Source organism: Staphylococcus simiae (assembly GCF_002902085.1).
Lineage (GTDB): Bacteria > Bacillota > Bacilli > Staphylococcales > Staphylococcaceae > Staphylococcus > Staphylococcus simiae.
This window is the reverse complement of sequence record NZ_PPQR01000014.1, coordinates 1-107,053: the sequence shown is the minus strand read 5'-3', so window position 1 is coordinate 107,053 and position 107,053 is coordinate 1. Positions and strand designations below refer to the sequence as shown.

The 107,053-nt window shown below is 32.8% G+C and carries 96 protein-coding genes and 1 pseudogene; 22 read left to right on the top strand and 75 right to left on the bottom strand.

The features are described 5' to 3' along the window. Window positions 1-172: 172 nt before the first annotated feature. Window positions 173-1,342, bottom strand: a complete 1,170-nt coding sequence (locus tag CD113_RS02580) for a nitrate/nitrite transporter (RefSeq protein WP_002464686.1) — start codon at window positions 1,340-1,342, stop codon at window positions 173-175. A gap of 368 nt (window positions 1,343-1,710) precedes the next feature. Here CD113_RS02580 and CD113_RS02575 point away from each other — a divergent pair, with 368 nt between their 5' ends. Both CD113_RS02575 and CD113_RS02570 read left to right on the top strand, forming a co-directional pair. Further along, window positions 1,711-2,625 (top strand): DUF2268 domain-containing protein, encoded by a 915-nt coding sequence (locus CD113_RS02575; protein ID WP_002464687.1) that lies wholly within the window; start codon window positions 1,711-1,713, stop codon window positions 2,623-2,625. Beyond that, a complete protein-coding gene (locus CD113_RS02570) occupies window positions 2,604-3,326 on the top strand; it encodes a MerR family transcriptional regulator (protein ID WP_002464688.1) in 723 nt (240 codons plus the stop codon). Before CD113_RS02575 ends, CD113_RS02570 begins: the two co-directional genes overlap by 22 nt. Before the next feature lie 373 nt (window positions 3,327-3,699). Here the strand turns inward: CD113_RS02570 and nreC are convergent, their stop codons facing one another. The 18 genes from nreC to CD113_RS02480 all read right to left on the bottom strand — a co-directional run bounded on the left by nreC (window position 3,700) and on the right by CD113_RS02480 (window position 23,299). Next, the gene (gene nreC, locus CD113_RS02565) at window positions 3,700-4,353 is read right to left on the bottom strand and encodes a nitrate respiration regulation response regulator NreC (protein WP_002464689.1); all 654 of its coding nucleotides are present in this window, start codon (window positions 4,351-4,353) and stop codon (window positions 3,700-3,702) included. Window positions 4,354-4,375: 22 nt separating this feature from the next. Then, entirely contained in the window at window positions 4,376-5,410 is a 1,035-nt protein-coding gene (gene nreB / locus CD113_RS02560; RefSeq protein WP_002464690.1) for a nitrate respiration regulation sensor histidine kinase NreB, read from the bottom strand. A gap of 27 nt (window positions 5,411-5,437) precedes the next feature. Further along, window positions 5,438-5,887, bottom strand: coding sequence for a nitrate respiration regulation accessory nitrate sensor NreA (nreA, locus tag CD113_RS02555; protein WP_002464691.1), 450 nt, complete (start codon window positions 5,885-5,887; stop codon window positions 5,438-5,440). An 18-nt stretch (window positions 5,888-5,905) separates the two neighbouring features. Beyond that, complete coding sequence (narI, locus tag CD113_RS02550; RefSeq protein WP_002464692.1) at window positions 5,906-6,583, bottom strand: respiratory nitrate reductase subunit gamma; 678 nt, start codon at window positions 6,581-6,583, stop codon at window positions 5,906-5,908. Beyond that, entirely contained in the window at window positions 6,576-7,151 is a 576-nt protein-coding gene (narJ, locus tag CD113_RS02545) for a nitrate reductase molybdenum cofactor assembly chaperone (RefSeq protein ID WP_002464693.1), read from the bottom strand. The genes narI and narJ overlap by 8 nt, the downstream gene beginning before the upstream one ends. Further along, window positions 7,144-8,697 (bottom strand): nitrate reductase subunit beta, encoded by a 1,554-nt coding sequence (gene narH / locus CD113_RS02540; protein WP_002464694.1) that lies wholly within the window; start codon window positions 8,695-8,697, stop codon window positions 7,144-7,146. The genes narJ and narH overlap by 8 nt, the downstream gene beginning before the upstream one ends. After that, entirely contained in the window at window positions 8,687-12,370 is a 3,684-nt protein-coding gene (locus CD113_RS02535; protein ID WP_002464695.1) for a nitrate reductase subunit alpha, read from the bottom strand. Before CD113_RS02535 ends, narH begins: the two co-directional genes overlap by 11 nt. Window positions 12,371-12,663: 293 nt before the next feature. Further along, window positions 12,664-13,641: a uroporphyrinogen-III C-methyltransferase gene (cobA, locus tag CD113_RS02530; protein WP_002464697.1), complete on the bottom strand. Its 978-nt coding sequence runs from the start codon at window positions 13,639-13,641 to the stop codon at window positions 12,664-12,666. Next, a complete protein-coding gene (gene nirD / locus CD113_RS02525; protein WP_002464698.1) occupies window positions 13,632-13,946 on the bottom strand; it encodes a nitrite reductase small subunit NirD in 315 nt (104 codons plus the stop codon). Before nirD ends, cobA begins: the two co-directional genes overlap by 10 nt. 3 nt (window positions 13,947-13,949) lie before the next feature. Further along, window positions 13,950-16,355, bottom strand: a complete 2,406-nt coding sequence (gene nirB, locus CD113_RS02520; protein WP_002464699.1) for a nitrite reductase large subunit NirB — start codon at window positions 16,353-16,355, stop codon at window positions 13,950-13,952. A 59-nt stretch (window positions 16,356-16,414) separates the two neighbouring features. Then, a complete protein-coding gene (locus CD113_RS02515; protein ID WP_002464700.1) occupies window positions 16,415-17,134 on the bottom strand; it encodes a sirohydrochlorin chelatase in 720 nt (239 codons plus the stop codon). Window positions 17,135-17,435: 301 nt separating this feature from the next. Continuing rightward, the gene (locus tag CD113_RS02510) at window positions 17,436-17,972 is read right to left on the bottom strand and encodes a GNAT family N-acetyltransferase (RefSeq protein WP_002464701.1); all 537 of its coding nucleotides are present in this window, start codon (window positions 17,970-17,972) and stop codon (window positions 17,436-17,438) included. A gap of 522 nt (window positions 17,973-18,494) precedes the next feature. Further along, entirely contained in the window at window positions 18,495-19,319 is an 825-nt protein-coding gene (locus CD113_RS02505; RefSeq protein ID WP_002464702.1) for a formate/nitrite transporter family protein, read from the bottom strand. 305 nt (window positions 19,320-19,624) lie between these two features. Beyond that, window positions 19,625-19,819, bottom strand: a complete 195-nt coding sequence (locus CD113_RS02500) for a hypothetical protein (RefSeq protein WP_002464703.1) — start codon at window positions 19,817-19,819, stop codon at window positions 19,625-19,627. A gap of 88 nt (window positions 19,820-19,907) precedes the next feature. Continuing rightward, window positions 19,908-20,375, bottom strand: a complete 468-nt coding sequence (locus CD113_RS02495; RefSeq protein WP_002464704.1) for an SRPBCC family protein — start codon at window positions 20,373-20,375, stop codon at window positions 19,908-19,910. Between the two features lie 176 nt (window positions 20,376-20,551). Further along, window positions 20,552-22,159: a zinc ABC transporter substrate-binding lipoprotein AdcA gene (gene adcA / locus CD113_RS02490; RefSeq protein ID WP_002464705.1), complete on the bottom strand. Its 1,608-nt coding sequence runs from the start codon at window positions 22,157-22,159 to the stop codon at window positions 20,552-20,554. 192 nt (window positions 22,160-22,351) lie between these two features. Beyond that, window positions 22,352-22,948 carry a DsbA family protein gene (locus CD113_RS02485; RefSeq protein ID WP_002464706.1) on the bottom strand — a complete coding sequence of 199 codons (597 nt, stop codon included), beginning with the start codon at window positions 22,946-22,948 and terminating at the stop codon, window positions 22,352-22,354. Window positions 22,949-22,960: 12 nt separating this feature from the next. Next, entirely contained in the window at window positions 22,961-23,299 is a 339-nt protein-coding gene (locus CD113_RS02480; protein WP_407070848.1) for a DUF4467 domain-containing protein, read from the bottom strand. A 281-nt stretch (window positions 23,300-23,580) separates the two neighbouring features. Between CD113_RS02480 and CD113_RS02475 the strand changes: the two genes are divergently transcribed. Next, entirely contained in the window at window positions 23,581-24,828 is a 1,248-nt protein-coding gene (locus CD113_RS02475; RefSeq protein ID WP_002464708.1) for an aminoacyltransferase, read from the top strand. 64 nt (window positions 24,829-24,892) lie between these two features. Here CD113_RS02475 and CD113_RS02470 read toward each other — a convergent pair whose 3' ends face one another. The 5 genes from CD113_RS02470 to CD113_RS02450 form a co-directional block, all read right to left on the bottom strand. Beyond that, window positions 24,893-25,933 (bottom strand): 2,3-butanediol dehydrogenase, encoded by a 1,041-nt coding sequence (locus CD113_RS02470; RefSeq protein ID WP_002464709.1) that lies wholly within the window; start codon window positions 25,931-25,933, stop codon window positions 24,893-24,895. A gap of 262 nt (window positions 25,934-26,195) precedes the next feature. Continuing rightward, window positions 26,196-26,933, bottom strand: coding sequence for an amino acid ABC transporter ATP-binding protein (locus tag CD113_RS02465; protein WP_002464710.1), 738 nt, complete (start codon window positions 26,931-26,933; stop codon window positions 26,196-26,198). Next, window positions 26,930-27,649 (bottom strand): amino acid ABC transporter permease, encoded by a 720-nt coding sequence (locus CD113_RS02460; protein WP_002464711.1) that lies wholly within the window; start codon window positions 27,647-27,649, stop codon window positions 26,930-26,932. The genes CD113_RS02465 and CD113_RS02460 overlap by 4 nt, the downstream gene beginning before the upstream one ends. Further along, window positions 27,630-28,403, bottom strand: coding sequence for a transporter substrate-binding domain-containing protein (locus CD113_RS02455; RefSeq protein ID WP_002464712.1), 774 nt, complete (start codon window positions 28,401-28,403; stop codon window positions 27,630-27,632). The genes CD113_RS02460 and CD113_RS02455 overlap by 20 nt, the downstream gene beginning before the upstream one ends. Window positions 28,404-28,530: 127 nt before the next feature. Then, window positions 28,531-29,973, bottom strand: coding sequence for an MDR family MFS transporter (locus CD113_RS02450; RefSeq protein ID WP_002464713.1), 1,443 nt, complete (start codon window positions 29,971-29,973; stop codon window positions 28,531-28,533). A gap of 174 nt (window positions 29,974-30,147) precedes the next feature. Between CD113_RS02450 and CD113_RS02445 the strand changes: the two genes are divergently transcribed. Then, entirely contained in the window at window positions 30,148-30,255 is a 108-nt protein-coding gene (locus tag CD113_RS02445) for a putative metal homeostasis protein (protein ID WP_002464714.1), read from the top strand. Window positions 30,256-30,467: 212 nt separating this feature from the next. Here the strand turns inward: CD113_RS02445 and CD113_RS02440 are convergent, their stop codons facing one another. The 3 genes from CD113_RS02440 to CD113_RS02430 form a co-directional block, all read right to left on the bottom strand. Then, window positions 30,468-31,154, bottom strand: a complete 687-nt coding sequence (locus CD113_RS02440) for a 2,3-diphosphoglycerate-dependent phosphoglycerate mutase (protein WP_002464715.1) — start codon at window positions 31,152-31,154, stop codon at window positions 30,468-30,470. Between the two features lie 474 nt (window positions 31,155-31,628). Beyond that, window positions 31,629-32,495: a cation diffusion facilitator family transporter gene (locus CD113_RS02435; RefSeq protein WP_002464716.1), complete on the bottom strand. Its 867-nt coding sequence runs from the start codon at window positions 32,493-32,495 to the stop codon at window positions 31,629-31,631. Window positions 32,496-32,998: 503 nt separating this feature from the next. Beyond that, window positions 32,999-33,379: a GtrA family protein gene (locus CD113_RS02430; RefSeq protein ID WP_002461748.1), complete on the bottom strand. Its 381-nt coding sequence runs from the start codon at window positions 33,377-33,379 to the stop codon at window positions 32,999-33,001. Between the two features lie 236 nt (window positions 33,380-33,615). Between CD113_RS02430 and CD113_RS02425 the strand changes: the two genes are divergently transcribed. The 3 genes from CD113_RS02425 (at window position 33,616) to CD113_RS02415 (ending at window position 36,865) form a co-directional block, all read left to right on the top strand. Beyond that, window positions 33,616-34,767, top strand: a complete 1,152-nt coding sequence (locus CD113_RS02425) for a glycerate kinase (protein ID WP_002461747.1) — start codon at window positions 33,616-33,618, stop codon at window positions 34,765-34,767. Between the two features lie 33 nt (window positions 34,768-34,800). Next, window positions 34,801-35,463 carry a hypothetical protein gene (locus CD113_RS02420; protein ID WP_002461746.1) on the top strand — a complete coding sequence of 221 codons (663 nt, stop codon included), beginning with the start codon at window positions 34,801-34,803 and terminating at the stop codon, window positions 35,461-35,463. Window positions 35,464-35,656: 193 nt separating this feature from the next. Then, window positions 35,657-36,865 (top strand): multidrug effflux MFS transporter, encoded by a 1,209-nt coding sequence (locus CD113_RS02415; protein ID WP_040800904.1) that lies wholly within the window; start codon window positions 35,657-35,659, stop codon window positions 36,863-36,865. Window positions 36,866-36,934: 69 nt separating this feature from the next. Here CD113_RS02415 and CD113_RS02410 read toward each other — a convergent pair whose 3' ends face one another. Continuing rightward, window positions 36,935-37,402 (bottom strand): GyrI-like domain-containing protein, encoded by a 468-nt coding sequence (locus CD113_RS02410; protein ID WP_002461743.1) that lies wholly within the window; start codon window positions 37,400-37,402, stop codon window positions 36,935-36,937. 128 nt (window positions 37,403-37,530) lie between these two features. Here CD113_RS02410 and CD113_RS02405 point away from each other — a divergent pair, with 128 nt between their 5' ends. After that, window positions 37,531-38,160 (top strand): C39 family peptidase, encoded by a 630-nt coding sequence (locus tag CD113_RS02405; RefSeq protein ID WP_002461741.1) that lies wholly within the window; start codon window positions 37,531-37,533, stop codon window positions 38,158-38,160. Window positions 38,161-38,238: 78 nt separating this feature from the next. On the opposite strand, the gene CD113_RS02400 is transcribed toward CD113_RS02405, so the two are convergent. Then, the gene (locus CD113_RS02400; protein ID WP_002461740.1) at window positions 38,239-39,045 is read right to left on the bottom strand and encodes a metallophosphoesterase; all 807 of its coding nucleotides are present in this window, start codon (window positions 39,043-39,045) and stop codon (window positions 38,239-38,241) included. A gap of 290 nt (window positions 39,046-39,335) precedes the next feature. Between CD113_RS02400 and CD113_RS02395 the strand changes: the two genes are divergently transcribed. Both CD113_RS02395 and CD113_RS02390 read left to right on the top strand, forming a co-directional pair. Beyond that, the gene (locus CD113_RS02395; RefSeq protein ID WP_002461739.1) at window positions 39,336-40,742 is read left to right on the top strand and encodes an amino acid permease; all 1,407 of its coding nucleotides are present in this window, start codon (window positions 39,336-39,338) and stop codon (window positions 40,740-40,742) included. A gap of 758 nt (window positions 40,743-41,500) precedes the next feature. After that, the gene (locus CD113_RS02390) at window positions 41,501-43,582 is read left to right on the top strand and encodes a cation:proton antiporter (RefSeq protein WP_002461737.1); all 2,082 of its coding nucleotides are present in this window, start codon (window positions 41,501-41,503) and stop codon (window positions 43,580-43,582) included. 60 nt (window positions 43,583-43,642) lie between these two features. Here the strand turns inward: CD113_RS02390 and CD113_RS02385 are convergent, their stop codons facing one another. Further along, on the bottom strand, window positions 43,643-45,472 hold the full coding sequence (locus tag CD113_RS02385; RefSeq protein ID WP_002461736.1) for an APC family permease: 1,830 nt from the start codon (window positions 45,470-45,472) through the stop codon (window positions 43,643-43,645). A 231-nt stretch (window positions 45,473-45,703) separates the two neighbouring features. Between CD113_RS02385 and CD113_RS02380 the strand changes: the two genes are divergently transcribed. After that, window positions 45,704-47,197 carry a serine hydrolase domain-containing protein gene (locus CD113_RS02380; protein WP_002461735.1) on the top strand — a complete coding sequence of 498 codons (1,494 nt, stop codon included), beginning with the start codon at window positions 45,704-45,706 and terminating at the stop codon, window positions 47,195-47,197. Between the two features lie 505 nt (window positions 47,198-47,702). Here CD113_RS02380 and CD113_RS02375 read toward each other — a convergent pair. The 9 genes from CD113_RS02375 to CD113_RS02330 form a co-directional block, all read right to left on the bottom strand. Next, window positions 47,703-48,554 (bottom strand): NAD-dependent epimerase/dehydratase family protein, encoded by an 852-nt coding sequence (locus CD113_RS02375; protein ID WP_002464673.1) that lies wholly within the window; start codon window positions 48,552-48,554, stop codon window positions 47,703-47,705. 40 nt (window positions 48,555-48,594) lie between these two features. Continuing rightward, window positions 48,595-49,068, bottom strand: a complete 474-nt coding sequence (locus tag CD113_RS02370) for a DUF1440 domain-containing protein (RefSeq protein WP_002464672.1) — start codon at window positions 49,066-49,068, stop codon at window positions 48,595-48,597. 102 nt (window positions 49,069-49,170) lie between these two features. Then, window positions 49,171-50,103, bottom strand: coding sequence for a 2-dehydropantoate 2-reductase (locus tag CD113_RS02365; protein ID WP_002464671.1), 933 nt, complete (start codon window positions 50,101-50,103; stop codon window positions 49,171-49,173). 148 nt (window positions 50,104-50,251) lie between these two features. Then, window positions 50,252-51,652, bottom strand: a complete 1,401-nt coding sequence (locus CD113_RS02360; RefSeq protein ID WP_002464670.1) for an MFS transporter — start codon at window positions 51,650-51,652, stop codon at window positions 50,252-50,254. 585 nt (window positions 51,653-52,237) lie between these two features. Then, entirely contained in the window at window positions 52,238-52,930 is a 693-nt protein-coding gene (locus tag CD113_RS02350; protein WP_002463273.1) for an ABC transporter permease, read from the bottom strand. Window positions 52,931-52,932: 2 nt separating this feature from the next. Then, on the bottom strand, window positions 52,933-53,871 hold the full coding sequence (locus CD113_RS02345; RefSeq protein WP_002463275.1) for an osmoprotectant ABC transporter substrate-binding protein: 939 nt from the start codon (window positions 53,869-53,871) through the stop codon (window positions 52,933-52,935). 16 nt (window positions 53,872-53,887) lie between these two features. After that, window positions 53,888-54,523, bottom strand: coding sequence for an ABC transporter permease (locus CD113_RS02340; RefSeq protein ID WP_002463277.1), 636 nt, complete (start codon window positions 54,521-54,523; stop codon window positions 53,888-53,890). Window positions 54,524-54,525: 2 nt separating this feature from the next. Then, window positions 54,526-55,740, bottom strand: coding sequence for a betaine/proline/choline family ABC transporter ATP-binding protein (locus tag CD113_RS02335; RefSeq protein ID WP_002463279.1), 1,215 nt, complete (start codon window positions 55,738-55,740; stop codon window positions 54,526-54,528). A 439-nt stretch (window positions 55,741-56,179) separates the two neighbouring features. Beyond that, window positions 56,180-56,776: a YdeI/OmpD-associated family protein gene (locus CD113_RS02330; RefSeq protein ID WP_002463281.1), complete on the bottom strand. Its 597-nt coding sequence runs from the start codon at window positions 56,774-56,776 to the stop codon at window positions 56,180-56,182. Window positions 56,777-56,956: 180 nt separating this feature from the next. Between CD113_RS02330 and CD113_RS02325 the strand changes: the two genes are divergently transcribed. Continuing rightward, window positions 56,957-58,594 (top strand): APC family permease, encoded by a 1,638-nt coding sequence (locus CD113_RS02325; protein ID WP_002463283.1) that lies wholly within the window; start codon window positions 56,957-56,959, stop codon window positions 58,592-58,594. A 194-nt stretch (window positions 58,595-58,788) separates the two neighbouring features. Then, window positions 58,789-60,135 carry a carboxylesterase family protein gene (locus CD113_RS02320; protein ID WP_002463284.1) on the top strand — a complete coding sequence of 449 codons (1,347 nt, stop codon included), beginning with the start codon at window positions 58,789-58,791 and terminating at the stop codon, window positions 60,133-60,135. 283 nt (window positions 60,136-60,418) lie between these two features. Here the strand turns inward: CD113_RS02320 and CD113_RS02315 are convergent, their stop codons facing one another. The 6 genes from CD113_RS02315 to CD113_RS02290 all read right to left on the bottom strand — a co-directional run bounded on the left by CD113_RS02315 (window position 60,419) and on the right by CD113_RS02290 (window position 66,192). Further along, complete coding sequence (locus CD113_RS02315; RefSeq protein ID WP_002463286.1) at window positions 60,419-60,676, bottom strand: type II toxin-antitoxin system Phd/YefM family antitoxin; 258 nt, start codon at window positions 60,674-60,676, stop codon at window positions 60,419-60,421. Between the two features lie 164 nt (window positions 60,677-60,840). Then, complete coding sequence (locus tag CD113_RS02310; RefSeq protein WP_002463288.1) at window positions 60,841-62,022, bottom strand: MFS transporter; 1,182 nt, start codon at window positions 62,020-62,022, stop codon at window positions 60,841-60,843. Between the two features lie 334 nt (window positions 62,023-62,356). Continuing rightward, the gene (locus CD113_RS02305) at window positions 62,357-63,259 is read right to left on the bottom strand and encodes a DNA-3-methyladenine glycosylase family protein (protein ID WP_002463289.1); all 903 of its coding nucleotides are present in this window, start codon (window positions 63,257-63,259) and stop codon (window positions 62,357-62,359) included. A 238-nt stretch (window positions 63,260-63,497) separates the two neighbouring features. Next, complete coding sequence (locus CD113_RS02300) at window positions 63,498-64,271, bottom strand: ABC transporter permease (RefSeq protein WP_002463292.1); 774 nt, start codon at window positions 64,269-64,271, stop codon at window positions 63,498-63,500. After that, the gene (locus tag CD113_RS02295) at window positions 64,264-64,929 is read right to left on the bottom strand and encodes an ABC transporter ATP-binding protein (RefSeq protein ID WP_002463295.1); all 666 of its coding nucleotides are present in this window, start codon (window positions 64,927-64,929) and stop codon (window positions 64,264-64,266) included. Before CD113_RS02295 ends, CD113_RS02300 begins: the two co-directional genes overlap by 8 nt. Window positions 64,930-65,115: 186 nt before the next feature. Further along, window positions 65,116-66,192 carry a M42 family metallopeptidase gene (locus CD113_RS02290; RefSeq protein WP_002463296.1) on the bottom strand — a complete coding sequence of 359 codons (1,077 nt, stop codon included), beginning with the start codon at window positions 66,190-66,192 and terminating at the stop codon, window positions 65,116-65,118. A gap of 218 nt (window positions 66,193-66,410) precedes the next feature. Between CD113_RS02290 and CD113_RS02285 the strand changes: the two genes are divergently transcribed. Then, window positions 66,411-66,872: a YehR family lipoprotein gene (locus CD113_RS02285; protein ID WP_002463298.1), complete on the top strand. Its 462-nt coding sequence runs from the start codon at window positions 66,411-66,413 to the stop codon at window positions 66,870-66,872. 67 nt (window positions 66,873-66,939) lie between these two features. Here CD113_RS02285 and CD113_RS02280 read toward each other — a convergent pair whose 3' ends face one another. Beyond that, entirely contained in the window at window positions 66,940-68,517 is a 1,578-nt protein-coding gene (locus tag CD113_RS02280; RefSeq protein ID WP_002463300.1) for an FMN-binding glutamate synthase family protein, read from the bottom strand. Between the two features lie 188 nt (window positions 68,518-68,705). On the opposite strand from CD113_RS02280, the gene lnsB reads away from it, so the two are divergent. After that, a complete protein-coding gene (gene lnsB / locus CD113_RS02275; protein ID WP_002463302.1) occupies window positions 68,706-69,470 on the top strand; it encodes a CPBP family lipoprotein N-acylation protein LnsB in 765 nt (254 codons plus the stop codon). A 246-nt stretch (window positions 69,471-69,716) separates the two neighbouring features. On the opposite strand, the gene CD113_RS02270 is transcribed toward lnsB, so the two are convergent. From CD113_RS02270 to CD113_RS02245, 6 genes are all read right to left on the bottom strand, one after another. Next, the gene (locus CD113_RS02270) at window positions 69,717-70,502 is read right to left on the bottom strand and encodes an MBL fold metallo-hydrolase (RefSeq protein WP_002463304.1); all 786 of its coding nucleotides are present in this window, start codon (window positions 70,500-70,502) and stop codon (window positions 69,717-69,719) included. A 133-nt stretch (window positions 70,503-70,635) separates the two neighbouring features. Then, entirely contained in the window at window positions 70,636-71,454 is an 819-nt protein-coding gene (locus CD113_RS02265) for an SDR family oxidoreductase (RefSeq protein WP_002463306.1), read from the bottom strand. 343 nt (window positions 71,455-71,797) lie between these two features. Next, complete coding sequence (locus CD113_RS02260; protein WP_002463308.1) at window positions 71,798-72,223, bottom strand: carboxymuconolactone decarboxylase family protein; 426 nt, start codon at window positions 72,221-72,223, stop codon at window positions 71,798-71,800. A 278-nt stretch (window positions 72,224-72,501) separates the two neighbouring features. Continuing rightward, the gene (locus tag CD113_RS02255) at window positions 72,502-73,188 is read right to left on the bottom strand and encodes a type 1 glutamine amidotransferase domain-containing protein (protein WP_002463310.1); all 687 of its coding nucleotides are present in this window, start codon (window positions 73,186-73,188) and stop codon (window positions 72,502-72,504) included. Window positions 73,189-73,212: 24 nt separating this feature from the next. Then, a complete protein-coding gene (locus tag CD113_RS02250; protein ID WP_002463312.1) occupies window positions 73,213-74,130 on the bottom strand; it encodes an NAD-dependent epimerase/dehydratase family protein in 918 nt (305 codons plus the stop codon). Window positions 74,131-74,356: 226 nt separating this feature from the next. Then, complete coding sequence (locus tag CD113_RS02245) at window positions 74,357-75,052, bottom strand: SDR family oxidoreductase (protein ID WP_002463315.1); 696 nt, start codon at window positions 75,050-75,052, stop codon at window positions 74,357-74,359. A gap of 376 nt (window positions 75,053-75,428) precedes the next feature. Here CD113_RS02245 and CD113_RS02240 point away from each other — a divergent pair, with 376 nt between their 5' ends. Then, on the top strand, window positions 75,429-75,710 hold the full coding sequence (locus tag CD113_RS02240; RefSeq protein ID WP_002463316.1) for a single-stranded DNA-binding protein: 282 nt from the start codon (window positions 75,429-75,431) through the stop codon (window positions 75,708-75,710). A 305-nt stretch (window positions 75,711-76,015) separates the two neighbouring features. On the opposite strand, the gene CD113_RS02235 is transcribed toward CD113_RS02240, so the two are convergent. The 14 genes and pseudogenes from CD113_RS02235 to CD113_RS02170 form a co-directional block, all read right to left on the bottom strand. Then, entirely contained in the window at window positions 76,016-76,207 is a 192-nt protein-coding gene (locus CD113_RS02235) for a hypothetical protein (protein WP_002463318.1), read from the bottom strand. A gap of 492 nt (window positions 76,208-76,699) precedes the next feature. After that, entirely contained in the window at window positions 76,700-77,050 is a 351-nt protein-coding gene (locus CD113_RS02230; RefSeq protein ID WP_002463320.1) for a hypothetical protein, read from the bottom strand. Window positions 77,051-77,397: 347 nt separating this feature from the next. Then, complete coding sequence (locus CD113_RS02225; RefSeq protein WP_002463322.1) at window positions 77,398-78,243, bottom strand: M23 family metallopeptidase; 846 nt, start codon at window positions 78,241-78,243, stop codon at window positions 77,398-77,400. 21 nt (window positions 78,244-78,264) lie between these two features. Continuing rightward, window positions 78,265-81,129: a DUF3427 domain-containing protein gene (locus tag CD113_RS02220; RefSeq protein WP_002463324.1), complete on the bottom strand. Its 2,865-nt coding sequence runs from the start codon at window positions 81,127-81,129 to the stop codon at window positions 78,265-78,267. 4 nt (window positions 81,130-81,133) lie between these two features. Further along, window positions 81,134-81,526, bottom strand: coding sequence for a (deoxy)nucleoside triphosphate pyrophosphohydrolase (locus tag CD113_RS02215; protein ID WP_002463326.1), 393 nt, complete (start codon window positions 81,524-81,526; stop codon window positions 81,134-81,136). A gap of 200 nt (window positions 81,527-81,726) precedes the next feature. Further along, window positions 81,727-82,593 carry a UTP--glucose-1-phosphate uridylyltransferase GalU gene (galU, locus tag CD113_RS02210; protein WP_002463327.1) on the bottom strand — a complete coding sequence of 289 codons (867 nt, stop codon included), beginning with the start codon at window positions 82,591-82,593 and terminating at the stop codon, window positions 81,727-81,729. A gap of 180 nt (window positions 82,594-82,773) precedes the next feature. Continuing rightward, window positions 82,774-84,132: a gluconate:H+ symporter gene (locus tag CD113_RS02205; RefSeq protein WP_040801802.1), complete on the bottom strand. Its 1,359-nt coding sequence runs from the start codon at window positions 84,130-84,132 to the stop codon at window positions 82,774-82,776. 229 nt (window positions 84,133-84,361) lie between these two features. Beyond that, on the bottom strand, window positions 84,362-85,900 hold the full coding sequence (gene gntK, locus CD113_RS02200; RefSeq protein WP_002463331.1) for a gluconokinase: 1,539 nt from the start codon (window positions 85,898-85,900) through the stop codon (window positions 84,362-84,364). A 19-nt stretch (window positions 85,901-85,919) separates the two neighbouring features. Beyond that, the gene (locus CD113_RS02195; protein WP_002463333.1) at window positions 85,920-86,600 is read right to left on the bottom strand and encodes a GntR family transcriptional regulator; all 681 of its coding nucleotides are present in this window, start codon (window positions 86,598-86,600) and stop codon (window positions 85,920-85,922) included. Window positions 86,601-86,964: 364 nt separating this feature from the next. Next, window positions 86,965-87,114: pseudogene (locus tag CD113_RS02190) on the bottom strand (MerR family DNA-binding transcriptional regulator); the annotation flags it as partial. An 84-nt stretch (window positions 87,115-87,198) separates the two neighbouring features. Next, window positions 87,199-87,891 carry a GTP pyrophosphokinase gene (locus CD113_RS02185; protein WP_002463337.1) on the bottom strand — a complete coding sequence of 231 codons (693 nt, stop codon included), beginning with the start codon at window positions 87,889-87,891 and terminating at the stop codon, window positions 87,199-87,201. Window positions 87,892-88,097: 206 nt separating this feature from the next. Then, the gene (locus CD113_RS02180; protein WP_002463339.1) at window positions 88,098-88,334 is read right to left on the bottom strand and encodes a DUF2188 domain-containing protein; all 237 of its coding nucleotides are present in this window, start codon (window positions 88,332-88,334) and stop codon (window positions 88,098-88,100) included. An 84-nt stretch (window positions 88,335-88,418) separates the two neighbouring features. After that, a complete protein-coding gene (locus CD113_RS02175; RefSeq protein WP_040801808.1) occupies window positions 88,419-90,239 on the bottom strand; it encodes an FUSC family protein in 1,821 nt (606 codons plus the stop codon). A 299-nt stretch (window positions 90,240-90,538) separates the two neighbouring features. Beyond that, on the bottom strand, window positions 90,539-91,816 hold the full coding sequence (locus tag CD113_RS02170) for an MFS transporter (protein WP_002463344.1): 1,278 nt from the start codon (window positions 91,814-91,816) through the stop codon (window positions 90,539-90,541). 732 nt (window positions 91,817-92,548) lie between these two features. On the opposite strand from CD113_RS02170, the gene CD113_RS02165 reads away from it, so the two are divergent. From CD113_RS02165 to CD113_RS02155, 3 genes are all read left to right on the top strand, one after another. Next, entirely contained in the window at window positions 92,549-93,160 is a 612-nt protein-coding gene (locus CD113_RS02165; protein ID WP_002463347.1) for a DedA family protein, read from the top strand. A 216-nt stretch (window positions 93,161-93,376) separates the two neighbouring features. Further along, on the top strand, window positions 93,377-95,341 hold the full coding sequence (locus tag CD113_RS02160) for a fructose-bisphosphatase class III (RefSeq protein ID WP_002463349.1): 1,965 nt from the start codon (window positions 93,377-93,379) through the stop codon (window positions 95,339-95,341). 459 nt (window positions 95,342-95,800) lie between these two features. Continuing rightward, window positions 95,801-96,895 carry a YkvI family membrane protein gene (locus tag CD113_RS02155; protein WP_002463351.1) on the top strand — a complete coding sequence of 365 codons (1,095 nt, stop codon included), beginning with the start codon at window positions 95,801-95,803 and terminating at the stop codon, window positions 96,893-96,895. A gap of 18 nt (window positions 96,896-96,913) precedes the next feature. Here the strand turns inward: CD113_RS02155 and mhqD are convergent, their stop codons facing one another. The 4 genes from mhqD to CD113_RS02135 all read right to left on the bottom strand — a co-directional run bounded on the left by mhqD (window position 96,914) and on the right by CD113_RS02135 (window position 100,136). Further along, the gene (mhqD, locus tag CD113_RS02150; RefSeq protein ID WP_002463353.1) at window positions 96,914-97,507 is read right to left on the bottom strand and encodes a methylhydroquinone degradation carboxylesterase MhqD; all 594 of its coding nucleotides are present in this window, start codon (window positions 97,505-97,507) and stop codon (window positions 96,914-96,916) included. A 37-nt stretch (window positions 97,508-97,544) separates the two neighbouring features. Beyond that, on the bottom strand, window positions 97,545-98,513 hold the full coding sequence (mhqE, locus tag CD113_RS02145) for a ring-cleaving dioxygenase MhqE (protein WP_002463355.1): 969 nt from the start codon (window positions 98,511-98,513) through the stop codon (window positions 97,545-97,547). Between the two features lie 72 nt (window positions 98,514-98,585). Next, window positions 98,586-99,020 carry a MarR family transcriptional regulator MhqR gene (mhqR, locus tag CD113_RS02140; protein ID WP_002463357.1) on the bottom strand — a complete coding sequence of 145 codons (435 nt, stop codon included), beginning with the start codon at window positions 99,018-99,020 and terminating at the stop codon, window positions 98,586-98,588. Window positions 99,021-99,212: 192 nt separating this feature from the next. Beyond that, window positions 99,213-100,136, bottom strand: a complete 924-nt coding sequence (locus CD113_RS02135; RefSeq protein ID WP_002463358.1) for a metal ABC transporter solute-binding protein, Zn/Mn family — start codon at window positions 100,134-100,136, stop codon at window positions 99,213-99,215. Between the two features lie 193 nt (window positions 100,137-100,329). On the opposite strand from CD113_RS02135, the gene CD113_RS02130 reads away from it, so the two are divergent. Next, on the top strand, window positions 100,330-100,611 hold the full coding sequence (locus CD113_RS02130) for a GNAT family N-acetyltransferase (protein ID WP_002463360.1): 282 nt from the start codon (window positions 100,330-100,332) through the stop codon (window positions 100,609-100,611). 261 nt (window positions 100,612-100,872) lie between these two features. Continuing rightward, window positions 100,873-101,679, top strand: coding sequence for a VOC family protein (locus CD113_RS02125; protein WP_002463362.1), 807 nt, complete (start codon window positions 100,873-100,875; stop codon window positions 101,677-101,679). Between the two features lie 69 nt (window positions 101,680-101,748). On the opposite strand, the gene CD113_RS02120 is transcribed toward CD113_RS02125, so the two are convergent. From CD113_RS02120 to CD113_RS02110, 3 genes are all read right to left on the bottom strand, one after another. Further along, entirely contained in the window at window positions 101,749-102,411 is a 663-nt protein-coding gene (locus CD113_RS02120; protein WP_002463364.1) for an NAD(P)H-dependent oxidoreductase, read from the bottom strand. Window positions 102,412-102,587: 176 nt separating this feature from the next. Further along, window positions 102,588-102,923 carry a type II toxin-antitoxin system PemK/MazF family toxin gene (locus CD113_RS02115; protein ID WP_002463367.1) on the bottom strand — a complete coding sequence of 112 codons (336 nt, stop codon included), beginning with the start codon at window positions 102,921-102,923 and terminating at the stop codon, window positions 102,588-102,590. Next, a complete protein-coding gene (locus CD113_RS02110; RefSeq protein ID WP_002463369.1) occupies window positions 102,920-103,189 on the bottom strand; it encodes an AbrB/MazE/SpoVT family DNA-binding domain-containing protein in 270 nt (89 codons plus the stop codon). The genes CD113_RS02115 and CD113_RS02110 overlap by 4 nt, the downstream gene beginning before the upstream one ends. A gap of 718 nt (window positions 103,190-103,907) precedes the next feature. Between CD113_RS02110 and CD113_RS02105 the strand changes: the two genes are divergently transcribed. Continuing rightward, window positions 103,908-104,900: a D-lactate dehydrogenase gene (locus tag CD113_RS02105; RefSeq protein ID WP_002463371.1), complete on the top strand. Its 993-nt coding sequence runs from the start codon at window positions 103,908-103,910 to the stop codon at window positions 104,898-104,900. Window positions 104,901-105,106: 206 nt separating this feature from the next. Here the strand turns inward: CD113_RS02105 and CD113_RS02100 are convergent, their stop codons facing one another. Both CD113_RS02100 and CD113_RS02095 read right to left on the bottom strand, forming a co-directional pair. Next, a complete protein-coding gene (locus CD113_RS02100) occupies window positions 105,107-105,397 on the bottom strand; it encodes a PH domain-containing protein (protein WP_002463373.1) in 291 nt (96 codons plus the stop codon). A gap of 15 nt (window positions 105,398-105,412) precedes the next feature. Next, window positions 105,413-106,330, bottom strand: a complete 918-nt coding sequence (locus tag CD113_RS02095; RefSeq protein WP_002463375.1) for a hypothetical protein — start codon at window positions 106,328-106,330, stop codon at window positions 105,413-105,415. Window positions 106,331-107,053 lie beyond the last annotated feature (723 nt).

The following is a 107,053-nucleotide window of genomic DNA, read 5'->3' as shown; positions in this document are numbered from 1 at the left end:
AAGTTGTCTAGACAAATAAATTAAAGCCCTTATATAGTGGTCTATGGACTATATAAGAGCTTTATTAAGTTATTATTAACTAATTATTAATTTTTCTACTAATTCAACTGCTAATTCTTATTTTCTTTTAAATAATAGTTCTAATGACACGATAACTTTATTAGTTACTATCTTATTTTACTTTTAAACTACCATACTCTTTTTTATATAAGTGACCCATTGTGATTAAAGCTAGTACACCGAACACAGCTAGTAAAATAAACGCTGGATGACTTGAACCAGTTAAGCTAGCAATATAAGTGATGACTAATGGTGGGAAGAAACCACCTAAACCACCCATCATTGAAACAATGCCGTTTGCTGAGCCTGCTTCGTTTGAGAAATATGATGGTACTAATTTGAAGATTAATCCGTTACCAATACCAGCACAGATACTAATTGTTAAACATCCTACTGTAAACAATGCGATATGATCTGAAATACCTAAGATAACTGCACCAATAATCATTACAACGAAATCAATCATTAATACTTTAACCGCATTAAATTTATCTCCTAAAACGCCGCCTAAAGGTCTTAAGAATGTCGCTAATGCGATAAAGATACCTGAGCGAATACCCGCATCGACTTTATCAATACCAAAATGATTTACTAAATAGTTAGGTAAGAATAAACCAAACGCTACAAATGCACCAAAAGTAATGAAATACCATAAACTTAAATAATATAATTTATAGTTTTTAGATAATGACTTCATTTGTGCCATCAACGGAACTTTAACTTTACGTTCTTTAGCATCACCAAAGATAAACATAATCAATGCAAACAATGCAATGATAATTAAATAAGTTCTAACTGTAGTTTGCCAACCTATAATACCGGCAATTGGAGGCGCTAAAAATGATGATACTGCTGTACCAATATTACCCATTCCATAGATTCCGTTAGCCAATCCTACTTTTTCTTTAGGGAAATATTTAGGTACAGATGTGACACCAACTGAGAAGATGGCTCCTCCTACACCTAGGAATAAACCTGACAACATCAGCATACCTGGTGTTTGTGCCGTACTTAAGAAGAATATAGGGAATAATAAAACGATAAAACTACAAAAGAATACCCATTTGGCACCTATAATATTTGTTAAATAACCAAATGGTACACGTAAAATAGATCCTAAAATAACTGGTATAGCTAAAATAATTGAAATTTGCCCTGCAGATACTTTTACATCTTGTGAAATATAGGGCATTAAAGGAGCGATAATGCTCCAAGCCATAAAGCCGACTACTAAGCTTAATGTTTGTAAAGTAAGCTGGAAACCACCTTTTGTCTTATACATACGTTTCACCTTCACTAAATTGTTATTTTAATAGATATCAATACTTTGCCTACTATATATTAAGAGGTCATTGTCATTTACACGAAAACATTTGAGGGTATAACTATAGACAAAGTATTGACTACACTTATATTCTATATTGATTGTGAAATTGTGAACATAAGGACATTCCCTTATTTATTAGGTAATTTCCCCTATAACAATTTTAAAGATGTAAACGTTTCATAAAAAACGTTGGTATTACTGGATTTTATTGATATCACCCTAGTTATGACAAAATTGTGACTATCTAAAAATTGAAGTAATTTCCGTTATTGAAAGTAACGTTACGTCATCCTGTATCTTTTAAAATATAGGAGGGATTACTAATGTATCAACTTAATATCTATAAAACTGATCAAATATACAACCATTTATTGTCATTACCGGTTGAAGAACGTAACAACTATTTTATCAACAACTTAATCAATCCATTTGAAGGTAAATTTAATGCACAACATATTCCATTAAAAGCACAAAGTAATAACTTTGTTGATGCATTATTTATGTTGAATCAGATTCAACTATCTCCAGAAAAGCTTAGTAACAGTGATTTACAACATATTAAGCACTTAAATGACGATTTCTGGTTAGACTGTGATAAATATTTTGACCATGCTTTAAAAGCTTTTGCAGACAAACATATATTTTCTAAAATTAAGCACTATCATTTTACTGCCTTACTTGGAGATAAAACTAAACCAGCTATGTATTTGAATAATAACTATTTAGGTGATGGTGGTATTCCTGGCTATATTATTATTTATCTCATTCCGAACATTTATACCTTATCTAAGTTGAAAGGCGTTATTACGCATGAAGTTAATCACAATGTTAGATATCAATACATAGATTGGGATGGCGGTAGTTTAAAAGAATTAGTGGTGGCAGAGGGTCTAGCAGAAAACTTCGTTGAGCATTTGTATGGTAAAAATGCTTTAGGACCATGGGTTACTGCTATAAACTGGCAAGATAATAAACAAAGCATTAAAAATATTATTAATACTCATTTAGATATTACAGATTTAGTTAGTGCTATGCCTTACTTGTATGGTGATGACATCACAACTGCTCAAGGTGGACAAGCTGTTGGACTTCCTCATGCAGCAGGTTATACGTATGGTTATTATTTAATCAAATATTTCCTAGCTAAAACGAATATACCTATAGAAGAAGCAACCATATTACCAGCAGAAACGATATTAAATGAGGTGACTGAGTTTTGGAATATAACTACACATTAACAGATATCATTAAAATTACTGACGTAACTAAAAGGACATTACATTATTATGATGAAATTGGTTTATTAACACCTGTAAAAAATAACAAAAATTATAGAATCTATACTCAAGATCATTTAATTACATTACAAAAGATACTCATATTCAAATCTTTAGATTTTACAATAAAACAAATTAAAGAATTATTAACCTATGATGACAGAAACTTAACAACAATCATTGCTAAACAGCGCGATGTATTAGACAGGAAAATAGCTCACTTAGCATCGATGCAATGTGCTATTGATCAATTAATTAAAGGTGTTCCTATGAGTGAATTAAATATTTTGAACAAACCATTGACCCAGCAATATCAAATAGAAGCAAAATTAAAATACGGACACACTACTTCTTATCAATCTTTTAAACAAAAGCATAGTGGTGATTCATTTAACACTGATCAAATAAAAGCAATGGAGGCTGTCTTTGACCTTTTCAATGATCTTTCGATTAGTAAATGTAGCTTAAAAAAAGCTCAAAGCGCCGTATTACAATGGAAAAATTTACTACAACAATATGCTGACTTTGATGACACCACATTACGTTGTATCGCTCAGACTTATCAAACTGATGAGCGGTTTAATGATTATTTTAAACGCTATGATAATCCAAAGTTAACAGACTACATCGTTAATGCAGTTAATTATCATCTAAATGTTTGAGTATGTGTAAGAGCCAGTAACCACTAAAGTGGTCATTCTTTCGGTTTACATTACTCGCTTTGCTCCTAATGCATAAGAGCCAGTAACCACTAAAGTGGGCTCCTCTCTCGGTTTACATTACTCGCTTTGCTCCTAATGCATAAGAGCCAGTAACCACTAAAGTGGCTCCTCTCTACGTTTACATTACTCGCTTTGCTCCTAATGCATAAGAGCCAGTAACCACTAAAGTGGGCTCTTCTCTCGGTTTACATTACTCGCTTTGCTCATAATGCATAAGAGCCAGTAACCACTAAAGTGGTCATTCTCTCGGTTTACATTACCCGCTTTGCTCCTAATGCATAAGAGCCAGTAACCACTAAAGTGGTAACTGGCTCTAAAATTCTAATAGTTTTTTCTTTAATGCATATTCAACAAGTTCTGGTTTACTTTTCAATCCTAACTTTGTCATAATATGCGTTTTATGTGCTTCGACTGTTTTAACTGATACAAATAATTTTTCTGCGATTTCTTTATTACCATAGCCTTTAGCTATAAGAGGTAATATTTCTAATTCTCTTTTAGATAATATTTTGAAAGGATCTGACGAATTTTCAATATCTTGGTTTGAATTAGTCACAAATTCATTGACTAACGATGTAGTTAACTTCATATCTACATAAGTTTCGCCCTTATAGACAGTTCTAATAGCTAGTAACAACTGTTCATCCGGTGCATTTTTTAAAATGTACCCTTTGGCACCATTACGTAATACATGGAATAAATATTCTTCATCATCAAACATCGTTAAAATAAGTATCTTTGTTTCAGGAAAACTTTCAGCAATTTTACTTGTAGCGATTAATCCTGATTCTCCTGGTGGCATACTTAAATCCATGAGTAATACATCAGGCTTGTATTCCATAACTTTTTGGTAGGCTTCTACCCCATCTGCAGCCGTCGCTACAACTTCCATATCATTTTGATAATTCAAAATCATAGAGAAACCAGTACGTACCACAGCATGATCATCGGCAATCACAATTTTCACTTTTATTCCCCCAATGTATGCTTTAAATTGGTATGTTTAGTGTAACGTTGGTTCCTTTACCAATTTCAGTCTCGATGTTTACTCTGCCATTAACTAATTCTGCCCGTTCATTCATACCATATAATCCTAATCCTGAACCTTTTGGTTTAGAGCTAGGATCAAAACCATTCCCATAATCTTCAATTTCAGCAATTAAATGACGTCCAGTTTGTTGAATGACAACATTTATATCATTCACATCTGCATATTTCAAAGCGTTAAGTATGGCTTCTTGGACAATACGATAAACGACTGTTTCCACTTCACTATCAAAGCGCATATTTTTAATATTAGATGTATAATTAATTTTAACGCCATAATTTTCTTCAAATTGCTTAAAATAAGATTTGAAAGCTGCTTCTAATCCTAAATCATCTAATGACGCTGGTCTAAGCTCTACAGACATATTACGTATATCATCAATCAATTTAGTCACTAAACACTCAATGTTTTCTGCACTATCTAACAGTTGAGATTTATCTTCTTGATATTTTAATAAACGTAATTGGACATCTACATTAAGCATTTCTTGAATCACACTATCATGCAATTCCCGGGAAATACGCTTACGCTCATTTTCTTGTGCTGAAATCGTTTTACGCATCATTCGTTGTTGATGTAACTTTTCCTGTCTTTCTATTTGTGACGACACATTTTGTAAAGTAAAAGCATGAATACCTTTGACAGGATCTATCGTTTGATACGTAGCAGTAAATGGCATAATTTTATGGTCTTTAGTCTTCATAAATACTTGAAAATTTGAAGTCTGTACTTGTAAAGATTCTAAGAAACAATCCTTGCATGATTGTAAATCGTATTCATTAGTATAACCTTCACATCTTCGGCAAATAGCATTCGTCATAGCACTATAATTGTCTTCTTCTGACAAAATATCTTTTGCTGCATTATTCATAGCAATTATTTTACCAAGATCATCAACGAAGACAATTTTTTCGATGGAATTTTCATAATATTTTTTTAGTAAAGCTTCTAATTGTATACTGTCTTCATTTATCATGATTATCACCTAAATTAACTTCATCTATTATTCTTCATTAAAGATTCCAAACTTATGTTGAATGTCATAGTGGTCAATTATTTTGGGTAACGGAGTCCCATCCCTTTGACCAAATAATAACACACCATACACTTGATTGTTATACCATAACGGCAAAGCAAATACTGCTGTTAAGTTCTCACTTAATAAAATAGGGTAATCAATTTTTTCTTCAGGACTTAGTGCCAAGCCCACATTAGCAATGACCATACGTTTACCTGTTTTCATTACTGTGCCAGCTAAGCCATGTCCTTTACGTAAAATAATTAATTTGAAACGGTTATTTTGATTGCCTGAAACATAGTGCCATTTGATTGGAGCTGACGGTTTCTTAGATTCATAGAATGCTATCGCTGCAAAATCATACCCCTCATGTGTGCGAATGTTATCTAATGTCTCTTGAAAACTGCGGTTTTGAATTATTGCTTCTGGTGTCAAATCCTTTCACCTCTTATACTACACTTTATTCTTACGGTAAATAATATATCTACGATTGATATATGATAACGGTACACTCCATACATGAACTAATCTTGTAAATGGCCAACATGCCATAATTGTAAAGCCTAGTAATACATGTATTTTAAAACCAATTGGCACACTATTCATCATTGCTGCATCAGGCTTAAACATTAGTAATTGTCTAAACCAAATTGATAAAGACGTTCTATAGTTAAATTCAGGATGTTGTGCATTCGTTACTAATGTTGCATAGCACCCCATAAATACTATAAGTAATAATAAGAAATTAACAAAGATATCTGAAGCAGAGCTTAGTCGTCTTATACTTTTAGTCGTTACACGTCTTGCTGTTAATAAAAACATACCTACAAGCGTAATTATACCAAAGATACTACCAATATACACAGCTCCGATATGATATAGATGCTCTGTTACGCCAAATGCTTCCATCCAACTCTTTGGAATAAGTAATCCTACAACATGTCCAAAGAATACTGGAATGATACCTAGATGGAATAACAAACTTCCCCACATCAATCTTTTCTTTTCAATGAGCTCACTCGACTTTGCTGTCCATGAAAATTGGTCATATCGATAACGGGCAAGATGCCCAAAAATGAAAATTGCCAAACATAAATATGGATAAATAACCCATAAAAATTGATTAAGCATGATGTTTCACTCCTTTTGGTGACTCCAAACATGATTTCAATGTTTTTCTAAGTGCTTGTATCACATAGGCATATGGGTTATTATCTTTACCTAGCTCATTCGCCATGACGTATGTGCCATCTTCAATAATCATAATGATCAATTGAATATTTTCTTCTGCTCTTGAATCATTACGCCAATCTGCCACTTGTAAAAATTGGAGCATCAACGGTAGATAATCAGATAATTCATTATCTACCATTTTTAGTCCAAACATTTCATATAATACTTTTAATTTCGCTAGCATTTGACCACGTTCTTTTTGTGTATCAAATTTGTTGTAAGTCATATGCAATGGTGCCTTTTTTGTAAAATCAAATGTGTCTGTATATATTGCTTTAATTTCTGATAAAGAGAATTCCATCATTACACTTCGATACGCCACTAAATCTTCATACCCTGGATGGTCTTGTGAGATAGTTTCTTCAAATGTAGCAGGATGAAAAGTTAACTTATCTGGGAAACATAATTGTTGTGCCATATAGCCAAAACTTTCTTGATATTCTTTTAGGTTATCGAAATTAATCACGGAAAATCCCTCCATAGAAATTCTCATTATAAATTTCTTGTCCTGTTTTTCCAGAGCCTACTGGAACACCACAACCTTCACAATTATCGCCAAAGTGTTCACCACCGTAGCCTTCACTACCTTGCGCATGATATGTGTCTAGATATGTTTCTTTATGTGATGTAGGGATGACGAAACGATCTTCGTATTTTGCAATACCTAATAAACGATACATATCTTTTGTTTGACGTTCAGTTAAGCCTAGTCTTTCTAATTTAGATGTATCAAACGGTTTATTTGTTACTTGTGATCTCATATAACTTCTCATCATCGCCATTCGTTGCAATGCTTCTTTGACAGGTTGTGTGTCACCAGCTGTAAATAAGTTAGCTAAGTACTCTATTGGTAAACGCATTTCTTCAATTGCTGGGAAAATACTGTCAGGATTTTGATCTGTATTTTTACCTTCGAAGTAACTCATAATTGGACTTAATGGTGGACAATACCAAACCATTGGCATCGTTCTAAATTCTGGGTGTAATGGGAATGCTAATTTATACTCAATTGCCAATTTATAAATTGGAGAATTTTGAGCTGCTTCAATCCAATCATATCCAATACCGTCTTTTTCAGCTTGTGCAATCACTTCTTCATCAAATGGATCTAAGAATAAATCTAATTGTTTTTCATATAGATCTTTTTCGTCTGTAGCTGAAGCTGCTTCATGCACACGATCAGCATCATATAACAAGACGCCTAAGTATCTCATACGACCTGTACATGTTTCTGAACAAACAGTTGGCATACCAGCTTCGATTCTTGGGAAACAGAATGTACATTTTTCAGCTTTATTCGTTTTCCAGTTGAAGTAAACCTTTTTATATGGACAACCTGTCATACAGTAACGCCATCCACGACATGCATCTTGGTCAACAAGTACGATACCATCTTCATCACGTTTATACATTGCTCCTGAAGGACAAGAAGCAACGCAACTTGGGTTCAAGCAATGTTCACATAAACGAGGTAAATACATCATAAATGTTTCATCAAATTGGAATTTAATATCTTCTTCTATTTTTTGAATATTTGGGTCTTTAGGTCCAGTTACATGACCACCTGCTAGGTCATCTTCCCAGTTTGGTCCCCATTCAATTTCAATATTTTCGCCAGTAATTTCAGAATATGCTCTAGCTACTGGAGAATGATTACCAGCTTTAGCAGTTGTTAAATGTTCATAGTTGTAGTTCCATGGCTCATAATAATCTTTAATTAAAGGCATATCTGGGTTGTAGAAGATTTTACCTAGAGCAATCTTAGAAATTCTGCTACCTGATTTAAGTTCTAACTTACCTTTTTTATTTAATACCCAGCCACCTTTATAGTGTTCTTGGTCTTCCCAACGTTTTGGATAACCCATACCTGGCTTAGTTTCAACGTTGTTAAACCACATGTACTCTGCACCTGGACGATTCGTCCAAGTGTTCTTACAAGTTACACTACATGTATGGCACCCTATACATTTATCTAAATTTAATACCATTGCTACCTGCGCTTTAATCTTCAAGCCAATTGACCTCCTTCATTTTTCTAACTGCTACGTATAAGTCTCTTTGGTTACCAATTGGACCATAGTAGTTAAAGTGATAACTAATTTGTGCATATCCTCCAACAAGTTGTGTTGGTTTCAAGTGAATTCTAGTTGGCGCATTATGTGAACCGCCACGAGTATCAGTAATTTCTGAACCTGGTGTTTGTATATGTTTATCTTGAGCATGATACATGAACATTGTCCCTTTAGGCATACGGTGTGAAATAACAGCTCTAGCAGTTACGACACCATTACGGTTATATACTTCTAACCAATCATTATCATGAATATCATGTTTGTCTGCGTCTTCATCAGAAATCCAAACAGTTGGACCACCTCTAAATAGTGTCAACATATGTTTGTTGTCTTGATACATAGAGTGAATATTCCATTTACCATGTGGTGTTAAATAACGTAATACTAAGGCGTCAGTGCCACCTTTAATTTTTTTGTCTTTATTACCAAATACCATTGGTGGTAATGTCGGTTTATACACTGGTAAGCTTTCACCGAATTGTTGGAATACTTCATGATCGACATAATAACTTTGACGACCTGTTAATGTTCTAAATGGTACTAAGCGTTCTACGTTTGTTGTAAACGGAGAATAACGACGTCCTTGTTTGTTAGAACCTGGGAATACAGCTGTTGGAATAACTTCTCTTGGTTGTGATGTGATATTTAAGAACGTAATTTTTTCTGCTGCACGTTCACTTGAAATATCTTTTAATTCCATACCAGTTTGTTCTTCTAAATCACCGTATGATTTTTGAGATAATTTACCGTTTGTCGCAGATGATAGATTTAGCATAGCGTCTGCAACATTACGAGCTGTATCAATACGTGGACGATCCGTTCTTACTGAATCTTCATTAGTATCTCCCCATGTACCTAACATACTTTTCAATTCTTCATATTGTTCGCTAACACCAAAGCTAACACCATGTGCACCTAATTTATCTGTTTCTAATTTAGGTCCTAATGTTACGTATTTGTCGTAAATTTTAGTGAAGTCACGTTCAACAATGGCAAAGTTAGGCATTGTACGTCCTGGTACCGCTTCAACCTCACCTTTAGACCAATCTTTGACAATACCGTATGGTGTTGAGATTTCTTGTTTTGAATCATGACTTAATGGTGTAGTGACAACATCTTTGAATGTGCCTGGTAAATAGTCTTTGGCCATTTCTGATACTGATTTAGCTAATGTTTTAAAGATGTCCCAGTCAGAGCGTGATTCCCATAATGGGTCAATCGCTGGATTGAATGGGTGAACAAACGGATGCATATCAGTTGATGATAAGTCATGTTTTTCATACCAAGTTGCTGCTGGTAATACGATATCTGAATATAACGGTGTTGCTGTCATTCTAAAATCAAGTGATACCATTAAATCTAATTTACCTGTTGTTTCTTCACGCCATTGTATTTCTTCTGGTTTATCCTCTTCATTTGGGCTTGCTAATAATCCTGATTTTGTACCTAATAAATGTTTCATAAAGTACTCTTGACCTTTAGCTGAACTTGAAATCAAGTTTGAACGCCATATAAATAATGATTTAGGATGATTTTTTCTTAAATCTGGATCTTCTATAGAAAATTGTGTTTGTTTTGTTTTAACTTCTTCAATTGCACGTTTTAAAATAGCTTCATTTGATTCAATACCTTCATCTTTTGCTTCTTCAGCAAATAATAAGCTATTTTTATTAAACTGTGGATAAGAAGGTAACCAACCAAGACGTGCTGCTAAGATATTATAATCAGCAGGATGTTGGTGCTTAAGTTCATTAGCTAATGGTGATTTCAATTTATCTACGTTTGATTCTTCATATTTCCATTGATCTGTTGCGAAATAGAACCAACTTGTACCATTTTGTAAACGAGGTGGACCTTGCCAGTCTTTAGCGAATGAAATTGTATTCCATCCTTCAATTGGACGACATTTTTCTTGTCCTACATAGTGTGCCCAGCCTCCGCCGTTGACACCTTGGCAACCACATAACATAACTAAGTTTAAAATTGCTCGATAAATCGTATCTGAGTTAAACCAGTGATTGATTCCGGCACCCATGATGATCATTGAACGCCCTTCTGTATCAATCGCATTTTGAGCAAATTCTTTACCTACTTGAGTAACTAAGCTAGCTTTGACACCAGAAATAGTTTCTTGCCAGCCTGGTGTGTATTTAGATTCTGCATCATCATAACCTTTAGCTTCCAACTCATGATTAAATCTACGCACACCATATTGACTTGCCATTAAATCGAAAATAGTAGTAATTTGAACTTCCTTACCATCAGCTAATGTTAATGTTCTAGTTGGAATTGGACGTTCGAAAATACCATCTCCAAAGCTATCAAAATATGGGAATTGAATCGTTTGTAAATCATATTCTCCATCGGCCATTGATAATGTTGGGTTGATTTTAGAACCATCTTCAGTTTCTAATTTAAGATTCCATTTTTTACCTTCTTCCCAACGTTGGCCCATCGTACCGTTTGGAACTACTAATGATTCACTAATCGTATCGTAAATGACTGGTTTCCATTCGCTTTGTTCAATTTCTTGTCCTAAGTCACTTGCTCTTAAGAAACGTCCAGCTTTATAACCATTTTCATCTTCATCAAGCATGATAACGAATGGCATATCAGTATATTGTTTAGCATAATTAATAAAACGTTCATTAGGTTTATTCACATAATGTTCTTGTAAGATAACATGTGTCATCCCTTGTGCAATCGCTGCATCTGAGCCTGGGTTTGGCGCTAACCAATTATCTGCAAACTTAACATTTTCAGCATAGTCTGGTGCTACAGAAATAACTTTCGCACCTTTATAACGTACTTCAGTCATAAAGTGAGCATCAGGTGTACGTGTTAAAGGAACGTTAGAACCCCACATAATAATGTATGATGAGTTATACCAGTCACTTGATTCTGGTACGTCTGTTTGTTCACCCCAAATTTGTGGTGAAGCTGGTGGTAAATCGGCATACCAATCGTAGAAACTTAACATTTCTCCACCAAGTAAATTGATAAATCTTGCACCTGCTGCATAACTAATCATCGACATTGCAGGAATTGGTGTGAAACCTGCAATTCTATCTGGACCATCTTTTTTAATTGTGTAAAGTAATTGTGCTGCAATAATTTCTGTTACATCTTTCCAAGTAGAACGTACATGGCCACCCATACCACGTGCTTGTTTATATTGTTTTGCTTTATCTTCATTTTCAACAATAGAAGCCCATGCAGCAATACGATCACCATTTTGTTCCTCTAATGCTTCATTCCATAAATCTAAAAGTTTCCCTCTAATATATGGATATTTAACACGTAGTGGACTATATTCGTACCAAGAGAATGATGCACCACGAGGACATCCTCTAGGTTCATATTCGGGCATATCTGGTCCACAACTTGGATAGTCAACTTGTTGGTTTTCCCATGTAATGACACCATTTTTAACAAAAACTTTCCATGAGCATGAACCAGTACAGTTAACACCGTGCGTTGTTCTTACTTCCTTATCATGACTCCAACGTTCTCTATACATTTTTTCCCATTCTCTACTTTTAGATTCAAGAACAGACCAATTACCATTAAACTTTTCTGTTGGTTTAAAGAAATTTAATCCAAATTTTCCCATTTATTTTATCCTCCTACGTACAAATACGATCTATATTCATTCCATTAATTGTTTAGTTCATCAAGATGTTTTTTACCTTTAACTAGATTGTATATTTTTTCACAAAATATTAATATTAGGGAATTACCTAATTGGTTAGGGATTTTCCCTATCCTGTTGTAAAATTTCAACATTTTCATGACATTTCACTTCCTAAATCTCATGTGCCTCACAATATTAAAAAAATAAGACTTTAATACAGGTCATTCAGTTACCTATGATTAAAGTCTTATTTATATTGTTTGATACAGTGACTATATACACTGTTCTATTGATTGTTTAAAATGTGATGTTGAGATATAAATCACATCTTGTTGGTCATTAATAAAATTTTGATAATATGTGCGTTGAGATGGATGATAATCAATATGTTTAGCTTGATTAGGATTAACCATACAACCAAATCCTTTATCATATAAATATTCACAAATTTCAAGTGCTTCTTGTTGTTCACCACTGATCACATAAAATGGTCGATGTTCTGGCCAAGTTTGTCTAGAATAATCTACATATTCTCCCACATCACCAATAATACAAATTCCTGGCTTTGCTTCTACATGATGTTGTTCTAAACGTTGGATGATATTACTTAAGTAACCTGTTACTACAAATTCATTAAAGCATGAGGCATTAAATACAATTGCAATAGGGTAATTGATATCAGTATATTGTTTAATTTGGTCGATGATTTTACCTAATCGCTTAATACCCATATAGATTGCTAGCGTACCACCATTAATTAAGTTACTAATATCAACCTCATTTTCTTCGGAATCTTTAAAATGCCCTGTTGAAAATGTCACACTCTTTGCAATTGTTCGCATTGTTAATCCTGTATTCATCGTCGCAACTGCTGCACTTGCTGATGTTACTCCAGGCACAATTTCAAATTGTATATCATGTTCATTCAATGCATCAATTTCTTCTTGTACACGACCAAAGATGGCTGGGTCCCCACCTTTTAATCTAACAACTAGTTGATGATGTCGTGCCGCTTCAATAATTTGTTCATTAATATTTTGTTGTTGTATATGCTTAGCATAAGGTTTCTTTCCTACATCTATAACCTCTACATTAGGCTTGGCATATTGTAAGATAAGAGGATTTACTAAACGGTCAACTAAGATAATATCAGCTCGTTGTATTAAGCGCTCAGCTTTTTTGGTTAAATAATTAGGATTTCCAGGCCCAGCACCAATCAAATAAACTTTACCGTAGTCTGTTACAGACATACGTATACGTCTCCGTCTTTAACTTCAACTTCATAAACATCAACGCAACCTTCATCTGGTTCTTGAACAATACCTGTGTTTAAATCAATTTTTTGATCATGAAGTGGACAAAAGACGTATTCACCACTTACTGTGCCTTCTGATAATGGACCTTGTTTATGTGGACACACATTATGAATAGCATGGATTTTACCACTTTCTGTTAAAAATAAACCGATTTGTTTATCTCCAATAAAGACCTTTTTACCAATTAATGGTGTTAATTCATCCAATGTTGTTACTTTCACTTTTTCTTTCGTAGCCATTAATTACACCTTCTCCACTTCAAAGATTTTTCTTGCTTCTGCATCATTAGTAATAGCTTTCCAAGGTTCTTCTTCAACCGCTTTTTTAGCTTCCATGATGCGTTCAAATAATTCTTCTTGTCTGTCTTTATCTAATAGAACTTCTTTAACATTTTCAAAACCAAGACGTCTTAACCATGGTGCTGTTCTTTCAGCGTATATACCAGTTTCTCTGTAATATTGCATTAGTGCACCACATAATTTAACTACTTCATCTTCAGTTTCTACTGTAGTTAAGAATTCACCTTTTTCAACTTCAGTACCACCATTACCACCAATGTATATTTGGAAGCCGTTTTCTACTGAAATAATACCAAAGTCTTTAACACCTGATTCTACACAACTTCTTGGACATCCTGAAACACCCATTTTAAATTTATGAGGAGTGTCAATATATTCGAATGTTTTTTCTAATCTAATACCCAGTGCTGTTGTATATTGTGTACCAAAACGACAGAATTCTTTACCTACACAACTTTTTACTGAACGTGTTTTCTTACCATAAGCAGATGCTGAACGCATGCCTAAGTCTTCCCAAACTTGCGGTAATTCTTCTTTTTTAAGACCGTATAAGCCCACACGTTGAGAACCAGTAACTTTAACTAAAGGTACATCATATTTTTTAGCTACTTCACCTAAGCGAATTAATTGATCGGCATCTGTAACACCTCCACGCATTTGTGGAATAACAGAGAATGTACCATCATTTTGGATATTTGCATGATAACGTTCATTAGCAAATCTTGATTCTTTCTCATCCCTATGTTCAAATGGATAAACCATATTTAAGTAATAGTTTATTGCCGGACGACATTTTGGACAGCCGCCTTTATTTTTAAAGTCTAGGACATGACGCACTTCTTTAGATGTTTTAAGTCCTTTTGCTCGTATTTGTGTCACAATTTGATCTCTAGATAAATCCGTACAGCTACAAATACCTGCTGGTTTAGCTGCTACAAAATCATCACCTAATGTATATTGTAAAATTTGTGCAATTTGTGGTTTACATTTACCACAAGAATTACCCGCTTTTGTTTGAGCTGTAACTTCTTCAACCGTAGTCAAGCCATTTTCAGTAATTGCTTTAACGATAGTTCCTTTATCTACACCATTACAACCACAAATCGTTTCATCATCAGCCATATCAGCAATAGATGTACCTGTTTCTTCTCCGCCTTTTGTTAATAATGACACAAGTGTGTAATCTTCAATAGATTCACCTTTTTTCATCATACTATAGAAACGAGAACCATCATCTGTATCTCCATATAATACTGCACCAACAACATTACCATCTTTTAAGAATACTTTTTTATAGTTATTATCCACACTATTAAAGATTTCTATTCCTTTAACATCTGGGCTTTCGATAATTTGTCCTGCACTATATAAATCACAACCGGATACTTTTAAAGATGTAAATGTTGTTGAACCTTTATATCCATCTGTTTGTTGTTCAGTTAAGTAATCTGCAAGCACTTTCCCTTGTTCATATAATGGTGCAACCAATCCATAAACTTTACCATCATGTTCGGCGCATTCACCAACAGCATAAATGTTATCGTCACTAGTTTGCATGACATCATTAACAACAATGCCTCGATTTACTTCTAAGCCAGCATCTTTCGCTACTTCTGTATATGGTCTAATACCTACAGCCATTACTACTAAATCCGTTTCTATTTCTCTACCATCCGCTAGTCTAACGCCTTCAACATCATCTTCCCCTAAGATTTCAGTTGTGTTTGCTTGCATTTCAAATTTCATACCTTGCTTTTCTAAATCTGCTTTTAGCATTGCCCCTGCTTTACGGTCTAATTGCATTTCCATTAACCATTCAGCTAAATGCAACACAGTTACTTCCATACCTTGGTCTAATAAACCACGTGCACATTCTAGACCTAAAAGTCCTCCACCAATAACGATAGCTTTTTTCTTCGTTTTGGCAATTTCCATCATTTGTTCAGTATCATCAATTGTTCTCCAGCCAATGACACTTGGCAAATCAGATCCTGGCACAGGAATAACAAAAGCTTTAGATCCTGTGGCAAAAATTAATTTATCATAACCAACTTCGACACCTTTTGAAGTTGTTACAGTTTGTGCTACTTTGTCTACATTTACAACTGGGTCGTCAGTAATTAATGTAATATTATTTTCTTCGTACCATTCGTAAGGATTCATGATTGTTTCTTCAACAGTCATTTTATTTTGTAAAATATTGGATAACATTATTCTGTTGTAGTTTGGATATGGTTCTTTACCAATAACAGTAATATCATACATATCATTAGAACGACCTAGAATTTCTTCAATAGTTCTAATACCCGCCATGCCGTTACCAATCATTACTAATTTTTGCTTTGCCATAAATATGCCCCTTTACCGCGTAATATTTGTTTTAAAAAGGATTTGGTATGTTAGTCGTTTTATACAGTCATTAACTCAAGTCGATCATTAATAATGTCATTCAAAATCGGATCAAAGTTAATAGACGGTGTGAAATAAATGTCACTATTGACATTCATCTCTGTCATGTGTTGTTTCACCTTGTTAACTAATCTGCCATCATATAAAAATAATGGTACGACGATTAACTTGTCGTATTGATCAGCTATGTCGTCTAAATCATTCTTGAAACTTAACGCTCCATATAATGTTCGAGCGTATGTTGGTTTGTTAATAGTTAAAGTTTTAACAAAGTCTTGTAATTCGTCATGTGCCTTAGTAAACTGCCCACTACCGTTACCATGTGCCACTACTACTACAGCCACATCCAAATAGTCATCATCAATAGCGTCGTTAATTCGCTGTTCTACTAACAATGTCATAAGTTGATGTGTGCCGAGCGGTTGACTTACTCGTGCTGAAATATGTGGAAACTGTTGCGTCATACTATTAAGAATATTCGGAATATCACTAATGTAATGCATCGCGCTGAAAATAAGTAATGGAATAATTCTAAATTGGTCAATTCCTTCATCAATCATTTTCGTCATAACTTGTTCCAAATTTTGACTATCACTTTCCAAAAAAGCCATTTCATAGTGATACGATTCATTTTTAAGCATGTCTCCCACAAAAGATTCTAATGCTTTATTCTGTTGTCCTTTTCTCATACCATGCGCAACGATTATATTTCCAATCACATATACCAACCCTTTCAACTGTATTGTAATACAAATATTTGACTTTTTGTGAATAAAATCACATTTTAAGATAAAATTAGGGAATTCCCTTATTAGTTTTTAATCATGTATTTTACATTTATTTTCTCTTTGAAAAAGCATTTTCAAACGTTAAAAACACCAACTACAAGGGTTATCTCATAGTTGGTGTCTAAATATAGCCGACATATTCTAAATTTCAATGGTCGACGATTTTCGTATTTAATTTTGAATTGACCAATTGATAAATTTACATTGTAATCAGTTAAAGTGACATTTCATTTTAAAATGGTGGTTGTCCTAAAATTTGATTATCAAAACGTTCTGGTATTAAAATTTTACGCATAATCACACCTAAATCACCATCGTCATTTTCATGTTCAGCATAAATTTCATAACCTCTTTTTTCGTAGATACTTAATAACCAAGGGTGTAAGCGTGCTGATGTTCCTAATGTAACTGCAGCAGCTTTTAAGGTATCTCGTAAAAATGTTTCTTCTACATATTTTAGCAATTGGCTACCATATCCTTGTCCATCATATTGTGGATTTGTCGCAAACCACCATACAAAAGGATAACCTGAAATCGTTCTCACACTTCCCCATGGATATCTTACGGTAATGGTAGATACAATGTTTTGATCAATTTCTAAGACAAATGTTGTATTATTCATAATATTATCTTCAACTGCTTGAAGATCAGCATTAACCGAAGGCCAGTCAATACCTAATTCTCTTAATGGTGTAAACGCATCATGCATTAATTGATGTAGTGCTGGTGCATCTTCAACTGTGGCAATTCGAATGTTAGTTTGTGTCATATCATCTCTCCTTTTATAATGCTACGTAAACATTCATCATTTGATATTTTGTACTACCTTTTATTGGAGGTACACTATTATCTTCGTCTTTGACACTGCAATTTTCTTAGCAATTAATCAATACCTCAATTTTTAAAATACAATCACTAAGCCAAGTTAAATATGGGAGTGGGACAGAAATAAATTTTATATAAAATTTATTTCGTAGTCCCACCTCGGCAAGACTGACTAGGTTTTCAAAATGATGATTTATCAACGCTTTGAAAACCAGACAGTTACTGCCAAATGCTTAAATTTAAGTGTAAAATACATTTTGTCCCAGGCTCATTATTAACAAGCAACTTCATTCCATAGTTATTAATATAATCTTCTTTATGAGTTGACGATAATAATATGCTTATTCATCAATTCATTGAGTATTTGAAAATATATTTGGTTGGTTAATCAATACTTAAAAAGTACACCCCCTGTTCTAATGGAGATGTACCTTTTGTTAACCTAACATTTAATTTTTAATATAATTTAGTGTTGTTCAAGACTATTACGCTTACCATTTAAATATGCGAAGACTAGACCAATAAATAATCCGCCACCAACATAGTTACCTAAGAAGGCGAAGACTAAGTTTTTCAATACGCCCATCCAGTTTAATGCATCAAGATTAAAGAATAGCATTCCTGCATATAAACCTGCATTGAAAACAACGTGTTCGTAACCCATAAATACGAAGACTACAACACCACAACCAATATAAAATGCTTTTGATAAACCATCTTTAAATTGCATTGCAATAAAGATACCTACATTAATAAAGAAGTTACAGAAAATACCTTTAGTAAAAATATTTAACCACGTAGATTCTACAGTTTTCTTATGTACTAATGTAGTCAATGATTGTGTCATTTCAGGTGTCATAACATGTGAAAACTTCATCAAGAAGAATAACACTAAGCCACCAATGATATTTCCTAGGAAACAAAATGTAAAAATCCATAACATTTTCTTCATTGTTACAACTTTATAATACCAACCAACTGTAAAGAACATAAAGTTACTTGTTAATAATTCAGAGTTCGTTAATACGACTAAGATTAACCCTAGACTAAAAGCAATTGCTCCCATTAAATTGACTAAACCATCAAGATGTGTCGCAGCAAATTGCGTTTTAATTGCTAACATAAATACAGTAACAATTGATAATAAAAAACCAGCCATCATAGCTTTAAGTAAATAACGGCCAGGTGTTTTATCAGCCATTACTTGTTTCATTTGAACTGAACTAGCAATCGCTTCAACTGTTGGCCTAGTTGAATATGTATCTTCAACCGTCTTATTATTTTTTAACATTATACTTCCCCCACTTACAATTTAACTAAATTTACTAATCAATTATATTAGGAATTACACGCAATTGATAGCATAAATTAAAAATATTTTTAAAATTATAAAAATCTAATTATCATATATAAAAATATCGGAGAGAGACTATCAATCAATTGTTCAAAAATCAATTTCGATTTCTCACTCCGACAATATTTACATCTTATAATTTATCAATTAAGTAATCACACTTTTATCCAGTCGTTACTGCTAAACAACGAACGTCAATACTTATTTAAGTATTGCTTAAACTTATGTTCTATACGATAAGCTTATTCTTCTTCTTTTTTATAACTTTTTAATTTTGAGAAGAAATGTAGTCCATAAGCAAAGACACTATATCCAACCATCGTACGTAATACAAATTTAACTACTTTATTAGCAACTTTTGATGACGGTACGATAATTGCTGATAATAATGTAGTAATAATATATAATCCTAAAACTTTGATATAACGTTCTAACATAAATTATCATCCTTCTTTATTATTTTGTTATTATACTTTTATTATATACAAAATGATGGCGAAAATTTATTACATATTTTCAACAAATTCACTTAAGTAACTGTTCTAACTGATTAAGTGTTTGTGTCATTCCTTTTTCAACACCCATATCTACCACTTGTTGTGCCGCTTCCTTAGTTGGAAATACTGACGTTGACGTTACAGTTGTCGTATGGTTATCAATTTTGTCAAACTCCAATATTACTTTCATACTAGGCATTTTTGTATCTTTATCACCTTGGGCAGTGGCAAAAGAATCAATATATTCAAGTAAATATGGTCGTTGAACTTTGTTGTATTCAGCTACAGTATAACTTGTCATACCAGGGGCTTTAATTGCATAAAAAGCATGTCCACCTTTAACTATATCAAATTCATACACTTCGGTTGTGGCACCAGGAGGATGAAACCATTGTTCAAATTGTGATTTTGTAGTGTATGCATCAAAGACTTTGTCAATTGGTGCTTTAAATGTTCTACTAAAAATGACTTTATTGTTATCTATGTTAAGTGTCATTGAGTTACTCCTTTTTCTAATAATATGTATTTATCTTAACATGCTTGATTACAGTACTAACAATAACAACATCTTTCATCCTTCGCACACTGAATATCTATTATTATATACAAAGGCAACCCTGATTAGATTGAACGCTTAATCAAGATTGCCTATTTGTATTTATTCAATTTTTCTTAATGTGCTAACATTTCTTCTTTAATTTCATCTTTGTTTAACTTAGCTGGATAATATGTTGGCCAATTGTCTAATTCTTTTAATACTTTGTCGTTATCATCACCCATAAAAATATGGAAATGCTCTGCTTTTTTAGGCGCAATATTGTGGTCACTAAATTGAATATACTTAGGTAATGCTTTATCATTACCCTCTACTAATTTAAACATATATCTAACGCCACGATTTCCTTTGGCATATTTTAATACTTTCTTACCATTATATTCATATTTACCAGTATGTTCTTTACCATCCTTAGTAAATGTAATAGTATTACCTTTAATTTTTATGTTGGAAATATCTGTTTTATAACCTTTATCATAGTATGCTTTTAAGTCTTTAGCCGATTTTTTAGGATCATCTTCAGCTTTATGTTTCATAACATCATCAAGTGAGCCATCTTTTAAATATGGATAAACTGATTGCCAATCACCTTCATAATCACTAAGTTGACGATCTTTAATGTCACTATCTTTAAAATAACCATCAGATATCGCTTTATCATGTTTATGTTTGGCTTTATCATCATCAATCTTAATGTTGCTAGCTAAAGATTTATCAATGTTTTTAATATTTGACTTCATTAAAGACTGATATGTTATGTTATCTTTTTTCTGTTGCTCTTTATTTAATGATTCCATATTGTAAAATTTTAATGGGTGTGCATCCGTTTCTTGTCTAATCGTTTCTGTCACTTTGTTAGCTACGTTATCTTCATAAAGTATGTATTTGACATCATTATCTTTAATTTCTTTAACAATTTTTGTTAATTCTTTTTGTGAAGGGTCTTCTGCATTCATATTTTGAATACCTTTTTGAACGAAGCCGTAACGATCCGCAAGATAGCCAATAGATTCATGTGAGATAAATACTGCATTACCTTTTTTATCTTTAGTCGTTTGTGCCATTTCTTTATCTAAATCTTTAAGGTCATCATTTAATTTTTTATAATTTTTTTCATATTCATTTTTATGTTTCGGATCTTTTTTTACTAGCTCATCTTTGATTTCTTTAGCAAATGTTTGGTCCATTTTGGGATCTAACCAAACATGAGGATCATATCCACCATGATGATGGTGTCCCTTATGTTCTTCGTGACCTTTATCGTCATGGTCATGCTCTTCTCCATGATGATGCTCTTCTTCGTGTTCATGTTTTTCACTGCCATGTTCATGTTCTTCATCATGATGATGTTGATCTGTTAATAATGCTGTTTTATCTAATTTGTCTTCTAGTGATAATTTTTTATCTTTATCTTTTATCGTTGACGCTACCTTTTTAGCTACTGGATCTAATTTATCACCGGTATAAACAAATAAATCTGCTTTACTCGCGCTCAAGATATCCTTTTGCGTAGGTTCATAACTATGTAAGTCAGTACCTGCTGGATAAATTGATGATACATTTACATGCTTTCCACCAATTTGTTGTGCAAATGATTGTAATGGATAAACAGTAGTCTTAATTGTTATCTTGCCATCTTGGTGTTTTTGATCATTATTGCCACATGCCGCTAAAGAAAGTGCTAAAGCAGGTACTAGACATAATATTCCTAATTTCTTTTTCATTGCCTTCCTCCTAAATAGTAATCATTACGTTTTAAAATTATATATGTAGTTGTTGAAAATTACAAGAAGAATTTAATCAATGAACTAAAATAGACACATGATTCTTAACAATCATCTTTTATCGTACGACCTATGTTTTTAAATAACAAAATAGGCTGAAACACATTGTGTCTCAACCTATTACCGTTACCATTATTTATGCTTTTTTAATAATTTTTCATAGTTGTCATATTTATATGGATCTTCGACTTTTTCACCATTAACAAATGCTGTAGGTGTCGTCTTAATATGATGTTCCTTAGCAATTGCTTTATCCTTATCAGCTGCTTTCCAAGATTTACTATTCTTTGTTTTATAATCTTTCATAATCTTATCTTGCGTAGCTTGATCAATGTTTAACTTCTTAATCTCTTTATCTAATAAAGATTCAGTTAACCACGCTTTCTTTTCATCTTGTTGTGCAGCATATAAATGTTGTTGAAAATTTAAAAATTGCTGTGGTGCATAATGTTCAACTGCGTGACTCGCTCTAGATCCTATAATTGAATCTTTACCTAAAAATGCTAAATTAATATATTGATAGTCAGCTTTATGATTATCCAAATAATTTTTACGTAACTTTGGCATAACATGATCTTCTAATTTTTTACAATACGGGCATTTATAGTCACCATACACAACAATCAATGGTTTACCGTCTTTAGTAGCCTTCGGTGCTGTTGGTTTATTCGAGCATGCGCTAAGAACAATTAAACAAATAAATAATAAAGGTAATAATCTTTTAATCATAATTTCTCCTATTTATTCCGTCATATTTTCTTCTTGATAATCTGGATTATGTTGTTGATAATACCTTCTAGAATCAAAATGTTGCTTGCTAACTACTTTACCTCCACTATAATCATATGCATAATATCGGACTTCATCATCATTACTTAGTGGTTTATACGCTAAAATAATACATTTGTCTTTATCATAAACATAGATATTCGCTTTTTTCTTGTCAAAATGTTTTACTTCATCTCCATTATGCTTTTTAGCAAGTTGTTCTTGCTTAGCATTTTGTAATTTAACAGCTTTATCTATTTCTTTAACATATTTATCATTACCGCAACCAGCCATTATTATTAACGACAACATTAAAGTGATTACTACTTTCCTCAATGCATTCACTCCTAAAATTTATACTTCTACTCGCTTCAATTATACCTTTTACTATACACTGTCCCCCATGATCATGCCATATCATGTTATAAAAGATAACAATAATTTTAGAATTAATGAATTATTTTATAAATACCATATTTCTTTATCTACATATGTTGTGAAACATTAGATATTTTTTGCTAAAATGTCATAGATAGTATTTTTAGGGAATTTACAACTTTTTAAAAGTTGATTCTAGAGAGGACAGAGATAAAATGAAATTTGTAAACTTAACTGCGGAGGAATTGGACAGTATTACATCCAAATATTTTTCGCATTATACACAATCGAGTATACATTTTAACAATAGAAGTGAAATGAAAAATGACGTACATTTAGTTGGTGTTAAGAACGATAGTGATGAAGTGATTGCTGGATGTTTATTAACTGAGGCACGTACTTTAAAGTTCTTTAGATATTTTTACACACATCGTGGCCCTGTCATGGACTACTCAGACCAAGCATTAGTACGCTTTTTCTTTAAATCATTAACAGCATATTTGAAAAAACAAAATTGTCTATACGTGCTTGTCGATCCGTATTTACTTGAAAACTTGCGTACAGCTGATGGAGAAATCATTAAATCTTATGATAATCGATCATTTATGAAAACAATGAATGACTTAGGCTATAAACATCAAGGATTTACCATTGGTTATGACCCTATGAGTCAGATTCGTTGGTTATCTGTATTAGATTTAAAAGATAAATCAGAAGACCAATTATTAAAAGAAATGGATTACCAAACACGTAGAAATATTAAGAAAACGTATGAAATGGGTGTCAAAGTTAGAACTTTACCTATTGAAGAAACGGCTACATTTTTCGAATTATTCCGCATGGCTGAAGAAAAACATGGTTTTAAATTCCGTGAACTTCCATATTTTGAAGAAATGCAACGTATTTACGGTGATAAAGCTATGTTAAAACTAGCATATATTGATTTAAATGAATATCTTGATTCTCTAAAAGCAAAGCATCAACAATTAGCAAACGACTTAGCTGATGTCGAACAAGCATTAGCAGAAAATCCAAATTCAAAGAAAAATAAAACTAAACATACTCAAATACAACAACAATATGATAGTAATGCACGCAAAGTTAAACAAACAGAAGATAAAATTGCAGAAGAAGGTAGTGTTTTAAACTTAGCAGCTGCAATATATTTATACAATGATTATGAAGTTTACTATCTATCCAGTGGTTCAAATCCTAAGTATAACGAATATATGGGCGCTTATCGTTTGCAGTGGGATATGATTAAATTTGCCAAAGATCATGGCATTGATCGCTATAATTTCTATGGTGTTAGTGGTGATTTCACAGAAAATGCTGAAGACTATGGTGTTCAACAATTCAAAAAAGGATTTAACGCTAACGTCGAAGAATATATTGGTGATTTTATTAAACCAATTAAACCAGTATTCTATAAAATACAAAAATTTATAGAACGTCACAGATAAAATAATACTTGAATACAAATGGAGTGGAGCAGACATTGATTTCTGCTCCACTCCTAATTTATTTTTATGATAATTTAACAAGGATTTTCGCTTGAGATTTATCATTAACCAGTTGTTCGAATCCAGCTTGAACGATATCTTCTAAGTCAATTTCATCAGTGATGACATCTTTCACATTCAAATTACCTTCATTTATCAAATCTATTGTTTGTTGGAATGTTGTAGGTGTATAAGCAATAGTTGAAGTCAGTTTAACTCCTGAATTGGTTAATTGCATTGGATTCCATTCAATAGCATGGCCAAAGATAGAAACGATAACAACCGTTCCTCTTGCTCTAGTAACTTCTATTGAATCTTTAAGTGTAGATGCAACTCCAGCGACTTCAAATGCTACATCCACACCAGCGTTGGTATTGTTACGAATCACGTCATTAGGATTTTCTTCACCAGAATTAACGGTATGTGTTGCACCAACTTCTTTAGCTTTCTTCAATCGTTCATCTGATAAATCAAAGACAAATATTTTACTAGCTCCAGCCGCTTTAGCAGCTATAATTGTTAACAGTCCAATAGGACCTGCACCAAAGATTGCTACTGTATCACCAAATAATACTTCCCCTTCTTTAATCGCTTGTACTGCTACTGCTGTAGGTTCAACGAGTGCACCTTCTTTATCAGAAACATGATCTGGTAATTTATACACATTTTCTTCAGGTGCATTAGTAAATTCTGCAAAACCACCATCAGCACCTAATCCTATAAATGAATAACCATCATACAAATCAATATTTTCTTCTTTCTCTCTATTAGAAACAGTTGGGTTTACTACTACTCGATCACCTTTTTTGTATTTAGTGACATGCGCGCCAACTTCGTCAACAACACCTGCAAATTCATGCCCTAAGGTTACTGGTGCCTTTTGACCAAGGAATGGATCTGGTTTATCTGTTGAAATAAATATAGGTCCTTCTAGATATTCATGTAAATCTGTACCACAAATACCAGCCCAAGATACTTTCACTTTGACTTCATTATCTTGTAATACTTTAGGTTCCCTGTCTTCAACTCTTACATCTTTTTGACCGTACCATACTGCAGCTTTCATTAATAACCCCTCCTATTTTGATATACTGTCATTCTATACCTTTTGATAATCATTATCAATTAAAGTAGTTTGAATTTTCAAAATATAGATTTAATTTTATAAAAAATTGACTATCTATAATGAGATGTCAACTTCTAGCACAATCATTTCAATTAAATCGCTTAATTACCATCATTAAATTTACAAACCAAAAAACGAGATAACCACATTTATAGTGATTATCCCGCTATGACTATCATGAATAATATTATGTTATTTTAATTTATATTTCTTCTTCATTGATTACATTAAGGAAACGGCGTAATTCATCTGTTTTAGGGTGATTGAACATAGCATCAGGCGAACCTTGCTCACCAATTAATCCTTCATGTATAAAGACAATATTATTTGATACTTCTTTAGCAAAGCGCATTTCATGCGTAACAATAACCATTGTCATTCCTTCGTTAGCTAAGTCTTTAATTACTTTTAACACATCATTAACTAATTCAGGATCAAGTGCTGATGTTGGTTCATCAAATAACATCACTTTAGGATTCATCGCTAATGCTCTAGCAATTGCTACACGTTGCTGTTGACCACCAGACAATGCATGTGGTCGTTGATCTTTGACATGCGTTAACCCTACTTTTTCAAGTAATTCTAAAGATTTATTTCTTGCTTCTGCTTTATTCATTTTCTTAACTGTGATTAAACCTTCCATCACATTTTCTAAAGCAGTCTTATGTGGGAAAAGGTTATAACTTTGGAACACCATTCCAGATTGTTTACGAACTTCTATTTGTGACTTTTTGTCTTTAGCAGTATAAGTCTTACCGTTAACATACACTGTACCTTCACTAGGAATTTCTAAAGCATTAATCATACGTAGTAAGGTCGTCTTACCTGAACCAGAACGACCGATTAATGTCACCACTTCACCTTGTTCAACTGATAAATCTATACCTTTAATGACTTCAACATCTTTAAAAGATTTATGAATATTATTTAATTGAATCATGAGCGATACCCTCTTTCAATATAAGATTCATAGATACTTTGGATAATAGAAATGATGAAACATACGACCCAATACATTACTGCAACAAGTATATAAATTGTTAAATATTCATATGTTGTTGATGCAACTTCTTGTGCCTTTCTAAACATTTCTGCCACCAAGATAAAACCTAATAAAGATGTATCTTTGATCAAACTTAAAAATGTATTTCCTAAAGCAGGAATAGATACACGAATTGCCTGTGGCAAGATAATTCTTCTAACTGTTTGGGCATATGTCATACCAATAGAATATGCCGCTTCAGTTTGTCCTTTAGGAATAGAAATAATACCTCCACGGATAATTTCTGATGCATATGCACCAACATTTAAAGATAAACCTATAATCGCTGCTACTACTGGTGCTAATGTCCATTGGTTATCAGCATTATTAGTTAATAATCGGCCTAATTCAGGTATACCATAAAATATAATAAACAATTGAACAATCATTGGCGTGCCTCGAATAATAGAAACATATACTCGAGCAATACCTTTTAAAATCTTACTAGTTGAAATTCTCATTAAAGCTGTAAATAAAGCGATAATAAGTCCAAAGACAAATGTCACTAATGTTATAGGAATTGAATATTTTACTAATCCTTCCAACATTGGTTGAAATGCCTGTTTTGCTGCGTCTAATGCATGTAGTTGTTCACTATTTAGATTTAGAAACATCTTGACCAAACCATTTCTTACCTATTTTAGCTAATTCACCGCTATCTTCGATTTTTTTCAAACCGTCGTTGAATTTTTGAACTGTTTCATCATCAACTTTTTTAGAAAATGCGAAAGCAGATTTATTTTGTTCTGCATCACCTTTAATAGCTTTGATCTTAGCATCAGGTTTTTGTTTTTTATAATCTAAGTATGACAAACTATCATTGAAAGTACCGTCAACACGATTAGATAATAATAAATCCATTGATTGGTTAAAACCGTCAACTTTTGTAATATCTGCGCCTTTATCTTTAGCTAATTTACCATAATTAGATGTAAATGTTTGAGCTAATTTCTTACCTTTAACATCGTCAAAATCTTTAATATTTTTTTCATTTTCACGAACAACTAATACTGCACTTGAATATGTGTAAGGTTTTGAGAATTTATATTTTTTCTCTCTGTCTGGGTTAATACCTACTTGGTTAGCGATAACATCAAATCTACCAGCATCTAAACCAGCAAACATTGAATCCCATGATGTTTCACTAAACTTAAGTTTGATACCTTCTTCTTTCGCCACTGCTTTAATTACGTCAATATCGTAACCAGTTAATTTACCTTGTTTACTATGGAAACTAAACGGTGCGTATGTACCTTCAGTACCTACATTTAGTGTTTTACCGCTTTTACTACTATCTTTGGAATCGTTATTGCCACATGCTGCTAATACAAATACTAATGCCATTACCACAAATAAAAGTCTTTTCATAGAATTTGCTCCTTATTCTTATTATTCTAATCGGAATAAAAACATTTTAATCTTAAATCATTGATAAGTCAATATCTTCATCTTTTGCTAAAGAAAATAAAATAGATAACAATTAAATTTCTTGCCTTTATTTTGAATGTTCAGTGATATCTTTCTTCTTACCTTGTAACATAAATGAGCAGAAGAAACTAACAATTGTAATGATTACTGCAAATAAGAAACCAGCATGATATCCATGTAATAACGTATCAACTTTAATCTGATTCATCATGTCCACCTTGTCCATTCCTTTATAGTCAGACATTGTTGGCGTAAAGTTTTTACTTGCTTGAGATAAAATAGTGATTAATATTGCTGTACCTATAGAACCTGCGATTTGTTCAATGGTATTAGTCATAGATGAACCGTGCGCATTCATTTCTGGTGCTAGTTGATTCATCGTATGTGTCATCACTGGAATTAATCCTAATGCGATACCAATCATTCTAATCGCATATACTGTTGCCAAGACAATTGTGGATGTATGTTCATCCATTACTACAAAATAGGCTGTCGTTACTACAACAATAGCCATACCAATAAGTGCTAATTTTCTTGGACCAAATCTTTCATATAATGCCCCTGATGTCATAGACATAAATGCCATCACAATTGCACCAGGTAATAAAGTCAACCCAGAATCCAAAGCAGTTCTATGCAGTAAATTTTGCACAAAAATAGGTAAAATGGTTTCAGAGCCTATCATCGATATCATCGTTACGCCTAATATAATAATTCCGACTGTAAATTGTTTATTCTTAAATACACCAAAATTCAACAGTGGTGTTGTTAATTTGAATTGTCTAATGACAAAAATAGTAACTAGAATAATACCGCCAATAATTGCATTTAAGACTATTGGATCATTCCAACCACGTTCAGATATCGAACTTGTACCATATAGTAAGCCACCAAATCCTAAAACAGACACGATGACCGATAAGATATCAATTGGCACTTTGATATTTGTACCCACATTTTTTACAGTTTTAAATCCTAAAATGAAAGTCACTGCAGCAATTGGTGCCACAACATGGAATAATGATCTCCAATTAAAATATTCAACTAAATAGCCTGATAATGTCGGTCCGATTGCTGGTGCTAAACCAATAACCAAACCAAATGTTCCCATATATTTACCTCGTTCGTGTGGTAAAAAGACATCTAATATAGTAGTCATCATTAAAGGCATCATTATTCCTGAACCCAATGCTTGAATAATTCTTGCTATCAATAATACTGTGAAATTAGGACTAAAGCCGCCTAAAATAGTACCTAAAAAGAAAATAAAGATAGAAACTAAAAATACTTGTCTCGTACTATATCTCTGTATGACAAGCGCTGACAAAGGTATAACGATACCATTAGTTAATAAGAAAGCTGTCGTTAACCATTGTACTTGTGTATATGTAATATCAAAATCTTTCATAATGCTTGGTAAAGCTGTCACTAATAACGTTTCATTTAGTAAACCGAAAAAGCCACCAAATAACATCGTAATGATCATTGTTAATTTTTGTTTAATTGACACTCGAATCCCCCTCTATATCTAAAATATGTCATGCAATTTTTAGACATTTGGTAATTATACCGATTTTTAAAATAATAAGCACTTGATTAGTTTTATTTTCACAAATCGTAACAATTACTATTTACAACCGAATTATTTTCATGCATAATATATGCATAAGGAGGTATAGAGGAGATGAAATTAGACTTACAAACTGCTCGTCGTAATTTAAATAGCCCGAACATTAAGACAAGAAAACGTGCTTTGAAAATTATCAAACAACATAAGAAATCACAGAAATAGCACGTTATTAATACTTTTGTGATCTAAGTTTTTTATCATTGAGTCCCCTAGCTCAATAGTAACCACTCTATAAATACTATTTCCTTACATTACTTCACATACAAAACGACCCGATTACAATCACTCCTTTTGTAATCGGGTCATTTATGATATTAATAAATCATCGTATAATTTTTTTATTTGTTAATTAATTCCACCAATAATTATTTCATTTATAAATAATATTTTTCTTTTACTTCTAAATCATCTGTTAATTCATAAATTAGCGGTGCACCTGTTTTAAGTTCATAGCCGACAATATCTTCGTCAGATACGTTTTCCAAATATTTAATTAACGCACGTATTGAATTTCCGTGTGCAGATACTAATACAGTGTCTCCATCTAAAAGATGTTGTGAAATGTGATCTGTCCAAATTGGAATGACACGTTCTAAAGTATCTTTTAAACTTTCAGAATATGGCATCATACGTTTGTCTAAGTGATTATAACGACGATCTTGCAAGTAAGCATCACGTTGTTCTTCACTTTCAGCAGGTGGTTTGACATCATAAGAGCGACGCCAAATATGAACTTGTTCTTCTCCAAATTCTTGTCTTGCATCATCTTTGTTTAATCCTTGTAATGCACCATAATGTCTTTCGTTTAAACGCCAGCTTTTATTAACAGGAATCCATTGTTGCTCAGATTTAGTTAAAATATAATGTGTTGTATCTAATGCACGTGTAAGTAATGAAGTATAAGCAATATCAATATTCAATTGATGTTCTTTAATTTTTTCACCTGCTGTAATTGCTTCTTTAACACCTTGCTCTGATAAATTAACGTCTTCCCAACCTGTAAATAAGTTTTTAGCGTTCCATTCACTTTGTCCGTGACGACATAAAATTAATTTTGGCATAATCATTACCTCTTTCTTTACTTCTGTTTCAATATCAACAGATTTACTTTAACGTTGTGACTCGACATGTTTCATTACAATTCACTACTCTATTAGCATTCAGCTAATGAATATCATGCAATGATTGCATTCACTCTTTTTCTTTGACACTTGTATTATACACCTACCCTCTAATTTTTACTAATAAAACAAAACATATTTTTAGGCTAACCTAAAAAATACTCTCCGCCATTGGATAATCAACAAAAATAAGTATAGGACAACAGCATCCTATACTTGATATTAAGAGATTTGCAGTAATTATTAGACTTATCAAATGTTAATCAATTAACGTTCGATAATACTCGTCAATCCAATCAGAGTGGGATACGTATTCAAAAATCCACATGTAGGTTCTATATTAAATGTCCACAATGGCATCTACGACACGATTTTTCAAAAAATTATTTCTGTTTGAATCTTACTTTTATAACGTTATAAATGATCAGGTTCTGGATGGACATAAACTGATGAAATACCTTTATCATGAAGATGGTGTTCGACGTTATCACAAACATGATGTGCTTCGATTAATGACATGTCGGAATCAACTACAATTGTGACATCAATAAACACACTACTGCCATGGTAACGTCCTTTAATACTTTTGACATCCATGACTTGAGGTACTTCTAAAATATCATTGCGATATTCTTCTAATTCTTGTTCATTGAAACCATCACTAAGCGCAAAAATAGATTCTTTAAAGATACCAAACCCAGTGTAGATGATGAGTAAACCAAGCATTGTTGCTAAGATAATATCGACGATAGGAAAGCCAAATTGTGTAAAAACCAATCCTATCGCTGTACCAATACTAACTAAGCTATCTGATAGATTATCTTTTGCCGCTGAACTTAATGAACTACTTTTCGTTTTCTTCGCTAATCTTTGATTAACAACAAAAACGACTAACATCACTAGTCCACTAATTAAACTCACTATGATATTAATCGCATTAGGTACAACATCATCATTTCTAATTAAACGTGGCGCATTTTGAATAACGACTTGAATACCCACAAACATAATGATGAATGATACTAATAATGAAGATATATTTTCTGATTTAAGATGACCATATGGATGATTTCTATCAGCTGGTTTGATAGAAATTTTCAGACCAATAATAACGGCAACAGATACAATAATATCGGTCATATTATTTAATGCATCTGCCCTAACGGCTGCCGAATTAAAGATATAACCAGTTAAAAATTTAGTAACAGATAAGATAATATATACAACTAAACTTAAATAAGCCCCACGCTGTGCTAATTTAAGATTTTCACTTTGAGACATGCCGCTAAACCACCTTGAAATAGTATAGTAACAACATTATGAATGATTCATTTTAAATTTACAACGTTTTTATTTTTTATAATTTTTTATAAATTACATCTAATTTTTTAATTAGACCCACCTAATAAAATTTAGGGAGTGGGACAGAAATAATTATTTCAAAACAAATTATTTCGTAGTCCCACCCCGGCAAAACTGACTAGGTTTGTAAAACGTTGATAAATCAACATTTTACAAATCAGACAGTTACTGCCAAATGCTTAATATTAAGTATAAATGCTTTATGTCCCAAGCTCTTATGCAGTTGTTAGAGTTTCTGCTATCTTGATAGCTAGAAACTATTATGCAGTTTATTATAAATTAATAAACTGTAAAGCTTTTTCATACAACTGTATTCCTTTTTATTTTTATTAGCTAGAACGACTTATGCAATTTATTACGTAGTAATGAATTGTATTCCTTTAATTTTTAATAGCTAGATTGCTATAACCAATCATAACCTTTTAATCTTTTAATATCCATTTGGATAAGACAAAGGTAATAGGTATTGTAATGATCAAACCAGCAAATGGTGCAATTTCAGCTGGTAAGTTTAACCACATAACAAAAACATATAAAAAAGCTGTTTGTAATAAGACATTAACAACTTGAGTTATTGGAAAACTAATGAATTTTTTCCAAGTTGGTTTAACTTTATATACAAAATAGCAATTCAAATAATATGAAATGACAAAGGCCACAACAAACCCTGTGACATGACTCAACATATAATTCAAATGTAATAATTTTAACAATAGCAAGTAAACAACATAATAGTTGAAAGTATTTATACCACCCACAACGATAAATTTAATAATTTCAAAATGTGTCTTTGTTAATTTCATTTTCAATTCCTTTTGCCCTTCTCTATCTTTATCTATTTCGTTGAAATTTTCATTTAACATAGTCAGTTTATATAATTTCAATTCATTATACACTAAATGCACTTTTTCATTTATCTTCAAACTATTTTCATCAAAGTTTCTAACAGTTCCACAATAAACATTTCATGTCATCTTCGACTTTTGTAAATGACTTATTTTCTATACAATAAGATTAATAAAGTTTGGGAGGGTTCTTCATGCCTATTAATAAAGTAATTATAGCTTCAGACTCATTTAAAGAAAGTATGACTGCTCAACATATAGGTCAAACCATTCAAAAAGCTTTTCAGCAAGTGTTACCAAATGATATACAATACGATATTATTCCAATGGCTGATGGTGGCGAAGGAACAACTGAGGCTTTAATAGATGCTTTAGATGCACAAAATTACACAGTAGCTGTTCACGACCCTTTAATGCGCCCTATTAAAGCATCTTATGCAAGATCTGACTCACATCAAACTGCTATTATCGAAATGGCCGAAGCGTCAGGACTACAGCTACTACACGACAATGACAAGAATCCTCTTCATACAACATCTTTTGGAACCGGCGAGCTTATTAAGGACGCCTTAGATCATGACGTTAAAACAATCATCTTAGGACTCGGTGGTAGTGCTACTAATGATGGGGGGAGTGGGATGTTAAGTGCGCTTGGAATTAAATTTATAGATCACAATGGCCATCAATTACAAATGAATGGTAGCGCACTCGAACAAATTGATACCATCGATGTCAGTCATGTTGATCAGCGTTTACAGCATGTGACATTCAAAGTAGCTTGTGATGTAAATAATCCTTTACTAGGTCCCAATGGTGCAACTGCAATTTATGGTCCACAAAAAGGTGCTAGTCAAAAGATGATACCAAAGTTGGATACCGCTATGCGTCATTACCATGATAAGATAGCTTCATACACAGGAAAAGTTGTCAAAGACATACCTGGTGCTGGCGCAGCAGGAGGTATGGGTGCTGCTACATTAGCATTTTTTAATACAACTTTACAAAAAGGTATTGATGTTGTCTTTGATATCACTAACTTTTACGACAGAATTAACAATGCAGATTTAGTTATTACTGGTGAAGGTCGGATAGATCATCAAACCATTTATGGCAAAACACCTGTTGGCGTAGCTCAAGCAGCTAAACAATTTAATATTCCAGTTATCGCTATATGTGGTAGTCTAGGCGATGGTTATCAAAGTGTTTATGAACACGGTATCGATAGCGTCTTTTCTATTATCCCTGCCCCTTGTGAGCTATCAAAAGCTATCTCACATAGCGAACAATATTTATATGATACCGCAACGAATATCGCACGATTACTTAATACTAAAATCAAATTCTAATATGGTCTACACAATTATAACGAGGTGAGTGAAATGAAAAGAACTGACAAATATCGGGATTCTTATCAATACGACAATCAATATCATAACCACAAACAACAGCAAGAAGACAATAATTATCAACAACAATATAACGAGGAACATCCCGAACGTTACTATAACGGTAGAGATTATCGTCGTGAACAATTACTTGAAGAGGAAAATCATCAAAGTCGCAAATCTAAAAAATGGTTATACATTATTATTGTCATCTTATTAATTATCGTAGCAATTTTTGTCACACGTGCTTTTCTAAATCACAATAGTAGTGATAAAGTTAATAACGATCCAAATGTCTCTCAAAATTACAAAAAACAAGTAGAAGATAGCAACGATAACATTAACAAACAAGTCGATGATGCTAAGTCTTCTATTAAACAAAATCAAAACAGTCAACAACAAATTGATCAACTTCAAAACGAAGTTAATAACTTAAAACAACAAGAGCAAAATAAAGCTGATTCTAAATTTACTCAATTCTATCAAGACCAAATTGATAAATTAAAAGATGCCAATACAGCTCAACAAAATAACGAAAATCAAAGTAAGATTAACAGTATGTTAAATGATATTAATACTAAGTTTGACAGTATTAAATCCAAACTAGAAAGCTTATTTAATAACAATAGTTCAAATAATCAAAATACAACACAATAGTCCTTAATTCCCTTACTATATCTGAATTTTAAGTGTCAGACAGTTACTGCCAAATGCTTAATTTTAACTGTAAAATGCTTTTTATCCCAGGTCCTTCAATATAGTAAGGGTTATTTATGCGAAATTATATTCAAACTACATACAAATTTCTATAAAACCGTTATAATTTATATCATTAAACCATTTAAGGAGTATGATTATGTCATCAGCTAAATCAAAGCATTTTTCACTATTATTATTAATTACATTAGGTGTTATGACAGCATTCGGACCACTAACTATAGATATGTATGTGCCCTCATTACCTAAAGTTCAAAGTGCTTTTAGTTCAACAACTTCTGAAATTCAATTAACACTCTCATTTACAATGATTGGACTCGCACTTGGTCAATTTATTTTTGGACCATTATCTGATGCTTTGGGACGTAAACGTGTTGCTGTAGCCATTTTAATTATTTTTGTCATCACTTCGTTCATCGCTATTTTCACAACACACCTATATTTATTTTTAATCTTACGTTTTATACAAGGATTGACTGGTGGAGGTGCAATAGTTATTGCTAAAGCATCTGTAGGAGATAAATTTAGTGGTAACGAGTTAGCAAAATTTTTAGCTTCTTTAATGGTTATCAACGGTATTATTACTATCCTTGCACCTTTAGCTGGTGGTTGGGCATTATCAATGTATACGTGGAGAACAATATTCACTATACTCACTGTCATTTCGTTAATTATATTAATTGGAGTCGCTTCACAATTACCTAAAACGCCTAAACATGAATTAAAACAAGTGAATTTTAATCAAGTTTTTAAAGACTTCGGTAGTTTATTAAAGAAACCTAGTTTTATTATTCCTATGTTGTTGCAAGGCTTGACTTATGTCATGTTATTTAGCTTTTCATCAGCTTCACCTTTTATTACTCAAAAATTATATAATATGACGCCTCAACAATTTAGTGTGATGTTTTCCGTGAACGGTATTGGCTTAATTGTCGTCAGTCAAATTGTGGCTTTATTAGTAGAAAAAATGCATCGTCATTTCTTACTTATCTTATTAACAATTATTCAAGTGACAGGCGTGATACTCATTGTCATTACTTTAGTATTCCACTTACCACTATGGTTATTACTTGTCGCCTTTTTCTTAAATGTTTGTCCAGTAACTTCTATTGGTCCTTTAGGCTTTACAATGGCTATGGAAGAACGCACAGGTGGAAGTGGTAATGCCTCAAGTTTACTCGGCTTATTCCAATTTATTTTAGGGGGACTTATCGCTCCGTTAGTTGGGATAAAAGGGCAATATGATACAGCGCCTTATATTGTCATTATCGTTATAACAGCAGTCGCTTTAATTACACTGCAAATAATTTATTTTAAAATGATAAATAAACAAGCAGTATAAAAATTAACACGCATTATTCTTTGTCATGATATGAAAATACATGACCAGGAACAATGCGTTTTTTTTATATTAGTTAATTGGTATCCATAGTTCAGTCGTATAATTGTCACTTGACGTATCACCTTCACCATAAAATTCAAAAAATGGCGCATGTTTAGCACTGATATCGTGATTATTTGCCAAATAGTCATGAATCTCTGACATTTTGTGTTGTATCGCTTTTGGAACGGCACCTTTAGCTTCAACAACCATATATTTGCTTGCTGCTAATTGTATTGTCTCAAACTCACTATCATCTTCAATATCTGTCGATACAGCTATCATATAGTCCATGCGTCCATTATCATGTGGCAATAATACACCTAAAAAACCTGGAAGTTGATTATTGCTTTGTGCAACTAACGTTTGTTCCCATTGCATATTAAAAAACTGTTGCCAGAAATCAGCTATGTGCTGTTGTGCTTCAGTACCATTGCTATATGATTTAGTTACACCAATCAAATTTAATGCTTCAAGATGTTTTACTTTATAATCCATATCCTTACCTCTTTTCCTCGTTAACTTTTATCCAATCAAGTTTGTGAAACATTTTAATAGGACAAATCGCGTTAACGATATATAATAATTATTATTTACAGAAATCATATGATACGAGGGTCATTTTTATGAATAAAACAATATTACCTGTAAAACCTATCAGCCAACTATTTCCTATTCCTATGGTTATGGGATGTGAAGGTGTCTCAGCAGCAATGATGTTGCAATATAACAACCAACATATCAAAGCGACAGATATTATGAAACATTGGCCGACGCATCCTAATAATCCTCATAAAGGTTATGTAGGTCACCATTTCTTAGTTAAATTAGGCAATTATCACCAAACTATTTTTCCAGATGCTTACGTGCCTTTTTTACAACGCTATAATCCAAACATTATAGATGGAACTGGTAAATCTTTAGAAGAACTGAAACATGTTATTGCTCAAGGTCAACCAGTAGTTATATACCATACAAATCTAGGTTCTAAACCTTTGTTACGCGTCTTTAAATTTGATAATCAACCTGCCAAACACGTTTCAAACATCCATGTGACATTGCTCATTGGTTATGACGATTACTACTATTATTATATTGATCCTTTATGGAGTCATATCAGACGTGGCTTAGTTTTTCCGGCTATCTTCCCAAACAACAAACAAATTATTAAAATACGTAAAGAAAAAATGGAATTCAGCTTTAATGCCCCTGGACGAAAATGTCTTTATATCGACCCATCAACACGTTCTAACTAGCAATATTGGCATAACAATCAAGCGACATCTCTGACTTTATTGTGTCATTCGTGTCGCTTTTATTGTTATTTTTCAACTTTAAATCTCAAACGTCATTAAAGTTTGAACCATTTCATGTTGTATATCATTTGTACGCCATTGTCTTGGATACCCTAAACATGGACACATAAATGTTGTTCCTTGCTCTGACACTACTTTTCTAAAATGAACGTGACCCATAATGCTAAATGGTATATGATAGCGACGATAAATATCATTGAAATCGCTAGTCCCAATATACGCATTATAAAAATCAAAAATTCGGTGTGGTGTTGGTACTACGAATTGATGATGTGTGACCATATGTGTCATTAAAATGATTTTCCTATTTCCTACTTTGTTAATATCTTGTTCAACTTGTTGAGCTGCTAATCGTGATAACCGTTGATCACTTATTCCCCAAGAAATTTTTTCTTTATCTTGCCATGTTGCGCCATAATGTTTGCCACTTTCAAGTTGTTCAAGTGAAAATTTATCATTGGCATAACTATAATCATACCAAGCCGTATGCCCTACTATGGCCCATTCTTCGTTTACAATATACGGGTGATTAATTAAACATTGATCAAGTTGTTGATACTTAGCTAATATTTCAGGTGTAGATAATGTAGCTTCTTGCCATAAATCATGATTCCCAGGAACAAACAATACTGGTATATCAATTTTGTCAGTTAATCTCTGTATAAAATGCGTAGTAATTTCAAAGTGATTAGCAATATCCCCTGCTAATAATAAAATATCTATATGCTTACTATTAACAGCAACAATAAGCGCTGTTAAATAATCTTCTGATGTTAAGACATTATGTCTATCAACATGCAAATCTGAAATAGCTCCAATTCTCACAAATATACCCTTCTTTGCTTTATATGAAATGACATCTATTATGCCATAATTATTCCTTTTTTTATAATAAATGGATTTTTATATCAATTATGATAAAATTTTGCCATATAAAACTTATTATCAAATAATAAAATGATAAGTTTTATTTATCATTGACTATGTAAATCAATGTATTTTCTTATATTTCAAAAAATAATTGCTTTATTTTTTTGTTTTCTATAATATTTACTAATAAGAAAACGCTTTCACGCAATTTATTTTTCATTTGCTTTATCCCGAGGAGGAACGACATGGCAAGAAAATTACATAGAGAACTGAATAATAGACACATCCAATTAATTGCGATTGGTGGTGCCATAGGTACTGGATTATTCTTAGGTTCTGGTCAAACAATTTCATTAACTGGACCTTCACTATTATTCACTTACATGATTATCGGCGTTGTATTATTTGCCTTTATGCGTGCTTTAGGCGAATTATTATTAAGTAATACTAAATTTAATTCATTTGTAGATATTGCTAATGAATATTTAGGACCCTTTGGCGGCTTCGTCATTGGTTGGACTTACTGGATATGTTGGATTGTTTCAAGTATGTCTGATTTAACTGCAATGGGACAATACTTTGCTTTTTGGTATCCACAAGTTCCAAACTGGATTACTGTATTATTTATTGTGCTCATCCTTATCTCATTCAATTTATTGGGTGCAAGATTATTTGGAGAATTAGAATTTTGGTTCTCAATTATTAAAGTTGTGACAATTATTGCGATGATAATTGTCGGACTAGTCTTAATATTCTGTTCATTCAAGACGCATTATGGTCATGCATCATTTGGAAATCTAGTGAATCACGGTGGCATCTTCCCAAATGGTACATTTGGTTTCTTAATGTCATTCCAAATCGCGGTATATTCCTTTATAGGTATAGAACTTATAGGTGTTACTGCTGGTGAAACGAAAGACCCTGAAAAGACTTTGCCAAAAGCCATCAATAATGTACCTATTAGAATTCTATTATTTTATATTGGCGGTCTATTAGTTATTATGTCTGTCATTCCTTGGAATGAAATGAATCCTGATAGCAGTCCATTCGTAAAATTATTCACATTAATTGGTATCCCTTTTGCAGCTGGTGTCGTTAACTTTGTTGTCTTAACTGCAGCTGCTTCAGCAACCAATAGTGGTATTTATTCAAATAGTCGTATTTTATTTGGTTTATCACAACAAGGATTAGGGCCTAAGGCATTAAGTAAGACAAATAGTAATGGTGTACCCTACCTTTCTATGTTTGTGTCATCACTTACGTTATTAGTTGCAGCATTACTTAACTTTATTTTCCCGAATGCTATTCAATTATTTATTTATGTTACGACCCTCTCAACCGTATTATTCTTAGTTGTTTGGGCAATGATTATTGTGGCATACCTTATGTATTTGAAAAAGCATCCTAATGCACATAAAAATAGTAAATTTAAATTAGTTGGCGGACGTCCAATTGCTTATATGATCTTAGCATTCTTCTTGTTTGTCTTTATACTATTATTCTTTAGTGACGAAACAAGAGCAGCAATATTTATTTCACCATTCTGGTTTATCTTCCTTTTCTTCTATTATAAAAAGTATAAATCAAATGCTGAGCGTTTAGCTGCAGAACAAAAACGACAAGATAGTAATCATTTTAGATATGAAAACTAACCACTTTATGATATAAATAATGCCATTGATTGTATGGGTAGTATCGTTTAAAGGAAAATCACAGTGTCCTTAGAAACGTAATGATGTTACCAATAGCAATCAATGGCTTTTTATTGATCATGACAAAATGATATACATTACTATTTGAAGATATATTAATGGAATAGACGACTTGAAAAATATGCCTCACTTTGCTAATTATAATTGCATTGGGACCCAGCACAGAGAATTTCCTCTAGAAATTCTACAAGCTATGCCAGCTGTGATTGAGGTTCTAAAATTTCAGAGAAATTAGAACCTGTGCTCGTTTCTCTCGCCTCTCTTTGCGGATTACAATTGCTAGCTTCACTACAATTGCATTGGGACCCAGCACAGAGAATTTCCCCTAGAAATTCTACAAGCTATGCCAGCTGGGCTTGAGGTTCTAAAATTTCAGAGAAATTAGAACCTATGCTCGTTTCTCTCGCTTCTCCTTGCGGATTACAATTGCTAGCTTCACTACAATTGCATTGGGACCCAGCACAGAGAATTTCCTCTAGAAATTCTACAAGCTATGCCAGCTGGGCTTAAGGTTCTAAAATTTCAGAGAAATTAGAACCTGTGCTCGTTTCTCTCGCTTCTCCTTGCGGATTACAATTGCTAGCTTCGCTACAATTGCATAAGAGGTTCTAAAATTTCAGAGAAATTAGAACCTCTTAATGTCAATTGATTTTAAAAATGATAAAATATAAACTATTAAACTTTTTGAGGAGTAAGTCATGGAATTATTAGAAGCTTTTTTAATTTTTATCTTCGCTGTTGTCATTAGTTCAGTCATCAACAATCGCTTTCCACAAATACCAACAGCATTTATACAAATCGCCTTAGGTGTACTTATATTTTTCATTCCTATCGATGTCGAATTTGAATTTAATTCGGAAGTCTTTATGTTTGCTGTTATCGCACCATTATTATTTGTTGAAGGCACTCATATATCACGTAAAAAGTTATTAGAATATAGAAAACCTATATTATTAATGGCTATGGTCCTCGTCTTTACAACTGTTATTGGTGTTGGTTACTTCATACATTGGATTTGGCCCTCATTACCTATGCCAGCAGCATTCGCTATAGCTGCAATACTGTGTCCTACTGATGCTGTAGCAGTTTCAGCGATTACGCGAGGTAAAGTGTTACCTAAAGGTTCAATGTCTATTCTTGAAGGTGAGTCTTTACTCAACGATGCAGCTGGTATCGTTTCCTTTAAAATAGCAGTCACAGCTTTAATCACTGGTTCATTTTCAGCATTTCATGCCATTGAACAATTTATCATATCAACAATTATCGGTATTTTAATTGGTGTTATTATAGGATTTATTATCATCCGAGTCCGTATTGATTTAACAGCAAATAAAGGACTTAAAGATAATAATACGTTAACCTTCATTCAATTATTGACACCGTTTGCCGTTTATTTTCTAGCAGAGGAACTACATGCTTCAGGGATTATCGCCGTTGTTGTAGCAGGTTTAATTCACGGTTTAGAGCATGACCGACTAATTAAAGCACAAACCGAATTACAAATGACTTATCACCAAGTTTGGAATACCTTTAGCTATGCATTAAATGGTTTCGTCTTTGTTGTGTTAGGCTTTATTGTTCCAACGGTAGTATTAGATATTTTAAAAACGGAACCACAAAATCTATCATTTCTGATTACAACAACGCTACTCATAGCGTTAGCAATCTATGTCTGTCGTTTCATTTGGGTTTATTTCTGGTTTAATGACTTTTATTACCCTAAAAATATCCAATCTTATTTGGATGATGATAATACAGTCAATGAACAACCGCCCACTAGGCTTCGTTATTACTTTATTATGACGATGTGTGGTATTCACGGTACCATATCACTATCTATGGCATTAACGCTACCTTATATCATTGCTCAAGGAAAAGCATTTGAATATCGTAATGACTTATTATTCGTTGCCTCATTAATGGTACTTATTAGTTTGGTTTTAGCACAAGTCGTTTTACCATTTATCACGCCTTCAGCTAACAAACCTATCTTTGAAGGCATGACTTATCAATCTGCTAAAATATTTATGGTTCAAAAAGTGATTGAACATTTTACAGAGTTAAATAAAAAGGATAAAGAAGTAGACTATCGTCCAGTCATTAATCAATACTATGGAGAGTTGCTATTCTTACTAAATTCTGAACCAGATAATAAAAACACTAAAGAACTAAAACGTCTAGAAGACATTGCTAAAACTGTAGAAACTGAAACGCTAGAACGTTTAATTGATAAAGGTAAAACCACATATCAAGATATCAACAATTATCGTACAGTCATTGAATTATCAGAGAATCACCGTAATGCGAATGTTGTAGAAAAAGTTGCTAATTTCTTTAAAATGTTCATACTGCGTCTAAAAGCTTTTAAACATTCTAAAGCTGAAGATCGTGAAACAAGAGAACAAGAATTTAATAATAGCTTTAAAGATGTACAAAAAATCATGCGTGTTGTGACGCATAATATTACGATACGTTTAAGAAAAGAACAGACGACAGAAAATGTGCTAGAAGTTAACATTGTTATTAATCACTTTTATAACATTAGTCGTTCACTTAAATGGCAGGCACAACGTCGCGAATTACAAAAAAATCCTGAAAGTCGTTTACCTGCTGTGCCACAAGAAATCTTTGGCAATCATAAATTGCAAGCACTCTATTTACAACGTGATTATTTAGATCAAATGATTAGACGTAATAAAGTCGACAATACTGTTGCCGCACAAATTAGAGAAAATATTAACTATAATGAAATTGTACTTGCACAAGAATCTAAAGCATAACTATAAAACAAGCCCCGTTGAATGCGAAACATTCAACGGGGCTTGTCCTATATCAATGTATTATTTCTTAAGTTTAAATGGTATTGTACACACATTAACATTCTTTTGATAAATTAAATACAGTTTCATTCTTAAGCTTGTTTGGTTATGCAATAAATTATGCCATCGCTTTTTAGTGATAAATTCTGGAACTACGACTGTAATCATGTAATTTTGATCTTTAGCTTTACGATTGATTTTATCAATGAAACGTGAAATTGGTCTAATAATACTACGATATTCGGAGTGTAGTATCACTAGTCTAACATCAGGAAAATGTCTCTTCCATTTCTCTACAAATGCTTTTTCATCTTCATCGCCAAATGATACATGCACCGCAATGACATCATTATTAGCCAGCATTTGAGCATAATAAATTGATTTATCGACAGCTGTAGTAATACTTGTAATTGGCACTATTGCTAAATTACGGTCTACAACTTCAACATTATGAACATCTATGTCAGAGCGAAGCTGTTCAGCAATATCACAGTAATGCTTGTTAATCTTCATAAAGAATAAGACGACAAATGGTAAGAAAATTAATATCGGCCAAACCTGACTAAATTTAGTGATTAGCAATATCATAAATACGACAAAAGTAATTAAGCCACCCACCATATTAACTGATAATTTGGCAATCCAATGTTTAGGTCGTTCATGGAACCATTTAATAACCATACCAAATTGTGCTAATGTAAATGGAATAAACACACCTACAGCATATAATGGAATTAAATTTTCAGTCATACCATCAAAAGCGATAATTAACACAATCGCTAAGACACCTAAAATAATAATAGCATTGGAATATCCTAAACGATCACCACGTACTGTAAACATTCTAGGCATATATTTATCTTTCGACATAGATGCTGCTAACATTGGAAATGCTGTAAATCCTGTATTTGCAGCTAATACTAATATCATTACTGTTGTAGCTTGGATAAAGTAAAATGCAAAGTTATCACCAAAAATACGAGTTGCCAATTGTGATAATACTGTTGTTTCTTGTTCCGGCATAATGCCATAGACGTACGCTAAACCTATAATACCAACTAGCAAGAATGCTAAGATAGAACCCATTGCTACTAATGTCTTAACAGCATTTTTAGCACTAGGCTCTTTAAAGTTAGTTACAGCATTAGATATAGCTTCTACACCAGTTAACGATGCGGCACCGGATGAAAATGCTTTTAATAGTAAGAATAATGTAACGCCTGGAACTGATGTACCAACAGTTGCATGTATATTAGGTTGAATATCACCAGTGGTAACTCTCCATGTACCAATAACAATGAGTACGATTAAGCCAAAAATAAACAAATACACTGGGTAAGATAATACAGTAGCTGACTCAGTCAAACCACGTAAATTTAATACTAAAATACACAGTACTAACAAACATGCAATAAGCACTTTATGATCATACAAACTAGGAAAGGCTGCCACAAAGGCATCTGCACCAGAAGAGATACTAACTGCAACGGTCAGGATATAGTCAACTAACAATGAGCCGCCTGCAAGTAATCCCCATTTCTCCCCTAAGTTAGATTTCGATACCATATAGGCACCGCCACCCTTAGGATATGCATAAATAATTTGTTTATATGACATAATTAATGCTGCTAATAATATTAATACTGCACCAGCAATCGGTAATGTATACCATGTTGCCACTGCACCAATGACAGATAATGTAATTAAAATTTGTTCAGGTCCATAAGCTACTGAAGATAATGCATCCGAAGATAAAATAGCTAACCCTTTTATTTTTGTAATCTTTTCATTTTTAAGTTCCCTGTTCTTTTTCGGTTGTCCTATAATAAGTCTTTTTAATTGATTGAACATTAGCCCCTATTCCTTTATAAGTACTTTTGGATATCACTATACTCTCATCTTGCAAAATTGTATAGAGAGTTACTTAACATTTTATTTGTATTATTACACATATATAGAGCTAAGTTTACAAAAGTATTGTAAATCTACAAGGTTTATTGATATATTTTTCACTAATACCTGCTATAATAAATTATATTTTTACAATTTAGTGAAAAAATCAATCACATTAAGGATACCGGCATGACTATTAAAAAACTATATTTTATTTCAATTATCGTAATTATGATTACTGCAATCATTTTAAGCGTTTATCTCACAGCAACAAGCAACACTAAAACGCTACTGACTCACGATTCCGAACAACATGTCGATACCATTATCAAGCACGAGATGGACAAAGGTCATATCCCTGGTGCTTCAGTGTTAATTATTAAAGATGACAAAGTATTCTTAAACAAAGGTTACGGTTATCAAAATATTGCTCACAAAGAAAAAGTAACACCTAATACAAAATTTGAAATAGCTTCAAATACTAAGGCATTTACCGGATTAGCAATATTACAACTTGCTGAACAACATAAATTGAATTTAAATGATGCAATATCGAAATACATCCCAAATTTTCATATGACATATAAAGATAAAAAGCAAGATATTACTATTAAACAATTACTGGATCATACTAGTGGCATCTCGGGTGACATTACTAGCGAGGATAAAGTCACAACGAAACATAATCATTTAAGTGATTTAACTAAAGAAATTAACGGTAAAGCATTAGATGATAAACCTGGAGAAACTTTTAATTATGCCAATATGAATTATGATTTATTAGGTTTAATCATTCAAAATGTTTCTAATCAGTCTTATCAACAATATATGACAGACCATTGGTTAAAACCATTGCATATGTCTCATACTTCTTTTAAGACGTCTAATGCTAAAGATAAGACGCAAGCTACTGGTTACGAATTAGAAGGTACAACACCACATGCAACAAAGCCTGAATTCAACAGTTGGGATACACCGGCAGCATTTATGATGACATCTACGAATGACTTAGAAAAATGGCTGAAATTACAACTAGATCCATCATCAAAATATCAAGACATTGTTAAACAATCTCATCAAACGTTAGCAAAAGCAACTGGAGAGCCTAACGCTAATGGTTATGCCTCTGGTTGGTTTACTAATGACGATGAACATATTGCCTTTCATCAAGGTACTTTAGACAATTTTTCATCATATATTTTATTAAATAACAATAAGCATTATGGCATTGTCGTATTAGCTAATCTAAACTCTGAATATATACCATCATTAATTGATCACTTAAGTACTCAAATCATTAATAATGATCATTATTCAACTGTAGAAAATGCATTGAGTCACCATAGCAATGATTTTAATATTGTAACTGTTATTGCTTCAGCCATTTTACTATTAAGTGTCACGATGATTGGTTATAGAGTTTGGCGTATTAAGCATCATGAAATCTTCATTAGAAAATTGAAATATACTTCGGTCCTTAGTTGGTTATGTATTTTCATCATTGTGATGTTACTAGTAGTCATATACTTATTACCCTATTTCATTCTTGGAAGTAATGATTGGATGTTCGTCTTTACTTGGCTACCAAATGAGATTAAGGTTGCCTTATTAAGTGTCGTATTAGCACTCTTGGCGATATTATTGCTATCTTTATTAGTATTGAATAGTGGACAACGACGTTAAAGATATCAAACTAAAACAGTTAGGCAATTATTCGACACAGTTAAGCATTGATATAGTATTATGATGACATTTCATAAATCTGTTAATGACAAGAAATGGGTTCTCCCCCAAAGTGGACTGAAACATAATTATTTTTTTAAGCCTCGCTAAGCCCAACCTGCATTGCATGAAAAAACTGGATAACCAGTTTTTTTGTGTTGGGTCCCTTCCTAGGGTGCTGTCTCAGCCTCCCCAACTTGCATTGTCCGTTGAAACTAAATGATTAGTTTCTTTTTGTTGGGGCCCCGGTCTTCGACTAGCACTGCTGCCCAACTTGCATTTCTTGTAGAAACTGTTTCACTGTTTCTCTGTGTTGGGTCCCTACCTCAGGAGTCTCGGCTTCAAAATAATTTATATTTTAAATGATTCACTTTTTATTTATCAATCCTTAAAAATAGAGAACCAAAAAAATTAAGCTCTATGTGATTCATTCAAATGATATGGATCACATAGAGCTTGTTTATTATTATTTAATTGGATTCATGCCATCTTTCCATGATTTATAAATTAAAGTGCCACCTTGAGCTTTAAATTTATCATTACTTACACCACGTTCAAATGGTTGTGCTGGTTGAATATCAATCTTAGGTTCTACACCTAATTGATTTTTATACCATTCTGCAAAGTCTGAACCTTTTACTGGTTCGTCGTCAGCAACATTGTAAATACCATTGTCAAAATTCATTGCTTGAATTGAGGTTTCAACAGCATCATCTAAATGAATAAATGACGTTACACCATCTGATAATGTCACATTGCCATCGATAAATTGATTATAAATCATACCATCTTTACCGTACCAAGTGCCTGGTCCATATAACCAACCAAAACGAAGTACAACGTAATTATCCATACGTGCAGTTTCTTCCTCTAATCCTACAACGCCATCTACAGTGATTTTTCTATCACCAGTAGCGTTGAAATCTAATGGTGTGTCTTCAGTTGCTAATCCTTCACCTGGTTCATACATAAACGCAATACTTTGAGCGATCACTTTTCGAACATTATGTTTTTTAGCAGCATCGATTAAATTTTTAGAACCTTCAACACGTACTTTAGTATTCGCTGACATATCGACATTTTTCAAATCAGTAATTTGATTAATGATAATCTCTGGTTTGAAATCAGCAAGCGCTGCATCAATTGTGTCTGCTTTTAAAATATCTCCAACATAAGATTTACAATTAACTGAATCTAATTTTTGTTGACCATTTTTAGATATCGTGAAGCCAGCAACTTCATGACCTTCTTCTTTCAATCTTTGAACTAATTTAATTCCTATTAAACCTGTTGCTCCTGTAACAAAAATTTTACTCATCATAACACCTTTTCTTTCTATTTTAGTTTACTCCGCAAAATTACTTTGTCGCTTCGTGTACATAGTCTATCGTATTCATCCATACAATGTGACCAAAAAGCTCAGAAAGTCGTTCTTCTTTTGGTAAATCCTCCACTTTAGGTGTTAACTTCAACATCGGTAGTAAATATTCATGAAAAGCAACGTTAACAACAATACCAAAAATAGCTCCTCTTAAACATGTAACTTTAGGATACTTTTCAGCTAGTACAGCATAAAACAACGCATTGGCAATTGAGAAACCATAATGTACACCCATAACTGTTAACGGAATATCATTACCATTATAGTGATACGTCGCATTTTTTATACTATCAGGAAGGTGTAATTGGTTTAACATCGTCATTGGTGGTGGCTCTTCTTCACGTTTAGGTGTACGTGGTGGAAGCAATGCTTCCCATCCCATTTTTACTGCACCACCTAAAAATCCTCCGACAATACCTGTTACGATAATTTTCTTATATGCATTCGCCATATCATTACCTCTCTCTTTCTTTATTTTATAGTTCATCAACAATTTGATAATGAGGTTGATGCTCTGCTGATTCTGGACTGATAATATCGTTATATGTTTATATTATTGTGCACCACGTTGACTTTCTTTAGCATGTACTAAATCTGTAATAAATTGATTAACCGGTGCTGCAATGTGATGTTCCTTACCTAATTTAGCTACTGCACCATTAATATAATCAATCTCAGTTTTTCGATTATTAACAATTAAATCTTGGTACATAGATGGATAATGAGGTCCTACTTTGTCATTTAAATCTATTAAATATTCAAACACTTCATCTACATTTAAATGGACATCATCCACTGTCGCCACATGTACGATTTCTTGTGTTAATTTATAAATTAATGTTTGTGCATAATCACTTTCATTAAGTGTAGCTAAATTACACTCTAATACAGCCGTTAAAGCATTAGCTGTCCCATTAACACAGATTTTCTTCCATATTGATTGGTGTAAATCTTGGCTAACGACACCATTCAAACGTGCGTTATTTAAGACTGTTACAACTTTCTCAACTTGTGGCTTAGCCTCATCAACTAATGCACCAACTTCAACAGGTCCACTACCTAATAAATGTGTATGTCCTGGACTTTCAATGCCAGCAGTCCATGTTGTGACACCTCTAACAATTTGTGATTCTTTAACATATTTATGTAATACCCGTTCATGTTTTAATCCATTCATTGTACAAACTATAATCGTATTGTCATCTATGTGAGGCGCCATATAATCCATGACACTACTAAGTTGCATTGACTTAGGAAATAAAAATACCATATCATAAATTGCATTTTCAGGGATCTCAGTTGAATGATAAATAGGAATATCTAAATTGAAATTGTCTCCATTGATTACAATATTAAGCCCTTGTTTTTTCACAGCATGTACTTGAGGCTCCCAACTATCAATTAACGTCACATCATACTCAGCTTGATATAATCTTGCTCCAAATCCACTTCCCAATGCGCCTGATCCAGCTACTGCTATTTTCATAAAAATACCTCCATTTAAAGTGTTAATTTGTTTTTAAAATACTACTTTAACTAGACAACGTCAATTTTTCATCATTAAATTGACAGAATATTCTTGAATTTGGTGACAAAATAAAGACGATGTCTCAACATCGCCTTTAAACTGATATTTATGAATTTCTTAAATTTTTCGGTACTAAGAATAAAATGACTAAAAAGCCAATTAATGCTAGTGTGGCATTAAACATAATGCCGGTAAAGCCACCTAGATGTAAATCTAAATTTGCTGCTAAGACCGTATATACCGTACTTGACACTGCTACACCAAATGCATTCCCCAGTGATGAGGCCATCTTATATACACCAGATGCCACACCAGCTTTATCATCAGGTGCACTAGCGACTGCTGTATCTGTTGATGGTGTCGCATAAAGACCTAAGCCAGCACCAAATAATAAATAACCGACAATACTAGATATGATATACCAAATATCAGGTAAGAACGTTAATGATAATAATATTAAGCCAAGTACAGCTAAGCCACTTCCTAGTAGTAAAGGTCTTTTCGGACCAAAGTTAGCTAATATTTTTTCTCCAACTCTAATCATCACTAATACAGCGATTAAATATGTTAGTGAGATATATCCCGTTTGCTCTGAATTAAATCCTAATTGTTGTTGATAATACGTGTTGATAACAATTAATGTACCACCAGCAACACCATTTAATAGAAAGTTAGAAATGGTTGCACCACTATAACCTTTATTTTTAAAAATAGAAAAATCAACTAAAGGATGCTTAATTTTTTCTTCGTAATAAACAAACGCAATAATAGATATGATAAAGACTGCAATTAAGCTAAGTATAAGTGGGGATACTAGACCAAAATTAGAAGTTTGAGTAATTACAACATTCAAGCTTAACATCACAATAACTAGCAAGATTAAACCAATAACATCAAACTTTTTAGCTTCGTTTTTCGTAGAATCATTCGGTTGTGCTTTTGTTTCAGGCGTACCTTTGATAAGCCACATCGCGAGTAACGTTAATAAAATAGAAACAATAAATATTGAACGCCAACCAAGATGTGTTGCCATTAAGCCACCAAACATTGTACAAATACCACTACCGCCCCATGAGCCGATAGACCAGAAACTTAACGCACGTTGCCTTTCTGTTCCAATATAATATTCATTAATGATAGCTAAGGTAGCAGGCATAATAAATGCTGCTGACAAGCCTTGAACGATACGTCCAACAATCAATAAGGCTGGTAAGGGTGTAATAATAATTAATATTGAGCCAATTATATTTAATGCAAGACCAATATACGTCATTTTCACACGTCCAAATTTATCTGCTAAATCACCAGCACCAACGATAAATAAACCAGCAAATAATGCGGACAAACTAACAGCAATATTAATCGTACCCACATCACTGTTATATGCTGCTTGCAATGGGACAACTAAGTTAACAAGAGATTGCGCAAATAGCCAAAAGGTAATAACACCGAGTACTATACCTAATAACAATCTATTGTTTCCTTTAAATTGTTTTGAAGTGTCCATGAATTTATGCTTCCTCCTAAATAATTAAAAGCCAAATTAATATATGATATATATTAAGACACATTATCATAATTTTGCAGAAAATTATAAATAAATACTGAAACATTTTTGTACTTTTACATTATTGTAGTAATTTTAAATAAATATTTTTTTCGTGCAATACAACTACAATTTCCGTCAAAATTATGGCCTATCAGTCAATTTTTATGTAAGCGTATGCAACATTTAAGCAACTTAGACAAAAGCATATATTTAGTTTTAGCCATTTGTAAGTGACTATCTGAATTGGGAGTGGGACAGAAATAAATTTTCTATAAAATTTATTTCGTAATCCCACCCCGGCAAGACTGACTAGGTTGTCAAAATGTTGATTTATCAACTTTTTGACAACCAGACAGTTACTGCCAAATGCTTAATTTTAAGTGTAAAATACATTTTGTCCCAGGCTCAATTCTAGTCAGTCTTACCAGAGTCAGAGTAGTACTAGGTGTACATTTTAGACAATTTATTGCTATTCACTACTTATCTCCATTTATCTTTACGTATACGTATCATTCAATACCCATCACCTACGAATTACCAAAACTAACTTACACGTTGTGGTTGATGTTTAGCACGGCGTTTAGCATTGCGAGTAGCTGGGTCCAGTCTTTTTTCTAATAAACGTAGTACAACATCAATAATAATAGCAATTAAAGCTATTGGAATAGCACCTGCTAATATGAATGTTGTACCGTCCGTGGCATTGGTACCTCGAATAACGATATCACCTAATGTTGGTGCGCCTATAAATGAACCAACTGCCACAACGCCAATGGCTACGACTAAAGCAATGCGTAAACCTCCAATAATAACTGATACTGAGAGTGGCAGTTCAATCATGCGTAATACTTGATTACGCGTCATACCCATACCTTTACCAGCATCTTTAATATTATCATCTACACCTGCTATACCTGTATACGTATTTTTGATAATTGGCAGTAAAGCATATAAAAATACTGTGACAACTACGGTTTCTGAACCTAATCCCATGACCAACATTAAAATGGCTAACATCGCAATCACAGGAACCGTCTGAATAATATTAGCAATCGTAATAACGAAACCTGACAATTTAGTATACCTTGATAATAAAATACCTATTGGAATACCAATGATTGAAGCAAATAGCACACCATAAACTGACATTAACAAATGTTTGAAAAATAGTTCCCAGAGGTAGCCGAAATTCATAACGTAATAATCAAATAATTGTTGTAATAAATGACCTTCCATGATTATTGACCACCTTTCTTACCATCAAAGTAATGGTGTTTTTTCAAGAATTCTTCTGCCACAACAGCTGGTTCTTTACCTTGACCATCCGCTTCATAATTAAGTCTCTGCATTTCTTTAGTTGAAATTTTACCAGCTAGTTTATTTATAGATTTCTTCACTTCTGGATGCTTACGCAATAATTCATTGGTTGCTACGGCACTAGCATCATACGGAGGGAAGAAATGTTTATCGTCTTTTAAGACTTTTAAATCATATGCTGCTATACGTCCATCTGTAGAATATCCTAATGCCACATCTAAATTCCCAGAATTTAAGGCATCATAGACTAAACCAATTTGCATTGGACGAATCGTACCGAAATCAAAGCCATATTCTTTCTTAAAGCCTTGATAACCATCGCCTTGGCGGTTCATCCAAGAACTATCCATTCCTAAACGTAAATCTTTACTATATTTTTCTAAATCAGATACTGTTTCTAAATGATATTTTTTCGCTGTTTCTTTCGTCACCATAAATGCATAGGTGTTAGCAAAACCATACGAATTAAAAAATGTTTGATCAAATTTCTTTTGGAAACCTTGCTGTGTCACTTCCATTGCCTTTTTCGGATCTTTAATTGGATCTTCTTTTAACGCACCTGTTAAGTCAGTACCGTTATAACGTGCGCCAGAAATATTTGCATCTCCATTCATTAATGCATTGTGTTGAATCGTACTAGATCCTAAATTATTAACTAACGTTGGTTTAATTTTCCCTTTAGTGTCATGTTCAATTAACAATCTGACCATATGCGAAATAATTTGTGATTCACTAGTGGCTACTGCAGTAATTTTAACGACATCTTCAGTTGTCTTACCGCTTAATCCTGGTAAACTACATCCAGATAATACAGTAAGAGACAAAATGAGCATGACAATCATCGTTTTAAATTTTTTCATACTTATTTCCTCCTTACTATCTAGATATTTTTAATCCTTTAGGTACTGCCCATTTTTCAATGAGTGACAGTGCGAAATCCACAATTAATGCGAGTAAAGTAACTAAGACAGCTGCACTAACTATCATCACTGGATCATATAAATTTAGTCCGTTAAATATGAAGTCTCCTAAACCACCTGCACCAACATAACTTGCTAAAGTTGCCCAACTAATCACATAAACTGCTGACAAACGAATTCCACCTAAAATGAGTGGTAAGGCTAATGGTAATTCGACATCTTTCATTAACTGATATTGTGTCATTCCCATACTTTTACCTGCTTCTTTAACATTACTATCTATGTTTTGAACGCCTAACACAGTGTTATTTAAAATTGGTAATAACACGTAAATAAACAAAGCTACAATAGCAGGTGTTTTTCCTACTCCGAATATAGGAATCATAATTGCTAACACAGCTAGCGTTGGAATCGTTTGTAAGACACCTGCCACAGTTAAAATAATGTTAGCTGTACGTTTCGTTTTGGATAATAAAATACCTAGTGGGACAGCAACAATAATGGCAATGATTAGCGCCATTATGGAAATATAAAAGTGTTCGATTGTTTTTGATACAAGCTGCCCTCCATATTCATGAAGAAATGCTCTCATAATTAATCCACCCCTATATTGTTATTCTCTTGAGTCGCTTTTTCTTGTTGCTCATTAGTCGTATATCCAAGTGATTCACCTACTGTTGTGTCATCATCTTCATTATTTCCCCAAATGGAGTCATAAACGATATCTACAACATTGGCACGTGTAATAAGACCAATTAAATGATTGTCACCATCGACAACTGGAACGTTTCTAACATTTCTTTTTAAAATTGTGCGTACTGAATCTTGCAACTTTGAATGGATATTCACTTTATAGACATCTCGTTGCATCGTATCGATTAATTCTTTATGCCCCCTAATACCTTGATTGATATCTTCAATATCTAGGAAGCCCAATAAACGTTGGTCATTACTAACAACAAAGATAGTATCAATTCGTTTTTGTCTCATAATATTAACTGCATCATTCAATGAATCATCCGCACTAATCGTAATAGGCTTAATCATCGCATCCGCAACCGTCTTTTTATTTGGTCGATCTTGGATTAATCTATTTTGACCTATAAAATCACGCACAAAATCATTAGCGGGATGCCTTAAAATATTATCTGGAGTATCAAATTGAACGACTTTCCCTTGTGACATAATACATATTTTATCTGCTAATTTAATTGCCTCATCCATATCATGTGTAACAAAGATGAAGGTTTTTCCTAGTTGCTGTTGTAATTGTTTAACTAAATCTTGTAATGTATCTCTGGTAATCGGATCAAGTGCGCCAAATGGTTCATCCATTAAAATAATGTCTTGTTCAGCAGCCAACGCTCTAACTACACCTATACGTTGTTGTTGTCCACCTGACAATTCGGCTGGATATCTATCTAAATATTCTTCAGGTAGATCTACTAATTTAATTAACTCTTTAGCCTTGGCATCTTTTTTCTCTTTTGACCATTTTAATAATTTAGGAACTAAGACTATATTTTCTTTAATTGTCATATGAGGCATTAAACCAATTTGCTGTATGACATAGCCAATACTTCGTCGCAATTCTACAGGATTCATACTACGAACATCTTTACCATCTATTTCAATTTGACCTTCTGTCGCTTCAATCATGCGATTAATCATCCGTAAAGCTGTCGTCTTACCACTACCACTCGTACCAATGAATGCGACAAACTCTCCAGATTCAATATCTAGTGAAATATTATCTACAGCTTTTTTATTACCAGCATAAATTTTAGTTAAGTTCTTAATCGTTAACATCTTCGTTTCCCCTTTCGCGTACTAAAATATGTCAACACATATACAAATAAAAAAGACCAAAACAGCATATGTTAAACAAATAGAGTCATAAGTTAAACAAGTGCACACTTTGGCCTTGGTTATGTAGAATTTTAATTTTTGTATATGAAGATGTTTCAAAGTTAGCGGATCAATTGTATGTTAAAGGATGTCCTCATACTTTGATGTAACATCTTTATATTCGACATTTAGAACTAACATACTCTATATAATCATATTAAACAGTATTATTTCACCTTTGGCAACTAAATCACTATTTCATATTTTCTAAACACTATTTTATTTAAAAATAAAATTCATTTATTTTTCATAAAATAATGTCAATCGTGTAAAAAGACTAATACAAATGTTTAATTTCTGAAATAGTGCGCGTAGTTCAGCACTAAATGTTTATCAATGATTAATCGTGCATACCTTTACCTGCTAAAATTTGATCGATATATTTTTCAACACGTTTTTTTCTTGTTTCACTGCGCTTCGCTTGTGAAATGTGATGAATATATTGACGTTGTCTACCTGGTGTCAGTTTATAAAATGATGATTCAAGTTGTGGCATTGCTTCAAAGGTTTCTTCTAATTCTTTAGGTATACTGTAATCTTCTGTTTTTTTCATTTCTACTTTTTTACCAGCTTTTTCAACTTCAATCGCTTGCTCTAAATAATACTTAATTTCAGCAGTACGGTCCTTGATTTCGTCTAAACTTGTAAAACGTAATTGTCTAGCTGCTTGAACTTTTTCAGTCTGCTGAATTAGCGTCTGATACTGGTCATCTAAAATAGCACCTTTATGAAATAATAATGCTACATAATTTTTAAAACCATGAATAAGAACTACATTTTTATTATTAAGTGTGTAACAAGGATGCATCCATTTATATGTTTCTTCGAGTTCAGTTTGTTCAAAAATCAATTGTCGTAAATATTGATATTCTTGTTGCCATTGGCTGTCTTGTTGCAAAAATGCTTCTACTTGTTGGTTAGATATTTTTTCTGACATATGCGTCACTCCACTTTCCATCTCTTAAATTATCTTTATTATATAATTATTTATTTTAAAAAACTAATTTAATCCGTTTTATTGCAAAGACACATTAAATTATATTGACTATTCATGCTATAAGCGTATAATTGTCACATATTATTTTTTCGAATTAAAGGGGAAACTGAAGGAGTATTTATGAGCAAAGAACAACAATCAAATAACGATAAAATCAATCTCTCCCAATTAGTATTATTAGGACTAGGATCACTAATTGGTTCTGGTTGGTTATTCGGTGCGTGGGAAGCATCATCCATTGCTGGTCCAGCAGCAATCATATCTTGGATTATAGGGTTTCTTGTTATAGGAACGATAGCCTATAACTATATTGAAATCGGTACAATGTTCCCGCAATCTGGAGGTATGAGTAACTATGCACAATATACTCACGGCTCTTTATTAGGATTCATTGCAGCATGGGCTAACTGGGTATCTTTAGTTACAATCATACCTATAGAAGCTGTTTCGGCAGTACAATATATGAGTTCATGGCCATGGAGTTGGGCTAAACCAATGGCACATCTCATGCATAACGGCTCTATCAGTACCATAGGATTATTAGCCGTTTATGTTATTATCATTATTTTTTCATTATTAAATTACTGGTCAGTTAAATTATTAACATCATTCACAAGCTTAATTTCATTCTTCAAACTTGGTGTTCCGACATTAACGATCATAATGTTAATGTTATCTGGTTTCGACACATCCAATTATGGACATTCAACTAGTACATTTATGCCTTATGGTAGTGCACCAATTTTTGCAGCTACAACTGCTTCAGGAATTATCTTCTCATTCAACTCATTCCAAACGATTATTAATATGGGTTCTGAGATTAAACATCCTGAAAAGAATATCGCCCGTGGCATTGTGATTTCATTATCATTAAGTGCTATCTTATATATTATTTTGCAAAGTACATTTATTACTTCAATGCCAGCATCTATGTTACATGCACATGGCGGTTGGAGTGGTATTAATTTCAACTCTCCATTTGCAGATATGGCTATTTTATTAGGTATTAATTGGCTGGCAATTTTACTTTATATCGAAGCTGTTGTATCACCGTTTGGTACAGGCGTATCATTCGTAGCTGTAACTGGTCGTGTACTACAAGCAATGGAAAAAAATGGACACATTCCTAAGTTTTTAGGAAAAATTAATCATAAATATAATATTCCACGTGTTGCCATTATCTTTAATGCCATTATCAGTATGTTAATGGTTACATTATTTAGAGATTGGGGAACGCTAGCAGCAGTAATTTCCACTGCGACATTAGTGGCTTATTTAACAGGACCAACCACAGTAATTGCATTACGTAAAATGGGACCTAAAATGACACGTCCATTCCGAGCGAAAATTTTAAAATTTATGGCACCATTATCATTTGTCTTAGCCTCTTTAGCCATTTATTGGGCGATGTGGCCGACAACTGCCGAAGTCATTTTGATTATTATTCTTGGTTTACCTATTTATTTCTTCTATGAATATCGTATGAATTGGCGTAACACGAAGAAACAAATTGGTGGTAGCTTATGGATTATTGTCTACTTAATCGTCCTATCATTGTTATCATTTATAGGTAGTAAAGAATTTAACGGCTTAAACTGGATTCATTATCCATATGACTTTATCGTCATCACTGTCATCGCCATTATTTTCTATTTAATTGGTACATCAAGTTCATTTGAAAGTATTTATTTCAGAAGAGCCAAACGTATTAATACTAAAATGACTGAAACATTAAATGAAGAAAATAATAATAACTAACAACGTTTATAATTAACTACGTTTTACCGTTAAAACATCTTCTATATCAGATGGCAGAGATTGACTGAACGACTTACAGGAGTGACGTTACGACATCATTTTATACTGATGACGTAGCTTCACTCCTTTTTCATATTTTCTTACAACAAAAAGTGAATTGAAAGATGATATGATAATAGTAAAGGAGTGATTGTATGGTTGAAATAACTACTCAAGGTGGTCTTATCTATGGTTTTACTAAAGATAATTTAGACATCTTTTTAGGCATCCCTTATGCCCATCCTCCTATTAACGAACAGCGCTTCAAACATTCAAAATTACTTAAATATTGGAATGACGCTATTGATGCGACAAATTTTAAAGCTATCCCACCACAACCATATAATAAATTAGAAACATTTTTCTCATCACAGTCACAAACGACCATTACACAAAATGAAGATTGTTTACATTTAAATATATGGAAGCAACACAATCACAAGACTAACAAGCCAGTTATTATTTATTTTTATGGCGGTAGCTTTGTTAACGGTCATGGTAGTGCAGAACTATATAATCCTGAACATGTCGTTGACAATCACGATATCATTATCATAACTTTCAATTATCGCTTAGGCGCGTTAGGATTTCTTGACTGGTCACACTTCGATAGCGCTTACCATAGTAATAATGGCTTGTCTGATCAAATTAATGTTTTAAAATGGGTCAAGCGTAACATTGCATCTTTTGGCGGAGACCCTAACAATGTCACTTTGATGGGGCAGTCTGCGGGGAGTATGAGTATCATGGCGTTGATGCGAATGCCTCAAGTTAATAATTTGTATCATAAAGCTATATTATTAAGTGGTACTTTGAGGCTAGACACGATTGAACAAGCCCAATTTAAAGCTCAGCAATTTAGACAGCTCATGAGACAGCAGTTAAATATAACAGATGTCCAACAATTAACAACCGCTAATATATTAATGTTAATGGACAACATGGATGAACTTCATGGCAAATCTAAAGGCTTAGAATTGATATATGCCCCTATTCAAACTACAGACATCTCAGAACAAACGACTTCTACTCACCCTATTGTTGTTGGTTATACGACTGATGAAGGTGATATTTATATTAAAAATGAACATAAAAAGTTATCACCTCAACGCTTTGTAGAAGTAATGGCATTAAATGATATTACCGTAGAAGCAAACCATGTTACATCTGCCAAACAACAGTCACAAGCGATCACTAACTGGTATTTTAAATATCCTGCACAACAGTTTTTATCACAATTATCAGTCAAACAATCAGAATTATGGTTGGCTGAATTTGCTTGGTATGATCAATGTAATTCGTTATTCGCCAGTGCTTACCATATATTAGATATGATATTTTGGTTCGGAAACCTGCAAATATTAACAGCACATCATATCACTGTCACTGAACCTATTCGTCACTTGAGTCTGCGCATGCAACGTGATTTAGTCCAATTTGCATATTCTGGTACTATGCCTTGGCCTCGATACACTAACAACAATCGCCATATTTATATGTAAAAGTCCTCTACAAAATGAGAGTGGGAGTACGAAATAAATTTTTAATAAAATTTATTTCGTACTCCCACCCCGGCAAGACTGACTAGGTTTGTAAAACGTTGATTTATCAACATTTTACAAAACAGACAGTTACTGCCAAATGCTTGAATTTAAGCGGAAACTCTTTTGTCCCAGACTCATCACTTTATAGAGGACTTCTATTTTATTTCGCATCTATTACTTTATGATAAATCATACATTCAAAAACTATAATCACTCAAAAAATCACTAATTTATTCTGTCATTACAATTGATTCCAGTCTATATCATCTATATTACTTGTACCAGAATTGTCTTTTTCTCTTTCTCTGACTTTATCCATTGTTCCTGTCACTTCAAGATACATCGTTTCTTGAATACTATTCCAATCTTCTTGACTAACAATTACTGCATTATTCTTTTTATTTTTCCCATTTATAAAAACCGGTTCATGATTGTTATTTACATCTTTTAATAATTGATAAAAGTCTTTCCAAGCATCAGTGGGTGTAGTAATGTTCATCAGACTAACCTCCTACATTAAGTGCAATTATTATAATATATATCAAATATTTTATTCAACTACACAAAAGTTCTCTACAAAATGAGCATGTATTACTCATCTTTATAGAGGACTTTAATTTTATTATCATGTTTGTTGTAGTGTGCCGTATCGAAGACATTAACTCAATTATATTTTTTAGCATAGTGATTGTTTTTCAAAGTGAAAATAACAATTAAACCTAATGCGCCAATAATGGCACTTGTATACGTTACTGCTTGTACTGAGATATTAGATATCACTAATCCACCAACGATACCACCGACACCAATACCTGCATTCAAGCTAGACATATTCCAACTCATGACTTGGCTTGTATCTCCTTCAACATGTTCAATGACACCACTTTGTACAGCAGGATTAGTACTCCATTGCATAATATTCCAAATAAATAAACCAATTAATAACATACCTGATCCTGGCAATAACATATTCATTAACAACATCATTATGATAAAAATAGACACAGAAATGATTAACCAACGTTTACTAGTTAACTTATCAGAGAAAATACCACCCAATGATGTTCCGATAACTCCTGCAACACCATTAACTAATAACGCAATAGAGACAAATGACATCTCGTGACCATTGGATAATATTAGCGGATTAATATACACAAATGATACTGAATTAGCCACTAATACTAGGAAAGTGATAATTAAATATTTCGCTACCTCTGCTGGTCTTAAAATTTTAGATGTCACATTATTATCGTATGTCGGTTGCGCTTGATTGATATGTGCGGCAGACAATTCTTGTTCTTTAGGTAAGAATATCGTCATCAATCCACCTACAAGAATACTCACAATAACTAAAAAGACAAAGGTATAACGCCAGCCTACTAAATCTCCAATCATCGTACCAATTGGCACACCAAACACGTTAGCACCACTAAACCCTGTATATACTAAACCAATCATCTTACCTCTATTTTTCGGAGCAGTTAACATCGCTGTCAGTGCTAACACTTTAACAATGATTAATGCCGCAGCTGCTGATGAAATGATTCGTCCGATTACTAGGATGGTAAAGTTTGGTGACACAGCAATAATACCATTTCCTATAATAAAAATAACTAGTGTCCATAATAAGACAGGTCTAGAAGCAAAACGGTTGGTTAGCTTCACTAATATCGGTCCACATATAGCAAAGGTTAGTGCATACATCGTCACTAATTGACCTACAACCGCTTCAGAAACATGTAAATCATGACTCATCAAATTCATAATACCTGCAACCATCATTTCAACCATACCTACAATAAAGACACTTAAAATAAACGTAATAATACGCATTATCGACATGTTTACGTCTCCTTTCTTAAATTTTGCTAATAACTTATTTCCCAAAAATATTAGTCTTTAATATTTTTATAACCGTTCTATTATATAACATTTAGTAGTCAATTTCTGTATTTTTATACTGAAAATATTGCAAATTAAAGTACTTTAAATATGAAGTACTCCCAATTTATCACCTTTGAATGACTTAAACTTACGCTCTGCTCACTAAAAATCCAATCATTAATGTCTCTGTGACTATCGCTTCAAATAAAAAATCCATAGCTTTCTTTTGTGAAAGCTACAGATTATAAAGCTTCATTCCAAGTTACCGCTTGAATCCTAACACATAATTATGTCACGATTTCAAAGCATCATATGCTCTAATATAATGTACCCAATACCCTTTGGCATCACCATAATAGTTAATGACGCTTTGGATATCTATTGAAGTTGATTGATACAACGCCTGAATTTTATCATTTAATACTTTTTCATTATCAGGAAGATGTTCCATAAAACCAAGACCTCTTAGCATAATGAAGGTAGCACTCCACTTACCAATGCCTTTTATAGTCAGCAATTTATCTTTGACTGCGTCATAATCCCCTTGAGCTAAATCAAACCCATTTTCATGTGCGAAGAAATCAATCACATTTTTAAGATAAGTCGCTTTTTGATGATTATGAATAACCTGTTCGATATCTTCAACAGAAATATGCTTAATGCTAGTTGCTTGTGGAAACGCGATATAGCTTTTATTATTATATGCTATTTGACCCCCAAACGCTTTAGCGAAGTTTTGTTTCATTTTTTTAGCTAAAGGCATAGGCGCTCTTGTTGATAATATCGCCCAGCAAGCATTTTCAAAAGCACTGAGAAATTTCACTTGATGATAGCCATACAAGTCATCAAGAATTGGTTTGAATAATGGATCTTTATTACCCAGTTTATAAAAATGTTCTAAATCATCATCCATACTCAAAAAGAAGCGAAGACGTGCTACTACATGCTGCTCAACTTTATCATTGATATCTTCTTCAGAGTACAATGTATATGCTAATTTTGGAGCGTCGATACTTCCTATAGATTTAAGGGTAAACACAAAATTTTGATGCGCTATTTGAACACCTTTAGTTAGCGACTGTTTAGTTATATCCTGTTCATCGTCAGCAGGCTTAAAACCTTTTAAAAATGCCACACTTTTATTGAAATCAAATGGCTGCTTAGGAAATATATAACCTTCTTTAATATCAGACATCGTATCACCTTCTCCAATTTTATATAATGCAATGTTATTCTTTAAAAATTAACTATTTTATAATATTCCACCAAGGTATTTTCATAATCAACCCTTCTTCTAATGGCGTCCACTTCACTATCGAGCTTAAAAATTCAATCTAAAGATAGAATAAAGCAGTCTGGATAACATTCCAAACTGCTTGTTCTTGTCATATCATTAAACCACTTCAGAACCATGTCAAAAAAACGATACGCTATTATGATTCCTTAACATCTGTATTACGTGAAATCAGTTGGTCTCTAGCATTAAAGAATTGGCCATAACTTAAATAGGTCGCAATTAATGCTGACATAATCGTTGCTGTCGTATGAATAAAGACCACTAACAATTGGAATTTAATTGCTTGTAATGGCGGCACGCCACCAATAATTAAACCAGTCATCATACCAGGAATTGATACTAAACCATATGTTTTCACTGAATCTATCGTTGGCACAATAGCCAAACGAATACTTTCGCGAATCGCACCTTTAGATGCTAATTTAGGTGTTGCTGCTAATGATAGCTTAGACTCGATTTCAGTTCCTTCTTCTACAAAGGCATGATTTAAGTTTTGATAGGCTAGATTAATGGCAATCAAACCATTATTAGCTAACATACCACCAATTGGAATCACTTCATTGGCTGTAAAATGAATGGCACCAGTTGCAATCGTTCCTGCTAATGGTAAAGCCGTACCAATAAAAATAGCCGTAAAGGAAATCCAAAAGACATGATGCATAATTGGTGATGAACGACTAATTGTATTCCATGAAGCATTAATAATAATGACTAAGACACATAGAATAAGTAACCATTTATCATTGATTTTAAAGATGTAATGTAATAAGAAGCCTAAGATGACTAATTGAATGACTGCTCTAATCGTAGCCACCACTAAATCTTTAATAATATGTAAGCCTTCTTTGTACGATATGAAAATAGGTACAATTAATAATAGCGCTGTTAGACAGAGTGCTGTATTACTCATGATGTTTCAGCTCCTCTACTTTTGAAATTTTACCGTCAACAATCGTCATGAGTTTTTGAAAATGTCGCATACTTTGATCATCACTATGTGTAATCCACATGATTGCTACATCTTTATCCGTAGCTAATTTAAAAATGATATCTTCAATTATTTCTTTGTTATGTACATCTAACGCGCTTGTTGATTCATCTAATAGTAACAAATCCGGTATATACATTAACTGTCTCGCAATAGTAATTCTTTGTCGTTCTCCACCTGACATATGTTCTATTTCAGAATCCAAATCATAATGACTCAATCCCACATCTTTAATTAATTGCTTAGCACGTTGCTCATCAAATGAATCATTACGTGCAATGCTAGGGAATTTCAAATTATCGCCAATCGTTTGGCCAAACAAAAAACTATTTTGCATTAAATAGCTAATATGTCGTCTTAATTCTTCAGGATTATAATCACTAAACGCTTTGCCTTTAAAATAAAGTTCCCCACTTGTCGGACTTATCAAGTTACATATTTGCTTTTGCAAAGTACTTTTCCCACTACCTGACGGCCCAACAATAGCAATCGTTTCTCCTTTATCTATTTGTAAATTCATTTTGTCGAGAATTGTCCTGTCTTCTGCTTGATAAACAAGATCTTTTATCTCTAATAACATTTCCTTCACTCCTTTTCGCCCTATCCTGTACCTTATTCCCTATTACCACAATTTAATAACCTTTTTGCTAAAAATTTATCAAAATTTAATATTAAATCGTTTATTAGTGATGCTAAACTTTATTCACAACAAAATAAAAAAGCCTCTAACCCACTCAAGAGTTAAAGGCTAATTAATGATTCAAGCTTACCACATCATTTGGTTATACACGTCATCATTAAGTGAGCGTACAATTTCAGTGACTAGCTTAACTGAATGATTGTAATCATCAACATTCAATACAGATACATTTGAGTGCATATAACGTAATGGCACACCAATTGTAATGGTTGGAATACCTTCATTTGCGACGTGAATACTACCGGCATCTGTACCGCCACCAGGTGTTGTATCCCATTGCACATCAATATGGTGCTTATTAGCGACTTCTTTAATATGTTGACGGAAACCTTGATGTGCGATACTTGTAGCATCCATCATAATCACTAATGGACCTCCACCTAGTTTACTATCACTCGTTTGTCCTGACATTCCAGGTGTGTCGTAAGCAATGCCCACATCAACAGCAATGGCTAGATCAGGTTTCACTGTGTTAGCAGCAACTTTAGCACCTCTTAAACCAACTTCTTCTTGTACAGTCGCACCAGAATATAAATCAATATCAATTTGATCATCTTTCAATTGATTTAAGACATCTATCGCAAGTGCACAGCCATAACGATTATCAAATGCTTTGGCAGTTAAGTATTTATCATTGGCCAACACTTCAAATTCACTATACGGTGTTACCATATTGCCTAATTCGACACCAGCTTTTTCAGCTTCTTCTTTACTATTAACACCAATATCGATAAACATTTGTTTAATATCGATCGGTTGCTTACGTTCTTCAGCAGACAAGACATGTGGTGGTTTAGAGCCAATAATACCTCTAATTTCTTTACCGTCATCAGTTGTAATCGTTACCTTTTGAGACAACATTACTTGATTCCACCAGCCACCAACAGTGTTGAAGAAAATATAGCCATCTTTATCAATCTTAGTGACGATAAATCCGACTTCATCCATATGACCAGAAATCATAATAGAATGTTGACCATTTCGTGCATTTCTTTTACCGAAAATGCCACCTAATTTATCTTCCACTATGCTATCACTAACCGGTTCAATATAGTCACGCATGAGTGATTTAACTTGCATTTCATATCCTGCAATACCATTAACATCTGTTAACTCTTTTAAAAGTTTTACTGAATGATCCATACCGTTTCATCCTCCCAATATCATTATGTTTCTATTGTAACATTGACACTCATTTTGTCGTCTGATTTACACATTTATTTCCCCTTTGTATAACAAATTACACTTTAAAATAATAACTATGAAAAAAATTTCGTTTTAGCAAAATATATTAATAACACCATCTTTAACTAAATGATATAATTTGATTAAACACTAATTATTGAGAGAAGGCGACTCCTTTGAAAAAAATAACTACGCTATTCATTATAATGATCTTATCAGTTGTAACCTTAACAGCTTGTAGTAAAGAACAAACGAAAACATACGAAGGTGATATCAATGGTAAACAAGTGATCACTACCCTAACATATAAAGGTGACGACTTATTAAAACAATCAACCATTGGTACCGTTAAATATGATGATTTAGGTATTGATAAACAAAAAGCTAAAAAATTATTTGCTAAAAATGAAAAAGCTTTTAAAAATTTAAAAGGTACAGATTATAACGTTGATTATAAAAAGAATAAAGCTGTAGAACATATCGATGTTGATTTTAAAGAAGCAAATATTAAAGAACTTAAAAAACGTTTAGGTTATGTATCTCCATCTGATGACGATAGTAAAATTAGTTTCGAAAAAATGGAGAAACAACTCAAACGTAGTGGCTTAACTGAAAAAAGCAATATGAACGATAATTAATATTATGACATAATAAATAGGAAGTTCTAACGTAGTGATTACTGCGATAGAACTTCCTTTGTTATAGTTAACTTGTTAATTTCAATTTGTAATCATGAATCGTTTGTAATTCGCCATCCATTTTACGATAAATAATGTGATCTTCTGTTATATCGGTTGGACTTGATACACCGACTGCTGCAGCAATGTTAAACAAGCCTTCATGTAAACTTGTCACATAATTTGTCACACGATATTGCTTTTCACCAACGATTAATGCTTTTTCTTTTTTCGGATCGGTTGTGGCAACACCCACGGGACACGTGTTCATATGACATTGTTGACTCATAATACATCCAACACTAATCATCATGCCACGAGCAATATTAACAAAATCGGCACCTAAACCTAGGGCAATCGCAATCTTGTCTGGCGTCACTAATTTACCAGACGCGGCAAGTTTAACTTTATCGCGTACACCATATTTTTCAAGCATACCTGCTACAATAGGTAATGCTGTAAATAATGGTAATCCAACACTATCTTGTAGTTCTTGGAATGTAGCACCCGTACCACCTTCACCACCATCTATAGTAATAAAGTTAGGGTACTTATCTAATTTAACCATCGTTTGTACTAACGTTTCAATTTCAGCCACTTTACTGACCACGATTTTAAAGCCAACAGGTTTTTGACCAATATGTTGTAATTTATCCACGAAAGTCATTAAATCTTCGGCATTATGAATAAATTCATAACGGTTAGGTGAATTGATCGTTTTATATGGTTCAACATTACGGATTTTGGCAATTTCTTCATTCACTTTTTCCGCTTCCATATGACCACCACGTGTCTTAGCACCTTGCGCGAGTTTCAATTCAAAAGCACGTACATTGTCCATTTTTGCTACGTCGCCAAATAGTTCATCGCTAAAGTTACCCGCTTTATCTCTAACACCAAATAATCCAGGTCCAATTTGGAAAATAATATCCCCGTTACCTTTCAAATGATATTCTGATAAACCACCTTCTCCAGTGTTCATCCATGTACCCGCTTTGGCCAAACCTTTAGATAACGCTGTGATAGCATTTTTACCTAAAGCACCGTAACTCATGCCAGACTGTCCAACTAAGCGTTTCATTTTAAATGGATGTTGTAAATTCGGTCCTAAAATAATAGCATGGTCATCACTTAAAAAGAATGGATCCACTTCCATTGGTGCACGATACTCTTCACGACTAAATAAACGTTCATTGGCAATTTTATAAATAAACGTCGAAATCAATGTGTTATTATCAATTGCTAATTCATGACGTTGCATTGGAAACATCGTATTTTGTATATAAAAACCATCTTCATAATTCATTGTTGTACCAAAACTTGTCATACGAGAATTATATTTGCCCGCTAAAACGATATGTTTATACTCATTACGAGAAAATGGTTTCCCATCATTGTCTCCTGAGAATAAATACTGACGTAATTCTGGTCCTATTTTTTCTGATATATATCTAATACGTGCTAACAATGGATAGTTTCTAAGCACACTATGTTGCGACTGTCTTTTATCTTTTATAAGCCAAATTAGACCTATAACCATAACAGTTAATAAAAAGCCAACAACCAGAATGTTAACTATAAATTGCATGACTGTAAGGAACGCCATCACAATTCCCTCCCCCAAAATTTTCAATTCATCACTATGATACACCTTACACAACAAAATACAATGAAAGCGATTAAATTTTTATGATTATTTTTATTGTCGACAGTCATTTTTATGTATAATGCATATAATTTCTCGATATTACATGATAAAGTAACGATATATAACTTAAATTTAAGAGGTGCACAATGTCACATCCACATAAATCCAAGCAGCAAAGTCTATCACCATCTTCACGACTTTATAAACGTGACTTTTTCTTTATAATCATTTATATTGCATTGCTTATCTTAGTGCCAATTATTGTTGTTTTTGGAACGTTAGGGTTAACTGCAGCAATTACACAACAACCGCCAAATGATTCATTATTTCCAATTACTTTAAGCGTCAGTATATTAATAGCGCAAGTTATCGCACTAGTCATTTTTTATAAAATGCATCAATCATATGTTAAATCTTATTTACAACAACAAGTGATGCACAGTCGTATCAGCCATACTAAGTGGCGCCTTGTCATAGTCACGCTCATCGTCATTGCAATATTAAGTGTCATTCAGTTATTATCTCAATTCTCGCCAATACACATTCTTGATTTATCTACAACTTCATATGCATCAGTCATCATGCATTCTAAATTAGCAATGCTTGCCGTAGGTCTATCTACCATCATTGTCAAACCGATGCTCGATCAACTCATTTTCCGATATATATTCATTCATGAATTAGCTAAAAAGTTTCCTTTACGTCTGATGATTGCTTTATCCATACTCTGTGAAGTCGTCGTTCAAAGCTATCATGTCGATTCAATTGTTGATGTCATACCTTGGTTGATTATAGCTAGTGGCGCAACATATCTTTACATATCATCTCATTACAATCTCATCGTTAGTTATTACTACCAAGTGTCGATTGAAATTTTCAAATTAATACTACTTTTGATTGTGCTTCGCTAATCAATTATAGCTATGCAAATTAGACGTTGATACTAGTAGTCAATCATTAACATTCAGTTGATATAAATATAACAATCAACGTTAAAAAAACGCTTATCACTACGTTCCACATCATGTGTTGGTAGTGATAAGCGTTATTTTTGGTTCTTTATCAAATAGGACTGTTATCCCATTTTGTCAGATTCTTCACTTTTCATTCCTCATTCCTAAAAGCACATGAACCTTACTTTGCCATTCTACTAAATTCTATTTATGATCAATAATATTTTTGTTGTACGTCAATAATTCACCGTCTTCAGGTGCTACGACTCTGTTAGATAAATCGTGATCATCTAAAAAGGCACGTAAATCCTTACGAGATAGCGCCCAATGATTGACTGCTTCCATATGCACAACAGCAATCTGAGCTAATGGCAATGTTTGCGCAACTTTTAAAATGTCTTGTTCATCCATCACCAGTGGTCCACCTTCATAAAACTGATTAGCACCACCATTTAACACAACGACATCTGGTGTATATGTTTTAAGTGCTTGTTCCACACCATCAAACCATACCGTATCTGCCGCTATATATAACGTTGGTTCATCTTCATGTTTCAATACAACGCCATGGACATCACCAGTCATTTTAAGTATGTCACCATGACCATGTTGTGCTTCTGTTTTATACATTTCAACCTCACCTAAGTGTGTCACTTCATTAAAGACGGACACATTAGTGAAACCATATTCTTCGACTTCTTTAGCATCATGTTCGTTTTGTGTATAAATTTTAATATCTTTTGGCAATACTTCTACTGCTTTGTTATCAAAATGATCAACATGTAAATGCGTGAGTAACACAACATCTGTTTGTTCTAGTATATCTTCGATTGACATGGGTAACGCTACTAATGGATTAAACTCATCTTGTCGTGGTGAATTAGGAAATGGTGCGAGTGTCCCTTTATCACTCAACATTGGATCAACTAAAATATGTTGTCCTGCGTACTCAATGATAGCTGTTGAATTTCTTAAATGTCTAATATTCATGACAATACCCCCGTAAATTAGACTATCATTTATCATAGACTAATTATTATTTATGCATAATACATATATAGTATACCTTTTTACAACTTATAAATAACGCAATCTGTTTGAAAACATTATTTATTAAATCAATCTAGTCAATCGTCTTCTTCCAACTATCATCACTTAACATTTCACCTGGCCATGTATAAGCCATAACACCACCATCGATTCTAATCGTTTCACCTGTGATAAATGAACTATCATCTGACGCTAAAAATGCAACAAGTTTCGCGACTTCTTCCGGTCTACCTAAACGTCCAAGTGGTGTCATCCATTTTTGATTTTCTCTAAATGTTCGACCTGCTTCGTCCTCAGCGGTACCTGTCAATTCATCTACTAATGGTGTTTCAATTGTTCCAGGTGCAATCGCATTCGCACGTATACCATCTCTACCATATTCAATGGCAATAGATTTTGTGAAGTTAATGACTGCTCCTTTAGCTGCATTATAACCAGAGCGATTTAAATCTGCTGCTTGTCCTGAAAATGAAGCAGTATTAACAATAGCGCCACCTTGTGTCATCATTAATGGTAGTAATAATTTTGTCATTAAAAATGTACCACGCATATCTACATTCATGATTTTGTCATATACCTCAATCGGATATTCATGAATTCTGCCTGCAGCATTATCAACACCTGCATTATTAAATAATACATCAACGTGACCATAACGACGCTCAACTTCATTGACAAAGCTTTCAACTTGTTGATCATCTGAAACATCCACATTATACGCTGTTGCTTGTCCACCTTGTTCTTTAATATCTTCAACTGTTTGTGCTAATTGATCTGAAATATCTACAGCTAAGACATGCGCACCATCAAGCGCTAACTGCATAGCAGAGGCTTGTCCAATGCCAGTACTTGCACCAGTTACAATAGCAATTTTATTTTCTAAACGTTTCACGCAACAACACTCCAATTTATGACTTATTTTAATACTCACATGTTCTGTTCCACTATATTCATACTCTTAAACGTCCTTGCTAAAAGTAGCTCAATAATCCAAGCGACATATGGCTCAATTAAGCATCAATAATTTAAAGTTCTTTTCCGAATCGGACTGATATACAATTATTTATTTTTGTTTATTAGTCTTAAAATTTAGAGAACCTAATTTAACAGACACGACCCAATTGTCAATTTATGACAGTGAGTCGTGCCTTATTCAACTTATCTATTTTGTCTACTAATAGTAGCTAGGGAACAAGCAGAAATTTATTTCGTAGCTCCAAAGTCGCAGTCACATCTTAATAGAATTGTTCGCCAATAATATTAAGTCTATTCCAACTACTGATTTGATTAATAATAAATACGAGTTCAATGATTTCTTTTTCACTATAAAATTCTTTTAATGATTCAAGAATATCGAACTTTTTAAATTCTTTTACCGTATTTAGCTTTTCAGCAAATTCTAAAGTTATACGTTCTTTATCTGTAAATAAATCTAAATGATTATAACTACGTACTTCATCTATTTTCATTTGAGTCACGCCAAGTTCTTTTAACTCTTTTTTATGCAAATTAATGCAATAGTTACAGCCATTAATTTTTGAAATTAGCAATTTAATTAATGCTGCTAATTCATCACTGACTGTACATTGGTGAATATGTTCTTCACCTTGATTCATGATTGACATGATTTCTGTATTACCTTCTGTATAATGATATGTCATTTTAATCACTCCTTGTTTCTTTCTACAAGCCTAAAATATCGTAATAATTACTATAAATCTATACACATATATAACAATTAATAAAACTGTAAAAACTTCTTTTAAAAAAGTAATTATTACGATGACTTACTCTACCCCTTTTCTATCATTTTAGTCACTTTTTTATAAAATTTATTCTTAAAAACGATTTTGGAGTGTAAGCGTTATACAACCTATATTATAGGGGATTAGCGAAGTCGATGATGACTGACTACTATGGCTGCTTGTATGTCAGCGATTTATTTGTTCAATAATTGTTCTACCGCTTCAGCAACTTGTTTAGGTGATTGTGGGTTCTGTCCGGTAACTAGTCTGTTATCTACTTTGACGTATGGTCTAAATGGCACAAGTGCTTTACTATAACGCGCATGATGTTTTTTTAATTCACTTTCCAATTTAAAAGGAACGAGATTGTTACGATTAGCTAATATTTCTTCAGTATTTGAAAATCCAGTTACATGTTTACCATCAATAAAATATTTACCACTATCCATAGTGACATTTAATAACGCTGACACCCCGTGACAAACAGCTGATACAATGCCACCTTGTTTATAAATGGTTTTAATTGCCTGTTGAATCGCGTTATTTTCTGGGAAATCAAACATCACACCGTGACCACCAGTAAAGTATATAACATCATAATGCTCAGGAACTGCTTCACTTAATGGTTTAGAATTAGCTAGCATCGTCATAAATTGCTCATCTTGATAATATTGTTTAGTCACTTTGTCTAACATTAAGCGACCTAAGCTAACTGGATCAATAGGTGTGTGACCACCTTGAATACTAAAGACATCAATATGATGATCACTATTGTTAAAATGATCATAAAAATGTACTAATTCACCTAACCATAAACCTGTTGACTTAGTCGTACCTTCAAAATGGTCATAACTTGTATCAACAATCATTATTTTTGCCATTGTCATCGCTCCTTGTTATCAATTTTAATCATTCAACACTTTACTTATACCCTCTTCAAACGTCGTCACTTTAAAATCTGGAAATCTTTGTTTAAATTTATTAGATTTAAAAATGTTGTCATATCGATATCTTGGTAATAATTCCATCAATTCTTTAACTGGCTGACTAAAGCGGCTAGCTATTTTAAAGACCCACATAGGTAGCACCGTATAGTTAATTGTTTTGTTTAAACTATTTTCCGCTATCGTAATGATTGTTTCATAAGTCACACTTCTATCTGTAGGTAAATGCCACGTCTGACCATAGGCATCTGGAGTATTCGCTAATAAGACAATGGCTCTACTTGCATCTGGTGTCCATATTAATGTACGTAAGACCTTATCACTGACAGGAATAAAAGCACGTTTGCCTGCTTTAATACGATTAAAAACTAATGAATTCGTAAAACTTTGTGTCTTATCTGGACCGTAAAATTCAGGTGCTCGTGCTATTAATGTAGTTAGCTTATGATTGTTCATTGCCTCAAGTAATTGTTGTGCCATATGACCACGCACTGTTGATTTACGTCCGACTGGATGGAATCGGCTATTTTCTACCTGAGCGTCAGCGTTTTTATCATACATATACGTATTATCAAAAAATGCTAATTTACTATTTGTCGTTTCACAAGCCTTAATAACATTGTCTAACATGATTGGAAAGCGTTCCTCCCACATTGCTGAATCAGCTGGCATACCTACTGCAAAATAAACGATATCACTACCAGAAATCGCTCGTAATGTGTCTTCGTAGTTCATCAAATCGGCTGCCACTAATTCATCCGTATCATGAATTTTCTTCGGCTTTCTACCCACTAAACGAATATCCTTGGTATAATGACGATAAATTTCGTCAGCAATTTCGTGACCTATTTGTCCATTACTTCCTAATACAGTTTGCATTATATGTTCCTCCATCTATTTATGGTATAACTTCAAAGTTAACTCATTATCCCGAAATATTGACTCACAACACAGACTGCTCAGTCGATTATTTTTGTTAACTGACATGTTATTGGGATTACACTTAAAATCACATTTATGGTTTGTGAAAAAGTGAACCAACCATCTTGAGCTGATTCACTTTTAAGTAAAGTTTATATTTTTAATTTCAAGATAACTTTATTTATTACACTGGTCTTACTGTAATTTCATTAACATTGACATGTTTCGGTTGTGTTAAGGCATAAAGTACTGCTTCTGCAATATCTTGTGGTTCTAATTTCTTACGGTCTGTTGGATTATAAGCAGCCGTAATTGCTGTATCAACCATACCTGGTGAAATACTTGTTGCTTTAACGCCTGTTTTGGCTAATTCTTTTTCTAAGCCTTGCGTAATCGTATGAATAGCCGCTTTTGTCGCACTGTAAATCGCACTAGATTTCGTCACTTCAAACCCTGAAATAGATGCGATATTAATAATATGACCACTAGATTGTTCAAGCATATGAGGTAACGCTGCTTGGGTTGCATATAGCGTTCCTTTGATATTAACATCAATCATACTGTCCCATTGCTCAACTTGATAGTCTGTAATTTTAGAAGATAGCATTTGCCCTGCACTATTAACAACAATATCCAAGCCACCAAACGTTTCTTTAGCAATTTGAATCAATTCATCTACACTATCTTTATTCGTAACATCTGTTGGTACAACTTTCACTTTATCTTGTGATAATTGATTAGCAACACTTTGTAATTTGTACTCGTTACGTCCCGCAATCACTACTTTAACGCCTTCTTCATGTAACATTGTTGCAATTGCTTCTCCGATACCACTACCTGCACCTGTAATGACTGCGACTTTATCTGTTAACATTGCCATAGTTATCTTCTCCTTTGTTTAAAAAGTATAAAAGTTTCTATACTTTAAATTGAACAATTAAGTTATTTGTTATGTGTTAGAGTAACATAATTATTTTGTCGGTTATACTAAACAGACTTTGACAGGGAAAGAATCGAGCATTACCAGATAGAAAATAGTTATTATAATGATGCTGTGAAAATGAAAAATTGTGTAGTTTTAATATGTGTAAACCAATGACAGCAGTATGGCTTTCTGTCATTAACTTTAGACAAATTAATTTTATTTTTAAAAATATTTAAAAAGTGTAACTTCATCATTGTAAAAAATGAAAGTTAGTTATAAAGTTAAATATACGTATCATATTTGGGCATATGATAAAAGGAGGGTATCAACATTGACTTATCACGATCGCGTCTTAGCGCTAAGAGCTGAAAGTAAACGTACAGCATTTGAATTTCGTTTCGAAGATTTATTTACGAACGAAGAATGGTTAAATATGTCAATTGCTGACAGACAAAAAGCTGAAAAAGCATTCCGTCACGAAGTTGCTAAAATGGACGATGTAAGAATGCCATTTTCTAGCGCACATGATGCACAAGTTAAATTATATAATGTCGTTTACGCATATAATGGTATTAAACGAAACTTTAAACAAGTTGAAAATGAAGGATTTTAAGTCATATTAACTAAATATAGTTGTCTTTTTCTCAAATTGGACTGATACATAATTATTCACTTTTTATTTATCAATCCTAAAAAAGATAGAAAATCATGTAACTTAAGTCATCATTTAAAATGAACATACTAAAGCCCACATCCAACACAGGATGTGGGCTTTGTCGTTCCAGATTTGTGGGGAGTTAGGGTTTACTTAATTAAAGGGGTCTGCCCTCAATTGCTCACCAACGAGGGCAAGTTACATCACAATAACTTTACTTCTACAATTTGTCGTGATTAGGGGTCAAATCAATGACAAATTTCCTAGCTTGCAACTAGGGACTTACGTTCCATTGCATAATGATATAAACGTTCTGCATCTATATATGGCATAGAATCAATAGTTAGATATCCTGCTTTGATATCTCCAATTAACCCTTGACTTATACCAGTGTGAACGTAAATATCATAGCAACTTACATCTGAGAAAATTAAAGTTTCAATTTCTTTTCTCATATCAATCACTCCAATATTTATATAATGTTTTTATATAAACTCTCTCGTCTCTCTACATTTCTTATATTACATGATTTATAAAATAAATAAAGGGATTTGTGATGTTTTTCACAAATTTATCACTATTTTTGAAAAATATAGCATTAACGAATTATATGTAAGTTTAATTTAAATAATAATATGGTAAAATAATACTGTTCTTTAGACATTAAAAGCGTCTTATATGACACAAAGTGTTTCACACACTAAGTACATATAGGACGCTATTTATATTATTCAATTGCACTTGAATGCCAGTTATGCATTTTCTTAATCAATCAAGTGAATAAGACAGACATCAATTTTATAGAAAATTTATGTCGTAACCCCACCCCGGTGAGATTAACTAGATTTGTACAACGTTGATTTATCAACTTTTTGAAAACTAGACACTTACTGCCAAATACTTACTTTTAAGCGCAAAGCGCTTTTTATCCCAGTCTTATTAAACTATTATTGTTTTTTGTACTCCTCATTTACCTTCTCAACTTTATCTCCAATTTTCATTTTATTAATAGTTAACTTTTCACCATCAAGTTTGTATTTCAATTTCAATTCCATACCACTATCGCTTGATCCTTCAAATGACCCATCATCTTTAAAAGTCATGATATTCTTATTTTTATCGACAGTACCATTTATAGTGGTAGGACTGCCTGTAAATTCACTTGTCATTTTCACCTTATCATCTTTTACTGTTATTGTTTCATCACCTTCCTTGGCTTTATATGTACCTTCTAGTTTATTACCACACGCAGCTAATACAAAAAGCAAACATAAACTTAACGCTAATAATTTCTTCATATTATTACTCCCCTAACATTTATAAAATAATTTTTTGTTAGACTGAAGTTGTTAAGTAGGTAGTGTTAAAAATTAATGATTAATATTAAGAAATGATACACACTACATATTTAAAACAACAAAAGCCCACCACTCACCTCATTATAAATAAACACAAGGTCATAAAATGTCCTCGAGGGAAATAATGTTAAGGATGATGTTTAAAGATTAATCAACAGTCTAAGTATTACAGTTAACTAAAAAACATCTCAGTCATGATTTCAATTTCACGACCGAGATGTTGATTGTATAGAAACAATTACGAACTATATATTATCATTGCTATGCTCAAAATTTGAATATATTTTTTATCTTTCTATATTTTGTCCTTGTATATGATTTGCTAGGTTAGCAAACTTAATTTTTAATGATGCGCAATCATTAAAAATGGTTGATGAATCCATGACTTGAAAATGAATATGCGGCTCTGAAGAGTTACCAGAATTGCCGCATTTTCCAAGAATAGTTGATTCATTTATTTTTTCACCAGGTGAAACTAAAATTGAATGCTGTTTGAAGTGAGCAATTAAACTATACTCATTTTCATCATGTCTAATTATTACGTAATTTCCAAAAGGATGATCAGTATCAGTCTCACCTATTTTATTATCTTTCATGGTACTTCTTGTATCAACAACTATTCCTTTTTGAGGCGCTAATACATTTTCTCCATATGCATAGTAGTCTTCGTTAGTTTCACCTTTATTAAAGTAACTCTTATCTTTCTTTGCAATTACTAGATCGAAGGCATATTGTTGGCTTAATACATCATTATGGTAATTCAATAATTTATTATTTCCACCCCATATGATCGTCCATATTTTATCTATAGGCATATAATATTTTAACTTAGTAGACTTATCTTTATTTTTTGGTGTAAACTCACCTAAATATAATCCAACTATTTCATTATCTTTATTAATTGTTATTGAGATGCCTTGTGAGTCTTTATTACTTACAAAGACACAATATTTTATATCATTATTTATAAAAGAAGAAAATAATTTATGTTCTTTAGATTTATAACTATATATCACTTTTTTAAGTTCTTTCCTGCTTATAGCTTCACGAAATTCTTTTGAAAAATTTTTATATAAATATTTATACTTGTTTTCTTCAATACACTGAACAAATATATTTTCAATATTTGTCAATATTATCGCTCCTATGCGTGATTAATTTGTAATATATCTATAAATGTCATCTCTCACTGCTGTTTCCATTGCTAAATTCATAGTAACTACATTACTTCCATTTGGCATAACATCTTGTTTTTCTGAACCTTTAATATATTCCGCTTTACCTAAATAATAAAAATATTTACCGTCATCATCTTTCTTTTGAACAAACACATGCATTTCAATATCATTTTCTTTATGCGTCAAAATATTTTTCACTTCAGAAGAAGCTAAAGTTCTATTTGATTTTGTATACCATTTCAACTCATCTTGACTCAAGAATTCATCTTCATATTTTGTACTATCACTAATATTTTCATGCTTATCATATGTTATAAAAATAGGTAGTTGTTTGTCATTTATCATATAACCCATAATTACTGAAGAATGATCTTTATCCCAATTAAACAGCTTACTAAAATCTTCTCTTGAGTACTTATTATATAAAATAACACTGTTTTTACCATGCTGATATTTATCATTATTGTAAAATGCTAATTGTATTAAATCATCAATAAGTATTTTAAATTCTCTTTTTCTCATAGCTTGTTTGAATGAATCTTTCAAAGCTACTTCACTGCTTGAAACTTGAATTAATGGTTCACCATATCTTTTACCGATTGCTGAATCGTAAAAACTATAGTCTAAAATCCTCAACGATGTTCGTATATCTTCAATTGTTATATCATCATTTTCCCGTAGCATATTTTTATCTAATTCATCAATATTCATCGTTTCATTAGTCAATATTTCTTTGAGCACTAAAATATCCACTCTTTTTAAACCTGGTGAAATTTGTCTTGAAAAGAATGTTAAATTTTTAAACTCATTTTCATTAAATATTACATCACTCTTCTTTTGCTTAAACAAAAACTCATAATAATTTTTATACTTTGAAAATATTACACTTGGATCTATCGAGTTTTGCCTTACAAAATCCATTAACAATGGCATACGTCCTAATCTTCTTTCTACTTCTTCATATGCTTGTAAAATTAATTTAGGTTGATTTAATTTCACTGCTTCAAGAGATTCATAGATTTGTTTTTTAGCAACTTCTTCAAAATTAATAGTAGATACGCCATTTAATGTATTATTATTGGTTAAGAATTTTTTATACTTATCCTTATTTTGTGATTGATCACCTGACAAAGCAATTGGAATTAAGTAATTAGTTTTATAATTCCCTATAAAATCAATCACGGTTACGTATTCTTTATTAGGACTTTTTCTTAGTCCTCTACCTAATTGTTGGATAAAGATGATACTTGATTCAGTTGGTCTTAGCATTACTACTTGATTTACTTCTGGGATATCTATTCCTTCATTAAATAAATCTACAGTAATAATATAACTAATATCACCTTTTTTCAGTTTCTCTATAACTTGTTGTCGATAATTTATACCATCATCACCAGTTAAAGCTATCGACAGTACTTTTTTCTCACATAACTTTTCTGCTAATTCATATGCTTCTTTTTTACTACTTACAAATATTAATCCGTGAAGTTTTTCTCCTGAATAACCATAATAATTTGTCTTTTCTAAAACATAATTAACTCTTTCATATGACGTTAAATATTTTAATTGTGATACATCTTCTTGTTCTACACCTTTATGTATATAGTCTGTTACACCGAAATAATGGAAAGGACATAATATATCACTTTCTAGTGCTTCTTGTAATCTTATTTCATATGCAATATTATAATCAAATTGAGCAAATACATTGAGATCATCAGTTCGTTCTGGAGTAGCTGTCATACCTAGCATAAACTGTGGTTGGAAATAATCGAAAATACGTTGATATGAAGCAGCAGCTGACCGGTGTGCTTCATCAAAAACAATATAATCGAAAATATCTTTAGGAAATTGTTTATAGTTATTATCTCTAGAAAGTGTTTGTATAGTAGCAAAAAGATATTTAGCTTCCACATCTTTGTGTTTGCCAGTAAATAAACCAAAAGCACTCTCATTTTCAAATGGAAAAACTTTCTTAAATTCTTCTTTCGCTCTATTTAATATTCCTTCATTATGTACTATAAACAGGAATTTTTTAGGGTTAAATTGTCTAACATCAAGTGCACATAGAATTGTTTTTCCAGTTCCTGTTGCAGATATAATCAAACTTTTCCGTTCATTCTTTGCTCTAATTTCTTGTAACGATTTCAAAGCGTGGCTTTGCATAAGATTTGGTTCGATTTCTCTTGTACTATTAACTTTTCTTGTTAAGGTTAATCTATCATCTTCTAGTTCTGTTAATTTTTTTATTGATTTAAACTCAAATGTTTCTTTGTAATCTTCAATCCATTCTTCAGTTAAAAGCATACTATTATTCCAAAGAATATCAAATTGAGATTTGACGTTATTAACCAAATCTCCATTTTTCATAGTGGATAACAAAATATTATGTTCATAGTTAACTTTTAATGCATTAGAAGTTAAATTAGAACTTCCGATAATCATAGAAGTATAATTATCATGTTCAAACAAATATCCTTTAGCATGGAAACCTGCAATATCAGTAAGTCGTACTTCTACATTGTTCAGCTTCAATAATTCTCCATACATTTTAGGGCTATTAAACCCTAAATAATTAGACGTTAATATTTTTCCATTAATCCCTTTTTGGCTAAGATCCAGTAAATGAGACTTTAAACTAGCTAGTCCACTCTCAGTTATAAAAGCTACTGAAATAAAGAATGAATTACATTTCTTAAGTTCATCAATGATAGTTGATAAAACATTCTCATTTTTATTATTGATCAATAGTTTTGGTACATAATTCCCTTTATGTGAAGCAGATTTATCTATAAATCCTTTATATAAAGATTGATTAAAATCTTCTAATAGCCTATTCATCATATCATTCCTCAGACATTATTTTTTTTACAGCTGGTATATCTGCAGGAGCCCACGTTAATTCATTAAGTTGTTGAAGGGGTAACCACATTATTTGCTTGTGTTCGGTTAAAGTAGGAAGTTCTTTATTTAACTCACACTTATAAGTTGAAAGTTTCACAATACCAAAATCATATTCATACTCTGTTGTCGTGACTTTATCCTTTACAATTAAATCACATTTCATTTCTTCTTTAATTTCCCTAATTAATGCTTCTTCTTCTGTTTCATCTTTTTCAATTTTTCCACCTGGAAATTCCCACATTAATGGTAAACTCATCTTTTCACTTCTTTGAGCACAAAGGATTTTATTATCAGAGTATATAATTGCTCCCACTACATTTATTATTTTTTTCATGATATCCACCTTTTCGCAATTAATTATCATCATTATTTTAGCAAATTTATACATATCTTATATACCAAAAGTAAAATATTGCTTGTCTACCGCCAAAAAGACACCTGAATACTTATCATTCAGATGTCTTACTCTTTGTTTAAGTGTGCCATACATTATGTTGTCATTTCCCATAGCATCACTGGGCTATCTAATTTTTCCTATAGTCCTAATTCTTTGATAAATTGTTTTAATTCTTCTTTCATACTGCTATCTTTGAGTGCGTATTCTATTGTTGTTTTGACGAAGCCTATTTTTTCTCCTACGTCATATCGTTTACCTTCGAAATTGAAGGCATAGACTTGGCTATCATTATTCATACGTTCGATGGCATCTGTTAACTGGATTTCGTTACCGGCACCAACTTGTTGTGTTTTTAAATAGTCAAAAATATTTGGCGTTAACACATAGCGACCCATGATGGCTAAGTTTGATGGTGCTGTCCCTTGTGCAGGCTTTTCAACGAATTGCTTCACTTCATAGCGGCGTCCTTGCTGTGATAAAGGATCAATAATACCGTAACGATGTGTTTGCTCTTGTGGTACTTCTTGCACACCAATGACTGAATGTCCTGTTGCTTCATAAACGTCCATTAATTGTTTAATTGCTGGTGTTTCTGACTCAACAATATCGTCACCAAGTAGCACTGCAAATGGCTCATTACCTATAAATTGTTGTGCAGCTCGAATGGCATCTCCCAAGCCTTTTTGTTCACGTTGTCTGACATAAAATATATTGGCTAAATTAGTCGGATATTGTACCGCATCTAACATTTCCGTTTTGCCTTTTTCCGTTAAAATCATTTCCAACTCTTTTTGACTGTCAAAATGATCTTCGATAGCTCTTTTATGACGACCTGTAACAATAATAATGTCTTCTATTCCTGCTTTAGCCGCTTCTTCTACTATGTATTGTATGGTTGGTTTATCTAATATCGGTAACATTTCTTTAGGCATCGCTTTTGTTGCTGGTAAAAATCGTGTACCTAGTCCTGCAGCAGGTATAATCGCCTTTTTGATTTGCTTCAAATCTATTCTCTCCTTTGTAAGTCCGTACTAGTTAATATTATCGTCATTTTATCACTATTTAAAACGCATTCATAGTGTCATATCACTCAACACTTTAACAGTAAAGCCATTTGTCAACTCACTAAAATAAAAGACACATATCAAAGTACCACTTCGATACATGTCTGACTTTTCATCATCCTAGACAAATAAACTAATAAAGAGAATAAAGATAATACCTGACACAGAAATAACGGTTTCTAATAATGACCATGTTAAGAATGTTTCTTTAACAGTTAAACCGAAATATTCTTTAAACATCCAGAAGCCAGCATCGTTGACGTGAGATAGAATTACACTACCAGCACCTATTGCTAAGACCACTAGAGCTACATTAGCATCTGATGCTTGGAGTAATGGCATAACAATGCCTGTAGTTGAAATTGCGGCAACTGTAGCAGATCCTAACGCAATACGTAATACTGCTGCAACGATCCACGCTAACAAGATTGGTGACATATGTGTCCCTTCAAACATCTTAGCAATCGTATCACCAACGCCACCATCGATAAGAACTTGTTTAAATGTACCGCCACCACCGATAATTAATAGCATCATACCAATGGGATAAATGGCATTCGTTACAGATTCCATAATGTCATCCATTTTACGTTGTCTCAAAATTCCCATTGAATAAATAGCAAAGATTACTGCAATAAGCATTGCTGTTCCTGCAGTACCAACCATATAAATAATAGACTCGATCATATTGGTTGGTTGTTCGTGTCCAGTTACTAACTGTGTAATTGTGGAGATTAACATTAAGATGACAGGCAATGTTGCTGTTAACAAACTAAGTCCGAAGCTCGGCATTTCAGCATCACTAAATGATTTTTGTGCGCCTAAAGCTGAAATATCTCCCTCTCTTGTATACGCTGTCGGTGTTAATTTTTGAGCCATTTTATTAAAGATTGGGCCAGCAATAATGGTTACAGGGATTGCAATAATAATACCGTATAATAAGACATCACCCACATTGGCCTTTAATTCTTTAGCAATGACCACTGGGCCAGGATGTGGTGGTAAGAAACCATGTGTCACAGATAACGCTGTAACCATAGGTAACCCTAATTTTAAAATAGAAACATTGGCACGTTTAGCTACTGTAAAGACTAAAGGTATCAATAAGACTAAACCAACTTCAAAGAATAATGCGATACCAACAATAAACGCTGCAACTAACATGGCCCACTGTACATGTTTTTGACCAAATTTATTAATAAGTGTGTCAGCGATTCTAGTGGCGCCTCCACCATCTGCAAGTAATTTACCTAAAATTGCACCTAATCCAAAAATTAATGCAATATGTCCAAGTGTACTACCCATACCTTTTTCCACTGTTTCCATAATTTTCGTTAGTGGCATACCGAGTAATAACGCTGTGATTATTGATGTAATAATTAGTGATACAAAGGTATTTAATTTAAAGCCGATGATTAATCCGAGTAAGATAACGATACCTAATACAACACTAATAATAGGCCATATTTCTGACAACATGACATCTCCTTCTTTCTTTACATAAAATAATTGATAACGTTGGCAATGCATTGCCAGGCGTTCATCCTTGATACTGAAGTAAAAATAGACAGTAACTGATTATGTTAATGATTGTCTTATCAAACACATCATCCACTCTATCTAGCAGTAACTATATTGTTGTTAATCACGCTAGCTACTACGCAACATTAAAAGTTAAAATATGACATACTTGATTATTGATACCAAGCTAAGACATATACTTACGTTGGAAATCTGCAATTTGACTATAGTTATCTTTTAAAGAGCGACTTAAATCAATAAATATTGATACGAGTTGTTGATATATTTCAACATTGTCAGCCTGTGGTAAATGATTATTTGTGGCACCTACCATCTTTTCGACAATTGACAAGTCTTCGATGTCACCAATAGCCTTCAGTCCTAATACACAAGCACCTAGACAAGAACTTTCATAACTTTCTGGCACCATTAATTCTGTATCAAAAATATCTGCCATCATTTGGCGCCACACTTCACTTTTAGCAAATCCCCCCGTCGCTTTAATCATTGTTGGCGTTTCGTTCATCACTTCGACAAGTGCTAAGTAAACTGTATAAAGGTTATATAATACGCCTTCTAAAGCTGCACGTATCATATGTTCCTTTTTATGAGATAATGTTAAACCAAAGAATGAACCACGCGCATCCGCATTCCATAATGGTGCTCTTTCGCCTGCTAAATATGGATGGAAAATAAGGCCATCTGCCCCTGGATTGACACGACTAGCGATTTGGGTCAAGACATCATAAGGGTCAACACCTAGTCGCTTAGCTGTCTCGACTTCGCTAGCAAGCAGCTCATCTCGTAACCAACGTAGTACAACACCGCCATTATTCACTGGACCACCAATGACATAATGATCTTCAGTCAACACATAACAAAAGATGCGTCCTTTATAATCTGTACGTGGTTTATCAATAACCGTACGTATCGCACCAGATGTACCAATTGTCACTGCCACTTCACCTTTGTTATAACTATTAACACCTAGATTGGATAGCACACCATCACTCGCACCAATAACAAATGGTGTATCTTCGTTTAGTCCCATCAAAGTGGCATAACGTTTTTTCATTCCTGTTAAAATGTGTGTTGTTGGAACAACTTTTGGCAATTGTTCTCTAGAAATGCCTAAAATTGCTAATACATCATCATCCCAGTCTAAACGTTCTAAATTAAACATGCCTGTAGCCGATGCCATTGAATAATCAATTACATATTCCTCAAACAACTGATAAAAAATGTATGTTTTAATATCTGCAAACATGGAAGTTTGATTATAAATATCTTGCAATTCATGTTTCATCCAAAATATTTTTGCTAACGGTGACATAGGATGGATTGGCGTACCTGTACGTTGATAAATTTCAAAGCCTTGGTGCTGTTCGTTTAACAATGTTGCATATTGAGACGCACGGTTGTCTGCCCAAGTAATATTATTTGTTAAACGTTTATGTTCATCATTCATAGCAATCAAACTATGCATTTGGGCACTGAACGATACAAGTTTAATATCTTCAGGTGCAATATCTGCTTCTCGTATGACATATTTAATAGTCATCAATACTGCATCGAAGAGTTCATCAGGATTCTCTTCTGACACATCAACATTTGGTGTATGCAATTCATAGCCAATATTGTGTTTCATAATAAATTGCCCATGTTCATCATAAAGTACAGATTTTGTACTTGTTGTGCCTATATCGACACCTATCATGTATTTCATCGTAAATCCTTCTTTCATGTTAATTTAACCAAAAGCCATCAATGTCTTTACCTACGTCATCAAAGTTTAAATGAAATGCTTCTTTTAAAATTTGAGCATCATACTGTTCGACAGCATCTATGAATACTTGATGATTATAATGGATACGTTCAAAGTCTTGTGGATTATGTGCCATTCTTTGTCTCATCGATATTAAAATGAGCGATTCCATCACTGGTTTCAAGTGATGCCAGAAAGATTTTAAATATTGATGATGAGAAGCTTGAATAAGTACTTCATGAAACTCAAAATCATGTTGCGTGAATGATTCTGCGTCTTCAAATTGAACTGCCACTTTCATCATTTCAAGTTGTTTCTTCATTTCTTTGACAATTGCTGTACGGTCTTGACCTTTAAGACGAGAGAAAGCAAAAGACTCAAGCATTAAGCGTAAGTCATAAAGCTCTTTTTTCTCTTGCTCAGCAAAAGGTAAGACTTGGGCACCCATTCTCTCTAATTGAATCAATTGATCACGTTGTAATAGTTTAAATGCGTCACGCACTGGAGAACGACTCACGTTAAATTGTTTAGCAATTTGATTTTCCGTTAGTAATGATTGTGGTTGAATATTGCCATTGACAATCCCCAGTCTCAAATTAGCTGCGATGCCTTCTCCTGTTGTTAAACCTTCTAACCATTTTTCAGGGTAGTCATAAGTCATTATCTTCACTCCATTCCGTTTCGCTATACTTGTATACAAGTATGGTAATATAATTATTTTAGTTTTGCAAGCGCTTACTTAACGACACAACTATAGACTATCTTCAATGATATAACGATAGTCATTTTTAACTTTACTACTATATTTGTGAATTGATGGTCTAACGGGTGAATTCATTTACAGTTTATGAGGATGATGCAGAGGATTTAAAAATATCTAAATAGAGAAGCGACAGAAGCAATGAAAGACAATGATTACTAAAGAATTTCACCTCTTTATAAATCATTGTCCATCTTTAAAGGTTATTAATTAAACAAATCATAATTAAAGGTAGCAACTACCTATCATTGTCGCTACCTTTATTCATTTGTTGCACTTGTTTCTCTGTGTAGTAACGTCTGTTCCCTTCTGTTTTACCAGCAGGTTTTAACAGTTCTTTGCGATCATAATACTGGATTGTTCTCACTGTAACATGACATAAATCAGCTAACTCTCCTGTAGTATATGTCGACATAGCTATCACCTCCTACACTCAAAGTACCTTATGACGCAACGTCACGAGCAAATATTTTGTCACTACTTCATTCATATTTTTTCCTTAATCACTAATTTCTGAGTGAATTTGTTGCATTTTATTTTCAACGTTGGTAATTTCTGATGCACATTGTTTCAATAAATCTTTATAGTTTGCTGTTTCTGCATTGTTTTTATAGCGTATTTTATGTTCTAAACTCGCCCACATATCCATACCAATCGTTCTTATTTGTATTTCTACTGGGACGATTTCTACACGTTCAGCTAAAAATACTGGAATGCTAACTACAATATGCAAACTACGATATCCATTATCTTTTGGATGCTTAATATAGTCTTTACGTTTCATCAACTTAACATCTTCTTGTTTTAATAGCATTTCTTCAACTACATAAATATCTTCTAAATAATTACAGACCACACGTATACCGGCAATATCCATAATACTTTCTTTAGCACTCGATGCACTAATTTCTAATCCTTTACGTTTCAGTTTTTCAATTAGGCTACGCATTTCTTTGACTCTACGTTCCATATGATGGATTGGATTGTGTTTATACATATGATTAAAATTATCATCTAAAATACTTAATTTTGTACTTATCTCTTGTAGGGCTGATGAATAAATATGATCCAATTCTACAAACCCTAGTAATGTATCAAATGCTTCATCACCATCTTGAAACATAGTCAAGCTATTCTTAAAATCATTGCGTAAATCTTCTAAATATAATGACGGTTTGCGTTCAACGTACATTTCAATTACCTCCGATATTTTATCAACTACATTGTACCTAACATTTAACCAAGTTGATAATGATACCCTATACTACTTTAGAAGTAATATAAAAAAAGACAGTGAAAATGTGATATCAAGTCATCATTCTCACTGCCTTATTCATATTCAAGCGTTCGTCTATTATTAATTTTTTTTCATTGTGTAAATGTATAAGCAAACGTCACCTAACCCATATTAAAGCTTATTACATAGTCACGTTGCATAATATCTGTATGTTCATAGGCATCTAATTGTTCTTTTGTTAGCATACGGTACCATTGTTTTGCTTGTTTCGTAGCAATAGGTATGACGTCTTTTTCTGTATAACCTTGTGCCAACATGCTGTTTGCTATCGTTATCGCTTTTTGTCGTTGTATCGGTTCAAAATCTTCCCATTGTTTTGGGTAATTTTTGATATTCATTGTCTTCTTTTAACCTTCGCTTCCGTGTTTTTTAGACTAACGTCATTGTTCTTTCAGACAAACGTTAGTCTTCCCTGTTCTTTTTTAATTTAACTTACTAACCGTACTACTATTAAGTTGGATATTCATTAAAGCTGCTTGAATGTAATTATATTGTGGTAAATCGCGTAATGTAGTTATTGATAAGTCTGTACCTAGTTCAAAATATTTAGCAATATTTTCGAAAGCAACTAAGTACTCTCCCATTTGCTTGTCATCAATCGTATATCTATGACGATTGTTCATTGCTCTATTTAACATAAAGCTAATTTCTTCTAATGCATAAATACTTGGATAATATGCTTGTGTCGTTTTCTTATCACTAAATAGTTCTCCGTTAGCTGCACTATACACTTGAGTCATATTGTTCATTCTCACTGATAAATGTAATGATTCTGTTTTCTGATAATGTTCGTTTTGATAACCATTACTTGAAAATAAATATTGGAACATTATAGCCTCTTTACGAACTACCTCTGCAATAACAGTTGGTAATAAAGAAGATGCCGTACGTTGTCCTAAGATAAACAATCCAACAATTGCGATAACGACACCCATAACGACGTCGATTAATCGTGGGAATGCTATATTTATTGTTAAATTTTGAGAAGCTAAACCATTTAATAAAATAACTTGAATGGTAATAAATATGACCGCAAAAGCATAATTTGCTCCAACGAACATTTCAGTTAACATAGCTGCTAACCCCATAGCGATCACCGCAATCGGTGTAGGTAACGTCACTAATAAGATAACTGATAACGCTAGAACACCTAATACTGTTCCTAAACCACGTGCTATACCTCTTTCTAATGAATGGATCGTTGAAGTTCCAAGAAGTGTTGTATGTGCTGATAGTGGAATCCAATACGCTTTGTCAAAATCAAACATGAGTGCAATAAAAATCGCTGCCATCATAATAGCTGAATAACGCAACGTATTTCTAAAGACTAATGAGTCTAATGTTAAATTTTGATATATACGTTTCGTATATAAGGGGGTGCGTATTTCTGCTTCATGTTCTATACGATGTGAATCTGCATGGATTATTTCATCAATTTTTAAGATATGATGTATTAATCCATCAAATTGAGGTGCAACATCGATTTCTTTACCCCAAACTTTTTCACTTAAATCATCTTTTTTCACTTTTTTTATAATATAATCCATCATTTCTATAATATCTTGAGGTAGGGGTCTAATATTTTCGGCATTTAACTCTAATAATTCAGAGTAAACACCTTGTGCTGAAGTATGTAGTAATAATAGTTTTTGAAAACGCGAACTTAATAAACCATTATTAGAATTCGACGTAATTAATAATTTATCTGATGCTTTAAATATGTTAACAGCGGATTTTGTTACTTCATCAAACTCACTTTGATTATTATAACTATGTAATAAACGACTCAATAAATCGAAATCATCATTAATTGCTTGTTGTTCAATCTTATCTTTTGTAAATATGATCGTTAAGATGACAGCAATTGTCGCTAACACACCACCCACTAAAATTCCAAAAGCACGAAATAATGCGTCTTCTGGTGCGATAGGAAGATTGATTGGCAAACTAAACGTTACAATAAAAAATGTCGAAGACGGTCCTGCTATTTTTAATGCTGTAAAAATATAAAATGGTATGACAGTTACAATTAATAATAAAATACCAAATAACAATGGCTCATTAGCCGTCAAAGTACCTAATATCATACAAAATGCAAAGGCGATATTACATAATACTACTGTACGCAACATTGACTTAGGTGAGCCTTTGAAAACATAAATATGTGCTAACGTTCCGGTGGCTACTAATAAACCAAATTGGAAATTTCCGAGTAAATATCCAAGAAGTGCTGGAATCACCATTAGTAACCCTTGTCTAACACCTCTATAAACATCTATATTTTTAGTGTTGAATTTAATCAACGCTTTAAAAAAAGATGTCATTGCAACTTCTCCTTCCCTAGTTTAATTATTAAAAAAATGTAAATCTGACTATTATTTTAATTTGTCACTATTCTTTTTAAAGAAACAACGTTTATCATTATACCACTTTATGTGTATTAATCTATCTTTAAAAAACTTTAAAATGTAATTTTTTTAATAAAAATAGACAAGTCTTACGTAAAATTGGTAAGACTTGCCTATTTAATACATTTTATGAGTTACTTTTGCGCAATTTTATCATCGCTAACGACTAGTGCTTTATCCGGTTTGATGAAGAACCACATCACAATAGCAACGACTGCTGGGACGATTAATAATTGGAACGTCATAGTCCAACCTAATTTATCTACAAAGAAACCAGCTAGCAATGGACTCACCAAAGCACCAACATTTCCCCATAAGTTCATCCATCCTGATACTGTACCAGAGAAGTTACGTCCTAAGTCAGTAGCTGCAGCCCAGCTCATACCCATAGAAACACCTACACCACCAAGACATAACGATAACCAAAAAATACTTACATATAAACTTTCAGTATGGACTGCAAAAATAACAGACACTGAAAATACGATGAATCCAACAATGGCAATGACACCACGTGCTACAAATTTTGAACTACCTAATCTTAATACGCTGTCAGAAATTGCTCCTGCAGATAAGATTAAGAAGAACATGATTAACCAAGGCAGTGCACTAATTGTCATACCTTTAAAGTTAACGTGAAATTGTTCAGCTAAGTATGTTGGTAACCAAATTAAGAATAATGAAATAACAAATTGTACTACAAAATATTGAATTGCTATCGCATAAAAACTAAAGTGACTTAAGAAATTTTTCCATGGTGGTAAAGATTTTTCAGTTGCTACAATGTCACGATTTTCCATAATGAAACGTTTTTCAGCTTCGTTAACCATTTTATGTTGTTCTGGCAAGTCTTTAGCAATGATTGCCCATAAAATAGCTATCAAAATACCTACAACCCCAAATATGTAGAATACTGCTTGCCAGTTAAATGCATTTACAATTGCAATGGTTACGATAGGTGCAAGCACAGGTCCAAAGTATGATCCTGCCAGTAATGCACTTGAAGCACGCCCTTTTTCATTTTTAGCAAACCAAAATGAATTGAACACAGCATTAGATGGATACATAGGTGCTTCCCCAATTCCGAATAAGAATCTAACCAAATAAATTAAACCATGATGCTTAATCATACCCGTTAGAATTGTAAATGCGCTCCACCATACTAATGCAATGGTAATCATTTTGCGTGGTCCAAATTTTTCAGCTAACATGCCTGAAGGTACTTGCATCAATGCATAACCTAGTGAGAAGAATGATGCTAATAGACCAAATTGGGTCTTGGTCATACCCAAATCATCCATCATTTGTTGCGCGATATATGAAATATTGGCTCTATCCATATACGCAATTACCCCAATAATAAAGAATGCTAGCGCGAACATCCACCTAACATTTGTACGTTTTTCTTTCATAATTTTTTCCTACTTCCCTTATTTTTTCACTTTAATCTGGAATGGTAAATGACTGAACATGCCCCGTGTCTCATGCTCTCTCTTTATCACTATTACCAACGAATCAAAGTTATTTTTTATAATCTTACCAAACAGAGAAAGCGTTTACAATATGTTGTATAAATATTTTATAAAATTCCGCGAAATTTTTGTCTGAAAAACGATAAAAAGCTACTTTTAGGAACATAATCTCCTATAATATCAACTGTTAATAAGCTCAATACCTTTGTCTCGGAATATTTTATGACTTAACTATACTTTATTTAAATCTGATACATTCCTTTACCAAATGTATTCATCGACATTTAATGATGTCACACCATTTATACTTGGTAATTCGTTCATTACTTTTGGGCGTGGGACAGGGAGTGGGACAGACATATATTTTATATAAAATTTATGTTGTAATCCAACCCCGGCAAGACTGATTAGGTTTTTAAAATACTGATTTATCGACATTTCACAAACTAAACAGTTACTGCCAAATGCTTAAATTGAAGTCTGAAATGTTTTTGATCCGGGCTCACTTTTTTATGGTTATAATTTAGTAGTCATTTAACTTAACGTTCCCTTTTTACAAGCATTTATCTATATTTTTGCTTATAATATAGTCTAAGACGTTTTGAGGTAATGGTTGCAATCATTACACTGCTTTTGAGTTTTTTTGAAATTTAAAGGAGAAATTAATTATAAATGGAACAAATTATTACTGAATTTATTAGTCGTTTTGGCTATGCTGCTATTTTTATTTTAATCTTATTAGAAAATGTATTGCCTGTTGTCCCTTCTGAAATTATATTAACTTTTGCCGGTCTGATGTCGGTTAAATCTCATCTCTCTATTGTCACATTATTTATTATCGCAACGATAGCTTCATTTATCGGATTACTTATTCTCTATTATATTTGTCGTCTTATTTCTGAAGAACGTTTATATCGTTTTATTGATAGACACGGTAAATGGATTAAATTGAAAAGTGATGATTTGAGACGTGCTAATAATTGGTTTAAAAAGTATGGTATGTGGGCAGTATTCATTTGTCGTTTTATTCCAGTATTACGCGTGTTAATTACTATTCCAGCAGGTGTTAACCGTATGAACGTTGTTATGTTTGCGGTTATTTCCTTAATCGGTACTACAATTTGGAACTTTGGTTTAATCTTGCTAGGACGAGCATTAAGTGATAGCTTTAGTGCTTTAATGGCTGGATTACATACTTATTCTCGCATTATGTATGTTGTCATTATCATTGCTGTCATTTACTTAATCTTCCGCTACTTTACTAAACGTAAAAAAGTAAAATAATATTGATATAACGCATATAACTATGTAAACATCTCGATTGCTGTCGAGGTGTTTTTATTTTATCAAATTATCGTATCAACATACTCCTATTACTTTATGTTCATTATTATGATGATTTTAAGCATTCTTATTGAAAAATGTATTCGCTTTCTTGATAATTGAGTCAAAGCCCATCAATAAACTATCTTTCAATACATAACAGGAGTGACTTATTTTATGACTCATATAACTGAAAAAGAATTGAAGAAAAAGTATCTCGATTTATTATCTCAACGTTTTGACTCTCCAGAAAAGTTAGCCACTGAAATTATTAATCTAGAATCTATACTAGAATTACCTAAAGGTACAGAACACTTTGTCAGCGATTTACATGGTGAATATGAATCATTCCAACATGTCTTACGTAATGGTTCTGGTAATGTCCGTGCTAAAATTGAAGACATTTTCAAAGATAAGCTAACTCCAAAAGAATTAAACGATTTAACAGCTCTAGTTTATTATCCTGAAGATAAATTAAAGTTAGTTAAAAGTGACTTTCAAACTGCCGGTCATCTTAATGTTTGGTATATCACAACTATCGAACATCTTATTGAATTGATTACATACTGTTCTTCCAAATATACGCGCTCAAAACTACGTCGTGCGTTACCAAAACAATTTGTTTACCTGATTGAAGAACTTCTTTATAAAAACAACGAATTTCACAATAAAAAGTCTTACTATGAAACATTAGTTAATCAGGTGATTGAATTAAAACAAGCTGATGATCTAATTATTGGTTTGGCGTATACCATTCAACGCTTAGTCGTGGATCATCTACATGTTGTTGGGGATATATACGATCGTGGTCCCGAACCTGACAAAATTATGGATACGTTGATTGATTATCATTCTTTAGATATTCAATGGGGCAATCATGATGTGCTATGGATTGGTGCTTACGCTGGCTCAAAAGTATGTTTAGCTAATCTACTACGTATATGTGCACGCTATGACAATTTAGATATTATCGAAGATGCTTATGGTATTAACTTACGACCATTATTAACACTAGCTGAAAAATACTACGACAGTGATAATCCTGCTTTCAAACCGAAAAAACGTCCAGATAAACACGAACGTCTAACACAACGTGAAGAAAGTCAAATCACTAAAATACATCAGGCTATTGCGATGATTCAATTTAAATTAGAAATGCCGATTATTAAACGTCGTCCTACATTTGAAATGGACGAACGTCTCGTATTAGAAAAAGTAAATTATGATACTAATGAAATTACAATATATGGCCATACGTATCCATTAAAAGATACATGTTTTCAAACGGTGGATCCTAATGATCCTGCTAAACTACTACCAGAAGAAGAGGAAGTCGTCAATAAACTTTTATTATCATTCCAACAATCTGAAAAATTACGTCGCCATATGTCATTTTTAATGCGTAAAGGGACACTCTACCTTCCTTATAATGGTAATTTATTAATTCATGGTTGTATTCCTGTAGATGATAACGGCGAAATGGAATCTTTTGACATTGATGGACAATCATACAGTGGTCGTGAATTAATTGATGTGTTTGAATATCATGTTAGAAAATCTTTTGATCACAAAGAAGAAAGTGATGATTTATCAACAGATTTAGTGTGGTATTTATGGACTGGGAAATATTCATCACTATTTGGCAAACGTGCGATGACCACATTCGAACGTTACTTTATCGAAGACAAAACGTCTCATAAAGAAGAGAAAAATCCATACTATCATTTGCGAGAAGATGTCACTATGATTCGTAAAATGTTGAGTGACTTTGGTTTAAACCCAGATGAAGGTCGCATTATTAACGGCCATACACCAGTTAAAGAGATTAATGGCGAAGATCCTATTAAAGCTGATGGCAAAATGTTAGTGATTGATGGTGGCTTCTCAAAAGCGTATCAATCAACGACAGGGATTGCTGGTTATACTTTATTATATAATTCATTTGGTATGCAGCTGGTAGCTCATCAAGAATTCAATGCCAAAGAAAAAATATTAGCTGATGGCATTGATGAATTATCAATCAAACGTGTCGTCGACAAAGAATTACAACGTAAAAAAATTAGAGATACCAACAAAGGAAAAGAACTACAAGATCAAATCAATATTTTAAAAATATTAATGCATGACCGCTACTTAGATTAGTGTTTAGGGAGTGGGATAGAAATAATTGTTTCATAACAAATTATTTCGTAATCTCACCCCGGCAAGACTGACTAGGTTTGTAAAACGTTGATTTATCAGCATTTTACAAACCAGACAGTTACTGCCAAATGCTTGAATTTAAGTGTGAAATGTTTTTGTCTCAGTCTCTATGCAGTTGTATGCCAGTAACAACTGTATCTTCCTATTTTAATAGTTAGAAGCTCTTATGCAGTTGGCACTCTGTGACAACTGTATTCTTTTTATCTTAGACGCTCTACTGCTATTACTACTTCTTACAGTAATTATATTCCTTTATCTACACGCTTGATTACCAATATATTTACATACTTATTCCCTACAAAATGCCAAAACTTTATTTTTTCTATTTTTTGCTTTACAATGTGTTGTTGAGTTTTTATATTATTTTATATTTTTATTTACTGAAGGGTTATGTATATCATGAGTTCTATTAAGGAGACAATTATTATTGCTTTTGCATTTGTAGGTGTCGTCGTAGGTGCTGGTTTTGCTACTGGACAAGAGATTTTCCAATTCTTCACTAGCCATGGTTCATACAGTATCATCGGTATTATCGTTACTGGTATCATCGTTACTTTGGGTGGCATTATTGTCATGCAAACAGGCTATCAACTGCACTCTACCAATCATACAAATTCTATTCATTATTTTTTACATCCATTCATCGCTAAATTATTTGATATTATTTTAACGGTATTTCTACTATCATTAGCCATTATTATGACAGCTGGTGGTGCTGCAACGATACATCAAAGTTTCAATTTACCTTATTGGCTTAGTTCGCTCATCATTGTCGTTAGTATAGCTGCTACTCTATTTTTAAAATTTGATCGTTTAATAGCCGTACTTGGCGGTGTCACACCGTTTTTAGTAGCAATTGTCACAATTATAGCTATCTATTACTTCACTAATGGCTCAATGGATATTCAGTCTGCTAACCAATATGCATCAGAACATCAATCTGCAATCTTTCACTGGTGGTTTGATGCTATCAATTATGCTAGTTTACAAATCGCTGCTGCCTTTAGTTTCCTTTCAGTCATGGGTGGAAGAATTAAAAATCGTCAATCTGCTTTTTATGGTGGTTTACTAGGTGGATTATTAATCACTTTTCTACTATTAATGATTAATTTAGGATTACTGACGCAATTTAACCAAATTAAGCATATACCTTTACCATCTTTATTATTAGCTAATCATATTTCACCATCAATTGGCTTAATTATGTCAGTCATCATGATACTCGTTATCTATAATACTGTAGTAGGGTTAATGTATGCTTTTGCTTCGCGCTTTAGTCGTCCATTTTCAACACGTTATTTTATGTTGATTATTGCAATGGCCGTATTAACTTATATTTGTACTTTTATAGGCTTTATTTCTTTAATTGGTAAATTATTCCCATTAATGGGTATCTTTGGATTTATTTTACTCATCCCAATTTTTTATAAAGGGATTATGAATCACCTTTCCAAGTCAAAAAAAGCTGATCGTCCGTCTGACAAAAGACGTTAACGACCAGCTTTTTTCTTATTAATTGTCTAATACTTGTTGCCCTGCTATTAAACCTTGTTGTGTAATTTCATGGCTATTGACCCATACTTCAGTCACGTTAGCACCTCGTGATTGAAATAAATCAATCACATGTTGACTACCTTCAAGTGTAACCATTGGATCATTTTCACCCATTGATAGCAATACCGACACATCACTCATATCTTTATTGTCAGCAACATCTAACGGATATAATGGTGCATATAATAATGCCTTTTTAAAGGGTGCATCTTGGCGCAACATTAAATTAATAGCAATGTTAGAACCATTTGAGAATCCAACTAGTACAACCTTTTCAAGATCAAAACCATACGTCTCAGCCGCTTCTTTAATAAAATTCAGCAACTCTTGTCCTCGGTATTCAAGATCCTCTAAATCATAAATACCATCACCTAATCTCTTAAAATATCGATTCATGCCATTTTCAGAAATTTGTCCTCGAATACCTAACAAATTGTAATCAGGATTCAGCGCCTCACCTAAAGGTAATAAATCATGTTCATCGCCACCCGTACCATGTAATAAAATTAACGTCGGTGCATCATGTTTACCCTGTTTAAATATATGTTTCATATTATGACCCTCCTATCTTTCTAGTCATTGCTCATACTTAATCATGTTGTCTTGTTGTATCAAATGCTCTAATTTCTGATTCAATATAATCTCTTTTACTTTCTAAAAATGGTGGTAATGATAAACTTTCGCCTAATGTTTCATAAGGTTCATCGCCCATAAATCCAGGACCATCAGTTGATACTTCTATTAAAATATGACCTACACGTGCATATAATGCTTCAAAGAAGAAACGATCTACTAGGCCAGAATTAGATAAGCCAATGTCTTCATATTTATCAGCCCATGCTTGAATAGCATCATGATCACTTACTCTAAATGATACGTGATGAACTTCACCATAACCTTGTCGTGCTACAGGGCCTTCAGTATCTTTTCTTAATATGACTTGTCCACCATTACCACCTTCTCCAACTTCCAGTAATGCAACATCTTCTTCACTCACAATAGTAGTCATACCATAAACAGTTTCTAAAATATTTTTAAAGTCTTCGAAGTAGCTTACTGTAATTTCGATAGGACCTAAACCATAAATAGCTTTATCTTGTGGTACTGGACCATTTTTCCAAGGAATACCAGGTGCTACACCTTTATTATTTTCATCTGAAATAAGTTGATACACTTGTCCATCAGATTCCTCAAACGGTAATACTTTTTTACCAAATAATTCTTGAATACCATCATGTTTCACACCATAATCATTAAAACGTTGTTCATAATATGCTAATGCTGCATCATTAGGCACACGGAATGATGGTCTAGAAATTGAGTTTGTACCTGAATGACCTTGTGGAATATCAGGGAAATCGAAGAATGTCATATCTGTACCAGCAGAACCAACATCATCTGCAAAGAAAGTATGATACGTATAAATATCATCTTGATTTACTGTTTTTTTAACTAATCTCATACCTAATACATCTGTAAAAAATTTATAGTTACGTTCAGCATCATCTGTAATAGCAGTAACGTGGTGAATTCCTAATAATTGAGTATTGTTTGTCATAATAAATGCCTTCTCTCTTTTGTAATTTATTTCTAATTCGAGATAATTCTCACTAATTTTTTAGTGCACGATTTACACGTTGGTAGATTGTGCACTTAATTTCTTAAAAGCTTGTTGTAAAATCATTAATTCGTCGTCTGTTAATACTTCAAATGCTTCAGTTAACGTTGCAGCGTGTTGTGGAAAAATAGTAGCCATTTGCTGTTGTCCATAGTCAGTCAAACAAGCCATATAAACCCTTTTATCTGTAGTATCTTTCTGACGCGTGAGCCATCCTTTATTTTCAAGTTGTGCCACAACATACGAAATACTACTGCTTGCGATTAATACTCGATCTCGAATACGTTGAATAGGTTGCGGTCCTTTATTATAGAGTAATTCTAGCACTGCAAACTCAGTAATATTCAAACCATATCGCTTAGCATCTTCTTTAGTGATTTGTTCAAGCTTATCTAATGCTCTATTCATACCTACAAAGGTGTTAAGCGATTGCTTCGTTCGCTCCATTACACCACCGCCTTCCTCATTTATTTCGATTTCGAGATAAATTATATACCTAGTATTTTATATTGTCAACACCCTAGCTTAATATGTGCTTCAAGCCTACCATATCCAGCTTTGCGCTAAAAATAAATAAAAACAGAGGCATCAGATACCTCTGTTTAATGTCATTTATTCTGTGCTAGTTCAGTATGCAATTTAATCATTCAATGCTTTTTGTAGTGAACGAATATTTTTCTTCATTAATGATTGATATGTGATATCTTGATTTTGTTCTTCTTTAGTTAAGGTTGCCATATTATGGAAACTTAAAGGTTCTGTATCCGTCTCTTTCTTTATAACATCAGTAACCTTCGATGAAATATTCTGCTCATATAACACATATGGCATTTTAGCATCTTTAATATCATGGACGATGCTCAATACTTTCTTCTGACTAGGTTCTTCATCATTCATGCCGTTAACACCTTCTTGTTCAAAGTTGTAACGTTTAGCTAGATATCCAAGAGAGTCATGAGAGATGATTACTTTATGACGTTTTGCATGTTTAGTTGCTTTTACTAATTGTTCGTTAATATTCTTTAAGTCTTTATCAACTTTTTTATAATTATCTTCATAATATGAACGATGCTTAGGATCCTGTTCTATTAATTTATTTTTAATTTCTTTAGCAAAGGTGCGGTCTACTACTGGGTCTAGCCAAATATGAGGATCATACTCTGAATGTTCATCTTCATCAGCTTTTAATAATTGAGAAGATTTCAATGACTCAGCTAAAGGCAATTTCATCTCTTTATTATTAATTGATTTAGCAATTTTACCAGCTACTGGATCCATTGTGTTACTAGAATATATAAACAAATCTCCTTTAGCAATTTGTAACATATCTTTTTGCGTTGGCTCATAAGAATGAATGTCTGCACCCGCAGGATATATAGATTTTACTTCAGTATATTTACCACCAATTTGAGACGTAATACTTTGAAATGCAAACGTAGTAGTAAAGATTTTCATTTTATTTTTTTCACTAATATTATCTTTGTTATGTTCGTTATTATTACCACAAGCAACTATACTGATCGACATCATCAATAGTGCTACAATGAATACTATTTTTTTCAATTGGGGATCCTCCAAAGCGTAATTATTCCGTATTCAACTATATGTTAATTGACTTTAAAATGCAATATAAATAATTTGAATCGTCATATTTACACAACATTGATTTAAAGTATTTTTAACATCATTAAAGACATACTGGTTTGGTTCATAAAAACAAGGGAATACATATAATATATAAGGAGTTGATACAATTATGAGTATTGAAATTAAACAAGGTCATAATAAATTTTACGTTGGTGACAATGAAGACCAACCGCAAGCAGAAATCACATTTAAGTATGTAGATAATAATGAAATTGATATTAATCATACTGGTGTATCAGATGAATTAGGTGGCCAAGGTGTAGGTACGAAGTTAGTTAAAGCTGTAGTACAACATGCACGTGACAATAATCTTAAAATTATTGCAACTTGCCCATTTGCTAAAAATGTTCTAGAAAAAGATGATACTTTCCAAGATGTTTATTTAGGATAAGATGTATTTACCGAAGTATCAGGGATAAACAACATTTATATTTAATGTAGTGTAATTGGTAGCAACCAACTATCTAGAATGATAAATCAGCGTTTTATCATTCTAGATAGTTATGTATGGGTGGAACTAAGAAATAAATTTGTAAAAATTTATTTCTGTTCCACTCTTTTTTATTTTTGACTATACTTTTGTATTTTAAAGTAGTATACTTTTTATATTAAGTAATAAAAATATACTGAAAAGAAATTGAGGCGACTTATGATGGCTTTTCACGATATAACAGCAACACAAGTAACAAATATTAATTTAAATGTTAAAGACTTAAATATGATGACAGAATATTATACAACTATTTTAGGCTTTTCAATAAAAGAACAAGATGACAATAAAGTCATATTGGCTGTTGGCACTGGTGGTCACACACTCACTTTGCAATTATTAGTAGACGGACGTGAGCCTTCTCCTCGCGAAGCCGGCCTCTTCCATATCGCATATTTACTACCAACCACTGAAGATTTAGCTAACTTTTTATATTTTGTAGCTCAAAAAGGTATGGGAATGGGTGCTGGTGATCATCTTGTTAGCGAAGCTTTATATTTTAATGATCCAGAAGGTAACGGGATTGAAGTTTATCATGATAGACCTGCTAATGAATGGCAATGGGAAGATGGTAAAGTTAAAATGGATACGTTAGAAGTTGATGGTGAGGCACTGATTCAACATCGTACATTAGAAGGTTGGCAAGGTATGCCAGACGGCGCTATGATTGGTCATTTACATCTTAAAACACATGATTTAGATGATGCCCGTCATACTTACATTGATCAATTAGGATTAGAACATATTTCCGTGTTACCACGTGCGTTATTTATGTCTACAAATCATTATCATCACCATATGGCTGCTAATATGTGGCAATCTAATCAAAAGCGTATAGATAATCATTCAAGTTATGGTTTAACTCATATTGATATTTATAAACCTAATGTTGATACTTATCATTTTAATGCACCTGAAGGTTTTAATATTACGGTTCATTCAAATACAGATCTAGTTCCAATTAAATAATAGTAACAAGGCCACCATGCATTACTCATGATGTTGCGTATGCACAGTGGCCATTTTTTCATTATTATGTTATTCAATCCACTCAATAACGTCTTCTTGTGCTTGACGTGTTTTTTCTTTAGGTGGATCATCTTGTCTATAACCAAATGCTGCCATAACAGAAAGGCCAAATTGTTCTGTATCTACTATACCTTTCTTAGCTAGTATGTCAGTCACTTTATCCAAATCAAATCCTTCCATTGGACATGAATCGATACCTAATAACGCCGCTGTTGTCATCATATTTCCTAAAGCAATATACGTCTGTTTACTTGCCCAATCGTATAATGTACGTTCGTTATCATTAATATGAAAACCTGTTTGGAAATCATCATATTTTTGTTCCACAGCTGGAATGGTCGATGCTTCATATTGTTTAATATCTTTAATCATATGTTGTACATGTTTAGATTTAGAAGTAACATTTTTACGTGCTAAAATTAACACAAAATGACTCGCTGTCGCCAATTGTTTAGCTGCTCCCCAACTATACTCTTTTAACTCATCTCGTAACGCTTGATCTTGAATAACTAAAAACTTCCATGGCTCTAAACCCAGTGAGCTTGGCGATAATCTTGCCGCTTCTAAAATAGTATCGAAATCTTCTGTAGCTATTTTTTTATTTGAATCAAATTGTTTTGTTGCATGTCTAAAATTAAATGCATCAATAATGGTTTGATTAATATTATTCATTGAACATACCCTCCAACATGTCATTTATATTCAAATTATAAGTTAGAACTTACAAAGTCTAAAGTAATAGGTTTTAAGTTTAGGTATGTACATTAAGTCACCACTCCACTACTTTTCTATGTCATTTTAAATTTTATACAATAAAAACAATTATTTTAAATGTGAGGGGTTTTTTATTATTGTGGTTTTAGAAAAGCATTGATAGCTAGTAAGACGTCATTTTTCAAGCTGTCTTGTAACTCGTCTCTATAACTATACTCGCGTGCATTTAGGTCTAATGCACGTATTTGTACGGTATCAATCACACCTGTAATTAATCGGTTTTTAGATTTAACTTCTATATCGGTTGGAAATTTCGGTTCCCGACTTGTGATTGGCAATATCCACACAAAATTTGTGCCTTTAATTGTCATATCGTTATTGACGACTAAACATGGTCGTATCTTTTGCTTTTCGCGACCTTTTGTTGGGTCTAGGTCGATGTATAAAATGTCGAATTGCTTAACACTCATATTTCTCTACCGACACTTTCGCCAAAATCAATTTCAGATTCGGTATACTTACCACCATTTTTAAAGAAATTGGTAATTTTATCTTCAATTGTTTCTTCTTTCTTCTTGATGAATATACCATCATTCATCTGTTGTACTTCAACTTTATCTCCTATTTCAAAATGAGTTAGTTGGAGTGTTTGTTTGCTTAAACTAATCGCTTTACTATTGCCTGATTTAAAGACACGTTCATTTGTTTTATTTACATCATTTAGTGTTTCAACCATTTGTATCATCTCCTATCTTCTCCTATTATACTTTTTGTACTTACCAGTGTAAATACATTATATATAAGGCTCTAATCATTTGTTTAACACGTTAATAACTACATATTGCACATGATCTGATTATAAATAATTATATGATTCGATAACGCAATATGATTAAAAATGTAACAAGCACAAAGAATTGGAAAGGAAGTGGGTCCATCAGTAGTCTTAGAATTGGTAGAATCATTAAAGGATATGTATTCAATCAAAATGATACTTGAGGTTTTAAACATACACAAATAGACACATTACAAATGAAAAATGAATTAAAATAAACTCTATTGCTGAAAAAATCATTCATTTATGTCAAAACAATAACTATACCTATGGTTATCGTAACGTTACAGCGTTAATTAATCATTTATCATCTACGCTTATTAAGCATAAAAGCGTTCAGGAAATTATATAGGAGAACAATGAAGTCAATAGCTTTAACAACATTGTAATCTATATTATGAAAAAATAAATACATTATAATAAATTGAGACTTCAACACAAACTAAACTACTTTTTTCCTATAGATTTTAGAAAATTAGTAGCTTAGAATATAGTATTTTTTATTAATTTCTCAATTTAATGATTTATTTTAATTGTGATTATTTTCACAAGTAGCTTTTTATGTTACAGTATAGATATAAAGCAGTTTAAATTTTCTAATAAAAAGGGGTTTTTAATAATGACAAGAATTATGTTCTTTGGTACACGCGATTATGAGAAAGATATGGCACTTAATTGGGCTAAAAAACACAATATCGACGTAACTACTTCTACAGAACTTTTATCTAGTGATACGGTTGACCAACTTAAAGATTACGACGGTGTAACTACAATGCAATTTGGTAAACTTGAAGAAGATGTTTATCCTAAATTAGAAGAATATGGCATTAAACAAATTGCACAACGTACTGCTGGATTCGATATGTATGACTTAGATCTTGCCAAAAAACACGATATTATTATTTCAAATATTCCAAGTTATTCACCAGAAACAATTGCTGAATACTCTGTATCTATTGCTTTACAATTAGTACGTAAATTCCCACAAATTGAGCGTCGTGTACAACAAAATAACTTTACTTGGGAAGCTGACATTATGTCTAAACCTGTTAAAAATATGACAGTTGCTATCATTGGTACTGGTCGTATCGGTGCTGCTACTGCTAAGATTTATGCTGGTTTTGGCGCTACAATTACCGCTTATGATGCTTATCCTAATAAAGATTTAGACTTTTTAACTTATAAAGACAGCGTTGAAGAAGCAATTAAAGACGCTGATATCATTTCATTACACGTTCCAGCTAATAAAGATAGCCATCATTTATTTGATAAAGCTATGTTTGACAAAGTGAAACCAGGTGCTATCTTAATCAATGCAGCTCGTGGTGCTGTTATTAATACACCAGATTTAATTGACGCAGTAAATAATGGTACATTAGCAGGCGCAGCTATTGATACTTATGAAAATGAAGCACCATACTTCACACATGATTGGACTCAAAAAGAAATTGATGATCCAACATTAGTAGAATTAATTGAAAACGATAAAATTTTAGTCACACCACATATCGCTTTCTTCTCAGATGAAGCTGTCCAAAACTTAGTTGAAGGTGGTTTAAACGCAGCATTATCAGTCATTGAAACTGGTACTTGTGATAGTCGTCTAAACTAACGCTTATCAATATAGGCACTTTAACACATTAGACTGATATTTTTACTTATATTCAATCAGTACAAGAAATAGCTAACCTAAATATATGACAAGCCACCCAAGTTAATCTGGGTGGCTCGTTTTTTATATTCTATTACATAACGATCAAAGAGATTGATACAGTAACTTTTCTAATTAATTATTATCAGCATTAGTGCTTAATGGAACTATTGAGCTATAACTTCTAATAATTTATGGTAAATAGCTAGATAATTATCATCTTGAAAATAATGAAAAGTAAACCATTCGTTACCACACATGATATTTAAGGACGTTTGAAATATACCTTTTTTAAGCTTTACTTTAGTAATATGATCTAATGGAAATATTTGGTCTAACGTATCGTCCTTTGCGAATGTTTGTTGTTTAAATATGAGTTCCTTTGGCTCTAATTTAAGTACGCCAGGATGACTCACTCTTCTAAAGACAAAGGTTTTTATACTGCATGCCGTTTCCATCAGCTAACTCCCCTTTTACTCATCCATTTTGTTATTAAGTAGTTGTGATTTAATGATCTTACCATTATTATCTTTTTTGACTATATTATTACCTTCAGTTGTATATGTACCCACAATTTCAGCATTTTTATTGCGATAATGCACATACCATTTACCATCTTTACTAATTCTAACATTATCTACTAAATATTTATCTCTATCTATGGGTTGACCATCTAAGTCTTGGATCATTTGATACACTTGCGTTCTATAATGCGCCATTGTTGCTGGGTTTTCTTTGTCTTCTATCTCTTTTCTTTTGTTATCATCTTTGATTGGATTATTATTAGTAAGTTCAATTTCTTTAGCTAATTCTGGTAAAGAGCTATAATTTTTATTCTTTTCATATACTTCTTTTAAGTTATAAGTTTTACTGTGATTTTGCAGTGACTTGTAATCGAAATTCCCTTGAGTTCCCGCTATAAATATTTTATCGTTACTAATTCCGATATAAGCTTGAAACTCGCCTTTCGCTGGATATACAGTATAAAAGTCCATGCCTTGTGGCCCACCAGTTACCTTATCGTCTTTCACTACATATAATGTGTCTAGTTGTCGTGGTTCAGTTTTGCCACCTAACTTACGTTTATAAATACCTGTTAATGCTTCATCCTTAGTAAACGTATATTCCCCTTGAACATCTGCAAAAAATGCCAGTGCTAATTTAGTCTTAGTTGGCAATTGTGCTACGTCATCTTGCGAAGCTTGTTGTTTATCTTTATCGTTTGTTTGTTGCTTGTCTTGACTCGTCTTTTGTTGTTTAGTTGTTTGATGTGCTACTTTGTCCTGCTTATGTTCTTGTTGTGCAGCACCTTCTTTATCATTACAAGCAGTCAACGATAATACCATTCCTACTGACGTTAATAGCATGATAGCTTTATTAAGTTTTTCCATAATTACAACCCTTCCTTTCATAGTTTAATAGGCTATTAATTAGAGAATTTAATTACTTTAATGGGAGTGGGACAGAAATAATTGTTTCAAAACAAATCATTTCTTAGTCCCCCCTGCAAGACTGACTAGGTTTTTTAAATGTTAATAAATCAAAATTTTAAAAATCAGATAGTCACTGCCAAATTCTTGAATTTAAATGGGAATTAATGTACTTCAATGTTAAATGACAAATTACACCTTTTCAATCGATAATTTTAAATATTCACATAATTTTAACTATGACATTTTGGTTCTCTCCCAAATTGGACTAATACATAATTATTTTTTAAGCCTCGCTATGCCCAACCTGCATTGCTTGAAAAAACTGGATAACCAGTTTTTCTGTGTTGGGTCCCTTCCGAGGGTGCTGTCTCAGCCTACCCCAACTGGCACGGTTTGTAGAAACTGATTCATCAGTTTCTTTGTGTTGGGGCCCCGGTCTTCGACTAGCACTGCTTCCCCAACTTGCACGTTACAGTAAAAATTCTATAAATAGAATTTTTCTATGTTGGGGCCCGGTCCCTCAGGAGTCTCGGCTTTAAAATAATTTGTGTTTTTAATTATTCTTTTTTTTATTTATCAGTCCTAAAAAACATACTAAGATTAGCTGTGAGGAAATCTATGACGATAGATTTTTTCACAGCTATTTTTTATAGTTGTAGAGAGAAGTAGACTGTGCAGGCT

Excerpts from the sequence above, each read along its gene's own strand:
- CD113_RS02415 (WP_040800904.1), top strand. The coding sequence starts at position 35,657 with ATGATTATGTCATCAGCTAAATCAAAGCATTTTTCACTATTATTATTA.
- CD113_RS02330 (WP_002463281.1), bottom strand. The coding sequence starts at position 56,776 with ATGTCAGAAAAAATATCTAACCAACAAGTAGAAGCATTTTTGCAACAA.
- CD113_RS02095 (WP_002463375.1), bottom strand. The coding sequence starts at position 106,330 with ATGGAAAAACTTAATAAAGCTATCATGCTATTAACGTCAGTAGGAATG.
- CD113_RS02480 (WP_407070848.1), bottom strand. The coding sequence starts at position 23,299 with ATGTTGTCGTTAATAATAATGGCTGGTTGCGGTAATGATAAATATGTT.
- CD113_RS02195 (WP_002463333.1), bottom strand. The coding sequence starts at position 86,600 with ATGACTTATGACTACCCTGAAAAATGGTTAGAAGGTTTAACAACAGGA.
- CD113_RS02425 (WP_002461747.1), top strand. The coding sequence starts at position 33,616 with ATGCCTATTAATAAAGTAATTATAGCTTCAGACTCATTTAAAGAAAGT.
- CD113_RS02505 (WP_002464702.1), bottom strand. The coding sequence starts at position 19,319 with ATGTTAAAAAATAATAAGACGGTTGAAGATACATATTCAACTAGGCCA.
- mhqD (WP_002463353.1), bottom strand. The coding sequence starts at position 97,507 with ATGAAACATATATTTAAACAGGGTAAACATGATGCACCGACGTTAATT.
- CD113_RS02235 (WP_002463318.1), bottom strand. The coding sequence starts at position 76,207 with ATGAGAAAAGAAATTGAAACTTTAATTTTCTCAGATGTAAGTTGCTAT.
- CD113_RS02475 (WP_002464708.1), top strand. The coding sequence starts at position 23,581 with ATGAAATTTGTAAACTTAACTGCGGAGGAATTGGACAGTATTACATCC.
- CD113_RS02390 (WP_002461737.1), top strand. The coding sequence starts at position 41,501 with ATGGAATTATTAGAAGCTTTTTTAATTTTTATCTTCGCTGTTGTCATT.
- CD113_RS02365 (WP_002464671.1), bottom strand. The coding sequence starts at position 50,103 with ATGAAAATAGCAGTAGCTGGATCAGGCGCATTGGGAAGTGGATTTGGA.
- nreB (WP_002464690.1), bottom strand. The coding sequence starts at position 5,410 with ATGATAAATGAAGACAGTATACAATTAGAAGCTTTACTAAAAAAATAT.
- CD113_RS02430 (WP_002461748.1), bottom strand. The coding sequence starts at position 33,379 with ATGAAATTAACAAAGACACATTTTGAAATTATTAAATTTATCGTTGTG.
- CD113_RS02470 (WP_002464709.1), bottom strand. The coding sequence starts at position 25,933 with ATGAAAGCTGCAGTATGGTACGGTCAAAAAGATGTAAGAGTTGAAGAC.
- CD113_RS02255 (WP_002463310.1), bottom strand. The coding sequence starts at position 73,188 with ATGGCAAAAATAATGATTGTTGATACAAGTTATGACCATTTTGAAGGT.
- CD113_RS02405 (WP_002461741.1), top strand. The coding sequence starts at position 37,531 with ATGAATAAAACAATATTACCTGTAAAACCTATCAGCCAACTATTTCCT.
- CD113_RS02385 (WP_002461736.1), bottom strand. The coding sequence starts at position 45,472 with ATGTTCAATCAATTAAAAAGACTTATTATAGGACAACCGAAAAAGAAC.
- CD113_RS02340 (WP_002463277.1), bottom strand. The coding sequence starts at position 54,523 with ATGAGAGCATTTCTTCATGAATATGGAGGGCAGCTTGTATCAAAAACA.
- CD113_RS02575 (WP_002464687.1), top strand. The coding sequence starts at position 1,711 with ATGTATCAACTTAATATCTATAAAACTGATCAAATATACAACCATTTA.
- CD113_RS02310 (WP_002463288.1), bottom strand. The coding sequence starts at position 62,022 with ATGTCGATAATGCGTATTATTACGTTTATTTTAAGTGTCTTTATTGTA.
- CD113_RS02420 (WP_002461746.1), top strand. The coding sequence starts at position 34,801 with ATGAAAAGAACTGACAAATATCGGGATTCTTATCAATACGACAATCAA.
- CD113_RS02230 (WP_002463320.1), bottom strand. The coding sequence starts at position 77,050 with ATGAAGAAATTATTAGCGTTAAGTTTATGTTTGCTTTTTGTATTAGCT.
- CD113_RS02175 (WP_040801808.1), bottom strand. The coding sequence starts at position 90,239 with ATGGTGATTCCAGCACTTCTTGGATATTTACTCGGAAATTTCCAATTT.
- adcA (WP_002464705.1), bottom strand. The coding sequence starts at position 22,159 with ATGAAAAAGAAATTAGGAATATTATGTCTAGTACCTGCTTTAGCACTT.
- CD113_RS02485 (WP_002464706.1), bottom strand. The coding sequence starts at position 22,948 with ATGATTAAAAGATTATTACCTTTATTATTTATTTGTTTAATTGTTCTT.
- CD113_RS02245 (WP_002463315.1), bottom strand. The coding sequence starts at position 75,052 with ATGGCAATGTTAACAGATAAAGTCGCAGTCATTACAGGTGCAGGTAGT.
- nirD (WP_002464698.1), bottom strand. The coding sequence starts at position 13,946 with ATGGCTACGAAAGAAAAAGTGAAAGTAACAACATTGGATGAATTAACA.
- CD113_RS02500 (WP_002464703.1), bottom strand. The coding sequence starts at position 19,819 with ATGTTAGAACGTTATATCAAAGTTTTAGGATTATATATTATTACTACA.
- CD113_RS02580 (WP_002464686.1), bottom strand. The coding sequence starts at position 1,342 with ATGTATAAGACAAAAGGTGGTTTCCAGCTTACTTTACAAACATTAAGC.
- CD113_RS02315 (WP_002463286.1), bottom strand. The coding sequence starts at position 60,676 with ATGAACATTACTACACCCACTGATGCTTGGAAAGACTTTTATCAATTA.
- CD113_RS02320 (WP_002463284.1), top strand. The coding sequence starts at position 58,789 with ATGGTTGAAATAACTACTCAAGGTGGTCTTATCTATGGTTTTACTAAA.
- CD113_RS02335 (WP_002463279.1), bottom strand. The coding sequence starts at position 55,740 with ATGTTAACGATTAAGAACTTAACTAAAATTTATGCTGGTAATAAAAAA.
- CD113_RS02130 (WP_002463360.1), top strand. The coding sequence starts at position 100,330 with ATGAGTATTGAAATTAAACAAGGTCATAATAAATTTTACGTTGGTGAC.
- CD113_RS02125 (WP_002463362.1), top strand. The coding sequence starts at position 100,873 with ATGGCTTTTCACGATATAACAGCAACACAAGTAACAAATATTAATTTA.
- CD113_RS02220 (WP_002463324.1), bottom strand. The coding sequence starts at position 81,129 with ATGAATAGGCTATTAGAAGATTTTAATCAATCTTTATATAAAGGATTT.
- CD113_RS02360 (WP_002464670.1), bottom strand. The coding sequence starts at position 51,652 with ATGGACACTTCAAAACAATTTAAAGGAAACAATAGATTGTTATTAGGT.
- lnsB (WP_002463302.1), top strand. The coding sequence starts at position 68,706 with ATGTCACATCCACATAAATCCAAGCAGCAAAGTCTATCACCATCTTCA.
- CD113_RS02455 (WP_002464712.1), bottom strand. The coding sequence starts at position 28,403 with ATGAAAAGACTTTTATTTGTGGTAATGGCATTAGTATTTGTATTAGCA.
- narI (WP_002464692.1), bottom strand. The coding sequence starts at position 6,583 with ATGCTTAATCAATTTTTATGGGTTATTTATCCATATTTATGTTTGGCA.
- CD113_RS02280 (WP_002463300.1), bottom strand. The coding sequence starts at position 68,517 with ATGGCGTTCCTTACAGTCATGCAATTTATAGTTAACATTCTGGTTGTT.
- mhqE (WP_002463355.1), bottom strand. The coding sequence starts at position 98,513 with ATGACAAACAATACTCAATTATTAGGAATTCACCACGTTACTGCTATT.
- CD113_RS02180 (WP_002463339.1), bottom strand. The coding sequence starts at position 88,334 with ATGAATATCAAAAATTACCCAAAACAATGGGAAGATTTTGAACCGATA.
- CD113_RS02370 (WP_002464672.1), bottom strand. The coding sequence starts at position 49,068 with ATGGCGAATGCATATAAGAAAATTATCGTAACAGGTATTGTCGGAGGA.
- CD113_RS02395 (WP_002461739.1), top strand. The coding sequence starts at position 39,336 with ATGGCAAGAAAATTACATAGAGAACTGAATAATAGACACATCCAATTA.
- CD113_RS02170 (WP_002463344.1), bottom strand. The coding sequence starts at position 91,816 with ATGAAAGAAAAACGTACAAATGTTAGGTGGATGTTCGCGCTAGCATTC.
- CD113_RS02155 (WP_002463351.1), top strand. The coding sequence starts at position 95,801 with ATGAGTTCTATTAAGGAGACAATTATTATTGCTTTTGCATTTGTAGGT.
- mhqR (WP_002463357.1), bottom strand. The coding sequence starts at position 99,020 with ATGGAGCGAACGAAGCAATCGCTTAACACCTTTGTAGGTATGAATAGA.
- CD113_RS02290 (WP_002463296.1), bottom strand. The coding sequence starts at position 66,192 with ATGGATCATTCAGTAAAACTTTTAAAAGAGTTAACAGATGTTAATGGT.
- CD113_RS02325 (WP_002463283.1), top strand. The coding sequence starts at position 56,957 with ATGAGCAAAGAACAACAATCAAATAACGATAAAATCAATCTCTCCCAA.
- CD113_RS02495 (WP_002464704.1), bottom strand. The coding sequence starts at position 20,375 with ATGACACTTAACATAGATAACAATAAAGTCATTTTTAGTAGAACATTT.
- CD113_RS02380 (WP_002461735.1), top strand. The coding sequence starts at position 45,704 with ATGACTATTAAAAAACTATATTTTATTTCAATTATCGTAATTATGATT.
- CD113_RS02410 (WP_002461743.1), bottom strand. The coding sequence starts at position 37,402 with ATGGATTATAAAGTAAAACATCTTGAAGCATTAAATTTGATTGGTGTA.
- CD113_RS02510 (WP_002464701.1), bottom strand. The coding sequence starts at position 17,972 with ATGACACAAACTAACATTCGAATTGCCACAGTTGAAGATGCACCAGCA.
- CD113_RS02375 (WP_002464673.1), bottom strand. The coding sequence starts at position 48,554 with ATGAGTAAAATTTTTGTTACAGGAGCAACAGGTTTAATAGGAATTAAA.
- CD113_RS02215 (WP_002463326.1), bottom strand. The coding sequence starts at position 81,526 with ATGAAAAAAATAATAAATGTAGTGGGAGCAATTATATACTCTGATAAT.
- CD113_RS02115 (WP_002463367.1), bottom strand. The coding sequence starts at position 102,923 with ATGAGTGTTAAGCAATTCGACATTTTATACATCGACCTAGACCCAACA.
- CD113_RS02295 (WP_002463295.1), bottom strand. The coding sequence starts at position 64,929 with ATGTTATTAGAGATAAAAGATCTTGTTTATCAAGCAGAAGACAGGACA.
- CD113_RS02445 (WP_002464714.1), top strand. The coding sequence starts at position 30,148 with ATGAAATTAGACTTACAAACTGCTCGTCGTAATTTAAATAGCCCGAAC.
- CD113_RS02260 (WP_002463308.1), bottom strand. The coding sequence starts at position 72,223 with ATGACATATCATTATACAGAAGGTAATACAGAAATCATGTCAATCATG.
- CD113_RS02440 (WP_002464715.1), bottom strand. The coding sequence starts at position 31,154 with ATGCCAAAATTAATTTTATGTCGTCACGGACAAAGTGAATGGAACGCT.
- CD113_RS02160 (WP_002463349.1), top strand. The coding sequence starts at position 93,377 with ATGACTCATATAACTGAAAAAGAATTGAAGAAAAAGTATCTCGATTTA.
- CD113_RS02185 (WP_002463337.1), bottom strand. The coding sequence starts at position 87,891 with ATGTACGTTGAACGCAAACCGTCATTATATTTAGAAGATTTACGCAAT.
- CD113_RS02435 (WP_002464716.1), bottom strand. The coding sequence starts at position 32,495 with ATGTCTCAAAGTGAAAATCTTAAATTAGCACAGCGTGGGGCTTATTTA.
- CD113_RS02110 (WP_002463369.1), bottom strand. The coding sequence starts at position 103,189 with ATGGTTGAAACACTAAATGATGTAAATAAAACAAATGAACGTGTCTTT.
- CD113_RS02460 (WP_002464711.1), bottom strand. The coding sequence starts at position 27,649 with ATGTTTCTAAATCTAAATAGTGAACAACTACATGCATTAGACGCAGCA.
- CD113_RS02205 (WP_040801802.1), bottom strand. The coding sequence starts at position 84,132 with ATGTTGTCAGAAATATGGCCTATTATTAGTGTTGTATTAGGTATCGTT.
- CD113_RS02270 (WP_002463304.1), bottom strand. The coding sequence starts at position 70,502 with ATGAATATTAGACATTTAAGAAATTCAACAGCTATCATTGAGTACGCA.
- CD113_RS02165 (WP_002463347.1), top strand. The coding sequence starts at position 92,549 with ATGGAACAAATTATTACTGAATTTATTAGTCGTTTTGGCTATGCTGCT.
- CD113_RS02120 (WP_002463364.1), bottom strand. The coding sequence starts at position 102,411 with ATGAATAATATTAATCAAACCATTATTGATGCATTTAATTTTAGACAT.
- gntK (WP_002463331.1), bottom strand. The coding sequence starts at position 85,900 with ATGAAATACATGATAGGTGTCGATATAGGCACAACAAGTACAAAATCT.
- CD113_RS02535 (WP_002464695.1), bottom strand. The coding sequence starts at position 12,370 with ATGGGAAAATTTGGATTAAATTTCTTTAAACCAACAGAAAAGTTTAAT.
- CD113_RS02105 (WP_002463371.1), top strand. The coding sequence starts at position 103,908 with ATGACAAGAATTATGTTCTTTGGTACACGCGATTATGAGAAAGATATG.
- CD113_RS02305 (WP_002463289.1), bottom strand. The coding sequence starts at position 63,259 with ATGTCTGATATTAAAGAAGGTTATATATTTCCTAAGCAGCCATTTGAT.
- CD113_RS02350 (WP_002463273.1), bottom strand. The coding sequence starts at position 52,930 with ATGGAAGGTCATTTATTACAACAATTATTTGATTATTACGTTATGAAT.
- CD113_RS02100 (WP_002463373.1), bottom strand. The coding sequence starts at position 105,397 with ATGGAAACGGCATGCAGTATAAAAACCTTTGTCTTTAGAAGAGTGAGT.
- CD113_RS02300 (WP_002463292.1), bottom strand. The coding sequence starts at position 64,271 with ATGAGTAATACAGCACTCTGTCTAACAGCGCTATTATTAATTGTACCT.
- CD113_RS02345 (WP_002463275.1), bottom strand. The coding sequence starts at position 53,871 with ATGAAAAAATTTAAAACGATGATTGTCATGCTCATTTTGTCTCTTACT.
- CD113_RS02465 (WP_002464710.1), bottom strand. The coding sequence starts at position 26,933 with ATGATTCAATTAAATAATATTCATAAATCTTTTAAAGATGTTGAAGTC.
- nirB (WP_002464699.1), bottom strand. The coding sequence starts at position 16,355 with ATGGCAAAGCAAAAATTAGTAATGATTGGTAACGGCATGGCGGGTATT.
- CD113_RS02250 (WP_002463312.1), bottom strand. The coding sequence starts at position 74,130 with ATGCAAACTGTATTAGGAAGTAATGGACAAATAGGTCACGAAATTGCT.
- cobA (WP_002464697.1), bottom strand. The coding sequence starts at position 13,641 with ATGTCTGTAACAGACTACGGTAAAGTTTATTTGATTGGTGCTGGGCCT.